The organism is Streptomyces sp. NRRL F-5135, from assembly GCF_000719775.1.
Lineage (GTDB): Bacteria > Actinomycetota > Actinomycetes > Streptomycetales > Streptomycetaceae > Streptomyces > Streptomyces hebeiensis.
Genome location: NZ_JOHR01000007.1, coordinates 1 through 115,343 on the forward strand (window position 1 = coordinate 1; position 115,343 = coordinate 115,343).

The window sequence follows — 115,343 nt, forward strand, 5'->3', positions numbered from 1 at the left end:
GTCCGGCAAGGCGGAGGAGGGAGGCGACGCAGGAGCGGAAGGGGCCTCCCCTGGTCGAGCGAAGCCGAGACCTTGGGGATGACCGACGACAACGCCGCCAGGCGCCGCCCATCGGCACGCGACGCCGCCCCACCTATCCGCGCGACCTCTAAGGTCCGCCGCCATGCGCCTCAGGCGCCGCCCTCGCCTTCCCGCTCCGCCAGGAACCGCTCGAATTCACGGCCGATCTCATCGGCCGACGGCAGCTCCGCCGGCTCCGCGACCAGGTTGCCCCGCGTCTCCGCACCCGCGACGGCGTCGTACTGATGCTCGAGCCCCTGCACCATCGACACCAGTTCCTCGTCGCCCTCGCCCAGTTGCCGCTCGATCTCGGTCTGGGTGCGCTGCGCCTGGGTGCGCAGCGCGTGCGCGACGGTCGGCAGCACCAGGCCCGTCGCGGCGGTGATCGCCTCCAGGGCCGTCAGCGCCGCGTCGGGGTAGGCGGACCGGGCGACGTAGTGCGGAACGTGCGCCGCGACACCGAGGACGTCGTGGTCCGACTCCATCAGCCGGTACTCCACGAGCGACTCAGCGCTGCCCGGGACCTGCGCCTCGTCGAAGGGGCTGCGGTGGCCCGGCATCAGGTCGGTGCGGTTGCCGTGCGGGGTGACGCCGACCGGGCGAGTGTGCGGGACCCCCATCGGAATGCCGTGGAAATTGACCGAAAGGCGCACTCCCAGACGCTCCACGATCTGCCGGACGGCGAGCGCGAAGCGCTCCCACTCCACGTCCGGCTCGGGCCCCGACAGCAGCAGGAACGGCGCGCCCGTGGCGTCCTGTACGAGCCGTACGTCGAGCGTCGGCGTCTCGTACCCGGCCCAGCGGTCACGCCGGAACGTCAACAGGGGGCGGCGGGCGCGGTAGTCCACCAGTCTGTCGTGGTCGAAACGGGCCACCACCTGGTGGGGCAGCGACTCCAGCAGGTTCTCGACGATCTGATCGCCGGTCTCGCCCGCGTCGATGTAGCCGTCGAAGTGGTACAGCATGACCAGGCCCGCCGACTCCTGCGCCAGAGCCATGTCGACAACGGCGAGGCCCTTGGGCTCCCATTCGTACAAACCCTGCGGATCAAGCACGGTTACCGCTCCTCCTCGATGTTCCTCTGGAGAACGCACCACGAGGCGCAAGCATTCCCCACGCACCGCGTATAGACGCGTGTCGTGGGGAGTGGGCCCGACAGGTCCCACGGGTAATCCCATGGGTAAGGCCCGCTCCCCCGAGGGGAACGGGCCTTACCTTGAGGGCCATCAGCTCCGTCGGATCCAAGGGGATCCGGGGAACTCCCGGGGCCTGAGCGTCAGCTCTGGCCGCCGGCCAGCTTCTCACGCAGCGCGGCGAGCGCCTCGTCCGACGCCAGGGCGCCGGAGTTGTCCGCCGACTCCGAGGAGTACGAACCACCCGAGGCGGCCGGAGCGCTGCCACCGCCGGCGGGCGCGCCCGCACCCTCGGCAGCGGCGGCCTCGTCGGCCTCGCGGGACTTGATGACCTGGGCCTGGTGCTGCTCGAAGCGCTGCTGCGCCTCCGCGTACTGGCCCTCCCACGCCTCGCGCTGGCTCTCGTAGCCCGGCAGCCAGTCGTTGGTCTCGGGGTCGAAGCCCTCGGGGTAGATGTAGTTGCCCTGGTCGTCGTAGGACGCGGCCATGCCGTAGAGCGTCGGGTCGAACTCGACCGAGGCCGGGTCGCTGCCGAAGGACTCGTTGGCCTGCTTCAGCGAGAGGCTGATGCGGCGGCGCTCCAGGTCGATGTCGATGACCTTGACGAAGATCTCGTCGTTGACCTGGACGACCTGCTCCGGGATCTCCACGTGGCGCTCGGCCAGCTCGGAGATGTGGACCAGGCCCTCGATGCCCTCGTCGACGCGGACGAACGCACCGAACGGAACGAGCTTGGTGACCTTGCCCGGGACGACCTGACCGATCTGGTGCGTGCGGGCGAACTGCTGCCACGGGTCTTCCTGCGTCGCCTTCAGCGACAGGGAGACACGCTCGCGGTCCATGTCGACGTCCAGGACCTCGACCGTGACCTCCTGGCCGACCTCGACGACCTCGGAGGGGTGGTCGATGTGCTTCCAGGACAGCTCCGAGACGTGCACCAGACCGTCGACGCCGCCGAGGTCCACGAACGCACCGAAGTTGACGATCGAGGAGACGACGCCGGACCGGACCTGACCCTTCTGGAGGGTCGTGAGGAAGGTCTGGCGGACCTCGGACTGGGTCTGCTCCAGCCAGGCACGGCGGGACAGGACCACGTTGTTGCGGTTCTTGTCCAGCTCGATGATCTTGGCCTCGAGCTCCTTGCCCACGTAGGGCTGGAGGTCGCGGACACGACGCATCTCGACCAGCGAGGCCGGCAGGAAGCCACGGAGGCCGATGTCGAGGATGAGACCACCCTTGACGACCTCGATGACCGTACCGGTGACGATCCCGTCCTCTTCCTTGATCTTCTCGATCGTGCCCCAGGCGCGCTCGTACTGGGCGCGCTTCTTGGAGAGGATGAGACGGCCTTCCTTGTCCTCCTTCTGGAGAACCAGGGCCTCGATCTCATCGCCCACGGCGACGACCTCGTTGGGGTCGACGTCGTGCTTGATCGACAGCTCGCGGGAAGGGATGACGCCTTCGGTCTTGTAACCGATGTCGAGCAGGACCTCGTCCCGGTCGACCTTCACGATGACGCCGTCGACGATGTCGCCGTCGTTGAAGTACTTGATCGTCTCGTCGATCGCGGCGAGGAAGGCTTCCTCGTTACCGATGTCGTTGACCGCAACCTGCGGGGTGGTGGCGGTGGTCTCGGTGCTGCTCGTCATGTGGGAAAGGGCTCCGGTTACGGACATTGAGTCGTAGGTACTGCTACGCCGTGAGCCCGTATCGCCTCTGCAGAAACCGGACAGCCTAGGAAGCACCGGCCCAACGTGGTGGGGAGTGGCGCCTCGACAACCGAGGGGTCTTACATACAGATGCGAGCGCGGCTGCTACGTCTGAGGCGCGCAAGCCCGCAGCGCAACCTTTAGCATACGGGGGCAGCCGGGCACGGTCAATGCGCGAAGGCGCACACCCGGGGCGGAACCTCACATAACCGGCACAATCCGCGTTCGATGAGGCCACGGCAGAGCTCTGCCGCGCCGTCACCGGCGCTCCCGATTCAACCACCTGCCAGCAGACTATGACGACGGAAACAATGATCCAAGAGCACGAATCCGCCGCGTCCGCGGCCCTCCCGACCGACGGCGCGACCGGCCCCGGAGCCGACCCCGCAGAGGCGCGGACGGCGCCCGGCCCGCGTCATCCGACAGCGCACTCCCCGGCACTCGGCGCGGAGGCCGGCCCGGAAACCGACGCGGAACCCGAGGCGACCCGGCGCGCCAGCGGCACCGCGGAGAGCAGCCGGGCCAACCGGGGCTGGTGGGACAGGAACGCGGACGACTACCAGATCGAACACGGCACCTTCCTCGGTGACGACCGCTTCGTCTGGGGACCGGAGGGCCTCGACGAAGTCGAGGCCGGCCTGCTCGGCGACCCGGACTCCCTGCGCGGACGGGACGTCCTGGAGATCGGGGCGGGCGCGGCACAGTGCTCGCGCTGGCTAGCCGCGCAGGGCGCCCGGCCGGTGGCACTGGACCTCTCCCACCGCCAGCTCCAGCACGCGCTGCGGATAGCCGAGGGCCACTCCCTGGCGTTCCCGCTGGTCGAGGCGGACGCGGGCGCGCTGCCCTTCCGGGACGGGTCGTTCGACCTCGCGTGCTCCGCATATGGCGCGATTCCGTTCGTCGCCGACCCCGTGGCCGTCTTCCGCGAGGTGCGGCGGGTCCTGCGGCCGGGCGGTCGCTGGGTGTTCTCCGTGACGCATCCCGTCCGCTGGGCGTTCCCGGACGAGCCCGGGCCCGAAGGCCTCCAGGTGGCCGCCTCGTACTTCGACCGCACTCCCTATGTCGAGCAGGACGAGGCGGGACACGCCGTGTACGTGGAACACCACAGGACGCTCGGCGACCGGGTGCGGGACGTGGTGGCGGCCGGCTTCCGGCTGGTCGACCTGGTCGAGCCGGAGTGGCCGTCCTGGAACACCCAGGAATGGGGCGGCTGGTCCCCGCTGCGGGGAAACCTGATCCCCGGCACGGCGATCTTCGTCTGCGAACGGGACTGAGCGGGTGATCCGTACCGACGCCCTCGGGGGGCTGCCCGTGCGCACCGCCCTGCCCGCGCTCGCCCGGGCCCTCGACGACCATGGCTGCGCGGTGCTGTGCGCGCCTCCGGGAACGGGCAAGACGACGCTCGTGCCGCCCGCGCTGGCGGGGCTGCTGGACGGGCCACAGGACGGAACGCCGGTCGGGGCGCCGGGGCCGGGGGCGGCGCCGGGCGGGCTGTCGCACGGTGGTCCCGTACGGCGCGTGGTCGTGGCCGAGCCCCGGCGCATCGCGGCGCGCGCGGCGGCGCGCCGGATGGCCTGGCTGCTCGGGGAGCGCGTCGGGGAGCGCGTGGGATTCACCGTGCGCGGGGAGCGGGTGGTGGGGCGCGACACGGTGGTGGAGGTGGTGACCACCGGTGTGCTGCTCCAGCGGCTGCAGCGCGACCAGGAGCTCGCCGGGGTCGATGTGGTGATCCTGGACGAGTGCCACGAGCGGCATCTGGACGCGGACACGGTCGCCGCCTTCCTGCTGGACATACGCGCCACGCTGCGGCCCGGGCTGCGGATCGTGGCGGCCTCGGCGACGACCGACGTGGCCGGGTGGTCGCGTCTGCTGGACGGCGCGCCGGTGGTGCAGGCGGCGGGCGCCACGCATCCGGTGGAGGTGATCCACGCGCCGCCCTCGCGGCCCGTACGGCCGCCGCACGGCATGCGGGTGGATCCTGCGCTGCTGACCCACGTGGCCTCGGTCGTCCGGCGGGCGCTCGCCGAACGGGACGGTGACGTGCTCTGCTTCCTGCCGGGTGTCGGGGAGATCGGCCGGGTGGCGAGCCTGCTGGACGGGCTGGACGCCGAGGTGTTCCAGGTGCACGGGCGGGCTCCGGCCGCGACGCAGGACGCGGTTCTGGCGGGTGCCGCGCCGGCCGGGGACGGTGGCCCCGGCCGGCGCCGGGTGGTGCTGGCCACGTCCGTGGCCGAGTCGAGTCTGACGGTGCCGGGCGTCCGGATCGTGGTGGACGCGGGGCTCGCCCGGGAGCCCCGTACCGACCACGCGCGGGGGCTCGGCGCGCTCACGACCGTGCGGGTCTCCCGGGCAGGCGCCCGGCAGCGGGCCGGACGTGCCGGGCGCGAGGCCCCCGGGACGGTGTACCGCTGCTGGTCGGAGGCCGAGGACACGCGGCTGGTGCCCTTCCCCGCCCCGGAGATCAAGGTCGCGGACCTGACGGCGTTCGCGCTCCAGGCCGCGTGCTGGGGCGATCCCACCGCGCGGGGACTCGCCCTGCTGGACCCGCCGCCGGCCGGGGCCCTGGCGGCGGCGCGCTCGGTCCTGACGGCGATCGGCGCGGTGGAACCCGCCGGGAGTTCCGAGAGCGCGACGGACGGCGGCCGGGTCACGGACCGGGGGGCGCGGATGGCCGGGCTCGGGCTGCATCCACGGCTCGCGCGGGCGCTGATCGACGGCGCGCGGCAGGTGGGCGTGCACCGGGCGGCGGAGGTGGTGGCGCTGCTGAGCGAGGAGCCCCCGAGGTCCTACGGGGACGACGTGGCGGCGGTCTGGCGCGCGGTGCGACGGGGCGGGGACGCCTACGCGGCACGCTGGCGGCAGGAGGTACGACGGCTGTCCGCGGCGGTGTCGTCGCGGGTGGAGCGGGGCGAGCGGCCGGACGGAGCGCCCTATGGCGGTGCGACCGAAGGCGGAGCGGCTGTCGGCGGGAGAGCCGACGCGGCGACGGCCGACGCCGGCACGGCCGACGCCGGGGGGCACGTCGGCGGAAGGCGCGGCACCGAAGCGCACGGCGGCGAGGCGGCCGGCGCCGGGGCGGCGGGGCTGTCGGACGACGCGGTCGCCGGGCTGGTGGTGGCGCTGGCGTTCCCCGAGCGGGTGGCACGGGCCCGGGGCGAGGGCGCGTACCTGATGGTTTCCGGCACCGCCGCCGAGCCGGCCGGGGCATCGCGGCTGCGCGGCGTGCCGTGGCTGGCGGTGGCGGTCGCGGACCGGCCCGCGACGGCCGCGACGGCCCGGATCCGGCTCGCGGCCGTCATCGACGAGGACACCGCCCGGTCGGCCGCCGGACGGCTGCGGGTGACGGGCGAGGAGGTGCGCTGGGAGGACGGCGACGTCGTCGCGCGGGAGGCCGAACGCCTCGGCGCGGTCGACCTGTCCGTACGCCCTCTGAACACGCCGGAGCCGCGCCTGGTGCGCGCGGCCCTGCTGGAGGGGCTACGCCGTGAGGGGCTCGGCCTGCTGCGCTGGTCGCGGGAGGCGCGGGGGCTGCGCGAGCGGCTCGCCTTCCTGCACCGGGAGCTGGGCGCGCCCTGGCCGGACGTGTCGGACGGGGCGCTGCTGGCACGCGCGGGCGAGTGGCTGGAGCCCGAACTGTCCGCGGCCCGCCGTCGAGCCGATCTGGCCGCGGTCGACGGGGGCCAGGCGCTGCGCCGGCTGCTGCCGTGGGCGAGCGGGGAGGCGGCTCGCCTGGACGAACTGGCGCCGGAACGCATCGAGGTGCCCAGCGGCTCACGGGTCCGGGTGGAGTACGGCGGACCGCAGCCCGTACTGGCCGTGAAGCTCCAGGAGTTGTTCGGACTGCGCCGGACGCCGGAGGTCGCGGGCGTGCCGGTGCTGGTGCACCTGCTCTCCCCCGCGGGCCGCCCGGCGGCGGTGACGGCGGACCTGGCATCGTTCTGGCGGGAGGGCTACCGGGCCGTGCGGGCGGAGCTGCGCGGCCGGTACCCCCGCCACCCCTGGCCGGAGGATCCGACCACGGCCACGGCGACCCGTCGCACGAACAACCGCCGCTGAGGCGCCGGCGCGGGCGTCCCGTACGCCACCGGCCTGCCGTACCCGTACGTACCGGGCGGGCGCCCACGCTCGTCGGCCCGCCCGGTACGGCGCCTGGCGTCGCCCGGCGCCGCGGCGTCTCCCGCTGCCGGCCGGACGGCGCTGCTTCTCCAGCACCGCCCTGGCCCGACGGGCCGTCAGGCGGCCGGTTCCCCGGTCGGCTCCTCGGACGGACCGCCGGCCGGTTCGCCGGCGACCTTCAGCTCGATGGTCAGCGTCCCGCCGCCCTCGGTCTCCAGGCGCAGCAGGAACGTGCCCGTCGTGGTGTCGGCGAAGATCTCCGGAAGCCGCAGGACACCGTTCTCGTCGGTCGTGAGGCCGGTCAGCTCGCGGGTCGGACTGCCGTCGGCGCCCTTGAAGTAGGGGCCCTTGTCCAGCGGGGCAGCACCGCCTTCGGAGGTGATCACCGCGGTCGCCGCCACCTTCGGCGCGGCGGCCTGCCGGTACGTGGCCGTGGCCTCGACCCGGTCGGTGAACGCCGTGCCGGGCGCGGCCGTCAGAGCCGTGTCACCGTCGGCGGTCAGGGCGTCGGCCTGGCGGGCGGTGACGGTCGCCGTCTGGTCCAGGACCGCGACGTCCTTGACCGCGGCCGTGGCCCGTACGGTGAACTTCCCCGTCCGCTCGCCCGCTTGGAGGGTCAGCGCGGTCGCCACTCCGTCCTTGCCGGTGGGGACGAGGACCTGGAGCTTGCCGCCGGTGAACCGCGTGTCCGTGTCACCCACGATCTGGAAGCGCACCGGCACACCGGCGACGGGGCGGCCGTCCGCGTCCACGGCACGCACGGCGGCGCGCTCGGTGAACTGGCCTCCGGCCATGGCGGTGAGCGCGGCCTTACCGGCCTTCTCGATGCGCTTGACGACGGGCGTCTCGGGCGTCTCGGGCTTTTCGGGTGTGCTGGGCGGGGTGGGCGTCTGGGAACCGCCGCCCGGAGGCGGCGTGGTCGGGCCGCCGCCGGGGGTGGACGGGCCGGTGCTCCCGCCGCCCGGCTCGGGTGACGACGGGCCGGGGGCGCTGGGCGTGCCGGGGCTCGGCGAGGCGCCCGGCGTCGTGGCGCCGGTGGCCGGGCCCGCGCCGGTACCGGGGCTCGGCGACGGCGACGCCGACGGGCCGGGGTCGGCGGGGCCGGTGCCCACGGGCAGCACGCCCGTGCCGTCCGGTACCTCGTGCGTGCCCTTCTTGTAGTACTCGAACCAGGTCAGGACCGTGTTCAGGTACTCCTGCGAGTGGTTGTAGCTGAGGATGGCCCGGTCGAGGTCGGCCTGGACCGACAGGTCGCGGCTCCCGGCACACAGGTAGTTCGCCGCCGCGAGCGCCGCGTCGTAGATGTTGTTGGGATCCCTGCGACCGTCGCCGTTCGCGTCCTGGCCCCACTTGTCCCACGTGGACGGGATGAACTGCATCGGCCCGACCGCGCGGTCGTGCGTGGAGTCGCCGTCGAACTCCCCGTTGTCGGTGTCGGGGATGTTCGCGAATCCGTTGCCGTTGAGCACCGGGCCGAGAATTGGCGAGATCGTGGTGCCGCCCGCGTCCACCCGGCCGCCGCGCGCCTGGCCCGACTCGACCTTTCCGATGGCGGCGAGGAGTTGCCAGGGGAGGTTGCAGCCCGGCTTGGACTTCGCGAGTTCCTTCTCCGCCTGCTTGTACGCGGCGAGAACCGTGGCCGGGATGCCCGCTTCCGCCGGCCCGGTGACCGGCAGGTCCGTCGAGGTGCCCGGCTTGTCGGGCGTGGTGAGCGGCGGAAGCTCCGTGTAGTACGGGGAGTTGCCGGTGGCGGACGAGTCGGGCGGCGGGGTGTCGTCGGCCGACTGTGTGCCGCCGCCCGCGCCGGTGGGGAGGGCGCCGGGGGCCTGGGAGGCGGAGAGCGCCGCGATGGCGGCCGCGGCCACCGCCGTGGTCGTAGCGGTCCTGCGCAGTCGGCGGCCGAATTGAGCTGCCATGTGTCTGGTCCCTCCCTTGGCCGGCTGTTCGCGCTCCCCGCGCGAGACTCAGGCGACCCTACGTCAACTCCCGGCGCCGGCACACCGATCGGTGACGGGTTTTCACCACTTCGCCACCGGGCCGTCCTCCGTGTGCCGCGCGCCCCTCGCGCCGCCCTCCGCGCGAGGGCGTCCCGGTAGCGGCGCGCACACCCCGGCCCGGCGGTCGTCGGTACGGCCGCCTCGATACGGCGGTCCGGGTACGACCCGTCAGTGCGCCGCCGACTCCCAGGTGTCCCCCACGCCGATGGAGACGTCGAGCGGCGCGCGCAGGTCGGCGGCCGCCGACATCTCGCGGCGCAGCAGCTCCTCGACGCGCTCCCGCTCGCCCGCCGCGATCTCCAGGACGATTTCGTCATGGACCTGGAGCAGCATCCGTGAGGTGAGCCCTGCCTCGGTCAGCGCGCGGTCGACCCTGAGCATCGCGACCTTGACGATGTCCGCGGCGGTGCCCTGGATGGGCGCGTTGAGCGCCATCCGCTCGGCCATCTCGCGGCGCTGCCGGTTGTCGCTGTTCAGGTCGGGCAGATAGCGGCGGCGCCCCAGCATCGTCTCCGTGTAGCCCGTGGCCCTGGCCTCCGCCACCGCCCGGTGCAGGTAGTCCCGTACGCCGCCGAAGCGCTCGAAGAACGTGTCCATCAGCGCGCGTGCCTCGGCCGCCTCGATGTTCAGCTGCTGGGAGAGCCCGAACGCCGAGAGTCCGTAGGCCAGTCCGTATGACATCGCCTTGATCTTCCGGCGCATCTCGGGGTCGACGGCGTCCTTGCCCACGCCGAACACCTGGGAGGCGACGGTGGTGTGCAGGTCCTCACCGGAAGTGAAGGCGTCGATGAGCCCCTCGTCCTCGGAGAGGTGTGCCATCACCCGCAGCTCGATCTGGCTGTAGTCGGCCGTCATCAGCGACTCGTAGCCCTCGCCGACGACGAAGCCGCGGCGGATGGCCCGGCCCTCGTCCGTGCGCACCGGGATGTTCTGCAGGTTGGGATCGGTGGAGGAGAGCCGGCCGGTCGCCGCCACCGTCTGGTTGAAGGTCGTGTGGATGCGGCCGTCGGCGGCGACCGTCTTGATCAGCCCCTCGACCGTGACCCGCAGCTTCGCCTGTTCGCGGTGGCGCAGCATGATGACCGGCAGTTCGTGCTCGGTCTGCCCGGCGAGCCAGGCCAGCGCGTCCGCGTCCGTGGTGTAGCCGGTCTTCGTCTTCTTCGTCTTCGGCAGGCCCAGCTCGCCGAAGAGGACTTCCTGGAGCTGCTTGGGCGAGCCCAGGTTGAACTCGCGGCCGACGGCTCCGTGGGCCTCCTTGACGGCCTGTTGCACGGCGCCCGCGAACTGCTGCTCCATCGCCTCCAGGTGCGGCCGGTCGGCGGCGATGCCGTGCCGCTCCAGGCGGGCCAGCAGCGCGGAGGTGGGCAGCTCCACGTCCTGGAGCAGTCCGGTGGCACCGACCTCCTCCAGCCGCTGCGCGAACGCGTCCCCCAGGTCCAGAACGGCGCGGGCCTGTGCCATCAGGGCGTCCGCCTCGGCCTGCTCGTCGGCGCCGAAGGCGAGCTGTCCGTCGGCGGCCGGCGGGGCGAGCTCACGGCCCAGGTATTCGATGGCGAGGGCGTCCAGGTCGAAGGAGCGGCGGCCCGGCTTGACCAGGTAGGCGGCCAGGCCCGTGTCCATCGTCACGCCGTCGAGCCGCCAGCCGTGTTCCGGGGCGACCCGCATCAGCCCCTTCGCGTTGTGCACGACCTTGGGCCGGCCTGCGTCGGCCAGCCACGCGGCGAAGGCCCGCTCGTCCGCCTCGTCCAGCTGCGTCGTGTCGAACCAGGCCGCCGCCCCGTCGGCCGCGGCGAGCGCGACCTCGCTGACGCTGCCCGTGCCCAGCGCCCAGGCGTCGACCGTACCGACACCGAGCGGCCGCGTCCCGTGCTCGGCCAGCCAGGGCGCCAGCTCACCGGAGCCCAGCACCGCGCCGTCCAGCTCGACGCCCGCGGCCGGCGCCGGGGCCTCGTCCTCGGCGGCGCCCGGGTCCACGGCGAACAGCCGCTCGCGCAGGCTCGGATTGCGGATCTCCAGGACGTCCAGGACGCCCTTCACGGCCGCCCGGTCGTAGGGGAGACGCGCCAGCTCCCGCGCGCTCTTGGGCAGCTCGACGTCCCGCGCGAGCTCGGTCAGCCGGCGGTTGAGCCGGACCGACTCCAGGTGGTCCCGGAAGTTCTGCCCCGCCTTGCCCTTGACCTCCTCGGCGCGCGCCACCAGCTCGTCGAACGAGCCGAACTGGTTGATCCACTTCGCGGCGGTCTTCTCACCGACGCCGGGGATACCGGGCAGATTGTCGGACGGGTCGCCCCGCAGCGCCGCGAAGTCGGGGTACTGGGTCGGTGACAGCCCGTACTTCTCCCGCACCTTCTCCGGGGTGAAGCGCGTCAGCTCGGAGACGCCCTTCGTCGGGTACAGCACCGTCGTGTGCTCGCTGATGAGCTGGAAGGAGTCCCGGTCGCCGGTGACGATCAGCACCTCGAAGCCCTCGGCCTCGGCCTGGGTGGCGAGCGTCGCGATCACGTCGTCCGCCTCGAACCCCTCGACCGCGAACCGGTCCGCGCGCATCGCGTCCAGCAGCTCGCCGATCAGCTCGACCTGGCCCTTGAACTCGTCCGGGGTCTTCGAGCGGTTCGCCTTGTACTCGGGGAACTCCGCGGAGCGCCAGGTCACGCGGGAGACGTCGAAGGCCACCGCGAAATGCGTGGGCGACTCGTCACGCAGGGTGTTCGCCAGCATCGACGCGAAGCCGTAGATGGCGTTGGTCGGCTGACCGGTCGCCGTCGTGAAGTTCTCCGCGGGCAGCGCGAAGAACGCCCGGTACGCCAAGGAGTGCCCGTCCATGAGGAGCAGGCGCGGACGGTTTTCTGCGGTCTTCTTCGATGCTGTCTCGGCCACGCACCCGATCCTGCCACGCGCCACTGACAATCCCGACCACGGCGGCCCGCCCCGGTACGCACCGGATCCTCCCGGTGCGGCGGACGGAATCCTCCCCGCGGCGGACGGCGTCCTCCCGGGTGCGGGAACGTCTTCCGGGTACGGCCCGCCCGTTTGTCGGTGACGCGTGACAGGATCGGATACGTCGGTTACGCACGCGACGCGACGCACGGCGCGCGCACGCACAGCCCGAGGGAGAGCGTGATGGCCAGCAAGCCGCCCACCAGTGACCCGGTGCAGGACGCTCCGCGGGTCTCGCCCCCGAAGCACGCGGCGGCCGGGATCCCCGCCGTCGCCCACTCGTTGCGCATCGCCCAGCAGCAGATGGGCGCGCGGCGCACGGCCCGCACCCTGCTCAAGGTCAACCAGAAGAACGGCTTCGACTGCCCCGGCTGCGCCTGGCCCGAGGGCGACCACCGGCACACGGCCGAGTTCTGCGAGAACGGCGCGAAGGCCGTCGCGGAAGAGGCCACCGTGCGCCGCGTCACCCCCGAGTTCTTCGCCGCCCACTCCCTGCCCGACCTGGCCACCCGCAGCGGCTACTGGCTGGGACAGCAGGGCCGGATCACCCAGCCGATGCTCCTGGAGCGCGACGCCGGGGGCGAGGCGGGCGACCACTACCGGCCGGTCAGCTGGGAGCGGGCCTTCGCGATCATCGCCGAGGAGCTGACCGCGCTCGACTCCCCCGACGAGGCTCTCTTCTACACCTCGGGCCGCACGAGCAACGAGGCGGCGTTCCTGCTCCAGCTCTTCGCCCGCGAATTCGGCACGAACAACCTGCCGGACTGCTCCAACATGTGCCACGAGTCCTCCGGCTCCGCGCTCTCGGAGACCATCGGCATCGGCAAGGGCAGCGTCTCGCTGGAGGACCTGCACCAGGCCGACCTGATCATCGTGGCCGGGCAGAACCCCGGCACGAACCACCCCCGGATGCTGTCCGCGCTGGAGAAGGCCAAGGCGTCGGGGGCGAAGATCATTTCGGTGAACCCGCTGCCCGAGGCCGGCCTGGAACGGTTCAAGAACCCGCAGACCCCGCAGGGCCTGCTCAAGGGAACCTCCCTCACCGACCTCTTCCTCCAGATCCGTATCGGCGGCGACCAGGCTCTCTTCCGCCTGCTGAACAAGCTGATCCTGAACACACCGGGCGCGGTCGACGAGACGTTCGTCCGTGACCACACCCACGGCTACGAGGAGTTCGCCGCCGCCGCCGAGGCCGCCGACTGGGACGAGACCCTGGCCGCCACCGGCCTGGAGCGCGCCGAGATCGAACGGACCCTCGCCATGGTCCTGGCCTCCCGGCGCACCATCGTCTGCTGGGCCATGGGCCTGACCCAGCACAAGCACTCCGTGCCCACCATCCGCGAAGTCGTCAACTTCCTCCTCCTGCGCGGCAACATCGGTCGCCCCGGCGCCGGCGTCTGCCCCGTACGCGGCCACTCCAACGTCCAGGGCGACCGCACCATGGGCATCTTCGAACGGCCCGCCCCCGCCTTCCTCGACGCACTCGACCGCGAATTCGGCATCACCTCGCCGCGTCACCACGGTTACGACGTCGTCCGGTCCATCGAGGCGCTGCGGGACGGCAAGGCCAAGGTCTTCTTCGCGATGGGCGGCAACTTCGTCGCCGCGACCCCCGACACGGACGTCACCGAGGCCGCGATGCGCCGCGCCCGCCTCACCGTCCACGTCTCGACCAAACTCAACCGCTCGCACGCCGTCACGGGCGCCCGGGCGCTGATCCTGCCCACCCTCGGCCGCACCGACAAGGACGTCCAGGCCGGCGTCCGGCAGATCGTCACCGTCGAGGACTCCATGGGCATGGTGCACGCCTCCCGGGGCAACCTCCCGCCCGCGAGCCCCCACCTGCTGTCGGAACCGGCCATCGTCGCCCGCATGGCCCGCGCCACTCTCGGCCCCGGCTCGGCCACCCCCTGGGAGGACTTCGAGAAGGACTACGCGCGCATCCGTGACCGGATCGCCCGCGTCGTCCCAGGATTCGAGGACTTCAACGCGCGCGTCGCCCGCCCCGGCGGCTTCCAGCTGCCGCACGCCCCCCGCGACGAACGCCGCTTCCCCACGGCCACCGGCAAGGCCAACTTCACCGCCGCGCCCGTCGAGTACCCCGCGCTGCCCGCGGGCCGGCTGCTGCTCCAGACCCTGCGCTCCCACGACCAGTACAACACCACGATCTACGGTCTGGACGACCGCTACCGCGGTATCGAGGACGGGCGCCGCGTGGTCCTCGTGAACGCCGAGGACGCGGCCGAACTGGGCCTGGCCGACGGCTCGTACACCGATCTGGTCAGCGAGTGGAAGGACGGCGTGGAGCGGCGCGCCCCCGGCTTCCGGGTCGTGCACTACCCCACGGCGCGCGGCTGCGCCGCCGCCTACTACCCGGAGACCAATGTGCTGGTCCCGCTCGGTTCCACCGCCGACACGAGCAACACCCCGGCGAGCAAGTCCGTCGTCGTGCGCTTCGAGGCGGTGGGCTGACGGGGCCGGCCGGCCCGCCGGTCGCGGGGAGCGCGGCCGCCTCCGCCCGGGGACGCCCCCGGGCGGAGCCACGCCCGGCCGGCCGACCGCGTGCCGCGCCGGTGCGCGGGTAGGCCTCGCGCGTCCGCCCGGACCGCCGGGGACGCGACGGAACGCCGTGACACGAAACGCGTGCCACGGAACGAACGGCATGACGAGCTGACGATCGGAGCCCGGGCCCATGGGCGAGCACACCACCACCACGCTGCCGCAGGACATCGTCGACGAGTTCTCCGCGCTGGGCGTCGACCTGCCCGCGCTCTTCTCCGCCGGGCACCTCGGCACGCGGATGGGCGTGGAGATCGTCGAGGCGTCCGCCGAGCGCGTCGTCGGCACCATGCCCGTGGAGGGCAACACCCAGCCGTACGGCCTGCTGCACGGCGGTGCCTCCGCGGTCCTCGCGGAGACCCTCGGTTCCGTGGGCGCCATGCTGCACGGCCGCAGCACCAAGATCGCCGTGGGCGTGGACCTCAACTGCACGCACCACCGCGGCGTGCGCGGCGGCACCGTCACGGGCGTGGCGACCCCGCTCCACCTGGGCCGCACCACGGCGACGTACGAGATCGTCATCTCCGACGAGCGGGACAGGCGGATCTGCACCGCCCGCCTCACCTGCCTGCTGCGCGACGCCGCCCCGGACGCCGGCGGCGACGCGGGCGCCGCCCCGCCCCCGGGCCGTGGCACCGCCCCGTCCCCGGACGACGGGACCGGCCGGGACCTGGACGGCGACGTGGCCGCGGGCGGCGGCACGCGCCTCTGACGCGCTCCTCCCTCTCGTACGCGACACCCCCGCCGGGGGCATCCCGCGCCCGGTCACCGGCCCCGTAGCAGGCATCCCGCGCCCGATCTGAGGGCTTCGGGCACGGCCGCCGGGCCGTCCGGTACGGCAAACGGGCGCGCGTACGCCGCGAATGGGGCAGGTCCCCAGCGGCTTACGGGCAGTCCCGCCGGGGCTCCATCCCCGTGCCACCGCCGGCCCCGCCCCGCACCACACGCCAACCCATTACTTTACGTAATGCTTACCCCAGGGGTCCCCGCGCACCGTACGGTCCGGGCCTCCCCGCGCCACCACTCGTAAAACGCCCATCACGGCGCATGTGCGCGATTGCGGAAAAGTGCTGCGGAATGCCGGATTCCCTTTCCCGTTCGTAACACTGCGTAATATAGATGCAATACGAAAAAGGAGGGGCGACTTCCCCCGTCACACTCCACCAGCCCATCCTTTTCGGACACGGATTCCGGCCAGGAAGGGCGTTCACCGCGCACGCCGCCTTCACCGCCCGTCCTGCTGGTTCTCACCATCCGGAATGCACGAACAACCCAAACCCCCCTTTCCGTCTCGTGCAAACCCGAGTGTCATAACAAGAGCGTCACAGCATGCCCTGGACCACTCCTCCATTCCCGCGACCGCGCTTAGAGTCACCGCCAGTCACCGCGCCACCGGATTTCTCTCGGTCCGGCTTCCGGCGCGCGACCGGCGCCCCCGGGGAGGGAGCGCCCGTGCCCGGAAAGGACAGATCGTGCGGCACCGTTCCTTGTTCATGATCACCACCGCGGTCACCGCAGGGGCCCTCACCCTGTCGGCCTGCGGCTCCCGCGACGACAGCGGCTCGGACAGCGGTGGCGGCGGCACGACCGTTGTCATCGGCCTCGACGCGCCCCTCACCGGAGACCTCTCCGCGATGGGTCAGGGCATCAAGAACTCCGCTGACCTGGCAGTCAAGATCGCCAACAAGAACAAAGAAGTCGAGGGCGTCACCTTCAAGCTCGAGGCGCTCGACGACGTGGCCCAGGCCGCCACCGGCCAGCAGAACGCCACGAAACTCGTCGGCAACAACGAGGTCATGGGCGTCGTCGGCCCCCTGAACTCCGACGTCGGCCAGTCCATGCAGAAGGTCTTCGCCAACGCCAACCTGGTCCAGGTCTCCCCCGCCAACACCAACCCCGAGCTCACCCAGGGCAAGGACTGGCAGAGCGGCAAGAAGGTCCGCGGCTTCAAGACCTACTTCCGCACGTCGACCACCGACGCCATCCAGGGCCCGTTCGCGGCGCGGTACATGGTCAACGAGAAGAAGTTCAAGAAGGTCTACGTCATCGACGACAAGAAGACCTACGGCGCCGGCCTCGCCGCCACCTTCGCGGCCGAGTTCAAGAAGCTCGGCGGCGAAGTCGTCGGCACCGACCACATCAACCCCGACGACAAGGACTTCTCGGCCGTCGCCAGCAAGGTCGCGCAGGCCAAGCCCGACGTCGTCTACTACGGCGGCGAGTACCCCGCCGGCGCCCCCCTCGCCAGCCAGATCAAGAACGCCGGCGCCAAGGTCCCCACGGTCGGCGGTGACGCGCTCTTCAGCCCCGAGTACGTCAACCTCGCCAAGCAGAACGCCGAGGGCGACTTCGCCAGCTCCGTCGGCGCCCCGCTGGAAACCCTCGACACCGCCAAGCAGTTCATAGCCGACTACAAGGCCGGCGGGTACAAGGGCGGCTACGAGGCGTACGGAGGCTACTCCTACGACTCCACCTGGGCCATCATCCAGGCCGTCAAGGCCGTCGTCGAGAAGAACGACGGCAAGCTCCCCGAGAGCAGCGAGGCCCGCAAGCAGATCACCGAGGCCATGCAGAACGTCAGCTTCGAAGGAGTCACCGGCAAGGTCGGCTTCGACGAGTTCGGCGACACCACCAACAGGCAGCTCTCCCTCTACGAGGTCAAGAGCGGCAAGCACGTCTCCGTCTCCACCGGCGAGTTCGACGGCTGATCCCGGGCCCACAGCCAGGCCCACCCTGTAGCACCAACACCGCGCGGGGGCGCCACAGCGCCCCCGCGCGGCCGTATCTGACCACACCCCTTCGGAGGCCCCGCGGTGAACGATCTGCCGCAGCAACTTGCCAACGGCCTGCTACTCGGCGCGCTGTACGGACTCATCGCGATCGGTTACACGATGGTCTATGGCATCGTCCAGCTCATCAACTTCGCGCACGGCGAAATATTCATGATCGGCGGCTTCGGCGCGCTGACCGCCTACCTGTGGCTGCCGGCCGGCACCAGCCTGCTGTTCGCACTGCCCCTCATGATCCTCATGGCCATGGCGTGCTCCGTACTCGTCGCCATGGGCGCCGAACGGTTCGCCTACCGCCCCCTGCGCGGCGCACCCCGGCTCGCCCCGCTCATCACCGCGATCGGCCTCTCCATCGCACTGCAGCAAGCCATCTGGGCGTTCTACCCCGACGCCACCAAGTCCCGCCCCTTCCCCGAGTTCGAAGGCGGCCGGATCGACCTCGGCGCCTTCGCCATCGGACGCGGCGACCTCTTTCTCGTCATCGCCGCCCCCCTCTGCATGATCGCCCTCGGCTTCTTCGTCTCCAAGACCCGCACCGGCCGCGCCATGCAGGCCACCTCGCAGGACCCCGACACCGCGAAGCTGATGGGCATCAACACCGACCGCATCATCGTCACCGCCTTCGCCATCGGCGCCGCGTTCGCCGCCATCGCCGCCATCGCCCACGGCGTCAAGTACGGCGAAGTGAACTTCAAGATGGGCTTCATCGCCGGCCTCAAGGCCTTCACCGCCGCCGTCCTCGGCGGCATCGGCAACATCTACGGCGCGATGATCGGCGGCCTCGTCCTGGGCCTCGCCGAAGCCCTCGCCACCGCCTACATCGAGAACATCCCCGGCATGTCCCAACTGGGCGGCGGCGCCTGGAAGGACGTCTGGGCCTTCGTCCTCCTCATCCTCGTACTGCTGCTGAGGCCCCAGGGCCTCCTCGGACAACGCGTCGCGGATCGGGCGTGATACCCATGACCACCAACCAGACCCACACCATCGCCCCCGTCCTCCCCGTGCCCGCCACGGCAGCCCGGCTCACCGCCCTCGTCGGTGCCCTCGCCACGCTCGGCAGCACCTTCCTCGCCTGGACCTGGACCGCCGAATTCCCCGGCGACCTCACCGTCACCGGCTACCCCGGCGGCCTCCAGGTCCTCACCCTCACCGGCGCGCTCCTCACCGCCCTGTTCGCCCTCGCCGGCCACGGCGTCCGCGGCCTCGGCTGGCTCGTACCCGGCGGCAAGAACAGCCCCGTGCGGCTGCTCGCCCTCGGCACCTTCACCACCACCTGGTACGCCGTCCTCGCCATCACCGTCGAACTCGGCGGCCTCGTCAACCTCGAACCCGGCGGCTGGATCGCCGCCGTGGCCTCACTCGTCACCCTCGTCGGCGCCCTCGGCCTCCCCGCCGACGTACCCGCCGAAAACCCGGGCCCCGCGTCCGGGTGGCAGCGCTTCACGCACGCCTTCAAAGCGCCCGCCCCCGGCAAGGCCGCGCCCCTGCCCTCCTGGGCCGAAATCCTGATCATCGCCGCCGCCTTCGGCATCGGCCTGTTCATCTTCACCTACGGCATCGACACGGAGTACGCCGAACTCTTCATCGGCTTCCTCCTCCTCATCGGCTTCGGCGCCCCCGCCGTCGCCCGCGCGGGACTCAACCGCCGCCTCGGCGCACTCACCGCCACCCACAAGAACGTCACCGTCACCGCGGCCTTCGTCGCCGCCTTCGCGTTCCCCTTCACCCAGAGCAACGACGCCTACGCCACCATCGGCGCCAACATCCTCATCTTCGCGACCGTCGCCCTCGGCCTGAACGTCGTCGTCGGCCTCGCCGGTCTCCTCGACCTCGGATACGTCGCCTTCCTCGGCGTCGGCGCCTACACCGCCGCCCTCTTCTCCGGCTCCCCCTCCTCCACCATCGGCATCCAACTCCCCTTCTGGGCCGCCGTCCTGGCCGGAGCCGCCGCGTCCCTCATCTTCGGCGTCGTCATCGGCGCCCCCACCCTGCGGCTGCACGGCGACTACCTCGCCATCGTCACCCTCGGGTTCGGCGAGATCTTCCGCATCGCCATGCAGAACATGGACGGCGCCTCCGGACCGGACATCACCAACGGTCCCAACGGCATCCCCAACATCCCCGACCTCGAACTCTTCGGGTTCAATTTCGGGGAACCCCACAACGTCCTCGGCGTCGAACTCGGCAGGTTCTCCAACTACTACCTGCTGATGCTCTTCTTCACGATCATCGTCGTGACCGTCTTCCGCCGCTCCGACCAGTCCCGCATCGGCCGCGCCTGGGTCGCCATCCGCGAAGACGAGACCGCCGCACGCGCCATGGGCATCAACGCCTTCCGGCTCAAGCTCCTCGCCTTCGCGCTCGGCGCCACCCTCGCCGGAATGGCCGGCACCGTACAGGCACACGTGACCTTCACCGTCACCCCCGCCCAGTACAAGTTCGTCGAAGCCGTGCCCCCCAACTCCGCGTTCCTCCTCGCCGCCGTCATCCTCGGCGGCATGGGCACCGTCAGCGGACCCCTCATCGGCGCCGCACTCCTCTACCTCATCCCCGCCAAGCTCCAGTTCATGAGCGACTACCAGCTGCTCCTCTTCGGCATCGCGCTCATCCTCCTCATGCGCTTCCGCCCCGAAGGGCTCATCGCCGACCGCAGGAAGCAGCTCGAATTCCACGAGACCGGCCAACTCGACGCCCCCAAAGGCGATATCGGCCTGAGCAAAGCAGGGGTGTGACCCACATGACCACCGACACCGTGACCCCCGCCGGCACCGGCACCCCCGTACTGCACGCCTCCGGCGTCACCATGCGCTTCGGCGGCCTCACCGCCGTCCGCAACGTCGAACTCACCGTCAACAGCGGCGAGATCGTCGGCCTCATAGGCCCCAACGGCGCAGGCAAAACCACCTTCTTCAACTGCCTCACCGGCCTCTACATACCTACCGAAGGAACGGTCTCCTACAAAGGAAAAGTCCTCCCCCACCGCTCCCACCTGGTCACCCAGGCCGGCATAGCCCGCACCTTCCAGAACATCCGGCTCTTCGCCAACATGACCGTCCTGGAAAACGTCCTCGTCGGCCGGCACACCCGCACCAAAGAAGGACTCTGGAGCGCCCTCCTGCGCGGCCCCGGATTCAAAAAAGCAGAACGCGAATCCGAAGCACGCGCCATGGAACTCCTCGAATTCACCGGCCTCGCCGCCAAACGGGACCACCTCGCCCGCAACCTCCCCTACGGCGAACAGCGCAAGCTCGAGATCGCCCGCGCCCTCGCCAGCGAACCCGGGCTCCTCCTGCTCGACGAGCCCACCGCGGGCATGAATCCCCAGGAGACCCGCGCCACCGAAGAACTCGTCTTCGCCATCCGCGACCAGGGCATCGCCGTCCTCGTCATCGAGCACGACATGCGGTTCATCTTCAACCTCTGCGACCGCGTCGCCTGCCTCGTCCAGGGCGAAAAACTCGTCGAAGGCACCGCCGAAGTCGTCCAGGGCGACGAACGCGTCGTCGCCGCCTACCTCGGCACCCCCTTCGAAGACGCGCCCGGCGCCGAAGAAGTCGCCGAGGTCGAAGCGGCCGAAGCGCACGCCACGGACCGCGCCCCCGGCCCGGACAGCACCACCGGCGCAACTGGCACCACCAGCACCACCGGCCCGGAAGGGGACCCGAAGTGACCGCACTCCTCGAGGTCGAAGACCTCAAGGTCGCCTACGGCAAAATCGAGGCCGTCAAAGGCATCTCCTTCACCGTCGACGCCGGCGAGATCGTCACCCTCATCGGGACCAACGGCGCGGGAAAGACCACCACCCTTCGCACCCTCTCCGGACTCCTCAAGCCCGCGGCCGGCCGCATCACCTTCGACGGCAAGCCGCTCGGCACCGTGCCCGCCCACAAAATCGTCGCCCTCGGACTCGCCCACTCCCCCGAGGGCCGGCACATCTTCCCCCGGCTCACCATCACCGAGAACCTTCAACTCGGAGCCTTCCTGCGCACCGACAAAGCCGGCATCGAAAAAGACATCCAGCGCGCCTACGACCTCTTCCCCATCCTCGGGGAACGCCAGAAGCAGCCGGCGGGCACCCTCTCCGGCGGCGAACAGCAAATGCTCGCCATGGGCCGCGCCCTCATGTCCCAGCCCAAACTGCTCATGCTGGACGAACCCTCCATGGGACTCTCCCCCATCATGATGCAGAAGATCATGAAGACCATCGCCGAACTCAAATCCGAGGGAATGACCATCCTTCTCGTCGAGCAGAACGCCCAAGCCGCGCTCTCCCTCGCCGACCACGGCCACGTCATGGAAATCGGCAAGATCGTCCTCTCCGGCAGCGGACAGGACCTGCTCCACGACGAATCCGTACGCAAGGCATACCTCGGCGAAGACTGACCTCGAGCCGCGCACACGAGAGGGCCCGCCCCGGAACACCCCGGGACGGGCCCTCACACGTACGGAACGAGGACTCCTACCTCAACCTCAACCTCTACCTCTAGCCCTGGCCCTGGCCCTGGCCCTTGGCAGCCTTCTTCTCGTTCGCGTCCTCGATGACCGCCTCGGCCACCTGCTGCATCGACATCCGCCGGTCCATCGACGTCTTCTGGATCCACCGGAACGCCGCCGGCTCCGACAGCCCGTACTGCGTCTGCAACACCGACTTCGCCCGGTCCACCAGCTTCCGCGTCTCCAGCCGCTGCGCGAGGTCCGCGACCTCCTTCTCCAGCGTCCGCAGCTCCGCGAACCGCGACACCGCCATCTCGATGGCCGGCACCACATCGCTCTTGCTGAACGGCTTCACCAGGTACGCCATCGCCCCCGCGTCCCGCGCCCGCTCCACCAGGTCCCGCTGCGAGAAGGCGGTCAGCATCAGCACCGGCGCGATGGACTCCTCCGCGATCTTCTCCGCGGCGGAGATCCCGTCCAGCACGGGCATCTTCACATCGAGGATCACCAGGTCCGGCCGGAGCTCCCGAGCCAGCTCCACGGCCCGCTCCCCGTCCCCGGCCTCACCGACGACCGCGTAGCCCTCCTCCTCGAGCATCTCCTTGAGATCGAGCCGGATCAGAGCCTCGTCCTCCGCGATGACGACACGCGTCGTCAGCGGCGGAACGTGGGACTTGTCGTCATCGTCGGCGGGCTGGTGCGACTCGGGGGCGGTCACGGGGGCTCCTCGTTCAGACAGGGTGCTGCTTCCCATGAGCGTACCGAGCTGCGGTAAAGTAAGCCCGAGCGGGGGACCCCAATCCCTTGCTTTCGGAGGCCCCAGTACTCCAATTGGTTAGAGAGGCCGCTCTCAAACAGCGGACAGTGTGGGTTCGAATCCCACCTGGGGCACTTTCCTTCGTTTCGAAGGTCGCAAAGCTACTGTACGGCTGTCACTGAATCGGGTGAATCTGCCTCGGTTTACCCGTCTCAGGAGGCGCCTTCGATCAAGGTCGGCTTTGTGTACGACCTCCACACGCGCCAACGAGTGCTTGCCCTGGTCGCCCAGGGGCGCAGCCTCAATGCCGTGAGCAAGGAAACCGGAATATCGCGGGCGGCCATCCGCTCGTGGCAGATCCGTCCGGAACCCCTCCCGCGCGCTGTCGGCCGCTCGGCCCCGTGCCCAAGGTGCCGCCCCGAGCCTGGGGCGCCGGCCGCTACCGCGTCGTACTCCTACCTACTGGGCCTCTATCTGGGCGACGGCTGTATCAGCCCGCACCCTCATGGAGGCGCGTACCTGCGCATCGCCTGCGCGGACGCCTGGCCCGGCCTCATCGACCGATGCCGGGAGGCCGTCGCGGCCGTCCGCCCGGGGGCCCAGGTATCCGTCGTACCAAAACAGGGGTGCGTGATGGTGACCAGTTACGGGCGCCACTGGCCGTGCCTGTTCCCGCAGGACGGGCCGGGCAGAAAACACACTCGGCCCATCGCTCTCGAGCCCTGGCAGCAGACCGTCGTGCAGGCGCACCCGTGGGAGCTGCTGCGTGGCCTGGTCCACTCCGACGGTTGCCGCAGCATGAACTGGACCACGCGCGTCGTGCGCGGCGAGAAGAAGCGTTATGAGTACGCGCGCTACTGGTTCACCAACGTCTCCGACGACATTCGGCGGCTGTACACCGACACCCTCGACGCGGTCGGTGTCGAGTGGACGCAGTGCACCCGTGCGGGCAGGCCTTACAACGTCTCCGTCGCCAAGCGCGCCTCCGTCGCCCTCATGGACGCCCACATCGGCCCCAAGCACTGACCTCCGCGCCTCCACCTGGTCACCGCGGACTGTCGGCCTCGCGGACCACCCCAGGGGAGGGAGACGGCGGACCGTGTCGCCGGACGGCGGCCTGGCCTCGGCCGCGGACGTCATGCGCCGAGGTCGGGTGGAGTCATCGTGAAGCGCGCGTTCACCTGCGCGTAGACCGTCTGCCGCTGCGGTTCGAGGTCGAGTGCGGGCGCGGCGCCGCCTGGTTCGGCGGGACCTCCGTATCCCCTGGTGCGCAGTCCTCCGGGGGCGGGCGGGAGGCCGTACCCCTCGTTGTTCTCGGCTCCGAGGTCGGCGAGTTCGACCAGGGCGGCGAGGCGGGCGCCGAGGGCCGCGGCGTATTCGCGGGCGCGCTGGACGGCTTCCTGTACGGCTTGGCGGCGGGCTTCGCCGTGGGCGGGGGAGTCGGGGCGCAGCGCCCACCAGGGTCCGTTGACGCGGGTGAGGTCGAGGTCGGCGAGGCGGGTGGTGAGTTCGCCGAGGGCGGTGAAGTCGGTGAGTACGGCGGTGACGTGGACGGTGCCGTGGTAGGCGCGGACGCGCTCGTTCCGGCCGTGCCTGGTGAGTTCCGGGCTGATGGAGAAGGCTCCGGTCTCCAGTTTCTCGACGGCCGTTCCGTAGGACTTGACGAGGTCGAGGACGAAGGCGTTGCGCCGGGTGAGGTCGTCGAGGGCGGTGCGCCGGTCGGTGCCCCGGGCGCTGACGGTGATGCCGATCCTGGCGATTTCCGGATCGGCTTCGAAACGTGCGTGGCCGCGGACGGCGACCCTGGGCGCGTCGGGGGTGCCGTAGGGGACGTACGGGGAGGTGCTCGTCGTCGTGTGTGTCGTCGCGGGCGTCCCGTCCAGCGGCATGCCGGCGGTCGGTCCCGTGCTCTCGTCGGTGGTCACGGGCGGCTCCCTCGTTCGGGGTCGGTGTGACGGTCGCTTCCGCGGACGTCCGTGTGTTCTGTGCGGGTTCCACTCTCGCACCCGGGTCGGACAGTCCGGTCCGGGTGCGGTCCGGCCCCGGTCCGGTCGGCCCCAGTCCGGTCGGCCCCAGTCCGGTCGGCCCCAGTCCGGTCGGCCCCGGTCCTGTCGGGTCCGGTGCATGGCCGTCGCCTCGTACCGGAGCCTCGTACCGGCGTCGCGGCAGCCGGCCCGCCCCCGGCGTCCGTGTCACCTGATCGAAACCGAGCAAGGGTGTTGCCGTCCCCCGTGCCTGCGCCAGAATCTACGCGCGTTGTGCATCGATATGAGGACTTGAGGAGCTAAGAGATGCCGCTGAACCGTAGGACGTTCCTGGGGAGTACGGCTGTGGCCGGTGCCGGCGCGGCGCTGGCCGGGGGTACGGCCGCGCCGGTCCAGGCCGCCACCGCCGAGTTCATCGGCGCTGGTCGGGGGCGTCCGGACAAGCGGTACGCGTTCACCGTCATGGGGACGACCGATCTGCACGGCAACGTCTTCAACTGGGACTACTTCACGGACAAGGAGTTCGACGACGCGGCGCACAACGACGTCGGTCTGGCGAAGATCTCCACGCTGGTGGAGCGGATCCGGCGCGAGAAGGGCCGGCACAACACACTCCTGATCGACGCCGGGGACACGATCCAGGGCACCCCGCTGTCGTACTACTACGCCAAGGTGGACCCGATCACCGCGCGGCGGGGGCCGGTGCATCCGATGGCGCGTGCGATGAACGCGATCGGTTATGACGCGGCGGCACTCGGCAATCACGAGTTCAACTACGGCATTCCGTTGCTGCGGAAGTTCGAGGAGCAGTGTGATTTCCCGCTGCTCGGCGCGAACGCGCTGGACGCGAAGACGCTGCGGCCCGCGTTCGCGCCGTACGTCATCAAGAAGCTGCGGACGCCGTTCGGCCGGGAGGTGCGGGTGGCGGTTCTGGGGCTGACGAACCCGGGGATCGCGGTCTGGGACAAGGCGAACGTGCAGGGGAAGATGACGTTCCCGGGGCTCGAGGAGCAGGCGGCGCGGTGGGTGCCGAAGCTGCGGTCCATGGGGGCGGACGTGGTGTTCGTGGCGGCGCACTCGGGCACGAGCGGCACGTCTTCGTACGGTGACCAGATCCCGCACGTGGAGAACGCGGCGGCGCTGGTGGCGGAGCGGGTGCCCGGCATCGACGCGATCCTCGTGGGGCACGCGCACGCGGAGGTGGCGGAGCGTCGGGTGGTCAACAAGGAGTCGGGCAGGGAGGTCGTGCTGTCCGAGCCGTTGAAGTGGGGGCAGCGGCTGACGGTGTTCGATGTGGAGCTGGTGTGGGAGCGGGGCCGCTGGTCGGTGGAGTCGCTGGGCTCGCGGGTGCTGAACTCGAACACGGTGGAGGAGGACCGGAAGGTCACGCGGCTGCTCGCGGAGGAGCACCGCGAGGTGGTGGCGTATGTGAACCAGGTGATCGGGACGTCCACGGCGGCGATGTCCACGGCGGACGCGCCGTGGCGGGACGAGCCGGTCATCGATCTGATCAACCATGTGCAGACGGAGACGGTGAAGGCCGCGCTGGCGGGCGGCGAGTGGGCGGCGCTGCCGGTGCTGTCGCAGGCGTCGTGCTTCTCGCGCACGGCGGGGGTGCCGGCCGGCGAGGTGACGATCAGGGATGCGGCGGCGCTGTATCCGTTCGAGAACACCCTGGAGGCACGGCTGCTGACGGGGGCCCAGGTCGCCGCGTATCTGGAGTTCTCCGCGCGCTACTACGTGACGACGGCGGCGGGTGCGCCGGTGGACACGGCGAAGCTGACGAACGCGGACGGCATTCCGGACTACAACTACGACGCGGTGTCGGGTCTGACGTATGAGATCGACATCGCTCGGCCGGCCGGGTCGCGGATCGTGAATCTGCGGTTCGAGGGCAAGGAGGTGGATCCGGCGGCGAGGTTCGTGCTGGCGGTGAACAACTACCGGGCGAGCGGCGGCGGCAACTTCCCGCATGTGGCCGCGGCTCAGCAGGTGTGGGCCAACTCCGAGGAGATCCGCAACACGATCATCGCGTGGGTGCGGGAGGCGGGCTCGGTGGATCCCGGGACGTTCGCCTCGGTGGACTGGAAGCTGACGCGCGAGGGTACGCCGGTGTTCTGACCGTCCGTCGAGGTGGCTCGGGCCGGCCGGGCGGTTTCCCGTTCCGGCCGCCGGCTGTTTCCCGGGTCAGCGTGCTTCCGTGAGCGGGACCATGCCCCTCGGTGTGGGCATCGAGGGGTTCCTGGTCCGCCCGTCCAGTCCGAAGCTGGTGAAGGCGGTGCGCCGGGGAAGGGGGTAGGGCTCCTTGCCGGTGAGGTGGTTGAGGATGGTGGCGCTGCGCCAGGCCGCGAGTCCGAGGTCGGGGGCGCCCACGCCGTGGCTGTGCCGTTCTGCGTTCTGTACGTAGACGGAGCCGGTGACGCTCTCGTCGAGCATGATCCGGTAGTGCTCGTCGATCCGGGGGCGTTCCGCGTGGTCGCGGCGCATGTACGGGTCGAGTCCGGCGAGGATCCGGTCGAGCGGGCGTTCGCGGTAGCCGGTGGCGAGGACGACGGCGTCGGTGGTGAGGCGGGTGCGGGCGGCCTGCTGGGCGTGTTCCAGGTGGAGTTCGACGCGCGTGACGGCGACGCGTCCGGCGGTGCGGACGGAGACTCCGGGGGTGAGGACGGCGTCGGGCCAGCCGCCGTGGAGGGACCGCCGGTAGAGCTCGTCGTGGATGGCGGTGAGGGTCGTGTTGTCGATGCCCTTGTGGAGCTGCCACTGGCGGGGCACGAGGCCGTCCCGCACCTGCTGGGGCAGGGCGTGGAAGTACCGCGCGTAGTCGGGGGTGAAGTGTTCGAGGCCGAGCTTGGAGTACTCCATGGGCGCGAAGGCCTCGGTACGGGCCAGCCAGTGGATCCGCTCCGCTCCGACGGGCCTGGCCCGCAGCAGGTCGAGGAAGATCTCGGCACCGGACTGTCCCGATCCGATGACGGTGATGTGCCCGGCCTTGAGCAGCCGGTCGCGGTGTTCGAGGTAGTCGCCGGAGTGGATGACGGGTGCGGCGGGCGTGGCGACGAGGGGCCTGAGCGGGTCGGGGACGTAGGGCTCGGTGCCGATGCCGAGGACGACGTTACGGGTGTAGGCCCGGCCGAGGGCTTCGGCTTCTCCTTCGGGGTCGAGCCGGGTGAAGTCGACCTCGAAGAGGCCGTGCTCGGGGTTCCAGCGGACGGCGTCGGCCTGGTGCCCGAAGTGGAGTCCGGGGAGTTGCCGGCTGACCCAGCGGCAGTACGCGTCGTATTCGGCGCGCTGGATGTGGAAGCGCTCGGAGAAGTAGAAGGGGAAGAGCCGGTCGCGGGCCTTGAGGTAGTTGAGGAAGGTCCAGGGGCTGGCGGGGTCGGCGAGGGTGACGAGGTCGGCGAGGAACGGCACCTGGAGGGTGGTGCCGTCGATGAGCAGTCCGGGGTGCCAGCTGAAGGCGTTGTTCCGGTCGTAGAAGGCGCTGTCGATACCGTCGTGGAGGCCGTCGGCGAGGGCGGCGAGGGAAAGGTTGAACGGACCGATGCCGATGCCCACCAGGTCGTGGGGCCGGTCGACGTCTGTGGGGTGGACGGTCATCGGCGGGGCTGCCTTCCGCGAGGTGGGGTCAGTGCTGCCGGCGTGTCGCGCGTCGTGCGGCCCCCGGGGGCCGAGGGGCGGGGCCGGTGAGTGAGTCGGGGGGCGGTTGTCCGTACCGGTACAACGACCCGACTCGGTCAGCGGTACGGCCGCGGGGTGAAGGACGCGTGAAAATGGGCCACTTGGCCGTGTCGGCGCCGGGCGGAGGGGGCTGTGTGGGGTACGGCGCGCGGCGGGACGGCGGGTCCGGTACCGGTCGTAGGGGGGCGTAGGCGCGTGCGGATCGCCCAGGAGCGTGCGTTCACGCCCGGCGCGCCCGGGTGGGCGCCGTCGCGCGACAGTGAGCCGCGTGCACGCCGGTGCGTGCTGCCGGGTCTACGGCGGGCTCACCGACGGGCGGCCCGTACCCGTGCCCGACGCAGACGGGTACGGGCACGGGTATGGGGACGGGGACGGGCTCGGGTACCCGTACGTGTACGGACACGGTCGCGGGGCGGCCGACGCCGCCCGGCGACCGTACGCGCCCTTTCGTCGGACGCGCCGACGGCCGGTGTCAGGCGCCCGGTGTCAGGCGTACCGCCGTCAAGCGTCCCGTGTCAGGCGGCGGCCGTCCGTACCCGCAGCGCGCGGCTGAGGTCGTCCAGCTGGTCCGCGAGCTTGCGGCGCAGCGCCGGGATCATCTCCGTACCGTCGAGGCATTCCCGCCCGAGGCGCAGCGAGGCGTCGTCGACGGCGTGCACCGGGAAGGCGTGGCGTCCGGCGGCCTCGGCGATGGCGGGGCCGCGCCGGCCGGCCAGGGCCACGGCGGCCGGGTAGAACCGGGGCACGTACTCCTTGACGAGGTCGGCCTGTTCGGGCTGCCAGAAGCCTTGGGCGGTGGCGGTGAACAGGTAGTTGGACAGGTCGTCGGAGTCGAACATGCGGGCCCACGCGCGGGCCTTGGCGTCCGCGTCGGGCAGGGCGGCGCGGCAGTGCGCGGCGCCTTCCTCGCCGGTGGCGCTGGGGTCGCGGGCCAGTTCCGCGTCGATGGTGGCGTTGTCGAGCGCGCCGAGGGCGGCGAGGCGGGTGAGGACGCGCCAGCGCAGTTCGGGGTCGAGTTCGGGGCCGCCGGGGACACTGCCGGTGTCGAGCCATTCCTGGATGGCGTCGGGCTGGGTGGCGGCGTCGATGAAGTGGCGCACGGCGGTCAGCCGCAGCCCGGGGTGGTTGCCGTCCTCGGTGCGGCGGATCAGGTCGCGGCAGAGGGAGGTGAGGGTGGCGAGCGCGGCCGGCCGGTGGTCGGGGCGGAGGTAGCGGTCGGTGATCTGGCCTGCGGCGAAGGCGAGGACACCCTGGACGACGGCGAGGTCGGTCTCGTGCGGCAGGTGGGTGCGGGCGGCGTCCAGGTAGGTGGTGGGGGCGAGGTCGCCGTCGCGGACCATGTCACGGGCGGCGTTCCAGATGACCGCGCGGGTGAGGGGGCCGGGGATGCCGGACAGGGCGCGGAGCGCGGTGTCCCAGGACGGGCCGTCGAGGCGGACCTTGGCGTAGGTGAGGTCGTCGTCGTTGAGGACGACGAGGGCGGGGCGGCGGCCGGAGCCCTCAAGGGTGCCGCCGGCGGCCACCGGGGCGCCGGCGGTCGCGTTGCCGGTGGCCTCGGCGGTCGCGTCGGCGGTCGAGTCAGCGGTCGCGGGCAGGTCGAGTTCGAACCTCTCGCGCGGGACGAGCCGCCCGGAGTCGACGACGTCGAGGTCGTACGTCCCCACGGCGACACGGTGCGGCCTGCCGCCGTCCCGTACGACGTCCAGCGACCACCGGGTGCCGCCGTCGGTGACGCGGGGGGTGAGGGTGTCGACGCCGGTGGTGCGCAGCCAGCGGTCGGCCCAGGCGTGAACATCGCGGTCGGTGGCCGTGGCGAGGGAGTCGACGAAGTCGGCGAGGGTGGCGTTGCCGAACTTGTGCCGGGCGAAGTGGATGTTGATGCCGGCGAGGAAGTCCTTCTCCCCGAGCCAGGTGACGAGCTGGCGGAGGGCGGAGGCGCCCTTGGCGTAGGAGATGCCGTCGAAGTTGAGCATCGCGGACGCGGTGTCGGGGACGGCGGCCGGATCGGGGGCGACGGGGTGGGTGGACGGGCGCTGGTCGGCGTCGTAGCCCCACGCCTTGCGGCCGATGCCGAAGTCGACCCAGGTGTCGGTGAAGCGGGTGGCCTCGGTGAGGATCTGGTAGCCCATGTACTCGGCGAAGGACTCGTTGAGCCAGATGTCGTCCCACCAGGTGAGGGTGACGAGGTCACCGAACCACATGTGGGCCATCTCGTGCGCGATGGTGACGGCGCGGGTCTGCCGTTCGGTGTCGGTGACGGCGGAGCGGTAGACGTACTCGTCGCGGAAGGTGACGAGTCCTGGGTTCTCCATGGCGCCCGCGTTGAACTCGGGGACGAACGCCTGGTCGTAGGAGTCGAAGGGGTACGGCTCCTCGAACTTCTCGTGGTAGCGGTCGTAGCAGGCTCGGGTGATGCCGAGGATTTCGTCGGCGTCGGCGTCGAGATGGGGCGCGAGGGAGCGCCGGCAGTGGATGCCGAAGGGCAGCCCGGCGTGCTCGGTGCGGACGGAGTGCCAGGGGCCGGCGGCGACCGCGACGAGGTACGTGGAGATGAGGGGCGTGGGCGCGAGGGTCCAGCTCCGTGCGGCGGTCTGCCGGGCCGTGCCGTTGCCGAGGACGGTCCAGCCGTCGGGCGCGGTGACGCCGATCTCGAAGACGGATTTGAGGTCGGGCTGGTCGAACGCGGCGAAGACGCGCTGGACGTCCTCCATGAACATCTGGGTGTAGACGTAGGTTTCACCGTCGGCGGGGTCGGTGAAGCGGTGCATGCCCTCGCCGGTACGGGAGTAGCGCATGTCGGCCTCGACACGGAGTTCGTGCTCGCCCGCGTCGAGTCCGGTGAGCGGGAACCGGTTCTCGGTGAGCGCGGCGGGGTCGAGGGCCTGTCCGTCGAGTATGACGGAGCGAAGTGCGGCGGGCTTGAGCTCGACGAAGGTGTCCCCGGCGGACCGTGCCGTGAAGTCGATGACGGTACGGGAGTCGAAAGTGTCGTCGCCGGTGGTCAGGTCGAGGGCGATCGAGTACCGGTGGACTTCGAGGAACTGGGCACGGGCCTGCGCTTCGTCGCGCGTCAGTACGGACATGGAGCCATGCTGCCTCATGGGCCCTGGGGTACGCAGTCGGGTTCTGCCAGTCGGCACCCGGGTCCACGGCCCGCCTACGCCGGGGTCCACCGCCGGCCGGCGCCGGGGACCGGTCCCGGTCATTCGTCCCGGCCCCGTCGGCGTTCGCCCGGGTCCTGTCGGCGAGCGACCGGCCCGTCGCCCGGGTCCCGCCGATGTTCGCGCCGATGTTCGCGCCGGCGTCCGGCGGCCAGCGCCCCGTGCCGTCCGGCCGCCAGTGCCCCGAGCCGCCCGCCGGTCAGCGCCCCGTGCCGTTCGCCGTCCTGTCCGCCGTCCCCCTCCCCGCCCCCTTCGCCGTACCGTTCCTCGTCTCGTCCGCGATCGTCTCGTGGTGGCGGATCACCTCCGCCACGATGAAGTTGAGCAGCTTCTCCGCGAAGGCGGGGTCGAGTCTGGCGCTCTCCGCGAGCTGCCTGAGCCGGGCGATCTGGCGGGTCTCGCGGGCCGGGTCGGCCGGGGGGAGGTGGTGTATGGCCTTGAGCCGGCCGACCTGCTGGGTGCATTTGAAGCGTTCCGCGAGCATGTGGACGACGGCCGCGTCGATGTTGTCGATGCTTTCGCGCAGGCGTTCCAGTTCGGCGCGCACGGAGTCGTCGGGGCCGGGCTCACTCGTGGTCATGGTGCGGCAGCTTAGACGGGGCGGGTCGGGGCGGCGGCGGGTGCTCAGGATGCGGGACGTCGCCCCCGGCCGCGCCGCCGGTGCCGGTCCCCGCGACCCCGCCGGGGACCGCCCGTGCCTGCTGCGCCCGGAAGCGTACGGGCGGCATGCCCACCCGGCGCGCGAACAGCCGGGAGAAATAGGCCGGGTCGTCGTACCCGACGCGGCGGGCGACCGCCGCGACCGGCAGTTCCGTCGCCGCCAGCAGTTCCTTCGCCCGGCCCAGCCGGATGCTCAGCAGGTAGTCCTTGGGGCTGCGTCCGGCGGCCCGCCGTACCACCGTCCGCAGGGCGGCCGGTGTCATCCCGTGCCGGGCCGCGTGCTCCGCCACCGACATCGGCCGGCAGGCGTCGCGCGCCAGCGCGTTCAGCACCGGATCGCCCTCCGCGTCGGTGTCGGCGCGGGACCTGCGCAGGACGACGAGCAGTTCGTGCACGGCCGCGCCCGTCTCCACCTCCAACAGTGGATTGCCGCGCCGGGCGGCGCCCGCGATACGGGCCACGACGGCCCGCGCGCCGGCCGCGTCGGAGAGCGGGACGACGGGCCGGTCCGGCTCGATGTAGCCGAGTTCGGTGTACGTGGCGGTGGCGGGGCCCGCGAAGTCGACGAAGCTCTCGTCCCAGCCGGTGCGCGGATCGGGGCCGTAGTGATGGGTGACACCGGGGGTGAGCCAGAGCAGCGCCGGGGCGTTGACGGTGGTGCGCCGTCCGTCGGCCGTACGGAACCAGCCGCCGCCCGCGCTGATGACCACGGCCACATGGTGGTCGAGGGTGCGCGGGCCGACGGTCGGCAGGCAGCCGTGCTGGAGTCCGACGCCGAGGCAGACGAGGCCGAGCCGGTGGTGGGCCGGGCCGGGGGTGAGGTACCGCATCCAGGTGTCGTACATACACGTCCTCCGTCCCCGCCCCGAAGGCTGCCCGCTCGTGGTGCCCGCTCGTGGTGCCCGCCCGTGGTCCCTCGCGCGGCGTCCGGTCCGCGCAGAATCCAAACAGAGCCGATCTTTGTCCATGGACCGTCTTCCCGCCAGGGGGAAGGCTGGAGGGCGCCACGGCGCACCGCGCGGTGCGCGGGACGAAGGGCGTCACTGATGTCGCGGACACGACGCGACGTCACGGACGTCACGGACGTCACGGATGTCACGGACGTCACGGACGTCACGGACGGGGACCGACGGGACCGACGGGAGCGCGAAGACGGTGACTGACTTCACGGTGGGGGACAAGGATTTTCTGCTCGACGGCCGGCCGGTCCGGCTGTTGTCGGGCGCGTTGCACTATTTCCGGGTGCACGAGGCGCAGTGGGACCACCGGCTCGCGATGCTGCGTGCCATGGGGCTCAACTGTGTGGAGACCTACGTGCCGTGGAACCTGCACGAGCCGGGCCCCGGCCGGTTCCACGACGTGGGCGCGCTCGGCCGGTTCCTGGACGCGGCGCACGAGGCCGGCCTGTGGGCGATCGTGCGGCCCGGCCCGTACATCTGCGCCGAGTGGGAGAACGGCGGGCTGCCCCATTGGCTGACCGGCCCCTTGGGTGCGCGGGTACGGACCGGGGACCCGGAGTTCCTGGCTCCGGTGGAGCGCTGGTTCCGCGAGCTGCTGCCCCAGGTGGTGGCGCGCCAGTGCGACCGGGGCGCCCCCGGCGAGCGCGGCGCCCCCGGCGAGCGCGGCGGCCCGGTGATCATGGTGCAGATCGAGAACGAGTACGGCAGTTACGGCTCCGACCAGGGGTATCTGCGCCGGCTGACCGAGCTGGTAAGGGAGTGCGGGGTCACGGTCCCGCTGTTCACCTCGGACGGTCCCGAGGACCACATGCTCAGCGGCGGGTCCGTGCCCGGGCTGCTCGCGACGGTCAACTTCGACAGGCACGCGCGGGACGCCTTCGACGTGCTGCGCCGGCACCGGCCGACGGGTCCGCTGATGTGCATGGAGTTCTGGTGCGGATGGTTCGAACACTGGGGTGGTGAGCGCGAGGCACGGGATCCGGCGGAGGCGGCGGACGCGCTCCGCGAGGTCCTGGAATCGGGTGCGTCGGTCAACATCTACATGGCGCACGGCGGTACGAGCTTCGGCGGCTGGGCGGGCGCCAACCGCGCCGGTGAACTGAGGCTCGGCGCGCTGGAGCCGGACGTCACCTCGTACGACTACGACGCGCCGATCGACGAGGCGGGCCGGCCGACGGAGAAGTTCCGGCTGTTCCGGGAGGTGCTGGCGCGGTACGCGGACGAGCGGGACGGCCCGCTGCCTCCGGTTCCCGACGCGCCGCCCGCGCTGGCCGCTCCCGTGGAGGCGGCGTTCACGGAGTGGGCCCCGCTGGACGATGTCGTGAACACGCTGGGCGGGCCCGAGACGGAGAGCGTGGCGCCACCGTCGTTCGAGGACCTGGATGTCGACCGGGGGCTGGTGCGCCATCGGCTGCGCGTCCCGGGCCCTCGCCGGCCCGGTCCGCTGACGCTGCTGGGGCTGCGCGACCGGGCGGTGGTGTACGTGGACGGCGTGCGCGCGGCCTCGCCGGCCGACGTGAGCACGGGCGGGCGGGCCCGGACCGAGGACGATGTGTCCCTGCCGGACGGGGTGGCCGGTCCGGCGGACGTGGAGATCTGGGTCGAGTCGCTGGGCCGGGTCAACTACGGGCCGCGCCTGGGCGAGCCCAAGGGCGTCACGGGCGGTGTGCTGCACGAGGGACAGTTCCTGCACGGCGTACGGTCCCGCGGTCTGCGGCTCGACGCCTTCGACGACGCGGAGGCGGTGGGCCGGGTCCCGTACAAGCCGCTGCCGGCGGGGCTGCCGGAGGGCGAGCCGCTGACGGACCGTGGACTGTACCGGGGGCGGTTCACGGTGCGGGGCGCGGGTGACGCCTCGCTCACCCTGCCCGCGTGGACCCGGGGCTTCGTGTGGGTGAACGGTTTCTGCCTGGGCCGCTACTGGTCGGTGGGGCCGCAGCGGTCGTTGCGGGTGCCGGGGCCCGTGTTGCGCGAGGGCGACGGGAATGAGCTGTGGGTGCTGGAGCTGGACGGCGCGGGCGAGGCGCGCGGGCGCCTCACGCCCGCGTAGAAAAGCGGTACGCCTGACACGGTGTGGGGTGCGGGGCCGACGGGCCCCGCACCCCACACGTTCACGCCGCTACGAGCCCGCGCCTCGGTGACGTCGCGCCTCCGTGACTCAGCGCCTCGCCGGGTGCGGCGGTGTGCGCGTGGGTCGCGGCCCTCGCGTCGGAGCGTGGCGTTCCTGCCGGAACGTTCATGCCGGAACGTTCATGCTGGGAACGTCCGGGCCAGGCGCTCGCGTCAGAGCGTGGCCGCGGCCGAGGCGATCTGCGAGGCGAAGGTCGAGACCTCGGTGTAGACGCCCGGGTAGTTGGGCCGGGCGCAGCCGTTGCCCCAGCTCACGATGCCGACCTGGATGTACTCACCGGCGTTGTCCTTGCGGAACATGGGGCCGCCCGAGTCGCCCTGGCAGGTGTCGGTGCCGCCCGACGCGTAGCCGGCGCAGATCTCCTCCGCGGCTATGATGTCGCCGCCGTAGCTCGCGTTGCAGCTCGCGTCGGAGACGAACGGGACGGACGCCTTGAGCAGGTAGCGCTGCTGGGCGCCGCCCTCGGTGGCCGCTCCCCAGCCGGCGACGGTGAAGGTGCCGCTGTTGTACGCCGTGGTGGTGGCGATCTTCAGGGTCGGCAGGTTGATCGGCTGGGCGAGCTTGATCAGCGCCCAGTCCTTGCCCGCGCCGTTGTAGCCGGGGGCCTGGAGCACCTTGGTGGACTTGACCTTGATCGCGCTGGAGCTCTGGAGGTCGACGACACCCGCGGTGGCCGTGATGCTGGTGTTGTTGCCGGAGCCATTGACGCAGTGCGCGGCGGTCAGGACGACCGTCGGGGAGTAGAGCGCTCCGCCACAGCCCATGGAGAGCCGGACCATGAAGGGGAATTCGCCCTGCGCGGCGCGGGTGCCGCCGACGACGGGCGGCGCGACCGGCGCGGCGGAGGAGGTGGCCTTGCCGTCCGGGGCGGGGGCGGCGGAGGCGGTGGTCGGCTGGAGGCTGACGGCGGCGAGGACGACGGCACCGGCGGCGGCACATCTCTTGAGGACGCCCAGAATGCTCAAGGGTCTGCCTTTCGTGGGGGAAGCTCGGCGGAGGGGGGTTGCGCTGCTCGGTTGACGAGGCCCGGACGAGACCCGCGCAGGGTGTCATGGGCCCGACAAAAAGCTGATCCGGATTATCCGGAGAAGATCAGCGGAGCCACAAGAACCGACTTTCAGCCACCCGAAGGGCGCATCCGCCAGCCATGGTCCGCTCATCGGACGGTTCTTCCTGGGCTGTCACGCGGCCGCCCCGACACGCTCCGCCGAGGCTCCCGACGACCCCCGTATGGTGGGCGACGGTGCGCGCCCGGCCGCCGTCGCGGGACGGACGGAGGGAGAACGAGCCGCCGTTACGGAGGGGGCGAGGACGTGAGCGGGGACGCCGGCGGGAAGACGAACGGCGGGGAAGTCGTCCACGGCTATCCGCACCTCGACACCGTCCGCTCCGCGATCACCGCGCTCTACCGGCGGCTCTCCCCCGACGGCATCCGCTCGTACGCGCCCAGCGTGGCCCCGGCCGATGTCGCCTTCTCCGACGCGGACGACCTCCACCTGGGCACCCAGCGCGTGGCCCACGCCCTGGTCCAGCAACTCCGGCTGCCGGACGCGCGCGTGATCGTGAGCTTTCACGAGATGCGGCACGCGGCCCATGTGGAACTGACCGCGGGTCCCGAGTACTTCATCGAGCTGAACAACCGCTTCCGCACCCACCGCAGAGACATCGGCGCCGCCCTCGCCCACGAGATCACTCATGTCCTGCTGCACCGGCTGGGGCTGTCCTTCCCGGGCACGCGCGACAACGAGATCCTCACCGACACCGCGACGACCTACCTGGGCGCGGGCTGGCTGCTGCTCGACGCCTTCCGCCAGGACCGCGACTCCAGCCAGAAGCTCGGCTATCTGACACCCGAGGAGTTCGGTTACGTCCTCGCCAAGCGCGCGCTGGTCTTCGACGAGGACCCGAGGATCTGGTTCACCAGCCCGCAGGGCTACACGTCGTACACGAAAGGCCGGACCCGTGCCCTGCACGACGAACAGCAGCCGCCGCTGACCACGGCCGGCCGGACGGGCCGGCACCGCTACGCCAGGGACCGCCGGCACGCGCTCGACCAGCCCGGCCGGCCGGCCGCGGGAGAGGCTCCGGCCCGCCCGGGCGCGCGCGAGACCGTGCGGGGGCTGGCACGCGATCTGGCCCGGGACATGACACGGGATGCGACGCGAGGCGCGGGCCGGGACGCCGGGCAGGACGCGGCGCCGCCCTACACCTTCGAGCGGCTGCCGGACGGGCTGCGCGTCTCGTTCCCGTGCCCGACGTGCCATCAGCGGATCCGGGTCGCGGTACGGGGGCGGGTACGGGTCCGGTGCGGACTGTGCAGGACGGTCCTGGACTGCGACACGTGACGACCGCGCACACGGCCGTCCGCGGCGCGTCCGGCACGCGGCACTCCCCCACCGGGCGTCCCCGCGGGCGCCTCCGCCGATCGCCCCCCTCGGACGCCTCCGCCGGACGTCGGCGGGCGAACGTAGGCTCGACGCATGCACAACGAGCCGACACCGGGGACCGGGGAACTGATCGAGGCGGTGTACGGGGGTGACAAGGACGCCGTCGTACGCCTGCTCCGCGCCGGGGTTCCCGTCGAGGCGGCCGACGCGGAGGGCCGGACCGCGCTCTACCTGGCCGCGGTCAGCGACGAGGCCGGACTGGTGCGGCTGCTCCTGGCGGCCGGCGCCGACCCCGGCCGTCCGAGCGGTCCCGACGGCGGGGACCTGCCGCTGTGCGGAGCCGCCTGCGGCGGGCACACCGAGGTCGTACGGGCCCTGCTCGCGGCGGGCGCCCCGCCCGACGGCCGGGAGGAGTTCGGTTTCACCGCCGTTTCCTGGGCCGTCGTCCAGGGTTTCGCGGACACGCTGGAGACGCTGCTGGAGTACGGCGCCGATCCCGCCCTGCCGGGCCCGAACGGTGAGGCCCCCCTGCTGCTCGCCGCCCGCCGGGGCTCCACACCGTGCGTACGGGTCCTGCTGCGGTACGGCGCCGGCTCGGCCGAGGGCGCGCGGGAGGCGGCACTCGCGGAGGCGCTGCGCTGGACGGAGCTCGACGTGGAGCGGGAGCTGCGGGCCGGACTGCTGGACGCGTACGGCGACGGCTACGAGACGGTGGTGCGCCGGGTCGGGAAGGAGGACACGGAGACCGTCGTCGTGGAGCTGCTGCGGGGCGACGTGATCGTCGCGGGACGCGAGCAGGACACCGGGCACGCGGCCGTCGCGACGATCCTGGAGTCCGAACTGGGCATCCCGACCGCGTTCGAGGCACTGGCGGCACGGGCACTGGCCTGCGGAGACCCGGGCCGCGACGACTGGCGCGAGCCGGTGGGGGTGCTCTCGCGGCGCGGGGACGAGGAGACCTGCCGCGCGGCGGCCGCGTGGTGCGCGAGCGAGGAACCACTGCGGCAGACGTTCGCGGTGGAGGTGCTGGGGCGGCTGGGCCCGGGCCGGGACGAGGGAACGAACGGTCCGGGCGCACCGGCCGGGGAACGGGCCGCGCCGGACTCGCCGGGCGCATCGAGCGCGCCGGACGCACCGGACGCGGAGGACGGGACGGGCGGGACGCCCGGCCGGGCCGGTGCGGGGAATCCGTTCACGGCACGGGTGGTGCCACTGCTGCGGGAGTTGTCCCGCCGGGCCGTGGAGCCGGAGCTGGTCCGCGCGGTGGTGGCGGGCCTGGGCCGGCACGGCGATCCCGCCTCGCTGCCGGAGATCCTGCGGCACCGCGCCCATCCGGACCCGGGCGTCCGGCGCGCGGTCGCGCTGGCGCTGACCGGGCCGCTGCCGGGCGAGGACCGGGAGGCGGTGCGCGCGCTGACCGTACTGAGCAGGGACGCGGACGGGTCGGTACGGGACCGGGCGGTCCTGGCGCTGGCGGAGGTGGCCGCGGACACCTACGAGATCCGCGAGGCGCTGGCGGCCCGGCTCAACGATCCGGACCCGGACACGGCCGCCGAGGCCGCCGGGGGCCTGGCGGCCCGGCGGGATCCACGGGCGGTGGAGGCGCTGGCCCGGATCCTCGCGGACGAGGACCCGGACGGCACCGCGCGGCGGACGGCGCTGGCGGCCGTACGGCACGTACCGGACGGACCTGAGCGCCGGCGGCTGGAGCGGACGCCGCCGAGGCGCCGTTGACGGAAAGCGCCATGGCCCTGCCCGCGACGGGAAGGGCCGGGAACCTGTCCGTGCCGGAAAAGCCATGGCCCTGCCCGTGACCGGACCCGCCGGGGCCCGCCCGGTCAGAGCAGCCTGAGCACCCCGGGGGCCTTGTCCTCGATGAGCGCGACGAGTTCGTCGAAGACGGTGGGGCCCCGGCCGGCCCGTACCTCCTCCAGCCGGGCCCGGATGGCCGGCCGGTTGGTGGGGTGCGCGCTCTCCAGCCGCCGCTGGAGCACGCGCACGGTCTCGTCGCGGCCGAGCGCCCGCCGGGAGAGTTCGTGCCGGCGCCACTCGATGACGAAGTCGCCGTCGTCGGGCGTGCCGTAGCCGCCGCCCAGGCAGTCGGCGAGCGCGTCGAGGTTGCTCCCGAAATATCCGCCGGGGCCGTTCACCGCCTCGCCGATCACCTGCCAGAAGCGGTCCAGCCCGGTGACCTCCGCCCCGTCGATCACAAATGTCACCGTCATGGGACGGAGGCTACCTTCCGGTCGGTGCGGTCAGCAGCCGTACTTGACGAGCGAGAAGGACGCGTAGTGGTCCGAGGTGTAGTAGTCCTCGTTCGTCTTGTTGCCCGTGACGATGCGGCGGGCGCCACGGGTGGAGGAGCCGGGGGTCTTCACGGTGTACTCGTGGTAGTAGCCGGTGGACTGGCTGGGCAGGATGCCTTCCCGGTTCTGGAAGACGCCACCGTCCTGGGGGTACGGGAACGGCCCGCCGGCGTCGATCAGGTCGAGCGTGTCGTGTGCCTGGGACGGCAGGTTGGAGTAGCAGATGCTGCCGACCGCGCTGGGGGCCGCGGTGGCGGTGGCGGAGACTCCGCCGACCAGGAGCGTGGACACGAGCGCGGCGACGCCACCGAGGGTGGCGAAACGTGGGGGAATTCGCATGCGTTCATGATGACGCGCGTAGACGTGTACACGTCAATGTCGGTCCCGTAAATTTTCCGTCGGTCAACCGGCGGTCAACCGGCGGACGCCGGTCCGCAGGACTCCGGACACCGGGCTCCGGAGCGGGCCTGCTCCCCCGCGCCGACGCGGTCGGCACAGGGAACCGGGCCCGTGACAGCGGGCCCGAACAGGCCCGCTGTCACAGTCTTCTGACCGGGCGTCAGGCCGCGGTGCGGCGCCCGCCCTCCGCGCCCCGGCCTCCGCGCCCCCGGCGCCGACGGCCACCGCGGCTGCCACGACCGCCGCGGGAGTTCGCGCTCGCGCCGTCACCGGCCTCGCCGTTCGCCGAGCCCGCCGGCCGCGACGGGCGGGTGCGCTTCTGCGGGGCGGGCGGCTGCGGCACCTCGATGATGACGGGCACACCGGAGGGCTCCCGCGCCCCGGTGAGCCGCGTCAGTTCGTCGTCCGTCGACGTCACGCGGGCCGACTTGGGCGCGATGCCCGCGTCCGACATCAGCCGGCTGATCTCCCGCCGCTGCTCGGGCAGCACCAGCGTGACCACACTGCCGGACTCCCCCGCCCTGGCGGTGCGCCCGCCGCGGTGCAGATAGTCCTTGTGGTCCATGGGCGGGTCCACGTTCACGACCAGGTCGAGATCGTCCACGTGGATGCCCCGGGCCGCCACGTTCGTCGCGACCAACGCGGTGACCTGGCCGTTCTTGAACTGGTCGAGCGTCCTGTTGCGCTGCGGCTGAGAACGCCCGCCGTGCAGGCCCGCCGCCCGTACCCCGCTCGCCAGCAGCCGCTTGACCAGCCGGTCCACCGAGCGCTTGGTGTCCAGGAAGAGCAGCACCCGGCCGTCGCGGGCCGCGATCCGGCGGGTGACCTCCTTCTTGTCCGTCTCGTCCAGGAGGTACAGCACGTGGTGCTCCATCGTCGTCACCGCCCCCTGGGACGGATCGACGGAGTGGACCACGGGATCGTGCAGGTACTCCCGTACGAGGCGGTCGATGTTGCGGTCCAGGGTCGCCGAGAACAGCATCCGCTGCCCGTCCGGCTCGACCTGCTTGAGCAACGCCGTGACCTGCGGCATGAAGCCCATGTCGGCCATCTGGTCCGCCTCGTCCAGCACCGTGACGGACACCTGGTCGAGCCGGCAGTCGCCACGGTCGATGAGGTCCTTGAGACGGCCGGGCGTCGCGACGAGCACTTCGCTGCCACGCCGCAGCGCGGCGGCCTGCTTGCCGATGGAGAGCCCGCCCACGACGGTGGTCAGCCGCAGGCCGACGGCGGTCGCGTACGGCGTCAGCGCGTCGGTCACCTGCTGCGCCAGCTCGCGCGTGGGCACCAGCACCAGCGCCAGGGGCGCGTGCGGCTGGGCACGCCGGCCCGCCGTGCGCGCGAGGAGCGCCAGGCCGAAGGCGAGGGTCTTGCCGGATCCGGTGCGGCCCCGGCCGAGTATGTCGCGGCCCGCGAGGGAGTTCGGGAGGGTCGCGCCCTGGATCGGGAACGGCTCGGTCACTCCCTGCTCGGCCAGCGCCTTCAGCAGCCCTTCGGCCATGTCCAGCTCGTCGAACGCGGTGACGGCGGGCAAGGCGGGGGTGAGCGTCTCGGGCAGCGCGAACTCCTGCGGGCGCGCCGGCACGGCACGGCGGGCGGACGCTTTCGTGCCGCCCTTCGCACCTCCCTTCGCGGCTCCCCTGGCGCGAGGGGTCGCCGGACGCTTGCCGGCGGGGCGGGCAGGGCGGTCCTGCCGTTCGGATCGAGTCATGCGGGGCCTCCCTGGGCCTGTGGACAGCGCGAGCCGGGGCCCGCACCACGCAGGTGCGGGCCCCGGCTGCGGGGTACTACACGTCCCGAAATCAGGCCGGGAGGATGTTCTCCGCCTGCGGGCCCTTCTGGCCCTGGGTGACGTCGAACGTGACCTTCTGGCCCTCCTGGAGCTCGCGGAAGCCCGAGGTGGCGATGTTCGAGTAGTGGGCGAAGACGTCGGGGCCGCCGCCCTCCTGCTCGATGAAGCCGAAGCCCTTTTCCGAGTTGAACCACTTCACGGTGCCGTTAGCCATGTCATTCTCCTGAAACAGGTAGCAGAGCCGGAAATCCGCACCTCACGGATTCCTCGTCGCCGCGTTGAGCCCCATCCGGAGAAGCCGGCGCAAACAATAATGCGCCTGACGAACATGTTCCGTCAGGCGCACATAAAGTTCATGGGTACCAAAACTGCAACGCGCCCACTCTAACACGGCCCGCCCCGAGAGGGACGGCCCGCACTGGATCCACCCGTCCGCGCGGGGCGCGCCGTCGTCGTTCCCGCGACGCAGAGTACGCACCGGCTGCCCCGGCCGCCACATCCGCACGACCAGTTCGCCGCCCTCCACGCCGACCCGCACGACCTCGGTCAGCTCGGTCCGGAAGAGGTGGGCAGACGCGGAGACCCGTCCTTCCGGAGGGTCGCCAGCACATGGTGCGTGTACGCCCCGAAGCGCCTCTCGACGACGCCGGCGAACTCGGGCTCGGCCGCCGCGAAATCCGACCAGCTGTGTGACGCGACCGGCCCGGCGCCGCGTCACCGTACGATGCCCAGGGCGCGCGCCTCCCGCAGCCAGTGGGGGAATTCGGCGACCAGCCGGTCGTACAGGTCCGCGTCGCTCATCCGGCGGGGGTCCTGGCCCGCGTGGAAGAAGCCCGCGTTGTCGACGGGGCGTTTCCGGGGGACCGCCAGGTCATCCAGTCTGCGCAGGAAGTCGAACTGGCGGCTCGCCGGGTCCCCGAAGCCGATGAACTGCCAGAACAGCGGCAGCCTGGCCGCCTTGCAGAGGTGGCGTTCGGCGGCGGGCTTGCTGATCGGGCCGCCGTCCGTCTGGAAGACCACCAGCGCCGGGGCCGTGGAGCCGCTGTCCAGGTAGTGGTCGATCACCGCGTCCATGCCCAGGTGGTAGCTGGTTTTGCCCATGTGGCCGAGACCGGCGACGATCTCCTCGATGCGGCCCCGGTGGTTGGCGAGGGAGATGTCGCTCTCGGCGTCGATGTCGGTCGAGAAGAACACGACGGGGACGATGCCGTCGTCGTCGAGGTTCGCGGCGAGGCCGAGCACGCGGTCGGCGAGCGCCTGGACCGTGCCGTCCCGGTAGTACTCCCGCATGGAGCCCGAGTAGTCCAGGACCAGGTAGACAGCGGCGCGTTGACCGCTCAGTCCGTTCTTCGCCAGGGAGACACCGGCGCTCTTGTAGAGGCTGACGAGCGCGGGCGCGGTCTCCTCCACCTTGCGCAGGCTGACGGCCGGGCCGGAGGGCGGGGGCACGGTGACCACTCTCGGTCCCCTTCTGATCAGCCCGGCAGCGAGCAGGCAAGCGCGCGAGCGGGCAAGCGTACGGGCGGGCGACTGGACCCGTGATTATTCCACCGCCGCCACACGCGCAACGGCGCCTGCCGTCGGTCCGGTCGGGGACTGGGGGCAGGCGCCGCTTTTCTCGCGGAGGCCCGGGAGACGCTCCCCGGGCCGACACCGCCCGTACGCCGTTGTACGGGAGTCTGCGATGTTCTCAGTTGTCTCGCGCCGCGGATCGGCGCGGACTTCGCGGGACCGGTCGGCGTCCCATGCGCAAGGGTCTCAGACCGTCAGCGCCCGGTCCGTCGGCCTGATCGGCGCCGGCAGGTCGCTCGCCCCGCTCAGGTACCGGTCCACGCCCCGCGCCGCCGAGCGGCCCTCGGCGATCGCCCAGACGATCAGGGACTGGCCGCGCCCCGCGTCGCCCGCGACGTACACCCCGGGCACGTTGGTCGCGAAGTCCGCGTCCCGCGCGACGTTGCCGCGCTCGTCCAGCTCCAGGCCGAACTGCTCGACCAGGCCGTTGGACCGGTCGGTGCCCGTGAAGCCCATGGCGAGCGTGACCAGCTGGGCCGGGAGCACCCGCTCGGTGCCCGTCTTCTGCTCCAGCTTGCCGTCCTTGAACTCGACCTCGATCATGTGCAGCGACTGGACGTTGCCCTCCTCGTCGCCCTCGAAGTGGGTGGTGGAGACGGAGTAGACCCGCTCGCCGCCCTCCTCGTGCGCGGAGGTGACCTTGTAGAGCATGGGGAACGTCGGCCAGGGCTGGTGCGGGGCCCGCTCCTCGCCCGGCTTCGGCATGATCTCCAGCTGGGTGACGGAGGCGGCGCCCTGCCGGTGTGCCGTACCCACGCAGTCGGCGCCGGTGTCGCCACCGCCGATGACCACGACGTGCTTGCCCTCGGCGCTGATCGGGGAGACCGTCAGGTCGCCCTCGCGCACCTTGTTGGACAGGGGCAGGTACTCCATCGCGAAGTGGACGCCCTTCAGCTCCCGCCCCGGTACGGGCAGGTCGCGCGAGACGGTGGCGCCGGCCGCGACGACGACCGCGTCGTACCGCTTGCGCAGCGTCGCCGCGTTGATGTCCCGGCCGATCTCCGTCTCCGTACGGAACTTGGTGCCCTCCGCGCGCATCTGCTCGATGCGGCGGTTGATGTGCACCTTCTCCATCTTGAACTCGGGGATGCCGTACCGCAGCAGGCCGCCGATGCGGTCGGCCCGCTCGTAGACCACGACGGTGTGGCCGGCCCGCGTGAGCTGCTGGGCGGCCGCCAGGCCGGCCGGGCCCGAGCCGATGACGGCGACGGTCTTGCCGGACAGGCGCTCGGGGGGCTGCGGGGTGACGTCGCCGCTGTCCCACGCCTTGTCGATGATCGAGACCTCGACGTTCTTGATCGTGACGGCGGGCTGGTTGATGGACAGCACGCACGCGGCCTCGCACGGCGCCGGGCACAGCCGCCCGGTGAACTCCGGGAAGTTGTTGGTGGCGTGCAGCCGCTCGCTCGCCGCCGTCCAGTCCTCGCGGTAGGCGTAGTCGTTCCACTCGGGGATCAGGTTCCCCAGCGGACAGCCGTTGTGACAGAACGGGATGCCGCAGTCCATGCAGCGCCCGGCCTGCTTGCTGATGATCGGGAGCAGCGAGCCCGGAACGTAGACCTCGTTCCAGTCCTTGACGCGCTCCTCGACCGGGCGGGTCCTGGCGACTTCGCGCCCGGTGGTGAGGAAGCCCTTCGGGTCAGCCATTGGTCGCCGCCTCCATCATCTTCTCCGTGGTCTCGGTCTCCGAGAGACCGGCCAGCTCGGCGGCGTCCTTGGCGGCGAGCACTGCCTTGTACGTGGTGGGGATGATCCTGCTGAACCGCTCCACCGCGGTGTCCCACTCGGCGAGGAGCTTGTCCGCGACGGTGGAACCGGTCTCCTCGTGGTGGCGGCGCACCACGTCGTGCAGCCACCGCTTGTCGGTGTCGTCGAGGGGTTCGACGGCGGACAGGTTGCCGGCGTTGACGTTGTCCGGGTCGAGGTCGATGACGTACGCGATGCCGCCGGACATGCCGGCCGCGAAGTTGCGTCCCGTCTCGCCGAGGACGACGGCGTGGCCGCCGGTCATGTACTCGCAGCCGTGGTCGCCGACGCCTTCGGAGACGACCGTGGCTCCGGAGTTGCGGACGCAGAAGCGCTCGCCGGTGCGGCCGCGCAGGAACAGTTCGCCGCCGGTCGCGCCGTAGGCGATGGTGTTGCCCGCGATGGTCGAGTACTCGGCGAGGTGGTCGGCGCCCCGGTCGGGGCGGACCACGATCCGGCCACCGGACAGGCCCTTGCCGACGTAGTCGTTGGCGTCGCCCTCCAGGCGCAGGGTCACGCCGCGCGGCAGGAACGCGCCGAAGGACTGGCCGGCCGAGCCGGTGAAGGTGATGTCGATGGTGTCGTCGGGCAGGCCGGCGCCGCCGAACTTCCTCGTCACCCGGTTGCCGAGCATGGTGCCGACGGTCCGGTTGATGTTCCGTATGGCGATCTGGGCGCGTACGGGCTGGGCGGCCTCGGCGCTGTCGGCTCCGAGGGCGTCGGCGGCGAGCTTGATCAGCTCGTTGTCGAGGGCCTTCGCCAGTCCGTGGTCCTGCTCGACCGCCTGGTGGCGGACCGCTCCCTCGGGCAGCTGGGGTACGTGGAAGAGGGGCGCGAGGTCGAGCCCCTGAGCCTTCCAGTGGTTCACGGCCCGCTCGGTGTCGAGCAGTTCGGCGTGGCCGACGGCCTCGTCGAGGGAGCGGAAGCCGAGTTCGGCGAGCAGTTCGCGGACCTCTTCGGCGATGAACTCGAAGAAGTTGACGATGTACTCGGCCTTGCCGGAGAACCGCTCGCGCAGCACCGGGTTCTGGGTGGCGATGCCGACCGGGCAGGTGTCCAGGTGGCAGACGCGCATCATGACGCAGCCGGAGACGACGAGCGGCGCGGTCGCGAAGCCGAACTCCTCGGCGCCGAGGAGCGCGGCGATGACGACGTCGCGGCCGGTCTTGAGCTGGCCGTCGGTCTGCACGACGATCCGGTCGCGCAACCCGTTGAGCAGCAGCGTCTGCTGGGTCTCGGCGAGGCCGAGCTCCCAGGGGCCGCCCGCGTGCTTGAGGCTGGTGAGCGGCGAGGCGCCCGTACCGCCGTCGTGGCCGGAGATCAGGACCACGTCGGCGTGGGCCTTGGACACACCGGCGGCGACGGTGCCGACGCCGACCTCGGAGACCAGCTTCACGTGGATGCGGGCCTGCGGGTTGGCGTTCTTGAGGTCGTGGATCAGCTGGGCGAGATCCTCGATGGAGTAGATGTCGTGGTGCGGCGGCGGGGAGATCAGCCCGACCCCGGGGGTGGAGTGCCGGGTCTTGGCGACCCACGGGTAGACCTTGTGGCCGGGCAGCTGGCCGCCCTCGCCGGGCTTGGCTCCCTGCGCCATCTTGATCTGGATGTCGTCCGCGTTGACCAGGTACTCGCTGGTGACGCCGAAGCGGCCGGAGGCGACCTGCTTGATGGCGGAGCGGCGGGCCGGGTCGTAGAGCCGCTCCGCGTCCTCGCCGCCCTCGCCGGTGTTGGACTTGCCGCCGAGCTGGTTCATGGCGATGGCGAGCGTCTCGTGCGCCTCGCTCGAGATCGAGCCGTACGACATGGCGCCGGTGGAGAAGCGCTTGACGATCTCGGAGGCCGGCTCGACCTCGTCCAGCGGGACGGGCGCGCGGTCCGAGGTGACGTTGAACAGACCGCGCAGCGTCATCAGCCGCTCGGACTGCTCGTTCACGCGCTCGGTGTACTTCTTGAAGATGTCGTAGCGGCGCGAGCGGGTGGCGTGCTGGAGCCGGAAGACGGTCTCGGGGTCGAACAGGTGCGGCTCGCCCTCGCGCCGCCACTGGTACTCGCCGCCGATCTCCAGCTTGCGGTGGCTCGCGGAGATGCCGGAGGCGGGGTAGCCCTTGGCGTGCCGGGCGGCGACCTCCTGGGCGACGATGTCGAGCCCGGCGCCGCCGATCTTGGTGGCGGTGCCGTTGAAGTACTTGTCGACGAACGCCTGGTCCAGGCCGACGGCCTCGAAGACCTGTGCGCCCCGGTAGGAGGCGACGGTGGAGATGCCCATCTTGGACATGACCTTCAGCACGCCCTTGCCGAGCGCGTAGATCAGGTTGCGGATGGCCTGCTCGGGCTCCAGGCCCTCGATGAACGTGCCGGCGCGGACGAGGTCCTCGACGGATTCCATGGCGAGGTACGGGTTGACGGCGGCGGCGCCGTAGCCGATCAGCAGGGCGACGTGGTGCACCTCGCGTACGTCACCGGCCTCGACCAGCAGTCCCACCTGGGTGCGCTGCTTGGTGCGGATGAGGTGGTGGTGGACGGCCGCGGTGAGCAGCAGGGAGGGGATCGGGGCCTGCTCGGCGTCGGAGTGCCGGTCGGAGAGCACGATGATCCGGGCGCCGCCGTCGATGGCGGCGTCGGTCTCGGCGCAGATCTCCTCGATGCGGGCGGCGAGCGCCTCGCCGCCGCCGGACACCCGGTAGAGGCCGGAGAGCGTGGCGGCCTTCATGCCGGGCATGTCGCCGTCGGCGTTGATGTGGACGAGCTTGGCCAGTTCGTCGTTGTCGATGACGGGGAAGGGCAGGGTGACGCTGCGGCAGGACGCGGCGGTCGGCTCCAGCAGGTTGCCCTGCGGGCCGAGCGAGGAGCGCAGCGAGGTGACCAGCTCTTCCCGGATGGCGTCCAGCGGCGGGTTGGTGACCTGCGCGAACAGCTGGGTGAAGTAGTCGAAGAGCAGCCGGGGCCGGGCGGAGAGCGCGGCGATCGGCGAGTCGGTGCCCATGGAGCCGATGGGTTCGGCGCCGGTCCGTGCCATCGGCGCGAGCAGGACGCGCAGTTCCTCCTCGGTGTAGCCGAAGGTCTGCTGGCGGCGGGTGACCGAGGCGTGCGTGTGCACGATGTGCTCACGCTCGGGCAGGTCCTCCAGCTCGATCTCGCCGGACTCCAGCCACTCCTGGTAGGGGTGTTCGGCGGCCAGGGACGCCTTGATCTCGTCGTCCTCGATGATGCGGTGCTCGGCGGTGTCCACGAGGAACATCCGGCCGGGCTGGAGGCGGCCCTTGCGGACGACCTTGGCGGGGTCGATGTCGAGGACGCCGACCTCGGAGGAGAGGACGACGAGTCCCTCGTCGGTGACCCAGTAGCGGCCGGGGCGCAGGCCGTTGCGGTCGAGGACCGCGCCGACCTGCGTGCCGTCGGTGAAGGTGACGCACGCCGGACCGTCCCAGGGCTCCATCATCGTGGCGTGGTACTGGTAGAACGCCCGCCGGGCCGGGTCCATGGAGTCGTGGTTCTCCCACGCCTCGGGGACCATCATCAGCACCGAGTGCGGCAGCGACCGGCCGCCGAGGTGGAGCAGTTCCAGGACCTCGTCGAAGGAGGCGGAGTCGGAGGCGCCGGGCGTACAGAGCGGGAAGATCCGCTCCAGCCTGTCCGCCCCGAAGAGCTCCGAGGCGAGCTGGGACTCGCGGGCGCGCATCCAGTTGCGGTTGCCCTGAACGGTGTTGATCTCGCCGTTGTGCGCGACGAAGCGGTACGGGTGGGCGAGCGGCCAGCTCGGGAAGGTGTTGGTGGAGAACCGGGAGTGGACCAGGGCGACGGCCGTCGCGAAGCGGCGGTCGGACAGGTCGGGGAAGAACGGCTCCAGCTGACCGGTGGTGAGCATGCCCTTGTAGACGAGGGTCCGCGCGGAGAGGGAGGGGAAGTACACCCCGGCCTCCCGCTCGGCGCGCTTGCGCAGCACGAACGCCTTGCGGTCGAGGGCGATGCCCGTGCTCGTGCCGTCCGCGACGAACAGCTGACGGAAGACGGGCATGGTGGCCCGGGCGGTGGCGCCGAGCAGCTGCGGGGCTACGGGGACCTCGCGCCAGCCGAGGACGTCCAGGCCCTCCTCGACCGCGATCGTCTCGATGCGTGAGACGGCCTCGGTCGGGTCGGAGGCCGGCAGGAAGCCGGTGCCGACGGCGTACGAGCCGGCCTCGGGGAGGGCGAATCCGGCGACCTCGCGCAGGAACGCGTCGGGCACCTGGAGCAGGATTCCGGCGCCGTCGCCGGAGTCGGGCTCGGATCCGGTGGCGCCGCGGTGTTCGAGATTGCGCAGTACGGTCAGCGCCTGCTCCACCAGCACGTGGCTGGCAACACCGGTGAGGGTGGCCACGAACCCGACGCCGCACGCGTCGTGTTCGTTACGGGGGTCGTACATCCCCTGGGGGGCGGGGCGACCGTCCATGGGCGACCAGGCGTCGGAACGCATCGGCTCTCCCGTCGTCGTCGTGGCATATGCGATAAACCGAGGGACGACGTTGGCCCTCCGAGAAATTTCACGCAGGTTACATGATGGAAAGCTGCTCGAAAAGCGGATAGCTCAGTCCAGCATGCGGACACCGCGGTGGCGGTGAACTGGGGGGCGCAGACAGACGGACCGTCATTCGTCGTCCGGTCGGCAGCGGGGTAGGCGCGGAGCGGGCTTCGTTGCCCGCAGCGCCTACGGCTCATGCCCGGCGATTGCGGATTCGAAACCGCCGGGTAACGGGAAGATGTGGCGCCAGACGCAAGTGTCGCACCCCGGCGGTCGAAACGCGTCGGGACGTATGTCACAGGGTGGGCGCTTCGCCCGGTGACCGCAAGGCTTGACACGGGCACGGACCGGGCCTCGCGGGTTTCGCCAGGTCCTGGGCGCGGCCGGTGCGGGAGAGGGCTTCGTATGCCCCGTGCACAGCACCGGCACACACCTCCCCCGCGCACATCATCCGAAACACGTGCCGCCGGAAACACACCGCACACTGCCGAACACACCGCGTGGCCCGCCCGTGCGAGCCGGGCGGGCCATGCGGTGCGGGGTCGGCGGAAGGCGGAGACGGGCCCCGGGGCTCAGACCGCGGCGCCGAACAACGCGCCCAGACCGTATGTGATCGCGGCGGCCGTACCGCCGAGGGCCAGCTGGCGCAGCCCGCTGTACCACCAGCTGCGCGCGGTCACCCGCGCCACCAGCGCGCCGCAGGCGAACAGCCCGACCAGCGCGAGCAGCACCGCGGGCCACAGCGCCGTGGCACCGAGCAGGTACGGCAGTACGGGCAGCAGCGCGCCCAGGGCGAAGGAGCCGAACGACGACACCGCGGCGACCAGCGGGGACGGCAGGTCGTCGGGGTCGATGCCCAGTTCCTCCCGGGCGTGGATCTCCAGTGCCTGCGCGGGATCCTTCGACAGCTGCGCGGCGACCTCGCGCGCGAGGTCCGGTTCCACCCCGCGCGAGACATAGAGAGCGGCCAGCTCCGCCATCTCGTCGGCGGGGTGTTTACGCAGCTCATGGCGTTCCACATCCAGCTCGGCCTGGACCAGCTCGCGCTGCGAGGCGACCGAGGTGTACTCGCCCGCGGCCATCGAGAAGGCACCGGCCGCGAGCCCGGCGAGCCCGGTGATCACGATCGTCTGCTGGGACACCGCGCCGCCGGCGACCCCGGTCATCAGCGCCAGGTTGGAGACCAGCCCGTCCATCGCGCCGAACACCGCCGGGCGCAGCCAGCCGCCGTTCACATCGCGGTGCGTGTGATTGTCGCGGTGCGCCTCGTGAAGCGTCGCCTCGGTCTCGATGATGGCCATGTCTCTCCCTCCGCGAGCGGGGGCACGAAGCCCGCTCCGAGCCGGTTCCCGCCACTCCCAACGCTTCGAAAATACGCACGGAAAATCGCTCTCGCCAGCAAGGAAGGCCGTACTTACCAGGCCTGACACGGCGCCGACCGCACGGTCCACGGCACCGCGCGGCGGCCATGCCGACCGGGTGACGGGGGTGACTCCCCGGACTCCTCGCCCCGCGCGCGGGGCACAGATCGGGGGAAGGACAGGCTCGCGCGAAAGGGCCGCACGATGGAGCTGACCGCACGCGCCTCGGGCGTCGGAGCCGATGCCGCCGAGGGCGACAGGGCGAGCGGCCGGGCCGGGGCCCGCTCCGTGGCCGTACGCCGGGACCGGGCCCGTGGCGCGCTGCTCGGCCTGGCCGTCGGCGACGCGCTCGGGGCCCCCGCCGAGAACATGCGCCCGTCCGAGATCCGCCGCCGCTGGGGCCGGATCGAGGGGTTCGTGGCCGAGCGTCCGGCGGGCACGGACGACACCGAGTACGCGATCTTCTCCGGGCTGCTGCTCGCGCGGCACGGCTCGGCGCTGACCGTCGCGCATGTCGAGAAGGCGTGGCACCACTGGCTGGCCGACCTGGACGAGGGCCCGTTCCGCGGGGCGGGCTTCAGCGAACGCGGCACGCTGGAGAACCTCAGACGGGGCCTGGCCGCGCCCATCACGGCCCAGCACCGGCACGCCTGGAGCGACGGGCTGGCGATGCGCGCCGCCCCGTTCGGCGTGTTCGCCGCGGGGCGGCCCCGGGAGGCCGCGCGGCTGGTGACGGTGGACGGCGGCGTGAGCCACGACGGCGAGGGCATCTACGGCGGCCGGGCGGTCGCGGCGGGGGTGGCCGCCGCGATGACGGGCGCCGGGCCGGACGCGGTGGCCGCGGCGGCCCTGTCGGTGGTGCCGATGGACTCCTGGACGTCCCGTTCGCTCCGCCGCGCGGTCGTGGCCGCACGCCACGAGTACCCGGACCCGCTCACGGCGGAACGCGCGGTGCGCTCGGCGGTGGTGATCGGCGGCTATCCCTGGACCGATCTGGCGCCGGAGGCGGTGGGCCTGGCCTTCGGCGCCTTCGCGGTGGCGCGTGGCGACTTCCGTACGTCCGTGCTCACGGCCGTCAACATGGGCCGCGACGCCGACACCACGGCGGCCGTCGCGGGTGCGCTGGCGGGCGCGCTGGCGGGCGCCCGGGCGATCCCGCAGGAGTGGTCCTCGGTCATCGGTCCGGCACGGGGCAGCTGTCTCCCCTCGATGCGGGGCTACCACGTCCTGGACATCGCGGACCTGCTGACGCCGGACGACGACGATGACGCGGGCGACGGCACGGACGATGACCCGGACCACGACGCGGGCGATGACGCGGCCGAGCGCGGGGAGGCGCCCGCCGGACCGGCCGCCCGGCCGCCGCTCACCTCCCCCGCGGCCGCCCCCGGCCCGGATGTGGCCGACGCGGGCGGCCGGGGGGCGCGGAACCGTACGCGCCCGCCCCAGCCCCCGTCGAGCGCCCTCGGCGTGCCGTTCGCTCCTGGCGCGGGCGTCGACTCCCACGTCACACCGGTCGCCAGGACCGATACCCGCACCGCGTCGGCCACCACCCCCGCCCCGGCCACCGTGCCCGACGGCCGGCGGGTCGAGGGGCTGCTCCTCGGGCTCGCCGCCGGGGACGCGGCGGGATGGCCCGCCGCGCGGCACCGGGCCGCCCGGATGCCCGAGTGGACCCGTCGGCTCACCCGTGAGCTGGACACCTTCGCCGAGCAGAACGCGACCACCACCCTCCCCGTCCCCATCGCCCTGAACCAGCCCCCCGAGCCTCTTCGACTGGGGCCCGCCGACGACGCCGAATGGGCCGCGTTCACCGCCCGGTCCGTGCTCGCCGCCGCGGCGGAGCGCTTCGCCGGTCTGCCCGCCGGCCACCGGCTGCGGGCCGCCGTCGACCTCGCCTGGCACGCGCTGGCCGCCGAGATCGCGGCCGCCGCCGCGCGGGCGCCCGAGGTCGAGTCCGCCGTGCTGCCCCTGCGCGCCCGGATCTCCGTACGCGCGGGCCTCGGCAACCTGGCCACCGGCCTGCGCCCGCCGGCCACCGGCCACGACAATCCGCACTACTTCGACGACGCCGCCTGCGTCCGGGCCGCCGTCCTCGCCGTCGTCCACCCCGGCGACCCGGCGGCGGCGGCCGAACTCGCCGAGTTCGACGCCCGCTACACCCAGGACGGCGACGGGGTGCACGGCGCCCGGGCCATGGCCGCCGCCGTGGCCGCCGCGCTCGGCGGCGCGGGCGCGGAGTCCGCCGTCGGCGCCGCTCTCGCCCAACTGCCCGGCACGACCGAGATCGGCCGCAACGCCCGCCACGCCATCGCGCTCGCCGAGGGCCGTACCGCCGGGCACGCACCGGGGCCCGGCGCGGCCTTCGCCCTCGTACCGCTGCTGGAGCACCAGATCGTGGACCACGTCTACAGCTACGGCATCGCCGCCGCGGAGACCGTCCCCGTCGCTCTCGCCCTGGCCCTCGCCTCCGGCGGCAGCGTCTCGGGGGCCGTCCCCGCCGCCGCGTGTCTGTCCCGGGTCGCCGATTCCGCGCCCGCCCTCGCCGGCGCCCTGACCGGCGCCCTCGGCGGCGGCGACTCCGTACCCACGGCCTGGCGGGACGCCTGCCGCACCCTTGCGGGCTGTGCGCTCCCCCGACTCGCCGGCACCGACCTGGTGGAACTCGCCGGGCTCCTGACGGCGGGGGAACCGGCCACCCTAATGTGACAATTCGGGCATGACGCTGATCAGTCCGCCACCGGCTCCCGAACCGCCTCCTCCCCCGACGAGCAGCCCGGCCAAAGCCCCCGCGCACAGCCACGCGACCGGCTCCGTGACCGACCCGGCGGGCGGCTCCGCGACCGGCCCCTCGGCCATGCCGTCGCTCGCCGACCGCATCGCCGGCTGTCTGACCGGCGCGGCCGTCGGCGACGCGCTCGGCGGCCCCGTCGAGGGCTACTCCCCCGAGCAGATCGTCGAACGCCACGGCGGACGGGTCACCGGCATCGTCGGACCGTGGCACGAGGACTGGCGCACCGCCCGCCCCCTCGCCCCGTACCACAAGGGCGACGGCCACGTCACCGACGACACGTTGATGACGCATGCGCTGATCCGGATGTACGAGAAGGTGCGCGACCACCTCGACGCGCACGCCGTCGCCGCCCACCTGGTCCCCGACCTGATCTCCACGCCCCGCTGGATCCCCGAGCTGGAGGCCGAGGCGCTGCCCCTCCAGCGACTGTTCCTCGCCGAGAAGTGGCTGGTCACGCGGTTGCACTACGGGCACGTCGACCCGCGCGAGGCAGGCACGGGAAACATCGTCAACTGCGGCGCGGCCATGTACATGGCTCCGGTCGGCCTGGTCAACGCCGCCGATCCGGCCGCCGCGTACGCCGAGGCCCTCGACATCGCGGGCGCGCACCAGTCCTCGTACGGCCGCGAGGCCGCCGGGGTGTTCGCGGCCGCGGTCGCCGCCGCGTGCCTGCCCGGCGCCACCCCGGCCGGCGTGGTCGAGACGTGCCTGTCGTTCGCGAAGGACGGTACGCGCGCCGCGATCGAGGCGGTGTGCGACGTCGCCGCCCGGCACCGCGACGCCGAGTCCGCGCAGCGCGGACTGCGAGCGGCCATCGCGCCGTTCGACACCGTGGGACCGCGCTACCGCAGCCCGTCCCTGGGCGCCCGCCGCCCCTCCCGGCTGCACTCCATCGAGGAACTGCCCATCGCGCTCGGCATGCTGCTGATCGGTGCGGGAGATGTCCGCCGCACGGTGCTCGGCTCGGTCAACTACGGGCGCGACTGCGACTCGATCGCCACGATGAGCGGCGCGCTCGCGGGGGCGCTGGGCGGCGAGGACGCCGTTCCCGAGGAGTGGGCGCGGGCCGTCGCCGAGGCCAGCCGTCTCGATCTGCGCGGCCCGGCGCGGGCGCTGACGGAGGTGGCGTACGAGGTCTTCGCCCGGGACACGCGACGGCGCCGGGCGCACGAGGACGCGTTCGCCCGGCTCGTGGCCGCCGGCCGGCCCGACCGGTCCGGCCCGGATGCCACCGCCCCCTCCGCCACACCGGACAGCGCGCCACCGGCCCCCGGCACGGCGGCCGGACACCGGGACGAGGCTCCTCGCGCATGACCGGCATCGTGGTGCTCGGCAGCACCAACATGGACCTCGTCGTGTACGCCGCGCGCACCCCGAAGCTCGGGGAGACCGTCACGGGCCGCGAGTTCCGCACGGTCCCCGGCGGCAAGGGCGCCAACCAGGCCGTCGCCGCCGCCCGCGCCGGCGGGGAGGTCGCGATGATCGGCGCGGTCGGGGCGGACGGCTACGGCGAACGGCTACGGCACACCCTCGAGGCCTCCGGCGTCGACACGGATCTGCTGCGTACCGCGGAGGGCCCCTCGGGCACCGCCCATATCGTCGTCGACGACGAGGGCGGCAACGCCAAGGTCGTCATCCCCGGCGCGAACGGGACGGTCACCGAGCTGGGCCCCGGCGACGAAGCCCTCATCGAGACCGCAGGCACCCTGCTCCTCCAGCTCGAACTGCCCCTGAGCGCCGTGCAGTCCGGCGCGGACGCGGCCCGGCGGCACGCCGTGCGCACGGTCCTCACCCCGTCCCCGGCCCAGCCCCTGCCGCCCGAACTCCTCGCCGCCGTCGACCTGCTGGTTCCCAACGAACACGAGGCGGCCACGCTCACCGGGGTCGCCGACCCCCGGTCGGCGGCGGAGTCCCTGCTGCGGCAGGTCCCGGAGGTCGTGATCACCCTGGGGGCGGCGGGCAGCCTGTACGTCGCGCGGGACGCGGAACCCGTCCGCGTACCCGCACCCGGGGTCATCCCGGTCGACAGGACGGGCACGGGCGACACCTTCGTGGGCGCGCTCGCCGTCGCGCTCGGCGAGGGACGCCCGATGCCCGAGGCCATGCGGTGGGCGACGGCGGCCGCGGCGCTCTGCGTCACGCGTCCCGGCGCCTCCACATCCATGCCGTACCGGCCCGAGATCGAGGACGCGTGACCGTCAAGACGCCGCTGACCTGGCTGTACGTGCCCGGAGACCGCCCGGACGTGGTGACGAAGGCGCTGTCCAGCGGCGCGGACGTGGTGATCGTGGACCTGGAGGACGCGGTGGCGCCGGAGCGCAAGGAGTACGCGCGGCGGGCCACCGCCGAGTTCCTCGGCGAGCCGCACCCGGTGCCGGTGCACGTCCGGATCACCGACGAGCGCGACGTACCGCCACTGGCCGCCCTGCCCGGGCTGGCGGGACTGCGGCTGGCCAAGGTCACCCACGCGTCCGACATCCACCGGGTGGCGGTGCGCGCGCCCGACGTCGCGCTGTACGCCCTGCTCGAATCGGCGCTGGCCGTCGAGCACGCCCACGCGATCGCCACCGCGCACCAGGCGGTCCGCGGCATCGCCCTGGGCGAGGCGGACCTGCGGGCGGACCTGGGGGTACGGGACGACTCCGGGCTCGACTGGGCGCGCGGCCGGGCCGTGGTCGCCGCCCGCGCGGCGGGCCTCGCGCCCCCGGTCCAGTCGGTGTACCCGGACGTGCGCGACCTGGACGGCCTGGCCGCCTCCTGTGTCCGGGGCCGCGCCCTCGGACTCCTGGGCCGCGCGGCGATCCACCCCCGCCAGCTCCCGGTGATCGAGGACGCCTACCGCCCCACCCCCAGGGAGGTGGCGGAGGCGGAGGAGGTCGTCGAGGCGGCGGCCTCGGACGGCGGCGCGCTGGTGATGAGGGACGGCCGCTTCGTGGACGCGGCGATCGTGGCGGCGGCGAGGAGGACGCTGGCGCTGGCGAAGCGGGACTGAGGTCGTCCGTCCCGACACGCCGGGCACACCGGGCAGGGGGACGGCCTGCGCCGGTGCGGGACCACGCGCGAGGGCCGCCGGACCGGAACGGTCCGACGGCCCCATGACGCCATCAGTTCGGTGTCAGCTCTTCTCCGCCGTCTCGGCCCCCGCGGGGACACCGTCGCCCTTGCCACCGGCCTTGCCGGCCGCCTTGCCGTCCTTGCCTGCCTCGTCGGCCGTGCCGGTCTTCGCGGCGGCCTTCGTGCCCGCCGTGTCGTCCTCGGCCTCACCGTCGGCCACCGGCCCGGCGGCCCCCTCGGCCGTGCCCGTCTCCGGTTCCACGACCTCCTCGCGCCCCGGCCGCACCCGCGCCGAGATCACGATGTAGGTGACCGCCAGCAGGAAGACCAGCGCCGCCGTCCAGACGTTCAGCCGCAGGCCGAGGATGTGGTGCGCCTCGTCGACCCGCATGTACTCGATCCAGCCCCGGCCCACGCAGTACGCCGCGACGTAGAGCGCGAAGACCCGGCCGTGACCCAGCGTGAAGCGGCGGTCGGCCCAGACGACCAGCAGCGCGACGCCCACGCACCACAGCGACTCGTACAGGAACGTCGGGTGGTACAGGCCCGCCTCGCGGTTCGGGGCCGCGCTGATCTCCAGCGCCCACGGCAGGTCCGTCGGCTTGCCGTAGAGCTCCTGGTTGAACCAGTTGCCCCACCGCCCGATCGCCTGCGCCAGGACGATCCCGGGCGCGATGGCGTCCGCGTAGGCGGGGAGCGGGATCCCGCGCCGGCGGCAGCCGATCCAGGCACCGACCGCGCCCAGCGCGATCGCGCCCCAGATGCCGAGGCCGCCCTCCCAGATCTTGAAGGCGTCGACCCAGTTCTGACCTTCGCTGAAGTACAGCTGGTAGTCGGTGATCACATGGTAGAGACGGCCGCCGATCAGGCCGAAGGGCACCGCCCAGACGGCGATGTCGGCCACCGTGCCGACTTTGCCGCCTCTGGCGACCCACCGCTTGCCGCCGTACCAGACGGCGACGAAGACACCGATGATGATGCAGAACGCGTAGCCACGCAGCGGGAGCGGTCCGAGGTGGAGGACTCCGGTCGACGGGCTGGGAATGTAGGCAAGGTACATGGCAGGACCGACGCTACAGTGCCGGACGGGCCCCGGGGCAACCCGTCCGGCAACTTCTGCGTAACGGGCCGTGCGTGTCGGCCGTGCGCGCCAGCACGCCGGTGGTCCCGTCCGTGGGCCCCGCGGTCCCCGGGCTACGACGCCTCGGGCGCCGCCGGCCCCGCCGCGCCCGGGGTCCCCCGCTTCTTCCCCTCGTTCGCCCGGGCGACCCACTTCTTCAGATTGGCCGGCGTGATGTTCTCGTTCCCCTTCTTCGGGAACACCGCCTCCCCGTTCAGCAGCACCGTCGGCGTCCCCGAGAAGTCGCCCTTCCGGAACGCCTCGGCCGACGTGTCCACCCAGTCGTCGTGCGTGCCGTCCTTCACGCACCTCTCGAATCCGGGCGCCGCCCGGAGCCCGTCCACCTTGTCCGCCAGCTCCAGCAGCCGGCCGTTCCTGGCGAAGGCGTCGTCCGTCTCCGGCGGCTGGTTCGCGTACAGCAGGTCGTGGTACGGCGCGAACTTGCCGGCGTCCTGGGCGCAGGCCGCGGCGTTGGCGGCGCGCAGGGAGCCGCTGCCGCCCATGTTGCCGTCGATGAGCGTGGCCAGGTGGTACTCGACCTTCAGCTCGCCGGACTTCTCCAGCTCGTGGATCGTGCTCCGGTACGCGTTCTCGAACTGGGCGCAGGCCGGGCAGCGGAAGTCCTCCCAGACCGTGAGCGTGGACGGCGCGTCCTGGGCACCCACGGTGATCGCCAGGTTGTCGTCGCCGTTCGCCCCCGAGGGCGCGCTCACCGGGCCCGCCGCGCCGGCCTCGCTCCGCTCGCCGATCTCGGCGGCGACCAGCCCGCCGGCCCCGACCAGCCCGAGCACACCGGCCACCACCGCGCCGGCGACCAACGCGCGCCGGCGCTTCTCGCGCGCCTTGTCCGCCACTCGTTCCCGCTGGAGCCGCTCTCGCGCGCTCCTCTTGCCCTCACGCTTGTTGTCGCTCACGCCCACAGCAACGAACCGGGGAGGTGCCTGCGCACCTCCCCGGTCCCAGGTCCACCCGTACGGGTGATGCCGCCCGTCAGCGCTTACGAACGCCCTCGGCCAGCTCGCCCGCCAGCTCCCGTACGGCCTCGATGCCGGCCGCCGCGTCGGGCGCGTCCAGGATCCGCTTCACGAACGCCGAGCCGACGATCACGCCGTCGGAGAACCCGGCGACCTCCGCGGCCTGCGTCGCGTTGGACACCCCGAGCCCCACGCACACCGGCAGCTCCGTGGTCGCGCGGGTGCGTTCCACCAGGTTCCGGGCCTGCTCGCCGACCGAATCGCGGGTGCCGGTGACGCCCATCAGGGAGGCCGCGTACACGAAGCCGGTGCCCACGGCCGTGATCTTCGCCAGCCGCTCGTCCCGGCTGCTGGGAGCCACCACGAAGACGGTCGCCAGACCGTGCTTCTCGGCGTGTTCGCGCCAGCCCGCGGACTCCTGGACGGGCAGGTCCGGCAGGATGCATCCGGCGCCGCCCGCCTCGGCCAGCTCGGCGGTGAAGCGTTCGACGCCGTACCGGTCGATCGGATTCCAGTACGTCATCACGAGGACCGGCTTCCCGGTCGCCTCGTACGCCTCCCGGACCGTCCGCATCACGTCCGCGATCTTCACCCCGCCCTTGAGCGCGATGTCGTCGGCGGTCTGGATGACGGGCCCGTCGAGCACCGGGTCGCTGTGCGGCAGCCCGACCTCGACGACGTCCGCGCCGCCCGCGAAGGCGGCCTTCACGGCCTCGATCCCCCCGTCGACGGTCGGGAAGCCGGCCGGCAGGTACGCGATCAGCGCGGCCCGGTCCGCCGCCTTGGCACCCGCCAGTGTGTCGTTCAGCAGCTGGATGTTCCCGCTCACTTCGTGCCCTCCCCCGACGCGCCCTCGGCGTCGTACAGCCCGAAGTAGCGGGCGGCCGTGTCCATGTCCTTGTCGCCGCGCCCGGAGAGGTTGACGACGATCAGGCCGTCACCGCCGAGTTCCTGGCCGATCTCCAGCGCGCCGGCCAGCGCGTGCGCGCTCTCGATGGCCGGGATGATGCCCTCGGTGCGGGACAGCAGCAGCAGCGCCCGCATCGCGGCGTCGTCCGTCACCGCCCTGTACTCGCCCCGCCCGCTGTCCTTGAGGTAGGCGTGCTCGGGGCCGATGCCCGGGTAGTCGAGGCCCGCCGAGATCGAGTACGGCTCGGTGATCTGGCCTTCCTCGTCCTGGAGGACGTACGACCGGGAGCCGTGCAGGATGCCGGGCTCGCCGGCGGTCAGCGTGGCGGCGTGCTCGCCGCTGTCGATGCCGTGTCCGGCCGGCTCGCAGCCCACCAGCCGCACGTCCGGGTCGGGGAGGAACGCGTGGAACAGCCCGATCGCGTTCGACCCGCCGCCGACACAGGCGACGGCCGCGTCGGGCAGCCGGCCGGCGCGCTCCAGGACCTGGCGCCTGGCCTCCACGCCGATGACCCGGTGGAAGTCCCGCACCATCGCCGGGAACGGGTGCGGTCCCGCGACGGTCCCGAACAGGTAGTGCGTGTGGTCCACATTGGCGACCCAGTCGCGGAACGCCTCGTTGATGGCGTCCTTCAAGGTGCGGCTGCCGGACTTCACGGCCACGACCTCGGCGCCGAGCATCCGCATCCGGGCGACGTTGAGGGCCTGGCGCTCGGTGTCGATCTCGCCCATGTAGATCGTGCAGTCGAGCCCGAACAGGGCGCACGCGGTCGCGGTCGCGACCCCGTGCTGCCCGGCGCCGGTCTCGGCGATGACCCGGGTCTTGCCCATGCGCCTGGTCAGCAGTGCCTGGCCCAGCACATTGTTGATCTTGTGCGAGCCGGTGTGGTTGAGGTCCTCCCGCTTGAGGAAGACCCGGGCGCCGCCGGCGTGCTCGGCGAACCGCGGCACCTCGGTGAGCGGGCTGGGCCGGCCGGTGTAGTGGACCATGAGGTCGTTCAGCTCGGCGGCGAACGCCGGGTCTGCCTTGGCCTTCTCGAACTCGACGGCGACCTCGTCGACGGCGGCGACGAGCGCCTCGGGGATGAACTTGCCGCCGAATGCGCCGAAGTACCCCTCGGCGCTGGGGGTCCGACCCTCTGGATCGGGCAGGAAAAACTCGCTGGACACGCCAGATCTCCTCGAAAAGCAACAGATCAACGGATCAGGGACGACGGTGTGCGCCATCGGCGCGACGCCCCCGGTACGAGGGCGGGTGAGCGGAGCGGCGGGCGGGGCGGTCGTCCACAGGACATCGGTGCGCCCGTGTCCTTCCGGCCTCGTCGGCCGGCCGGTGGCGCGGCCCCCGGGCCCGACCGGGCGCGGCGTCACGCCTCGGCGACGCCGTCCGCCCCCGCTCTCACGCCGGGACGCTGCGACGCCATCGCATTCCGTTGACCTGACCGGGCTCGTCCCCGATCACGTACCGCACCCGGCGGCCGTGCACGCGGCGCGCGGGGGCGCGGCAGCCGCGCGGCCTGCAACCGCGGGCGAGCGGTGCGTGCGGCAGCGGCGCGAGCGCCGGCGGTACGCACCCCGAGGCGCCCGGCCGTACGGATACGGCGGGCAGGGAGCGCACGGCGACGGCACGGGCCACGGCGGAGTCAGTCCCTCCCCTGCCGCAGCGCGGGGTGCGCGCCCGCCGCGACCAGGTCGGCCACCGCCGCCTTCGGGTCGCGGCCGGTGACCAGCGACTCGCCGACGAGCACCGCGTCGGCCCCGGCGTTGGCGTAGGCGATCAGGTCGTGCGGCCCGCGCACGCCGGACTCGGCGACCTTCACGATGCCCGCGGGGATCTCGGGCGCGACCCGCTCGAACGTGGAGCGGTCGACCTTCAGCGTCTTCAGGTTCCGCGCGTTCACCCCGATGACCCGCGCCCCGGCGGCCACGGCGCGCTCGGTCTCCTCCTCGTCGTGCACCTCGACGAGCGGGGTGAGCCCGATCGACTCGGCCCGCTCGATCAGGGACACCAGCGCGGGCTGCTCCAGCGCGGCGACGATCAGCAGGACCACGTCCGCCCCGTACGCCCGCGCCTCCCACAGCTGGTAGGAGGTGACGATGAAGTCCTTGCGCAGGACCGGGATGTCGACCTTGGCCCGTACGGCCTCCAGGTCGGCGAGCGAGCCGCCGAAGCGCCGCTGCTCGGTGAGTACGGAGATGACGGCGGCGCCGCCCGCCTCGTAGTCGGCGGCGAGACCCGCCGGGTCGGCGATCGCCGCGAGCGCGCCCTTGGACGGGCTTGAGCGCTTGACCTCGCAGATCACCTGGACGCCCTCGCCGCTCAGCGCCGCGGCCCCGTCCTTGGCCCGGGGGGCCTTGGCCGCGCGGTCCTTGAGCTCGTCGAGGCCCACGCGTGCCTGCCGCTCTGCGAGGTCGGCGCGGACGCCTTCGATGATCTCGTCGAGCACACTCACGCGAGGGGCCCCCTTCCGGGACGGTGCTGTGGACGCGGCGCCGGCCCGGCCGGGGCGCGGATCCGCATCGGGTACGGAGGTGGTCAGGTCGGCCACGGGAATTTCGGCCACGGGGCCGGGACCAGCCATGTCGATGCTAGCCGGAAGCGGCCGAAGGACTCGCATCCGGTGCGCCGAGCATGCCATGACCTGGTGCTTCAGGGCGCGAGCGACGAGCCGAAGGGGAGATTTCTGACCACCGTGAAGAGCAGGATCACCCCGCCGAGCGTCCACCACCAGACCGGCTTCTGGGGCACGCGCACGGGCAGCCGCCGCCAGGCCCGCACCAGCCAGAGGACCCAGAAGACGGCGAAGACGGCGTACCCGACGACGGCCAGCGCGTTGTCGCCGAGGGCGGTGACGAGGTCGCCGTGCGCGACGGCGTGGGCGCTGCGCAGCCCGCCGCAGCCGGGGCAGTACAGGCCGGTCAGGGAGTAGAGGGGGCAGACGGGGTAGTGGCCGGGCTCGTTCGGATCGACCTGGCCGACATACGTCCAGGCGGCGGCGATCCCGGCGAGGGTGGCGACCGGCGCGGCCAGTCGCCGGGCCCGCGAGGCCGCGGGGCGCGGCCCGGACCGGGGCACCGGGGGACCCGCCGGCCGGCCGTGCGGCGGGTCCGGCACGTCGGGCGGGGCGCTCGGGTCGCCGACGGCCGCACGGCGGCCCGGACCGGGGCCGCCGTCGGGAACCGGCGCGGTGGGGTCTGGCATGGCGTCCACCCGGTGATTGTCGCTGCTGGTGCGGGGCGGCGCGGCCGGCTTCGCCGGGAAGCGTCCGCCGCCGGTCAGACCGCCTGGGAGGCCGCGGCCTCGGCCGCGGGGGCCTCGGCCTTCGGGGCGCCGCCCCGGGCGGACCGCTCGACCTGCGCGCGGGTGGCCTCGGCCCTGGCGCGGACGACCGCCTCGGACTCCTTCGGCATGCCCAGGCCGGCGGCCTTCATCGCCAGTCCGACGACACCACCGGCCACCGCGATCGCCATGCCGGCCCAGAACCCGAGCGTGTTCGCCGCCACCATGAAGACTCCCGCGACGCAGAAACCGACGAAGGAGATGATGACACCGGTCCAGGCCGCCGGGGTGTGTCCGTGGCTGCTGCCCGCCATGAGTTGCTCCTTGATGCTGTAGCGCTGTGTGAGTCGGACGCTCACGGCACATTGTCCCGCATGGTTCACCCGTACAGACCCGCGGGTCCGGGTGACGCGACCCACAGCACCACGCCGCACGCCCATGGCCGGGTGCGTGCGGCGTGAGGTGTGGCCCGCGGCCCTATCGCGTGGTGTCCGTGGTGTTCGTGGGGCCCGCCGGGTCCGTCGGGGCAGTCGGGTCTTCGCCTCGGTCGAGCGCCTTCCACAGGTCCTCCGGGCGGTCCGGGTCCACGGCGGGGGCCCGGCGGCCGGGGCCGCCACGGCGCCCGGCCCGGCCCGTCGCGCCCGCCGCCGTGCCGCCGGTCCGCTCGTAGCGGCCGGACATGGCGGGCCAGCGCGGGCCGAAGCGCAGGGCGAGCAGGCCGGCGAGGAGGATCAGCGCGCCGCCGGCGGCCGTCACGTACGGCCACGCGGTGCGGCTGAGCGCGTCGACGGTGGCGGCGGCGTCGCCGGTGGTGCGGGCGGCCTGCTCGTCCAGGGCCGCGCTGTCCGAGGCCCCGAGCACGGCGGCCACGGCCGCGCCGGCACCGCTCAGCGTGAGCAGGGCGGAGACCAGCAGCCGGCCCGCCTTGCGGACGGCGAAGACGGCGACCAGCGCGGCGAGGCCCACGATGGCGAGGGCCGCCGGGACACCGGTCACATCACGGCCGTCGGCTCTGAGCGGCAGGGTGCCGCCGCCCACGGCCACGGTGCCCTGCGCCCAGGTCTGGCCGGAGGCGATCAGCACGACCGCGGCGCCGACGGCACCGAGCAACAGGGCCACCGCGAGACTGCGGCGGCTGCTCTTGGCGTCCGCCGCCGGGGCGGCGGTGCGGGGCTGGGATTCGGGTGCGGCACTCACACCCCCACTATCCCTCACGGCTTCCGGAGGCCCGTCGCCCCGGTCCGGGACCACCCGGGGGCGGTTCCCGGTCAGGCGCCGCCGAGCCGGTTCGCGGTGTGCACGGCGCGCAGCACCGCCGCCGCCTTGTTGCGGCACTCGGTGTCCTCGGAGACCGGGTCGGAGTCCGCGACGACGCCCGCCCCGGCCTGCACGTACGCCGTACCGTCGCGCAGCAGCGCGGTACGGATGGCGATCGCGGTGTCGGAGTCCCCGGCGAAGTCGAGATAGCCGACGCAGCCGCCGTACAGGCCCCGCCGCGTGGGCTCCAGTTCGTCGATGATCTGCATGGCGCGCGGTTTGGGGGCGCCGGAGAGGGTGCCGGCGGGGAAGCACGCGGTCAGGACGTCGAACGCGGTGCGGCCCTGGGCGACCCGTCCGGTCACCGTGGAGACGATGTGCATCACGTGCGAGTACCGCTCGACGGACATGAAGTCGACGACCTCGACGCTGCCGGGCTCGCAGACCCGCCCCAGGTCGTTGCGGCCGAGGTCGACCAGCATCAGGTGCTCGGCGCGTTCCTTGGGATCGGCGAGGAGTTCCTCGCCGAGGGCGTGGTCCTCCTGCGGGGTGGCGCCGCGCGGCCTGGTCCCCGCGATGGGGTGCAGCATCGCGTGCCCGTCCTCGACCTTGACCAGCGCCTCGGGGCTGGAGCCGACGACGTCGAAGCCGGATCCGCCGTCCTCGGGGGCGGGGAAGCGGAAGAGGTACATGTACGGGCTGGGGTTGGTCGCCCGCAGCACCCGGTAGACGTCCAGCGCGCTCGCGCGGACCGGGGTCTCGAAGCGCTGGGAGGGCACGACCTGGAACGCCTCGCCCGCGCGGATGCGCTCCTTGATGTCCTCGACCGCGTCCTGGTACGCGGCGCCGCCCCACAGCGCGGTGTACTCCGGCAGCGCCGACTCGGGCAGCGCGGTGGGGGCGGTGGGGGCCGGTTCCGCGAGGTCGGCGGCCATGGCGTCGAGGCGGGCGACGGCGTCCGCGTACGCCTCGTCCACGCCCGTGTCGAGGTCGTTGTGGTTGATCGCGTTGGCGATCAGCAGGACGGTGCCGTCCCAGTGGTCGAGCACGGCGAGGTCCGAGGTGAGGAGCATGGTCAGCTCGGGCAGGCGCAGGTCGTCGCGCGCGTGGTCGCCGATCTTCTTCTCCAGGCGGCGGACGATGTCGTAGCCGAGGTAGCCGACCATGCCGCCGGTGAAGGGCGGCAGGCCGGAGGCCAGGTCCCGGGGGGTGTGCAGGGTCTCCACGGTCGCGCGCAGGGCGGCCAGCGGGTTCCCGTCGACGGGGACGCCGACGGGCGGCGTGCCGAGCCAGTGGGTGCGGCCGTCGCGCTCGGTGAGCGTGGCGGCGGACCGTACGCCGATGAAGGAGTAGCGGGACCAGGAACGGCCGTTCTCGGCGGACTCCAGCAGGAAGGTGCCGGGGCGTTCGGCGGCGAGCTTGCGGTACAGGCCGACCGGGGTGTCGCCGTCCGCGAGGAGGCGCCGGCCGACGGGGATGACACGGCGGTCCACCGCCAGCTTGCGGAAGGTCTCGAGGTCCATGGCCGCTGACCCTACTCCGTCATCGGGGCCGGTCCCGGTCACCGGCCCAGCGGCAGGACGTCCGCGTCGAAGCAGGTGCGGTCGCCCGTGTGACAGGCGGCGCCCACCTGGTCGACCCGGACGAGCACGGTGTCCCCGTCGCAGTCGAGCGCCACGGACTTGACGTGCTGGACGTGGCCGGAGGTGTCGCCCTTGACCCAGTACTCCTGGCGGCTGCGGGACCAGTACGTGCACCGGCCGGTGGTCAGGGTGCGGTGCAGCGCCTCGTCGTCCATCCAGCCGAGCATCAGCACCTCGCCGGTGTCGTACTGCTGGGCGATCGCGGGGATCAGCCCGTCGGCGCCGCGCTTGAGCCGGGCGGCGAGGGCGGGGTCGAGCACGGCGCCCGGGGCCGGTTCGGCGCCCCCGTGGCGCGGGGCGCCCGCTGCGGGCTCGGCGCTCCGGTCGGCTGCCGGGGTGCCGCCGGACGCGGAATCGGTCGTACGGCTGGTCATACGGTCATTGTGCCGGGTCCGCGCGGCTCGTGGGCGGAGGGTCCACTGGGCGGACCGCACCGGGCCGCCGTAGGCTTGCGGGCATGTCGACCCATGCCAAGCGTGAACGACTTCTGCTAGCCGACCTGTTGGAGGCGGCCGGCCCGACCGCCCCGACACTCTGCGAGGGCTGGCTCACCCGTGATCTCGCCGCCCATGTGGTGGTCCGCGAGCGCCGCCCCGACGCGGCCGGCGGGCTGCTGGTGCCCGCGCTCAGGAACCGTCTGGAGCGGGTGACGTCCGAGTATCTGGCGAAGCCGTACGAGGAGCTGATCCAGCTGATCAGGACGGGCCCGCCGCGGATGTCCCCGTACGGGATCAAGCAGGTCGACGAGGCGGCGAACACGGTCGAGTTCTACGTCCACGCCGAGGACGTCCGCCGCGCTCAGCCGGACTGGACGCCGCGCGAGCTGGACCGGGTGTTCGCGGACGCGTTGTGGTCCCGGCTGGAGAAGGGCGGCCGGATGATGGGCCGCAAGTCCCCGGTGGGCCTGGTGCTGCGCCGCCCGGACGGCCGGACGGTGGTCGCGCACCGCGGCGCGCCCGTGGTGACGGTCACCGGGGAGCCGTCGGAGCTGCTGCTGTTCACGTTCGGCCGGCAGGGCGCGGCGGAGGTCGCTCTGGAGGGCGACGAGGACGCGGTGGCCAAGGCGCGGACGGCGAAGCTGGGCATCTGAGCACCGCGGGCCGGTCAGGGACGGGACCGGGACGGCGGAAACGACGGGAACGGCGGGATCACGGACGGGGACCCGCGCGGGTGGGTGCGCGGGTCCCCGTCGGCGCGCCTACGCGCGCGAGCCGGCGCGTGACGGAGCGCGCGGACACGCTCAGGAGGTGTGCGGGCAGTTCCCCCGGTACTCCTCGACCGTCGTGCTCGGCCGCGGCAGCGGGCACAGGAACTTCTCGTACCGGGTGTCCTTGTCGATGAACCGCTTCAGCCAGGACACGCTGTATTTCGCGATCGTGGTGTTCGCCGTGGTCGGGGTGGAGTGGGTGGCGTTGTTCAGCTCCAGATACGCCTTGTCGAGCGTGGCCGGCAGCGACTCGTAGAACGGCTCGGAGTACGAGGAGACGGGCGCCACGATGTCGCCGTCGGCCCCCACCAGCAGGGTGGGCGTCCGCACCTCCGGCCAGGTCTTGTCCGCGTTCCAGCCGGTCAGCGGGATGGCCGCCTTGAGCGACGTACGGGTCTTCGCGGCCTCCAGCGCGCCGCCACCGCCCATCGAGTGGCCCATGACCCCGAGGCGGTTGGGGTCGATCCGGCCGCTGACGGGTGAACTGCGCGTCAGGTAGTCGAGTGCGGCGAGGAGTTGGCGGCCCCGGCTGTCCGGGGCGTCCAGGGTGGTGATGGTGTCGATGGTGAAGACGACGAAGCCCTGGGAGGCGAGTCTCGGCCCCAGCCAGGACACGCTGGACTGGGTGCCGGTGAAGCCGGGCGAGACGGCCACGGCTCCGAAGGTGCCGTCCGCGGTCCGGGTCGGGTAGTAGACGGTGCCGCCGCCGAACCCCTTGACGGCTGCGGAGGCGACGGTGGTCCGCGAGACGGCGTACGGGCCGGTGGCGGCCTCGACGCTCGCCGCGGTCGGCGCGGGGCCGCGCTGGTACGGGTTGCCGCCGGCCCGGGCCTCGGACGCGCCCGGGACGAGCGCGGCGATCAGGCCCGCGCTCGCCACCGCGGCCCCCCATAAGCCCCGGACGGTACGGCCACGGGCCCGGCCGGCGGCGGGTGGCGGTGCGGAGAGGCGGGTGGGGAGGTGTGCGGAGGGCTGCTGCATGACGGGCGTCCTCTCGGTCATGGCGGGCCCACACCGACGGGCACGTGGGGTGGGGTGCGCCGGAGTGGGATCGCCAGTTTGGAGGGCGTTCGTCGCTGTCACCATCCGCCCGGCGGGCGGAAATCGGCGAGTTCACCGGTTTTGTCGAACGACACGTCAAGGAGTTGACGGGGCCGAGGGCAGGGAGCGGAGGGACGGGCCCGACCATGTCGGAACCGCCCCCTTCCGGCGTTCACCCCGTCGCCGTCACCCGGCGAGGAGGGCGCGCGTCACCGGACCGGGTGCCCCGCCTCGCGCAGGGCCTGCTTGACCTCGGAGATGCGCAGGTCCCCGAAGTGGAAGACGGACGCGGCCAGTACGGCGTCGGCGCCCGCCTCGATCGCGGGCGGGAAGTCGGCCGACCGGCCCGCGCCGCCCGAGGCGATGACGGGAACGGACACGTGCTTGCGGACGGCCGCGATCATCTCCGTGTCGTAGCCGTCCTTCGTGCCGTCCGCGTCCATCGAGTTGAGCAGGATCTCCCCCGCGCCCAGCTCGGCGGCCCGGTGCGCCCACTCGACCGCGTCGATGCCCGTGCCCCGGCGGCCGCCGTGCGTGGTGACCTCGAAGGACACTGTCCCGGACGCCGAGACCGTCCGCCGCGCGTCCACCGAGAGCACCAGCACCTGGCGGCCGAACCGTTCGGCGATCTCCCGGATCAGCTCGGGCCGCGCGATGGCCGCCGTGTTGACGCCGACCTTGTCCGCGCCCGCCCGCAGCAGCTTGTCGACGTCCTCGGGGGTGCGCACTCCCCCGCCGACGGTGAGCGGGATGAAGACCTGCTCGGCGGTGCGGCGCACCACGTCGTAGGTGGTCTCCCGGTCACCGGACGAGGCGGTGATGTCGAGGAACGTCAGCTCGTCGGCGCCCTCCGCGTCGTACAGCCTGGCCATCTCGACGGGGTCGCCCGCGTCGCGCAGGTTCTGGAAGTTGACGCCCTTGACGACCCGGCCGTTGTCCACGTCCAGGCAGGGAATGACCCGTACGGCCAGACTCACGCCCCACCTCCGCGGTGGCTCTCGTCCTCGTCACGCCCGCCCCGGTACGCCTCGACCTCGACCTCGACGACCAGGCTCGGGTCTATGAGCCCGGCGACGACGACCATCGAGGCGGCCGGGCGCACGGCACCGAAGAGGTCCTTGTGCGCGCGGCCCACCTCGTCCGCGTCCCGGACGTGGGTGATGTACATGCGCGTGCGCACCACGTGCTCCGCGCCGAGGCCCAGCTCCTGAAGTGCCTTGACCGCCACGCCGAACGCCGTCGACGCCTGTTCGTACGGGCCGCCCTCGGCGATCCGTCCGTCGACCACGGAGGTGCAGCCGGCCACCAGGACCAGGCCGTTGGGCAGTTCCACCGCGCGGGAGTAGCCGAAGGCCTCCTCCCAGTGCGCGCCGGAGGAGACCCTCCGTACCGCTGCCACCGCGTCGCTCATCCGGACACCTCGGAGCCGGCCGGGACACCGGGCGCCTCGGCCGCCCCGGACGTCCCGGCCACCACGGCGAGCGCCTCCTCCAGGGTGAACGCCTTGGCGTACAGGGCCTTGCCGACGATGGCGCCCTCGACTCCCGCGGGCACCAGCGTGGCGAGCGCGCGCAGGTCGTCCAGCGAGGAGACCCCGCCGGAGGCGACGACCGGCTTGTCGGTCGCGGCGCAGACGTTCCTGAGCAGCTCCAGGTTGGGGCCCTGGAGCGTGCCGTCCTTGGCGATGTCGGTGACGACGTACCGGGCGCAGCCCTCGGAGTCCAGCCGTGCCAGCGTCTCGTAGAGGTCACCGCCGTCCCGGGTCCAGCCCCGGCCGCGCAGCGTCGTGCCCCGGACGTCGAGGCCGACCGCGATCCGGTCGCCGTGTTCCGCGATGATCCTGGCGACCCACTCGGGGGTCTCCAGCGCGGCGGTGCCCAGGTTGACCCGGGTGCAGCCGGTGGCGAGCGCGGCGGCGAGCGAGGCGTCGTCGCGGATGCCGCCGGACAGCTCGACCTTGATGTCCATGGCGTCGGTGACCTCGGAGATCAGCTTCCGGTTGTCGCCGGTGCCGAAGGCGGCGTCGAGGTCGACCAGGTGCAGCCACTCGGCGCCGGCGCGCTGCCAGGCGAGGGCGGCTTCCAGCGGCGAGCCGTACGAGGTCTCCGTACCGGACTCGCCGTGGACGAGCCGGACGGCCTGGCCGTCGCGGACGTCGACCGCGGGGAGGAGTTCGAGCCGCGACGGGCCCGACACGTTCGAGGGATTGGGCTGGGAGGACTCAGCGGACATCAGAGGGTTCCGATCCAGTTGGTCAGCAGCTGCGCGCCGGCGTCGCCGGACTTCTCGGGGTGGAACTGCGTGGCCCACAGTGCCCCGTTCTCGACGGCGGCGACGAACGGCTCGCCGTGCGTGGACCAGGTGACCCGGGGGGCCCTGATCTTCGGGTTGGTGACTTCGAGACTCCACTCGTGCGCCGCGTAGGAGTGCACGAAGTAGAAGCGGGCGTCCCGGTCGAGGCCGGCGAACAGTTCGCTGTCGCCGGGCGCCTCGACCGTGTTCCACCCCATGTGCGGGACGACTGCGGCCCTCAGCGGTCCGACCGTGCCGGGCCACTCGTCCAGGCCGTCGGTCTCCACGCCGTGCTCGATGCCGCGCTCGAAGAGGATCTGCATCCCGACGCAGATCCCCATGACGGGCCGTCCGCCGGCGAGCCTGCGGCCCACGATCCAGTGCCCCCGGGCGGCGGTGAGCCCCGCCATGCAGGCGGCGAAGGCCCCGACGCCGGGGACGAGCAGCCCGTCGGCGTTCATGGCGCGGTCGAAGTCACGGGTGATCTCGACCTCGGCGCCGGCCCGCGCGAGGGCGCGCTCGGCGGAGCGGACGTTGCCGAACCCGTAGTCGAAGACGACGACGTTCTTGGTCATGTCCAGAGCCCCTGGATCCGCAGCACACCGGCGAGAAGACACAGTCCTGAGCAGAGCGCGAGCAGCACGATCACGCCCTTGGGGAGATTCTGCTTGGAGAAGGAGTACACGCCCCCGGCGAGGAACAGTCCCAGCACGATCAGAACGGTCGAAAGACCAGTCACTGTGCCTCTCCGTTCGCCCCGCCGCGGCAGCGGCTGATGTCACAGCCGCCCGCGCGGCGCAGAGGTGCGGGCATCGACCCCGGCCGCGGCCCGGTGGCCGCGCGTGCGTCGCTCACTGTGCCTCTCCGTTCGCTTCTCCGCCCGCGCGGCGCAGAGGTGCGGGCATCGACCCTGGCCGCGGCCCGGTGGCCGCGCGTGCGTCGCTCACAGCGCCCCCTTCGTCGAGGGGAGAATCCCCGCCGCGCGCGGGTCGCGCTCCGAGGCGTAGCGCAGGGCCCGGGCCAGCGCCTTGAACTGGCATTCCACGATGTGGTGCGCGTTGCGCCCGTACGGGACGTGCACGTGCAGCGCGATCTGGGCCTGCGCGACGAACGACTCCAGGATGTGCCGCGTCATCGTCGTGTCGTAGCCGCCGATCATCGGCGCCATGTTCTCCGGCTCGGTGTGCACCAGGTACGGCCGTCCCGACAGGTCCACCGTCACCTGCGCGAGCGACTCGTCCAGCGGCACCGTGCAGTTGCCGAAGCGGTAGATGCCGACCTTGTCGCCGAGGGCCTGCTTGAAGGCGGCGCCCAGCGCGAGCGCGGTGTCCTCGATGGTGTGGTGCGAGTCGATGTGCAGATCGCCCTCGGTCTTCACCGTGAGGTCGAACAGCCCGTGCCGGCCGAGCTGGTCGAGCATGTGGTCGTAGAAGCCGACCCCGGTCGAGACGTCCACGACGCCGGTGCCGTCGAGGTCGATCTCCACGACGACGGCGGTTTCCTTCGTACTGCGCTCCACGCGGCCGACGCGGCTCATGCGGTTCATGCGCGCTGCTCCTTCTTCAAGTCACGTACCGCGTCGAGGAACGCGTCGTTCTCGGACGGGGTGCCCGCGGTGACCCGCAGCCAGCCCGGTACGCCGTTGTCACGGATGAGGACCCCCCGGTCGAGGATCCGCCGCCACGCCTCGTGGGCGTCCTCGAAGCGGCCGAACTGCACGAAGTTCGCGTCCGACTCGGTCACCTCGTAACCGGTGGCGCGCAACTCGGCGACCAGCCGGTCCCGCTCGGCCTTGAGCTGCTCGACGTACCCGAGCAGCGTATCGGTGTGTTCCAGCGCGGCGAGCGCGGTGGCCTGGGTGACGGCCGACAGGTGGTACGGCAGGCGCACCAGCTGGACGGCGTCGACCACGGCGGGGTGCGCGGCCAGGTAGCCGAGGCGGAGACCGGCCGCGCCGAACGCCTTGGACATCGTGCGGGACACGACCAGGTGCGGGCGGCCCTCGATCAGCGGGAGCAGGGAGGGACGGTGGCTGAACTCGACGTACGCCTCGTCCACCACGACCAGTGACGGCCGGGCCGCCTGCGCGGCCTCGTACAGGGCGAGGACGGTGTCCGCGTCCACGGCCGTGCCCGTGGGGTTGTTGGGGGAGGTGATGAAGACGACGTCGGGCCGGTGCTCGGCGATCGCGGCGACGGCCGCCGCCCGGTCGATCGTGAAGTCCTCGTTGCGCGGGCCGGAGAGCCAGCCGGTGCCGGTGCCCCGGGCGATCAGGCCGTGCATCGAGTACGAGGGCTCGAAGCCGATCGCCGTGCGGCCGGGGCCGCCGAAGGTCTGGAGGAGCTGCTGGATGACCTCGTTGGAGCCGTTGGCGGCCCAGACGTTCGCCGCGGTCAGCGGGTGGCCGCCGGTCCGGCCGAGGTACGCGGCCAGGGCCGTGCGCAGCTCGACCGCGTCCCGGTCCGGGTAGCGGTTGAGCCCCCGGGCGGCCTCGCGGACCCGCTCGGCGATGCGCTCGACGAGCGGCTCGGGCAGCGGGTACGGGTTCTCGTTGGTGTTGAGCTGGACGGGGACGTCGAGCTGGGGGGCGCCGTACGGGGACTTGCCGCGCAGCTCGTCCCGTACGGGCAGGTCGTCGATACCGGGGGAAGGCGGGGAGGGGTCGTGTCCGCGGGAGGGGCCGGTGCCGGAGGATCCGCGGGAGGGGTCGGTGCTCACGTGCCGGGCACCTGCCATCCGAAACGCGCCTTGAGCGCCGCGCCGTGCGCGGGCAGGTCCTCCGCCTCGGCGAGGGTCACCACGTGGTGGGCGACCTCGGCGAGCGCGTCCCTGTCGTAGTCCACGATGTGGATGCCGCGCAGGAACGACTGGACGGACAGGCCCGAGGAGTGGCACGCGCAGCCGCCGGTCGGCAGGACGTGGTTGGAACCGGCGCAGTAGTCGCCGAGCGAGACCGGGGCGTACGGGCCGACGAAGATCGCGCCCGCGTTGCGCACCCGCGCGGCCAGCGCGGCGGCGTCGGCGGTCTGGATCTCCAGGTGCTCGGCCCCGTACGCGTCAACCACCCGCAGGCCGTCCTCCAGCGAGTCGACCAGGACGATGGCCGACTGCCGGCCGGAGAGCGCGGGGACCACCCGGTCCTCGATGTGCCGGGTCGCGGCGACCTGCGGCTGGAGTTCCCTCTCGACCGCCGCCGCCAGCTCCGCCGAGTCCGTCACCAGGACGGCGGCGGCCAGCGGGTCGTGCTCGGCCTGGCTGATCAGGTCGGCGGCGACGTGCACCGGGTCGGCGGTGTCGTCGGCCAGGACCGCGATCTCGGTGGGGCCGGCCTCGGTGTCGATGCCGATCCGGCCGGTGAAGTAGCGCTTGGCGGCGGCGACCCAGATGTTGCCCGGGCCGGTGACCATGTTCGCGGGCGGGCACTCCTCGGTGCCGTACGCGAACATCGCGACGGCGGTGGCCCCGCCCGCCGCGTACACCTCGTCGATCCCCAGCAGCGCGCACGCGGCGAGGATCGTGGGGTGCGGGAGGCCGCCCGACTCGGCCTGTGCCGGCGAGGCCAGGGCGATGGACTCGACGCCCGCCTCCTGCGCCGGGACCGCGTTCATGATCACGGACGAGGGGTAGACGGACCGGCCGCCGGGGGCGTACAGCCCGACGCGCTCGACCGGCACCCACTTCTCGGTGACCGTGCCGCCCGGCACGACCTGAGTGGTGTGCTCGGTGCGGCGCTGCGCGCGGTGGACGAGCCGGGCCCGGCGGATCGACTCCTCCAGGGCGGCCCGCACGGCCGGGTCGAGCCCGTCGAGGGCGTCGGCGAGGGCGCGCGCGGGCACCCGGATCCGTTCCAGCCGCACCCCGTCGAACTTCTCCGCGTACTCGATCAGCGCCGTCGTGCCCCGATGGTGGATGTCCTCGCAGATCGGCCGGACCTTCTCCAGGGCGGCTTCCACGTCGAAATCGGCTCGGGGCAGCAGGTCGCGCAGGGCGGCACCCTCGGGGAGGGCGTCGCCACGCAGATCGATTCGTGAGATCACGGTGCCAATTCTCGCAGACCGGCTCAGGGCCCCGAGCCCGCGTATCACTGGCTGATACATGTCCCGGGCATCACTCTTCACCACTAGCGTTCAGCGGGTCACTCAGCGGGCACAACGCTGGTAAGGACCACTCGTGGCCAGGCGGTATGACCACCGTCGCCGGCTCGGACGGCCCCCTGACAACGCGGACAAGCGGACAAGCGACAAGCGACAAGCACTCTCGACCCGGACCATCTCGACTCGACCAGAGCACTTCAATCAAACAAAGGCACGCATTTGCGCACTTTTGTGCGCATACGGGGAAGCGGAGGCCCGGCGGTGACCGAGCCGCAGAACGACGAATCTCCCGACTGGCTCAGCGCGGCGGAACTCGGCATGTGGCAGTCGTTCCGCAACGGCAGCACGTACGACCTGAGCACCTCGGACCCCTTGCTGGACGACCCCTTCTCGGCCCGCCCCTGGGGCACGGAGCGCAGTGTGCGCGCCCGGGTGGTGGCGCTGCTCCTGCTGAGCGGCCCGGCGGCGCTGCCCGGCCGGGTCGCGGCACTCAAGCTGCGCGGTGTACAGATCACCGGCACGCTCAACCTCGCGGGCGGCACGGTCGCCCCGTATGTCGAGCTGAACGAATGCCGCTTCGAGAACGAAGTGGTACTGCCCGAGTCGCGTTTCACCACCCTGCGCATCGCCGGCTGCGCGCTGCCCCGGCTGGAGGCGGCCCGGCTGCACACGGAGGGCGACCTGCACCTCCCGCGCTGCCGGGTCGAGCGGGGCATCCGGCTCACCGACGCGCAGATCGGCACGGATCTGCTGATCAGCCAGATCGAGGTGCACCCGGACCGGCTGGGCCGGGCGATCACGGCCGACGGGATGACCGTCGCGCAGGACCTCCAGGCCGATCAGATCGAGACCTACGGCGAGGTCAGCCTGCGCGGCGCCAAGATCGGCGTCTCGCTGAGCCTGCGCGGCAGCCGACTGCGCGCGGCCCAGGGCAAGTGGGCGCTGAACGCCCCGCAGCTGACCGTCGAGCGCTCGCTCTACCTGACGGGCACGTGGGTGAGCGAGCAGACCGGCCGGCCCTGGGCCACTCCCCCGTACGGCGTCGGCCTCGGTATGGGCACCGGCCCCGGACCCGCCCTCCCCCACGACCGCGGCCACACTCCCGACCGGGGTCAGGACCGCGGACGCGGTCCGGGCGCCGGCCATGGTCGGGGTACCGGCCTCGGGGCCGGGACCGGCTCGGGCCCGGGCTCGGGGTCGGGTCCCGGCTCGGGATCAGGCTCCGGCCCGAGATCGGGCTCCGGGGCCGGCTCCGATGCCACGTCCCCTTATGGCACCCGCCTCCAGCACTTCGAGTGCCGGGGCGGGGTTCGGCTGGACGACGGCCGGTTCGGGGACGCCGTCGACCTGGACAAGGCACGCTTCGTCCTGGACCCGGAGGAAGAACTGTCACTGCGCCGGATCGTCACCCCCGAGCTGCGCTTCACCTGCGAGCGGGTGGAGGAGGGCCGGGTCGTGCTCAGTGGCGCGAAGATCGTCACCTTGGTCGACATGTCGACCAGCTGGCCCGCGCCCGGCGGCCTGGGGATGGGCGGCTTCGTGTACGAGAACCTGGTCCCTTTCGGCCACTTCCCCCTGTTCCGGCGCCTGGAGTGGGTCGCCGCGGCGACGCCCGAGTACTCGCCGGAGCCGTACGAACGCCTCGCCCAGGTCATGCGCAACAGCGGCGAGGACGCGGACGCGCGCGAAGTCCTCCTCGCCAAGCAGCGGCGCCGCCGGGAGACACTTCCGCTGGCCGCCAAGCTCTGGGGCTACCTCCAGGACTGGACGGTCGCCTACGGCTACCGCCCGGGCCGGGCGGCACTGTGGATGGCGGTGCTGTGGGGCGCGAGCACGGTCGCCTTCTCCCGGCACGCCCCCGAGGCCATCAGAGGGGAGGAGCACCCGGAGTGGAACCCGGCCCTGTTCTCCCTGGACCTGCTGGTCCCGGTGATCAACCTGGGCCAGGACGGCTACTGGCTGCTGCGGGGCGGCTGGCAGTGGGGAGCGGCGGTGCTGGTGCTGCTGGGCTGGATCCTGGCGACGACGGTGGCGACGGGGGCCACACGACTGCTGCGCAGGAGCTGACGCGCGGGGCCCGTGGGGGCGGAGGATTGTCCGGCGGCTCGTGCGGCCCGTCCACGAGCTGACGCGCGGGCGCGCCGGGGCGGGGCCCTTCGCGGGTTCCGCCCGGGTTCCGCCCTCGCGTCCCCTCCCGGCGCCTTCCATCCCTTCCGGTTCTTTCCGGCCCCTTCCGGTTCTTTCCGGCCCCTTCCGGCTCCTTCCGGCCGCCACCGCGGATTTTGCCTCGCCTTGACCCGGACCACGACAACCTTTCCGCCGATATCAAAACTTCACAGACATTCTGTGGCGCCGCGCTCCCCCGCCGTTTTCAATGGTCCGCACCATGTCTCTGCTGCGTGCCCTGATCAGCACCGCCCGCATGATCCGGCACACCCCCCAGCTCGCGGCCGGGCTGCCGCCGGACGACGCCGTGCTGCTCGACGCCCCCGACGAGCGCCTCGCGCCCGCGCTCGTCTCCGCCGCGTACGGCGAGTACGACCAGGCCGCCAAGCTGCTCGCCACCACGCGCGAGTCCGCCGAGTGGGAGGACCGCGACCGCTGCGTACGCCGTCTCGCCGCCTTCGCGCACAGCCGCGACGCCTGGCTCGTGGCCTGGCTGCGGGCCGCGCCGCGCGACCCGGACGCGCTGCTCGTACGGGCCGAGCTGGCCGTACGGCGCGCCTGGGAGTCACCGGCCCGCGCCGAGCGCCTGCGGGAGACCGGACCGCTGATCGACGCGGCGGCCGGCAAGGCGCCCCGTGACCCGGTGCCCTGGCGCGTGGCACTCGACCACGCGCGCGGCACGCACGCCTCCCACTCGGCGTTCGAGTCCCTGTGGGCGCAGGCCGTGCAGCGCTCCTCGCACCACTACGGCTGTCATGTGTCCGCCCTCCAGTACCTCTCCGCCGAGTGGTACGGCTCGCATCGCGAGTGCTTCGACTCCGCCGAACAGGCGGCGTACGACGCGTTGCCCGGTTCGCTGATCCGGGCGCTGCCGGCGCGGGCCGCCTTCAACCAGTTGCAAAGCGGTGAGCCCACCTCCGTGCAGGCGGAACGCATCGACGCCGCCGCGGACCTCGCCGTCGAGGTGTCCGCCGGTTACGAGGCGGGCGATCCGTGGCCGGCCGAGGTGCGCAACCTGCTGGCGTACGTCCTGATCGAACGGGGCCGATGGAACGAGGCGCTGGAACAGTTCCGGCTGATCGGCCCGTACGCGACGTCGTTCCCGTGGAACCATCTGCACGAGGATCCGCTCGGCCGGTTCCTCGAAACCCGGGACGGCACACGGATCGAGGTGGCCTCTCAGACGCCTCTGTGGAACCGGGACGGCCGGAGACGGCCCCACGGCCACTACGCTTGACCGCTGTGACCACCGCTCGCCTCCCTCTCTTCCCGCTCAAGACGGTTCTGTTCCCGGGCCTCGTCCTTCCGCTGAACGTCTTCGAGGAGCGGTACCGCGCCATGATGCGCGAGCTGCTCAAGACGGATGAATCCGAACCGCGCCGCTTCGCCGTGGTCGCCATCCGCGACGGCCACGAGGTCGCGCCGACGGCTCCCGGCATGCCCGGCGGAACGACCGCGCCCGAGGCCGGACCGACCGCCGGCTTCGGCGCGGAGCCGCTCGAAGCGTTCCACCCGGTGGGCTGTGTCGCCGACGCGGCGACGATCCACGAACGCCCGGACGGCACCTTCGAGGTGATGGCCACGGGCACGACCCGGGTGCGGCTGCTCTCCGTGGACGCGAGCGGCCCCTATCTGACCGGCGAGGTCGAGGAGCTCCCGGAGGAACTGGGCGAGGGCGCGGAGCCGCTCGCGGAAGGCGTGCTGCGCGCCTTCCGCTCCTACCAGAAGCGTCTGGCCGGAGCCCGCGAGCGATCGCTGTCCACGAGCGACGAGCTGCCCGCGGAGCCCTCCGTGGTGTCGTATCTCGTCGCCGCCGCCGCCGTGCTCGACGTCCCGTCCAAGCAGCGGCTGCTGGAGGCGGCGGACGTCGCGACGCGGCTGCGCGCGGAACTGAGGCTGCTGCGCGCGGAGACCGCGGTGATCCGTCACCTGCCCTCGCTGCCGGCCGTCGAGCTGACCAAGGCTCCGACCAATCCGAACTGAGCGCGAAGACCACGGGGATGACGGGGCGATGGCCGGGCGATGGCCGAGCCGAGGCCGAGCGGGAAGAACGACGCGTACGAGGGAACGGGCGACGTGGCGAAGAAGCCGAAGAGACAGCAGCAGTCCGGGGGAACACCGGCCACGGTCGCGCTGACCGCGGCCGGTGCGGCGTTCACCCTGCACGCGTACGAGCACGACCCGGCGTCCGCGTCCTACGGCGAAGAGGCGGCCGAGGCGCTGGGCGTCTCCCCGGAACGGGTCTTCAAGACGCTCGTCGCGGACGTCGACGGCGAACTGACCGTGGCGGTCGTCCCGGTCGCCGGTTCGCTGGACCTCAAGGCGCTCGCCTCGGCGGTCGGCGGAAAACGCGCGACGATGGCGGACCCGGCGGCGGCGGAGCGTACGACGGGCTATGTGCGGGGCGGGATCTCCCCGTTGGGCCAGCGCAAGCGGCTGCGGACGGTGGTGGACGCGTCGGCCGAGGCGTACGAGACGGTCTGCGTCTCGGCGGGGCGCCGGGGGCTGGAGGTGGAGCTGTCCCCGAAGGACCTGACGGGGCTCACATCGGCGGTGGTGGCGCCGATCGGCCGGGAGGGGCGGCTTCATTCTTAGGGCTCGGTTCGCCTCCGGGGCGCTTTATGCCCCTGTCGACGGTCGACCGTGCTCGGTTTGCTCGTACCTCACAAACCTCCGCGCGCTCTCCCTTTCGACAGCGGCGCGCCCCTTCGGCTCACTCGCCGGCGGACGGGCCTGACCGGGACGTCACGGGCACCCCGGGACGTATCGGGACCCCGGTGTACGTCAGCCGGGGTGGGGCGGGTTCTCGGGCTGGGGGGCGGGGGGCGGCGGTGCGGTCCATTCCGGTTCCGGGTCCTTCGGGCCGAACACGGCCGTCAGCGCCAGGTGGACCACCATCGCCGCCAAGGGCCACGACAGCAGCGCCCCCTTCGCGTTCAGTTCCAGCGGGGCGTCGAAGGTGACCCCCTTGCCCGCCTCCCGCGCGTGGGCCAGCACGTCCGGCGTGGGGCCGAGGCGGCTGCCGAACTGCCAGGCCAGTACCGCGCCCAGCAGCCCGCCCAGCGCCAGGGCCAGCACCAGCGGGATACCGCCGTGCCGGCGGAGGACGAAGACCAGCGCTCCGCTCACCACGCCGAAGCCGAGGGCCAGCAGGGCGAAGATTCCGTCGGCGGCGATCGCCTCCTCGCCCTCGGTGTCCTTGAGGAAGACCGCCGTGCTGTCCGAGACCAGCGGGACCTTCGGGGCGAGCCACAGCCAGAGCGCGCCGAGCAGCAGTCCCAGGAGCGTGACGGCCACCAGCACCACGGCGGCCTGGAGCACCTCCGTCTTCAGGTCGGGGCCCTCGTCCCCGGTCTCCGTCACGGGGTAGGGCGAGGCACCGCCCGGCGGCGTCTGCCACGGGCCGTCGTGCCGGGGCTGGTGGGGTGGCGTCAGAGGTGCGGTCACCCCGACATCGTGCCAGGCCCCGCCGGGTGGTGCCTCATCGGACCGCTGCCCGCCGGTACGCCCAGGTCGCCACGGCCAGGGACACGACACCGACGACCGCGCACACGCCGAGATCGAGCGCGACGGCCGTCCAGTCGGGGTGCTTGTCGAACGTACGAGCGAGGGCCTCCACGCCGTATGTGGAGGGCAGCAGGTCGCGCGCGTAGGCCACCGGGCCCGGCAGCCGGTCCGCCGGCAGCACGCCCAGCAGGAGCGCGGCGGACATGCCGAGCTGGCCCAGCAGCGTCGCCAGTTCCTGGCGGGGCGCGAGGAGGCCGAGGGCGGCGCCCAGGCCGGCCAGTGCCGCGCCCGAGAGCGGGATGACCGCGGCCAGTATCCACAGGTGGTCGAGCGGCAGTTGGAAGAGCACGCTGCCGGTCACGGCGGTCACGGCGGTGCCGGGCACGGTGAAGGAGGCGTACGCCCCGGCCGCGCCGAGCACCACGGCGGCGGGCGGCACCGGCAGGGTGGCGTAGTGGTCCAGGCCGCCGCCGGCCCGTAGCTGGCCGAAGTACTGGGCGAGGAGGTTCAGTGCCACGAACGCCACGACGAGCACGCTCGACCCGGCGACCACCGCGCGCGCCTCGTCGCCGCCGTCGACCACGCCGCGCATCAGCACCATGATCCCGACGGACTGGAACGTCGCCACGAAGAGCAGCGGGATCCGGGCGACCCGGGCCCGCGACAGCTGGGCGCGGTAGACGGCGGCGAGCGAGGGCAGCAGCCGGGCGCGGGGCGCGAGGGGGGCGGGATCGCCCTCGGCCGTCCGCCGGGCCGGGCCGTCCGCCGCGGTCCCGGGCTTCCCGGCCACGGCCTCCACGGGCACGATGCTCACCTGGCGCTGCTCCTGTTCGCTGCGTACGTGTCGGACGGGCGGGCGCGGGGCGCGCGGACCGCCGCGGTCCCCCACCTTGTCATGGGCCCCTGCCGGGCCGGGCGGCCCGGTACGCTCCGGGCCCCGTGGCCCCCTCCTCCCGTGCTCATGCCTTCACCAGCCCGTTCGCGCGCCCGCCGAGCGCCAGGTAGACGTCCTCCAGGCTGGGCGTGGCCAGGGTGAAGTCGTCCAGGGCGGCGAAGGCCGCTCCGCCGGTCACCGCGGCGACGGCGGCGCGCGCCTCGTCCGGGGCGAGCCGCAGGACCCAGCGCCGCCCGGACTCCTGCGCCGACGCGCGCAGCGCGGCGACCTCCGGGACGTCCAGCGGGGCCCGCTCCCGCCACACCAGCTCGACCCGGACCTCGCCCGCCACCCGCTCCTTGAGGCCGGCGGGCGTGTCGCAGGCGATCACCCGGCCGCGCTCCAGCACGGCGACGCGGTCCAGGACGGTCTCGGCCTCGATGACGTTGTGGGTGACGAGCAGAACGGTCGTGCCGCTCTCGGCCCGCCGCCGGTCCACCGCGGCCCAGACCGCGCGCCGGGCGACCGGGTCCATGCCGGTGGTGGGCTCGTCCAGGACGAGTACGGACCGCTCGCCGACCAGGGCGGCGGCGAAACAGGCCAGTCGGCGCTGGCCCCCGGAGAGCTTCTTGAGCGGGCGCCCGGCGAGTTCGGTGAGCCCCAGCTCCCCGAGCACCGCGTCCCGCTCGGCACGCGCCCGCCGTACGCCGAGCCCGCGCAGCCGGCCGGTGGTCTCGGCGGCGAGCGCGACGGTCAGCTCGTCGAGTGCGGCGGACTCCTGCCCGAGGTAGCCGATGAGCCGGGCGGCGCGCTCGGGGTGGCGCACGAGGTCGTGGCCGAGCATGTCGACGGTGCCGGAGTCGGGCCGCATCAGGCCGGTGAGCTGGCGTACGAGGGTGGACTTGCCGGCCCCGTTCGGCCCGAGCAGACCGAAGATCTCACCGCGCCCGACATCGAGACAGACCCCGTCCGTGGCCCGCACGGCGGGGGTCGCGGGAGTACCGCGCCGGCCGCGCGCGGCGGGGTACGTCTTGACCAAATCGCGCACCACGCAGACCGTACTCACGATGACCGACCATACGGCCTCCCGCCGGGGCCGGACGGCCCGGGGTGCGGATGCGGGCCCGTCCGCGGCGCGGCGCGGCAGACCGCGCGGGCCCTCGTCGTGCCGCGCGAGTACCGGGTGATCAAGGCCCTGCACCCGACGGCCGTCCCGGTGCCTCCCACGGCCCCCTACGGCACGTCCGCCGCGGCCCGTACGTCGATCTCCCGCCAGAACCCGGCCCTGATCGCGTACCTGTCGTGCTCGTCGATCTGGTCGTCCTTGTGGGCCAGCAGTCCGAACCGCGCCGCGTACCGCAGCAGTTCCCCGTCGATGCGGTGCGGCACCCGCGGGTAGAGCGCGGAGAGCTTCTGCACCAGGCTCGCGTCCGTCAGCCGCTCCATCCACCGGCGGGCGAAGACCTGGCCGACCTCGAACGGGTCGCCCCCGACCGCGGTGATGTCCTCCTCGCGGTCGGCCCAGCGCTGTTCCGCGCTGGTGAGCTGGGCCAGGGTCGGCAGGGACGCCGTGTCGGGCGGCTCTCCCGCGGGACCGCTTCCGGGCCGTTCGACCCAGCCCTTGTCGGAGGACCAGCGCAGGGTGGCGCCCGTGGGCGCCGGGGACTGCGGCGGCTGCGGGACCGCGGGGCCCCGTAGTCCCGCCAGGTCCTTGGGCGTGGGCACGCCCCGGCCGCCGGACGTCACCGCCGGGCCGTCCGCGCCGTGCTCGGCGAGGGGCTGCTGGGCCGAGCCGTTGCGCCCGGCCGGACCCGGCGCCCCGGGAGCGGCCGGCATGCCCGGGGCCGTGGCGCCCTGCCCGGTGACCGCGCCGTTGCCCCCCGCGCCCGGTCCGTCCGACCCGGCCCGCGCCCCCGCGCCGCCCCGTGCCGCCTGTGCCCGCGCCTCGGCGACCCGTTCCGCGGACGCCGCCAGTGCCGACTCCGGCAGCGGTGCCGAGAGGATCGCCGCGATCTCCGGGCGCGGCACGGGCGGTGGGGCGCAGACACCGGCCGGATCCTTCGCCCGTACCGCCTTGGTGATCCACGCGCGGTCGAGCACCCGCCGCTCGTCGGCCTCGGCGACCAGGTCCTCGGACTGGTTGTAGTCACCGTCGGCGGCCTGGACGGCCCACAGGTGCACGGCCACACCGTGTTCCTTGGCGGACATCAGGCCGGGCAGCAGATCGCCGTCCCCGGTCACCAGCACCACGTCCGAGCAGGCCCGGTTCCGGGCCAGTTCGGTGAGTTCGGCGTGCATCGCGGCGTCGACGCCCTTCTGCGCCCAGCGCCCGTCGCTCCGGGTGAGGGCTCCCAGCCGTACGGTGACGCGGGGCATCACCCGCAACCGGCGGTGTTCGGGCTGGGGAACCCGGTCGGGCGCGCCGTCGAACCAGTAGATGCGGAGCAGCGGCCGTTCGGTGTCGGCCTCGGCGCGCTCGCGCAGGCCCTGGATCAGGGCGGTGTGGTCGACGGTGATCCGGGACCGGGCCGGTTCTCCCGCGAGGAGACTCGCGGCGGCGCCCAGCAGATATCCGGCGTCCACCAGGACGACGCAGCGGTCCACGCGTTCCACCTTCTTTCGGGAACCTCGAAATCGGGAGGTGGTAGTTCGGAAGTCACGAGGGGTTTCCTTCGAGTCTGCCCGACGGCAAGAGGCTTGACGTCCGGAACTCGATCATCGGCGTGGCGCATGTCTCACGCCCGTCACGAACGACGACCCCCGCGAGGCGCCGCTGTCGACGGCAATGATCCACAATGCGGGGACTACCCGCCTGTGTGACGCTGTACCCGGCCTGGTCCCCACTCATCGCAGGAGGCGCCACCATGGCCAAGAACAAGAACCGGGATCGCGGCGGTAAACAGCACCACCGGTCGACGTCGGAACGGACGGGCGGGAGCCCGAAGTCCTCGTCGACGGAGGAACGGGCCGAGGAGCGGCTGACGAACATCACACCCGCGGATGTGGAGCGCAAGGGGCGCCGGCGGCGTTTCGGCCACAACTGACGGCGGGGCCGCGAGCCGAGAGACACAGCGAGCGCACGAAGGGGAAGAGGGGCGCGCCCACCCGTTGCCGGGCGCGCCCCTCCGTGCCGTTCCCTGGTCGCCCGTGCCGTTGCCGCGACCGCCCGCGCCGTCCCTGCTATCCCGCGAGGCAGCTGGGGCCCAGCAGCACCTTCAGGTCGCCGAAGAGCGCGGGGTCGGGCTGCACCCGGTGCCGGTCGAGCCTGAGCACCGTGGTCTTCCTGGCGCCCTGGAGCTTGATCCGGACCTCGGAGTTGCCCCGGTGGTGGCTGAGGATCTCGCCGAGCCTGCTGACCATCGGCGGGGTGACCTTGACCGTGGGGATGGTGATCGTGACGGGCGCGTTGCTGCCGGCGGACGACAGGTCGGGGACGGACAGTTCCATGGCGACGAGGCGGGGGATGTCCTCGCGCTTGTCGAGGCGGCCCTTGACGAAGACGACGGTGTCCTCGACGAGCTGGGTGGAGACGAGCTGATAGGTGGCGGGGAAGAACATGCACTCGATGGAACCGGCGAGGTCCTCGACCGTGGCGATGGCCCAGGCGTTGCCCTGCTTGGTCATCTTGCGCTGGAGTCCGGAGATGATGCCGCCGACGGTCACCACCGCACCGTCCGCGTGCTCACCGCTGGTGAGCTGCGCGATCGCCGCGTCGGCCTTGTCCGACAGGACGTGTTCCAGACCGAAGAGCGGATGGTCGGACACGTACAGGCCGAGCATCTCCCTCTCCTGCGCCAGCAGGTAGGCCTTGTCCCACTCGACGTCGGAGAACTGCACGTCGAGCCCGAAGCCCGGCTCGTCCGCGCCCGTGTCGTCGCCCATGCCGCCGAACAGGTCGAACTGCCCCTCGGCCTCCTTGCGCTTGACCTGCACCACGTTGTCGATCATCGGCTCGTGGTGGGCGACCAGGCCCTTGCGGGTGTGGCCCATCTCGTCGAAGGCGCCGGCCTTGATCAGGGACTCGATCGTCCGCTTGTTGCAGACGACCGCCTCGACCTTGTCGAGGAAGTCCGGGAAGTTCGCGTACTTCCCCTTCGCCTTTCGGCAGCGAATGATCGAGTCCACCACGTTCTGCCCCACGTTCCGGACCGCCGTGAGACCGAACAGGATCACTTCGTCACCCTGTGCGGCGAAGTTCGGCTGCGACTCGTTGACGTTGGGCGGCAGCACCTTGATGCCCATGCGCCGGCACTCGTTCAGGTAGACGGCCGACTTGTCCTTGTCGTCCTTCACCGACGTCAGCAGCGCCGCCATGTACTCGGCCGGGTAGTTCGCCTTCAGGTAAGCGGTCCAGTAGGTGACCAGTCCGTACGCGGAGGAGTGCGCCTTGTTGAACGCGTACCCGGCGAACGGGACCAGCACGTCCCAGAGGGCCTGGATGGCCTCGTCCGAGAAGCCCTTCTTCTTCGCGCCCTCCTGGAACAGGACGAAGTTCTTCGCCAGCTCCTCGGGCTTCTTCTTGCCCATCACCCGGCGCAGGATGTCGGCTTCGCCGAGGGAGTAACCGGCGATGATCTGGGCGGCCTTCTGCACCTGCTCCTGGTACACGATCAGGCCGTAGGTGAGGCCGAGGACCTCCTTGAGGGGCTCCTCCAGCTCCGGGTGGATCGGGGTGATCTCCTGCTGGCCGTTCTTGCGCAGCGCGTAGTTCGTGTGCGAGTTCATGCCCATCGGGCCCGGCCGGTACAGGGCCGAGACGGCGGAGATGTCCTCGAAGTTGTCGGGCTTCATCAGCCGCAGCAGCGACCGCATGGGGCCGCCGTCGAACTGGAAGACGCCGAGCGTGTCGCCACGGCAGAGCAGGTCGTACGTCTTGGGGTCGTCCAGGGGGATGGACAGCAGGTCGAGTTCGACGCCCTTGTTGGACTTCACCATCTTGACGGCGTCGTCCATGATGGTGAGGTTGCGCAGGCCCAGGAAGTCCATCTTCAGCAGGCCGAGCGACTCGCAGCTGGGGTAGTCCCACTGCGTGATCGTCACCCCGTCGGTGTGCCGGACCCAGACCGGGACGTGGTCGGTGATGGTCTCGCTGGACATGATCACGCCGGCCGCGTGCACACCCATCTGCCGGACCAGGCCCTCCACACCCTTCGCGGTGTCGATGACCTTCTTCACGTCCGGCTCGTTCTCGTACATCGACCGGATCTCGCCGGCCTCGGAGTAGCGCGGGTGCTTGGGGTCGGTGATGCCGTTGAGGTCGATGCCCTTGCCCAGGACGTCGGCGGGCATGGCCTTGGTCAGCCGGTCGCCCATCGCGTACGGGTACCCCAGCACGCGGGCGGAGTCCTTGATGGCGTTCTTCGCCTTGATCTTGCCGTACGTGCCGATCATGGCGACCTTGTCGGCGCCGTACTTCTCGGTCACGTACCGGATGACCTCACCGCGCCTGCGCTCGTCGAAGTCGATGTCGACGTCGGGCATGGAGATGCGCTCGGGATTCAGGAACCGCTCGAAGATCAGCCCGTGTTCGATCGGGTCGAGGTCGGTGATCCCCATCGCGTACGCCACGATCGAACCGGCCGCCGAACCACGCCCGGGGCCGACCGCGATCCCGTTGTTCTTCGCCCACATGATGAAGTCCGCGACCACGAGGAAGTACGCCGGGAACCCCATCTCGATGATGATGCCCATCTCGTACTCGACCTGCTTGAGCCGGTCCTCCGGAATCCCGTTCGGGAACCGGCGGGCCATGCCGCGCATGGTCTCCTCGCGGAACCAGGTCGTCTCGGTGAACCCGTCCGGCACGTCGAACTTCGGCATCAGGTCGCGCTTTTCGAACATGCCGCTGTCGTCGATCTGCTCGGCCACCAGGAGCGTGTTCGCGCACCCCTGCTGCCAGGCGTCCGAGGAGTCGATCGCGTACATCTCATCGGTCGACTTCAGGTAATAACCCGTCCCGTCGAACCGGAACCGGTCGGGATCGGACAGGTTCTTTCCCGTCTGAATGCACAGCAGCGCATCGTGCGCCGTCGCCTCGTGCGCGTAGGTGTAGTGCGAGTCGTTCGTCACCAGCGGCGGGATGCCGAGCTTGCGGCCGATGTCCAGCAGACCGTCGCGCACCCGCCGCTCGATCTCGATCCCGTGGTCCATCAGCTCCAGGAAATATCGGTCCTTGCCGAAGATGTCCTGGTATTCGGAGGCCGCCTTCACCGCCTCGTCGTACTGGCCCAGCCGCAGCCGGGTCTGCAGCTCGCCCGAGGGGCAGCCGGTGGAGGCGATCAGCCCCTCCGACCACTTCGCCAGCGTCTCCTTGTCCATCCGGGGCCACTTCTGGAGCCAGCCCTCCGCGTACGCGTCGGAGGAGAGCCGGAAGAGATTGTGCAGCCCGGTCCTGTTCGCCGCCCAGATCGTCTTGTGCGTGTAACCACCCGAACCGGAGACGTCGTCCCGCTTCTGGTGCGGCTGGCCCCACTGCACCTTCCGCTTCAGCCGCCGCGACTCCGGCGCCACGTACGCCTCGATCCCGATGATCGGCGTCACGTTCGCCTTCTTCGCCGAGTGGAAGAAGTCGTACGCGCCGTGCAGGTTGCCGTGATCGGTCATGGCGATGTGCGTCATGCCCATCTCGTTGCACGCGTCGAACATGTCCTTCAGCCGCGCGGCACCGTCCAGGAGCGAGTACTGGGTGTGCACGTGCAGGTGCGTGAACGGCGGCTTGGTCACGGCGGGGGCCTCCAGTGGAACGGCTGGCACGAACGGTCGGACGACCCGTCGGGCACGGAGCCCGGCAGGCGGTGGGACAGACTGGCGGGTGGCGGGGCAAGTGGCGGAACAGGCGGTTGAGCAGGCGGTTGTACGGGCGGATCCCCTGGCCGGAACCCGGGCCCCGGCTCTGCGGGCGGTCCGGGGAGCACCGGGGGGACAGCGTCGAAGTCTACGACCTGACACCGACGACCGGGCCGCCGGAGGGCGCCGGTGGGACGGCCCGCGCGGACCGTGGTAAGGGCCGGGCGGCGGGCACTCGCGGGCCCCTTCGGGCGTTGGCCCCACTGGGAGGGGCCTGGGCTCCGTCCGCGAGAATCCGATCCCATTGTCATGCACCAGGAGGCACCCAGCGATGTCGGTCCCGCGACCTGTAGGAGCAGCTGACGAGCAGCGCGGCGAGGAGATCCTCGCCGTCTTCGACACCGCCTTCGGTGAGCTGCTGGCCGCCGACCCGGCAGCCTTCCGGGTGAAATTCAGGAAGATGGCCGCCTCCGCGTTCGCCTTCTACCGGGGCACGGCCTGCCTGTTCTACTACGACCTGGAGCGCGAGCGCGCCGCCACGGGGGACACCGGTCCGTTCCTCGACGAGCGCACCGGCCGGGTGTGGATCCACGGCGATCTGCACGCCGAGAACTTCGGTACGTACATGGACGCCAACGGCCGGCTGATCTTCAACGTCAACGACTTCGACGAGGCGTACGTGGGCCCCTTCACCTGGGACCTGAAGCGCCTCGCCGCCTCCCTCGCCCTGGTCGGCTACACGAAGGCGCTCAGCGACGATCAGATCACCGCGCTGGTGGAGATCTGCGCGGGCGCCTACCGTGAGCGGATCCACGCCCTGGCCACCGGCGCCAAGAACGACGAGGTGCCGCCCTTCACCCTGGACACGGCCGCGGGGCCGCTGCTGGACGCGCTGCGTTCCGCGCGCTCGCGCACCCGCTTCGGGCTGCTGGACTCGATGACCGAGATACGGGAGTACGAGCGCCGGTTCGCGGCCGGCGGCGGCTCCGTCGAGCTGGACGCGGCCACCCGGTACAAGATCCTCGCCGCTTTCGACGGCTATCTGGAGACGCTTCCCGAGTCCAGCCTGCACCGCCCGGACTCCTACCGGGTGAAGGACGTCGTGGGCCGGCGCGGGGTCGGCATCGGCTCGGCGGGCCTGCCCTCGTACAACATCCTCCTGGAGGGCAACAGCGACGCCCTGGAGAACGACGTGGTGATCTACATGAAGCAGGCGCAGACCCCGGCGGTCTCCCGGCACATCACCGACGGCGCCGTCCGCGACTACTTCCAGCACGAGGGCCACCGCACGGTGATCTCGCAGCGGGCGCTCCAGGCGCACGCCGACCCCTGGCTCGGCTGGACCGAGCTGGACGGCGCGGGCCAGCTGGTGGCGGAGGTCTCCCCGTACGCGGTGGACCTGGACTGGTCGGACCTGGACGACCCGGAGGAGATCTCGGCGGTGGTCGCCGACCTCGGCAGGGCCACGGCCACCATGCACGCGTCCGCGGACGACGAGAGCGGCCACTCCCTGGTGCCGTTCTCCACGGAGCGCGCCATCGACGCCGCCATAGCCGCCGACGAGGACGGTTTCGGCGCTCTGCTGGTGGACTTCGCCCATTCCTACGGGGCGCGCGCCCGCGCCGATCACCAGATCTTCGTGGACCTCTTCCGCAACGGACGGCTCGGCTGACGGCCACCCCTGGGCGGGACCATGCGGCATCTTGTCGTATGACCGTTTTCGTATGACCTTTTAAGGACCGCTTACCCCCGGTCATGGCACACTCGGCGGCGATGGGCATATCCGGAACGCGACTCAGAGCGGCGCGGGCAGCACTCTTCACGGCACTGGTCGTGACGCTGTCCGCCGGCTCCCACGTGTTCCTCTCCCGGGCCCCGCTGCCGCTGCCCGTCGTCGCCGCGATCAGCGCGGCGGTGTTCCTGGTCGCCTACGCGGCGGCGGGGCGCGAGCGGGGCTTCTGGCGCATCGCCGCCCTGGTCGTCCCGCTGGAGCTGGCCGCCGACACGGTCTTCACCAGCGGCCAGCGGGTCTGTTACGGCCCCTCCGGCGGCCCCGTCACGGGGTCCCTGCGAGCGGTCGGCCTCGACGTGCTGTGCGGCGGGGGCCGGTTCGGTACGCCGCTGCCGGGGGTGGCCCCCGCCGACGGCCCGGCGGCCACCGTGCTGAACTCCGCGGACCCGGCCCTGCCCTGGCTGCTGCTGGCGGCACACGTCTCGATCGGGCTGGCGGCCGCCCTCTGGCTGCGCCACGGCGAGTCCGCGCTGGCCGGTCTGGTACGGGCCGCGGCCACGTCCGCGTTCCGGCCGCTGCTCGTCGCGGTCGCCGCCGTCACGGGCACCGTCCGCGGGGCCGTACGGCGCGGGGCCCGCCCGGCGTCCCGGCCGCGCCCGGCCCGTACCGCCTTCTTCGTGCACTCCGTGGGACGGCGGGGGCCGCCGCCCGCCGCGCTCGGCTCGTACTGAGCAGGAAGCCCGTACCGAGCAGGGCGCTGTCCCCGCGTCCCCCGTCCGCGCCGGATCCCGCGTCCGGCCCCGGACCCCACACGGCCCGCGTCGGCGGAGCCATGTCACCACACGGAGTGAACCACCATGAGCGCACGGAACAAGCAGGCCAACAAGTCCGCCGCCCGTGAGCGCCTGCGCCAGGAGCGCGAGCGGCAGGCGAAGAAGGACAGGATCCGCCGGCAGCTGGTCGTCGCGGGCTCGGCCGTCGTCGTCCTGGCGATAGCCGGCGGCGTCGGCTACGCGGTCGTCCAGGCCAACAAGCCCTCGCACTGGGAGGCGGTGAAGGAGGAGAAGAACGTCGTCGCCCCGAAGCACACCGAGGGCACGGACGGCACGACCGTGGTCCTCGGCAAGGCGAGCGCCAAGAAGACCCTGGAGCTGTACGAGGACCCCCGCTGCCCGGTCTGCGCGAGCTTCGAGCAGTCGGTCGGCAAGACCGTCCAGAACGACCTCGACGCCGGCAAGTTCAAGGTCAAGTTCATCGGCGCGACCTTCATCGACAACTCCGACAACGGGGAGGGCTCGAAGAACGCCCTGTCCGCGCTGGGCGCCGCGCTCAACGTGAGCCCGAAGGCGTTCCTGGAGTACAAGGCCGCGCTCTACTCGAAGAACTTCCACCCGGAGGAGCAGGACGACAAGTTCGCCAAGGACAGCTATCTGATCCAGGTCGCCGACTCGGTGAACGAGCTCAAGGGCAACAAGGCGTTCCAGAAGGACGTCGAGCAGGGCACGTACGACGCCTGGGCGATGAAGATGTCGGCCGTCTTCGACAAGAGCGGTGCCGGGGGCACGCCGACGCTGAAGATGAACGGCCAGAAGCTCACCGCCGAGGGCAGCGACAACCCGCCCATGACGGTGGAGCAGTTCAACGCCGCCGTCGACAAGGCGCTGAAGGCTTAGGGGCGTTGTCCGCCCCATGCCCGTTTCGCCCCGCCCGTCCGGTCGTGACGCGTCATGATCCCGGGCGGGGCGTACCGTTCGCGCGCGTCCCGCGCGAACGGGTGCTGCGCGAGGCCCGGGCCGTCAGGTCGGGCTCGGCCGTCAGAGCGAGTCGAGGAAGCCGAGCGCCGTGCGCCAGGTCGCCTCGGCGGCGTCCTCGTCGTAGTCCGGCAGCTCCCGGTCGGTGAAGAGGTGCCCGGCGCCCGGGTAGCGGAAGACCTCCACGTCGGCCCCGGCCTGCCGCATCCGCAGGTACCAGGCCGTCAGCCAGTCGTGCGGCTCGAACGCGTCCGGGTCGGCCACGTGCAGCTGTACGGGCAACTCGTCGACGGACGCGTTCTCCGCGATGTCGGACGTGCCGTGCAACAGCAGCAGCCCGCGCGCCTTCTCGTCCCCGAGCGCCAGGGTCTGGGCGACCGACCCGCCGAGCGAGAAACCCGCGTACACGAGACCGCGTTCCGAGTACGGCGCCGCGGCCAGGATCGCGCGCCGCAGCAACTCCTCCTTGCCGATCCGCTCCTTGAGCTCCCTGCCCTCCTCGACCGTCTCCGCTGTTTGTCCCTCGTAGAGGTCGGGCACGCGCACGTCGTGGCCGGCGGCCCGCAGCCGGTCGGCCGCCTCGCGCACAGCGGGGCGAAGGCCGTAGACGGAGTGGAAGAGCATGATGTCCATCCCGTCATCCTGCCAGGCCACGCCCACCCGGCCGGTGCCGCCCGCACCGGCCGGAACCCGACCCGAACCCACCTGCCCTGACCGAACCTGACCCGACCGGACCGAACGGACCGACCGGCACCGGCACCGGCACCGGCATGAACCTACCGAGGAGCCATGGAGAACCTGCTGCGCCCGCTGACCGTGCTCGGTGGCTCGATCCTGCTCACCGTGGCGCTCGGCTGGATAGCGGACAAGCTGCTCATCCGCGTGGACGCGCGCCACCCGGAGACCCCGCTGTGGGGACTGCTGCGCCGCTGCCGACTGCCGCTGCAGGTGGTGCTGGGCACGGCCCTGCTGCGCGGCTCCTACCGGGCCGTCCGCTGGGACCTCGTCGAACAGAACCGGGCCGTGATCGGCCAGGGACTGTCGTTGGTGCTCATCGGCGCGGGTGCCTGGCTGGTCGTACGGATCGTGTCCGCGGCGGTGGAGTCGACGTACGCCCGGTACGCGTCCTCGACCCGTGACCCGGCCCGGCTGCGCCGGGTCCGTACCCAGGTCACGCTGATCATGCGGATCGTCACGGCCGTCGTCGCGGTGGTGGCCGTCGCCGCGATCCTGCTGACCTTCCCCGATCTGCGCTCCGTCGGGACGTCGATGCTCGCCTCGGCGGGCATCATCGGCATCGTGGCCGGTGTCGCCGCGCAGTCCACCCTCGGCAACCTCTTCGCGGGGTTCCAGATCGCGTTCGGGGACATGGTGCGCATCGGCGACACGGTGGTGGTGGACGGCGAGTGGGGCACGGTCGAGGAGGTCACGCTCACCTTCCTCGCCGTACGCACCTGGGACGAGCGCCGCATCACGATGCCGGTGTCGTACTTCACGAGCAAGCCGTTCGAGAACTGGTCGCGCGGCGGAGCCCAGATGACCGGCACGGTCTTCTTCCACCTGGACCACTCCGCGCCGGTGCCGCTGATGCGCGAGAAGCTGCACCAGATCCTGCTGGAGTGCGCGGCCTGGGACGGCAGGGACTGGAGCCTGGCGGTCACGGACAGCACGCCGAGCACGATGGAGGTGCGCGCGGTGGTCACGGCGAAGGACGCGGACGACATCTGGACGGCGCGCTGCGCGGTACGGGAGCAGATGCTGGCCTGGCTGACCGAGCACCATCCGTACGCCCTGCCGCGGATCTCGACGGCACCGGCCGCGAAGATCCCGCCGCAGGGCCGGCTGCCCACGCCGGTGGACGAGGAGGACACCGGCACGCCGCGCACGGGCCGCGGCTGAACGAAACGGGCGGCCGGCGCTTCCCGGACGCCGTGCTCGCGCGCCGGACGCCGTCGCCGTGCTCGCGCGCCGCGCAGCGTCCGCGTAGGGCGTGACCGCGCGCCGACGACCCCGCCCGCGCGGTGACGCCGAGTCCGCCGGGCGCCGAACCCGCCGGGGCGCCGGTGCCGCGACCGGCGTCAGTGCATGCTGCGTACGTCCAGCTGGCGCAGCACGCGGTCCACCACCTCGGGATCCGCCCCGGGCTCGTTGCGGGCCGAGAGCACCTCGTGGCGCGCGGCGGACATCATCTCGCGCTGGATGCGCTGGACGGCCTTCACCCGGCTCACCCGCTTGGCGACCCACTCGCGCCGTTCGTCGTCGGCCAGGTCGGGACTGATCCTGAGCCCGATGTCCACCGCACCGCGCAGCAGCCGCTCGCTGATGTCCTCCGGCAGATCCTCGACCTCCTCGATCTGCTTGAGCCGGTTCTTGGCCGCCTTGGCCGCGCGGACCGCGAGCGCGTGCTCCAGCTCGCGCTCGGCGTTCGTGTCCGCCCGTACACCGAGCTTGCGGACCAGCCAGGGCAGGGTGAGCCCCTGGACGACCAGGGTGGCCATGATCACCGAGAACGCGATGAAGATGATCTCTTCCCGGCCGGGGAACGGTTTGCCGGCGTCGGTCTCCAGCGGAATCGCCAGCGCCAGGGCGACCGAGGCCACCCCGCGCATCCCGGCCCACCACATGACGACGGTCTCGCGCCAGCTCGTCGGGATGTCCTCGTCGTAGTCGCGGAGCTTGTGCATCCGCTTGGCCAGCCAGGTCGCGGGCAGCAGCCACAGCAGCCGTACGAGCACGACGACGCCGACCACCGCGGCGCCCCAGCCCAGCATCTCGTGGGCGCGGCCGTCGGCCGCGCCGAAGGCGTTGTGCAGCTCCAGTCCGATCAGTCCGAACGCGACGCCCGTCACGAGCGTGTCGACCACCTGCCAGAAGGAGTTCCCGGCCAGGCGTCCCATCACGTCGTCGGCGTCCGCCGTGTGCGTGGCGAGGAAGAGCGCGGTGGTCAGGACGGCGAGGACACCGGAACCGTGCAGCTCCTCGGCCAGCACGTAAGCGACGAACGGCACGAGCAGCGAGAGGCCGACCTGGAGCGTGGCGTCCCCGAGCAGCGACATCAGCTTGTTGGAGAGCCAGCCGAGCGCCAGCCCGACCGCCACGGCCACCACCGCCGAGAGCACGAGCGAGCCGACCGCGCCGGGCCACGAGAACGTGCCGCTGACGACCGCGGCGATCGCCACGTGGTAGAGGACGATCGCGGTGACGTCGTTGAACAGCCCCTCGCCCTCCAGGATCGAGACCAGCCGCCGGGGCAGTCCGAGGGCGCCGGCGACCGCGGTCGCGGCGACCGGATCGGGTGGTGCGACGAGCGCGCCGAGCGCGACCGCGGCGGCGATCGGCAGGCCCGGCACCATGGTGTTGGCCACGGCCGCGACGGCGGCCGTGGTCACGAACACGAGCGCGACCGCGAGCAGGAAGATCGGTCTGACGTTGGCCGTGAACTGCCGCCAGGACGTGCGTTGCACGGCCGCGTAGAGCAGGGGCGGCAGCAGCAGCGGAAGGATGAATTCCGGCGGTACCTGCACGTTCGGCACGAACGGCAGCAGGGCCAGGACGATCCCCAGGAGCGTCATCAGCACCGGCGAGGGCAGCCCCAGCCGGTCCCCGAGGGGAACCATCAGCAGGGCTCCCAGCAGCAGCACGACGAGCAGTGCCAACTGGTCCACGGGGCGCCCTCCGGTGCTCGGGGTCTCGGTGCCGGCGAGCGCCGGTCCCCGGTCCGGGTACTCGCTTCCGGTACCCGCTTCCGGTGTCCGCGGGAGATCACTGAGGATCACAGGGAACCGCGGGGAGTCGGCGCCTCCAGCCGTCAAGCCTGTCATGCGCCGCATCCGGAACCGGGTAGGGGGGTGCCGGGAATCAGGTCAAGGCGGTGACCGACGGAAAAGCGGAACGCGGAGACCCCCGGAGCACGCCGCGTACGCGAAGTACGCCGAGTACGCGAAAGCACGGGGACGGAGAGCCCGCTACAGCTCCCGGCGCATCGCCCGGTGCGGCATGTCCGCGTCGAGGAACTCCGGTCCGTACGCCACGTACCCCAGCCGCTCGTAGAAGCCCAGCGCGTGCGACTGCGCGTGCAGGTCCACCGCCGCGAGCCCGCGCCCGCGGGCCGCCTCCTCGATCGCCCGCACCAGCGCCGCACCGATACCGAGCCCCCGGGCAGCCGCCGTGACGGCGAGCCGCCCCAGCGAGCCGACCGCCGGGTCCCCGCCGGTCCGGTCGGCGGCGCCGGGCCCGTACAGCAGCCGTCCGGTGCCCAGGGGCTGTCCGTCGGCGCGGACGGCCAGCACATGGACGGCGTCGCCGTCGCGGCCGTCGTACTCCAGGTCCTCGGCGACGCCCTGCTCGACGACGAAGACCTCCCTGCGGACCGCGAAGCACGCGGCGAGGTCCGCCGGGCCGACGGCGACCCGTACCGCGTGACCGAGCCCGGCACCGGACGTCTGGTGTACGGGCCCGGTACCGGCCGCCCCGGTACCGGCCGCGACCCCGCTTCCGCCCCGGTCCGCCGTCGCGGCGCTCACGCGTTGCTCTCCGCCCGGACCCGGTCCAGCGCCCCCTGGAGATCGTCGGGGTAGGAACTGGCGAACTCCACCCAGCGCCCGTCCGCCGGGTGCTCGAAGCCCAGCCGCACCGCGTGCAGCCACTGCCGGGTCACGCCGAGCCGCTTGGCCAGGGTCGGGTCGGCGCCGTACGTCAGGTCGCCGACGCACGGGTGCCGGTGGGCGGACATGTGCACCCGGATCTGGTGCGTACGGCCCGTCTCCAGCTTGATGTCCAGCAGCGACGCCGACCGGAACGCCTCGATCAGGTCGTAGTGCGTGACCGACGGCTTGCCCTCGGCGGTGACGGCCCACTTGTAGTCGTGGTTCGGATGGCGGCCGATGGGCGCGTCGATCGTGCCGCTCATCGGGTCCGGGTGCCCCTGCACCAGCGCGTGGTAGCGCTTGTCGACGACCCGGTCCCGGAACTGCGCCTTGAGCAGGGTGTACGCCCGCTCCGACTTGGCGACGACCATCAGCCCCGAGGTGCCGACGTCGAGCCGGTGCACGATGCCCTGGCGTTCGGACGCCCCGGAGGTCGAGATGCGGTAGCCGGCCGCGGCGAGGCCGCCGATCACCGTCGTACCGGTCCAGCCGGGGCTCGGGTGCGCGGCCACTCCGACGGGCTTGACGATCACGACGATGTCGTCGTCGTCGTGCACGATCTCCATGCCCTCGACGGGCTCGGCGACGATCTGGACGGGCGGGGCCGCGCCGGGCATCTCCACCTCCAGCCAGGCGCCGCCGTTCACGCGCTCCGACTTCCCGACGACGGAGCCGTCGACCTGGACCTTCCCGGAGGCGGCCAGCTCCGCCGCCTTCGTACGGGAGAACCCGAACATCCGGGCTATGGCGGCGTCGACACGCTCGCCCTCCAGGCCGTCGGGCACGGGCAGGGTTCTGATCTCGGGAAAGCTCACCCGTCGAGTATGCCTTGTCCGCCTCCCCCGACGAGCCGGCTCCCCGGACGGTCCCGGAGCGCCCGGGCCCGGCGGCACGGTCCCGGTGCCGGGGCGCTGCCCCCCGGACCCGGCCGTGCGGTCCCGGCGGCCGGTGCCGGGGCCGCCCCGGTCAGTCCTTGTGGACGGTCCCGTCGGGGTCCAGGCCCCGGAACGACAGCAGCACGATCAGGATGCCGCCGCACACGACCGCGGAGTCCGCGAGGTTGAAGACCGCGAAGTGCGCGGGCGCGATGAAGTCCACGACGGCGCCGCGGAACACCCCCGGCGAGCGGAAGATCCGGTCGGTGAGGTTGCCCAGCGCGCCGCCCAGCAGCAGGCCGAGCGCGAGCGCCCAGGGCAGGCTGTAGAGCTTGCGGGCCAGCCGGATGATCACCAGCACCACGGTCGCCGCGATCACGGTGAAGACGACCGTGTACGCCTCGCCCATACCGAAGGCCGCGCCCGGATTGCGGATCGCCTCGAACCGAAGCAGGTCACCGATCACCTGGATCGGCGGGTGGTGCTCCAGCTTCTCCACGACGAGCATCTTGCTGCCGAGGTCCAGCAGGTAGGCGATCACCGCGACGATGAAGAGGGCGAGGATCCGGCGCTTCCCCTTCGCGGGCGCCTCCTGTTCCTCGCCCCGCCCGTCCGGCTCCTCGGCCGCGCGCTCCCGTACCTCCGGCTCCGCCGAACGGTCCGGTTCGGCCGGCCGGCCCTGCTCCGTGGGCCGGTCCGCTTCCTTCCGCCGCTCCGGCCGGCCGGCTGCCCGCGCGGCCTCACCGTCCACGTCGGGCGTACCGATAACGCGCTCCGCCTCTGCCACCTGAGTCCCTCAACCTAGGCACCTGTGAAGCACGAGGGTACGTCACACCTCCGCGCGCTCAGCCTCGACGTTCCTGTTTCTGCTTGTCCTCCACACAGAGCGTGGCGCGCGGGAACGCCTGCATCCGGGCCTTGCCGATCGGATTCCCGCAGACCTCGCAGAGGCCGTACGTACCGGCGTCGAGCCGCAGCAGCGCCCGTTCGGTCTGCTCCAGCATCTCCCGCGCGTTGGCCGCGAGCGCCATCTCGTGCTCGCGCGTGATGTTCTTCGTGCCGGTGTCCGCGTCGTCGTCGCCCGCGCCGTCCCCGGAGTCGCGCATCAGCCCGGCGAGAGCGGTCTCGGACGAGGCGATCTCGTCCGCCAGGCGGTGGAGCTCGTTCTCCAGCTCGGTCCGTGCCTCGGTGACCTCCTCCGGGGTCCACGGATCCTCCTCGGGCCGTACGGCCAGCTCCTCCGGGGGCGCCGCGCCGGCCCGTGCCGTGGGCACCGCCGTCCCGGCCACCGAGGTCCGCCGGCCGGCCGCGGCGCTGTCGCCGCCCGTGGTCTTCTTGATTCCCACAGTCCTGGCTCCCGTCTCTTCCGCGGCCTGGGCCGCCCCCTCGGCCGCGGGCGCGGCCTGCTTCGCGGTTCCGGCGGTGCCCGCCGCGCGGGCCGCCGTCCTCCTGGCCGCGGACGTACGCCCGGCCGCCGTGCGGGCCGGCGCCTTCCGCACCCCGGCCTTCTTCGCCACGGCCTCCTCGGCCGCCGTCCGCGTCGGCGTGTTCGTGGCGGCCTTCGAGCCCTTCGGGCCCGTGGCGGTCGTCGAGGTCTTCGACGCCGCCGGGGTCTTCGGGGCTCTCGGGGTTTTCCGGCCGCCCCCGGCCGCGGTTTCCCCGGCGGGCGCCGCTTCGGCCGGTGCCGCCCTGGCCGGAGCCGTCTTCTTCGCCGCCGTCTTCCCGGACCTGACCGCCGCCTTCTTCGCCGGGGCCTTCTTCGCCGGGGCCTTCTTCGCCGGGGGCTTCTTCGCCGGAGCTTTCTTCGCGGAGGGCTTCTTCCCGGGCGCCTTCTCCGCCGCAGCCTTCTTCGCGCCGCGGTCCACGGCGCCGCGCGCCGGGGCACGCGCCGTGTTCGCCGCGCCGCGCTCCGTCGCGCCCTCGGTCGCCGCCTTCCGTGCCGCGGTCGTCTTCTTCGCGGCGGTCTTCTTCGCCACCATCACCGCGGCCCCTTCACATATGGTGATCACGCTCGCGAATCGTGCTGGGACGATAAATCGACCCCAGCCCCGCGGCAACGGGGCACGCCGCCGGTCCGGCCCTCCCCCACAGCGTGACAAGACGAGCCTGCCTCCGTTGTTCCCAGCTCCCCGCCGGGTAATCCGCCGCCGGACCACCGTGAACTCCGGAACGGCCGGTGTGACCATTCGGGTCATACGTTCGGCTGTACGGCACCCTCTGTACGGCGCCCCCGCCCCGTATCCCGACCGCACCCCGGCCACGCCTCCCGCCGCCTTGGCCGCCTCCGCCGCAAACGGGTCGGCCCCGGTCCGCCCGGCCCCGTACACTGGGCCGAGCGAGAGGCGTGGATGGGGACGAGTAGCGTCGTACGCGGCCATGAGCGACCCGGGGACGGTGCGAGCCCGGGGGCACAGCGCGAGGTGAAGCATCACCCCGGAGCCGCCGGAAGAAAGCCAGGGTGCGACAGGACCCGGGTGAGTAGAACCGGCGTCGCGACCCCAATGAGGGGGCCACGGGCAGCGCCTGCCCGGGGCCAAGGAGGGTGGTACCGCGGGAGCGCAGCTCTCGTCCCTCCGACGGAGATGACGCAGTTCCGCCGGAGGAAGCCGCCCGATGACATCGCAGACCCCACCCCAGTACCGCCAGGTGCCCGCCCAGGTCGACCTGCCCGCGCTGGAGCACGCCGTGCTCGACTTCTGGCGCGAGAGCAAGATCTTCGACAAGAGCCTGGAGCAGTCCGAAGGCCGCCCCGAGTGGGTCTTCTACGAGGGGCCGCCGACCGCCAACGGCATGCCGGGCGCCCACCACATCGAGGCCCGCGTCTTCAAGGACGTCTTCCCCCGCTTCCGCACGATGCGCGGCTACCACGTGGCCCGCAAGGCCGGCTGGGACTGCCACGGCCTGCCCGTCGAGCTGGCGGTGGAGAAGGAGCTGGGCTTCACCGGCAAGAAGGACATCGAGTCGTACGGCATCGCCGCGTTCAACGCCAAGTGCCGCGAGTCGGTGACCCGGCACACCGACGCCTTCGCCGAGCTCACGACCCGCATGGGCTACTGGACCGACCTCGACAACGCGTACCGCACGATGGACCCGGAGTACGTGGACTCGGTCTGGTGGTCGCTGAAGGAGATCTTCGGCAAGGGCCGGCTGGTCCAGGACTACCGCGTCGCGCCCTGGTGCCCGCGCGACCAGACCGGGCTGTCCGACCATGAGCTGGCGCAGGGGTACGAGACGGTCGTCGACCCGTCCGTGTTCGTCCGCTTCCCGCTCACCTCCGGCCCGCTCGCGGGCGAGGCGGCGCTGCTGGTGTGGACGACCACGCCGTGGACACTGGTGTCGAACACCGCCGTGGCCGCGCACCCCGAGGTCACCTACGTGGTCGCGACCGACGGCACGGAGAAGCTGGTCGTCGCCGAACCGCTGGTGGCCAAGGCGCTGGGCGAGGGCTGGGAGACCACGGGCGAGACCTTCACCGGCCGCGAGATGGAGCGCTGGTCCTACGAGCGCCCCTTCACCCTCGTCGACTTCCCGGCGGAGGCCCAGTTCGTCGTCAACGCCGACTACGTGACGACCGAGGACGGTACGGGCCTGGTCCACCAGTCCCCGGCCTTCGGTGAGGACGACCTCAAGGTCTGCCGCGCCTACGGCCTGCCGGTCGTCAACCCGGTGCGCCCGGACGGCACCTTCGAGGAGGGCCTCCCGCTGGTCGGCGGGGTCTTCTTCAAGAAGGCCGACGAGGCGCTGACGGAGGACCTGCGCGAGCGCGGCCTGCTCTTCCGCCACGTCCCGTACGAGCACAGCTACCCGCACTGCTGGCGCTGCCACACCGCGCTCCTCTACTACGCGCAGCCGTCCTGGTACATCCGTACGACGGCCGTCAAGGAACGGCTGCTGGAGGAGAACGAGCGGACGAACTGGTTCCCCGACTCGGTCAAGCACGGCCGCTACGGCGACTGGCTGGACAACAACGTCGACTGGGCGCTGTCCCGCAACCGTTACTGGGGCACCCCGCTGCCCATCTGGCGGTGCGAGGAAGGCCACCTGACGTGCGTGGGCTCGCGTGCCGAGCTGACCGAGCTGACCGGCACCGACCAGTCGTCGCTGGACCCGCACCGCCCGTACATCGACGAGGTGACCTTCACCTGCACCGCCGAGGGCTGCTCGCTGGAGGCCGTACGGGTGCCCGAGGTCATCGACGCCTGGTACGACTCGGGCTCGATGCCGTTCGCGCAGTGGGGCTACCCGTACAAGAACAAGGAACTGTTCGAGAAGCGCTACCCGGCGCAGTTCATCTGCGAGGCGATCGACCAGACCCGGGGCTGGTTCTACACGCTGATGGCCGTCGGCACGCTGGTCTTCGACAGGTCCAGTTACGAGAACGTGGTCTGCCTCGGCCACATCCTCGCCGAGGACGGCCGGAAGATGTCCAAGCACCTGGGGAACATCCTCCAGCCGATCCCGCTGATGGACCAGCACGGCGCGGACGCGGTCCGGTGGTTCATGGCGGCCGGCGGCTCGCCGTGGGCGGCCCGCCGCGTGGGGCACGGGACGATCCAGGAAGTCGTGCGCAAGACGCTGCTGACGTACTGGAACACGGTCGCCTTCCAGGCGCTGTACGCCCGTACGTCCGGGTGGGCACCGAGCGAGGCCGACCCGGCGCCGGCCGACCGGCCGCTGCTGGACCGCTGGCTGCTGAGCGAGCTGCACGCGCTGGTCGACCAGGCCACGCAGGCGATGGACGCGTACGACACCCAGCGCACCGGCAAGCTGCTCTCGGCGTTCGTCGACGACCTGTCCAACTGGTACGTGCGGCGTTCGCGCCGCCGCTTCTGGCAGGGGGACAAGGCCGCGCTGCGGACGCTGCACGACGTGGTGGAGACCGTCACCCGGCTGATGGCGCCGCTGACGCCGTTCATCACGGAGCGGGTCTGGCAGGACATGATCGTGCCGGTCACGCCGGACGCGCCCGAGTCGGTGCACCTGGCCACCTGGCCCGAGGCCGACCTGGCGGCCGTCGACCCGGCGCTGTCGACGCGGATGGCGCTGGTGCGACGGCTGGTGGAGCTCGGCCGGGCGACCCGGGCGGAGTCCGGGGTGAAGACCCGCCAGCCGCTGTCCCGCGCCCTGATCGCGGTGACGGGCTTCGAGACGCTGTCCGACGAACTGCGCGCGCAGATCACCGAGGAACTGAACGTCTCCGCGCTGGCGACGCTGTCCGAGGTGGGCGGTTCGCTGGTCGACACGACCGCCAAGGCGAACTTCCGCGCGCTGGGCAAGCGCTTCGGCAAGGGCGTGCAGGCGGTGGCCAAGGCGATCGCCGAGACGGACGCGGCGGCCCTGTCGGCGGCCCTGCGCGAGGGTACGGCGTCGGTGACGGTGGACGGCGAGACGGTCCCGCTCGCCCCGGACGAGGTGATCATCACGGAGACGCCCCGGGAGGGCTGGTCGGTCGCCTCCGACTCGGGCGCGACGGTCGCCCTGGATCTGGAGATCACCCCGGCCCTCCGCCTGGCGGGCCTGGCCCGCGACGCGATCCGCCTCATCCAGGAGGCCCGCAAGAACAGCGGCCTGGACGTGGCGGACCGGATCGACGTCCGCTGGTCGTCGCCGTCCGAGGAGACGGCCAAGGCGCTGACGGAGCACACGGCGCTGATCTCGGAGGAGGTCCTGGCGACGTCCTTCGCACCGGCCGACGCGGACGACACCTACGGCGAGCCGTTCGAGGACGAGGGCCTGTCCCTCACCTTCCGCCTCCGCAAGGCCTGACGCGGCGGCCCGGGGCGGACCCACCACGGTCCGCCCCGGGCCCGGTTCGAAAGTCCCCGGCTCCCACGGTGTCCGGGCCGCACGCGGCCTTCCGCACCGGAGCCGGGACCCCAGCAGGTTCTCCCGCGCGCCGCGCAGCCGACGAAACAGTGCCGCGCACCAGCAGTTGGCCTCTCCCGTGCCACACAGCCCACCGGCCAGGCCCCCGCGCCACGAAGTCGGCGCCCAGGGCCCGAGGGCGTCGGCCCTCGGCCGGGGCCCGGGGGCGGAGCCCCGGTTCCGGGAAGGGGCGGGAAGGGGACGGCGCCGCAGGCGACCGCCACGCACCACCCCCCGCGCACCCGCCGCCATCCCGCACCTCGCCACGCGAAAGCCTCGCGCCACGGACAAGGGCCGGGCCCGGGGTTCCACACCCCGGGCCCGGCCCGTCACTTCGCCGCCGACGGCTACGCGAACACGTCGCGCGCCCTCGTCAGTTGTCGTCCTCGTCGATCAGGAAGCCCCTCATCGGCGACGGCGCCTGCTGCATCGGCTGCGGCGCCTGCGGCCGCACCGGTGCCATCGGCTGGGTCATCGCCGGGGACATCTGCTGCTGGCCGCCGTACGACGGACCCGAGGGACCGGAGTGGCCGCCCATGGAGTTGCCGCCCATGGACGGGTTGCCGCCCATGCTGTGCCCCATCGCCCCGGCGCCGGCCGGTGCCATGGACGGGGCCGGCGACGGCGGGAGCGACGCGGCGGCCGGCTGGGACCGCGGCGGTGCCAGCGAGTCGTCCGCCTGGGTCTCCAGCTGGCGCAGCTGGCTCTCCAGGTAGGACTTCAGCCGCGTGCGGTACTCGCGCTCGAAGCCCCGCAGGTCCTCGACCTTGCGCTCCAGCGTCGCCCGCGCGGACTCCAGGGAGCCCATCGCGACACGGTGCTTCTCCTGCGCGTCCCGCTCCAGCGCGTCGGCCTTGGCGCGCGCGTCGCGCTCCAGGCCCTCGGCGCGGCTGCGCGCCTCACCGACGATCTTGTTGGCCTCGGACCGCGCCTCGGCGATCGCCTGGTCGGCCGTCTGCTGCGCGAGCGAGAGCACCCGCGCGGCGCTGTCACCGCCGGGACCGCCCTGACCGGGCTGCGGACCGCCGTGGCCGCCCATGGGCCCGCCCATCGGGCCGCCGAGCGGGTTGCCCTGCTGCTGCATGGGACCGCCCTGGCCCATCGGGCCCGGACCGCCCTGACCCATCGGGCCGCCCTGCTGCTGCATGGGACCGCCCTGGCCCATGGGGCCGCCCTGCTGCATCGGACCGCCCTGGCCCATCGGACCGGGGCCGTGCTGACCCTGCGGACCGGGACCGTGACCGTGACCCTGCGGGCCGTGGCCGCCCGGTCCCGCGGGAAGCTGGGGCGCGCCACCGGGCAACTGCGGCGGACCCATCTGAGGCTGCTGCCCCTGCGGCGGTCCGGATATGGCGGCGGGCACCGGGCCCCCCTGCCGTTCCTGCGGTTCGGGCGGCTTGCGCATGCTCTGCTGCTGCTGGTTCTGCGCGGCGGCGCGCGTCGCGGCGGCCAGCTTCGCGCGCAGGTCCTCGTTCTCACGGAGCAGGCGGGTCAGTTCGGCCTCGACCTCGTCGAGAAAGGCATCGACCTCGTCCTCGTCATAGCCTTCTCGGAGGCGGACGGTCGTGAACTGCTTGTTCCGCACGTCCTCAGGGGTCAACGGCATCTCTACTTCACCTCTACGTAGTCGTCGGCAGCCGGCAGGACCGTATCGCTCACATTCCCCTCGCAATATTGCTCACGAGCGAGATCAGGAGGTACACGATGATCATCAGAATGAAGAAGGACAGGTCGAGTGCCACGCCCCCGAGACGCAGCGGCGGGATGAACCGCCGCAGAAGCTTGAGCGGTGGATCGGTGACAGTGTAGGTGGCCTCCAGAACGACCACCATCACCTTGCCGGGTTGCCATGAGCGCGCGAACTGGAAGACGTACTCCATGACCAACCGGAAAATCAGCACGATAAGGAAGCACATCAGCGCGATGTAGACCACCTGTAGTGCGATGCCCATCCCGCTGCTTCCCTCTCCCCTGGTCCACTCTGTCCGGTCGCATGACGGGCCTTTCCCGCCGTCCGACCGGGTTGTTCCCGGTGTTGCTCTCAGCTCTGGTTGAAGAATCCGCCCTCTGCGATGCGGGCCTTGTCCTCCGCCGTGACATCGACGTTAGCAGGAGACAGCAGGAACACCTTCTGCGTCACGCGCTCAATGCTGCCATGGAGACCGAAGACAAGTCCCGCGGCAAAGTCGACAAGTCGCTTCGCGTCCGTGTCGTCCATCTCCGTCAGATTCATGATCACCGGGGTGCCTTCGCGGAAGTGTTCCCCGATCGTACGGGCCTCGTTGTAGGTCCGCGGGTGCAAGGTGGTGATGCGGTAGGGCTCCCGTTCGGACACGACCTTGGGCATGATCACCGGTGCGCTCTTCTCCAGGCTGGGACGGTCAGGTGTGATAGATGCCACGGGTGCGATTCGCGCGGGTCGTCCACTTTCCGCCGCTAGCGGAACCGGCTCGCGCTCGCGCTGCGCGGGCGGTTGGACCGCGCGCACCGGCTCCTCCCGCTCCGGCTGGTGCACCGGCTGGTGGCGCCGGTGGTCCCGCTCGGGTTCGGGCTCGGGTTCGAAGTCGTCATCGGGGTCGAAGCCCCTGCCGTCGTACCCATCGTCCTCCACGAGGCCGAGGTAGACCGCCATCTTGCGCATCGCGCCGGCCATGCTCTGAGTCCTCCGCTCTGTGGTGGATCGGCCTCGTCACCAAGTGCCCGCGATCCACTGGGTCTGCCCGCTTCTTGGCGGAAATGACCATATTTTCTGCTGTGGTCCGACTTGCTTCGCGACGTTACCCGAGCCCGGGTCGGACTCCGAGTACCGCCGTACCGATGCGCACATGTGTCGCCCCGGCCCGGACGGCCTCCTCGAGGTCCGCACTCATTCCCGCCGAGACCATGGTCGCAGCAGGATGGTCCACGCGCATACGGGACGAGACTTCCACCAGCCGTTCGAACGCCGCCCGTTGCCGTCCCGCGTACGGTCCGGCCAGCGGCGCCACGGTCATCAGACCGCCGAGCCGCAGCCCCGGCGCGTCGGCCACCGCGGCCGCCAACTCCCCGACCCCGTCCGGCGCCACGCCCCCGCGCTCTCCGCGCGCGCCGGACTCGGCGTCGAACGCCACCTGGATCAGACAGCCCAGTTCGCGCCCCGTGCGTTCGGCCGCCGCGGACAGCGAGGAGATGAGCTTGATCCGGTCAACGGACTGCACGACATCCGCATAACCGGCCACGGAACGTACCTTGTTCGTTTGCAATTGCCCCACAAAGTGCCAGGTAAGTGGCAGATCCGCGCAGGCGGCCGCTTTGGGCGCGGCGTCCTGGTCGCGGTTCTCCGCCACGTCCCGGACGCCCAGTTCATGGAGCAGCCGGACATCGCTCGCGGGGTAGGTCTTGGTGACGACGATGAGCGTCACGTCCTCGCGCGCCCGGCCGGCGTCGGCGCAGGCGGCGGTGATGCGTTCCTCGACCGCGGCGAGATTCGCGGCGAGTTCGGCCCTGCGGTCCGTCGTCATGTGCTATCGGTCCAGCCAGACGTAGCCGGCGAGCCGCCCGGTCGTGCGGTCGCGGCGGTACGAGTAATGATCGTCGGACTCGCGGGTGCACACGGCGGACCGCTGCCGGTCCGCCACTCCCAGCGCGTCGAGTTGTGCGTGCACCCCGGCGACGACGTCGACGGCGGGAGTGCCCCAGCTCGTCTCGGCCCGGGCCGCCGGCACGGTGGCGGCGACCTCGTCGCGCATCGCGGCGGGGACCTCGTAGCAACGGCCGCAGACGGCCGGTCCGGTGCGGGCCACGATCCGGGACGGCTCGGCGCCGAGCCCGGTCATGGCCTCGACGGCGGCGGGGACGACCCCGGCGACCAGGCCGGGCCGGCCCGCGTGGGCGGCGGCGACGACCCCGGCGACCGGGTCGGCCAGCAGGACGGGGACGCAGTCCGCGGTGAGGACGGCGAGGGCGAGTTCGCGCCGGACGGTGACGACCGCGTCGACGGCGGGGACGTCACCGTCCGTCCACGGCTGTTCGACGACAGCCACCTCGCGGCCGTGCACCTGGTTCATCCACACGACCCGGGCCGGGTCGAGGCCCAGGGTCTTCGCGGCGAGTTCACGGTTGGCCCGTACCGCGGCGGGGTCGTCACCGACCGCACCGCCGAGGTTGAGCCGGTCATACGGAGCGGCGCTCACCCCGCCCCACCGATCGGTGAAGGCGAAGTGCGCGCCACTCGTGGAAAACACGGTCTCGTGCGTGGTTATCACTTCAGGAAGTCCGGCACGTCCAGTTCCTCGGCCTGGCTGTCCTGGTACGGACGGGCCGGGGGCACCTGGGGAGGCGGCATCGGGGAGAACGCGGACTCGCCGACCACCGGGGTGGAGTCGACCCGCTCGGGGCCCTCCTCGCGGGGCGGTACGGTGCCCAGGCCGCCGGCCGACCGGCCGGTGTCGGACCGGGGCGGCGCGGGCTGCTCGTCACGCTTGCCGGAACCGGCGCCGAGCACGGTCTCCCGGCGGGCCGGCGGCTGTCCGCCGTCGAAGCCGGCCGCGATGACGGTGACCCGTACCTCGTCGCCGAGGGCGTCGTCGATGACGGCGCCGAAGATGATGTTGGCCTCGGGGTGGGCGGCCTCGCTGACCAGCTGGGCGGCCTCGTTGATCTCGAACAGTCCGAGGTCCGAGCCGCCGGAGATGGAGAGCAGGACGCCGCGGGCGCCGTCGATGGAGGCTTCGAGGAGCGGCGAGGAGATCGCCATCTCCGCGGCGGCCACCGCGCGGTCGTCACCACGGGCCGAGCCGATGCCCATGAGGGCCGAGCCCGCCTCCGACATCACGGACTTGACGTCGGCGAAGTCGAGGTTGATCAGGCCGGGAGTGGTGATGAGGTCCGTGATGCCCTGCACACCGGACAGCAGGACCTGGTCCGCGGACTTGAACGCGTCGAGCACGCTGACCTGGCGGTCCGAGATGGACAGCAGCCGGTCGTTGGGGATGACGATGAGGGTGTCGACCTCTTCGCGGAGTTCGGCGATGCCGTCCTCCGCCTGGTTCGCGCGACGGCGGCCCTCGAAGGTGAACGGGCGGGTGACCACGCCGATCGTCAGGGCGCCCAGGGAGCGCGCGATGTTGGCGACGACGGGTGCGCCGCCGGTGCCGGTGCCACCGCCCTCGCCGGCGGTGACGAAGACCATGTCGGCCCCCTTCAGGACCTCCTCGATCTCCTCGCGGTGGTCCTCGGCCGCCTTGCGGCCGACCGCCGGGTTGGCGCCGGCGCCCAGGCCGCGGGTGAGTTCGCGGCCGACGTCGAGCTTGACGTCGGCGTCGCTCATCAACAGGGCCTGCGCGTCCGTGTTGATCGCGATGAACTCGACACCCTTGAGGCCGACCTCGATCATCCGGTTGATGGCATTGACACCACCGCCGCCGACACCGATGACCTTGATGACTGCGAGGTAGTTCTGCGGTGCTGCCACGTCGAAGGCCTCTCGCCTCGATTTACGTGTCGCCGCTCCGCCGTGGGGCGCCGCGACGACTGATGCCGATGGGACGGTCCGAAACGCCGACCCAAACCCTAACGTTGAAGTTGAGGGTTACCAGTGTGTCCGTTTTCTGGACTCTTCCGAACAGGACACTAAGTCGACAAGCGGCGCACGTTCAACGAACACGCCGAACCTCCCGTTTTTCTTTTCACCCTATGTGATCACCCATAGCGCTGACCAACCAGGGTGCTGGCCAGCACATATACGCGTCAACTCCGCGATGCCGCCGGTGCGGTGGGGGCACTCACGTCGAAGTGCCGTGCCCGCGGAGCGGCCTTCATGAGGGCGGTGAGCGCACGGGCCTTGGCCGGCCCGTCCTCGCCGCTTCCCCACATGACCGTACGTCCACCGGTCAGTTCCAGGGAGATGGAATCGAAGGAACGGACCAGTACGACGCGGGTGTCCCGGGCCACCTTCCCGGGCAGGCCCTCCCTTACGCGCACGGCTTCCCGGGTCAGCCGGGCCGGTCCGAAACGCTGCTGGCCGGACGGCGGGCTCAGGGCCGTCCTGAGCAGCGGAACCCCGTCGGGCGCCCGGTCCACCGTGGCGAAGCGCACACCTTCGGCGTCCATTTCGATGAACTTCGCGTCTTTTTCGATCAACAGGACCGGCTGCCGTTCGGTCACTTTCAGTCTGATTGTGTGCGGCCAGGAGCGCTCGACATCGACCGAATCGATACGGGGCAGCTTGCGCCGCAGCCGGTTCTCGATCCCGTCCGTGTCGACGGAGACGAGCGGCGAGCCGACCGGGACGGCCGCCACGGACTCGACCTCGGAGCGGGTGAGCACCTCGGTGCCGGAGGTGCTCACCCGCTCCGTACGCAGCCAGTCGGAGCCGTACAACAGCCAGGTACCGCCCGCGAACAGGACGAGGGAACCGGCCAGTACGATCATCACCCGCCGGCCGGGGAGCCGGAACCGGCGCTCGCGCGGTTCCCCGGAGCCGCCGGACTCGCCCTTCGGTCGCGCACCGCGCTCGGCGGTCGTCGGTCCGGCCACGCTCCCCTGCCTCCCTACGCCTGACGGCGTGCTGCGATCGCCTCGTACACCATGCCGACAAGCAGATCATCGGCGTCCCGGCGGCCGAACTCGGCGGCCGCGCGCGACATCTCGTACAGCTTGTGCGGATCGGCGAGCACCGGGAGCACGTTGCCCTGCACCCACTCGTGCGTGAGCTCGGCGTCGTCGACCAGCAGTCCGCCGCCGGCCTTCACCACCGGCTGGGCGTTGAGCCGCTGTTCGCCGTTGCCGATGGGCAACGGGACGTAGGCGGCGGGCAGCCCGACGGCGGAGAGTTCGGCGACGGTCATCGCGCCCGCGCGGCAGAGCATCATGTCGGCGGCGGCGTACGCGAGGTCCATCCGATCCACGTACGGTACCGGGATATAAGGCGGCATACCGGGCATGTTGTCCACGCGCGGCAATTCGTTCTTCGGGCCGACCACGTGGAGGATCTGGATCCCGGAGCGCTGGAGCACCGGAGCGACCTGCTGCACCACCTCGTTGAGCCGGCGCGCGCCCTGCGAGCCGCCGGAGACCAGCAGCGTGGGCAGGTTCTGGTCGAGGCCGAACGCGGCGCGCGCCTCGGGGCGCACACGGGCCCGGTCGAGGGTGGCGATCGTGCGGCGCAGGGGAATGCCGATGTAGCGGGCGCCGCGCAGCTTGCTGTCCGGGGTGGAGACGGCCACGCCGTTCGCGTACCGCGAGCCGATCTTGTTGGCGAGGCCGGGCCTGGCGTTGGCCTCGTGGACGACGATCGGCACGCCGAGCCGCTTGGCCGCCAGATAGCCGGGCAGCGCGACATAGCCGCCGAAGCCCACGACACAGTCGGCCTTGGTGCGCTCCAGGATCTGCTCGGCGGCCTTGATGGTGCCGCGCAGCCGCCCGGGGACGGTGATGAGTTCGGGGGTCGGTTTGCGCGGTAGCGGTACGGCGGGGATCAGCCCGAGCTCGTACCCCCGCTCCGGTACGAGCCTGGTCTCCAGTCCGCGCTCCGTGCCCAGGGCCGTGATCCCCACGGTCGGATCCTGCCTCCGCAGGGCGTCCGCGAGGGCGAGCGCGGGCTCGATGTGGCCGGCGGTCCCCCCGCCGGCGAGTACGACATGCACCGAAATTCACCGCTCTCCGGACGGACGCTTCTTGACGCGCCGTCTCATCGTCTTCCATCTCACCCCGGCCCGCTTCCTGCCGAAGACGGGCTGGCGCATGGCCAGGGCCGCTTTCGCGGCGGGATCCTCTCGCGCGAACGCGATCAGCAGCCCGATAGCGAACATGGTCGGCAGCAGGGCCGATCCTCCGTAGGAGAACAGCGGGAGCGGGACTCCGGCGATCGGCAGCAGACCGAGCACCGCACCGATGTTGACCACGGCCTGGGCCGTGATCCAGGTGGTCACGCCACCCGCGGCGTACCTCACGAAGGGATCCTCCGTGCGTCCGGCCACGCGGATACCCGCATAGCCTAGAGCCGCGAACAACGCGAGCACCGACAGCGTCCCCGCCAGCCCCAGTTCCTCCCCGGTGATGGCGAAAATGAAGTCGGTGTGCGGTTCGGGCAGTTGCCCCCACTTTTCCACACTCGCGCCGAGGCCGGATCCGAACCATCCGCCCGACGCCAGGGCGTAGATTCCGTGTACGGCCTGCCAGCACTCGCCCTCGGGGCCCAGGTCCTTGGCGAAGACGCAGTTGAACCGGGACAGCCGGTTCTCGTTGGTCTTGATCAGCGCGAAGCCGAGCAGCGCCACGACGACCAGCACCCCGCCGAACAGCCGGGTGGGCGCGCCGGCCAGCCACAACAGGCCGAAGAGGATGGCCGTGAGGATGATCGCCGTCCCCATGTCCCCGCCGAGCATGATCAGTCCGAGCAGCATGAAGGCGCCTGGCACGAGCGGGACGAGCAGGTGCTTCCACTGGGTCAGCAGCTTTTTGTCCTGTTTTCTGGCAAGCAGATCAGCACCCCAGAGGATCAACGCCAGTTTGCCGAACTCGCTGGGCTGGAGCTGGAACGGGCCGCCCAGGTAGATCCAGTTCTGGTTGCCGTTGACCGAACGCCCTATCCCGGGGATCTGCACGAGCGCCATCAGGAAGACGGAACCGACCAGGAGGGGATAGGCCAGCGCGCGGTGGAGTTTGACCGGCATGCGGGAGGCCGCCAGCAGCAGGAGGGCGCCCAGGAGCACGGCCAGGAACTGCTTGCGGAAGAAGTACGTGGACGGCAGCGACAGCTGGAGCGCGTAGATCATCGACGCGGAGTAGACCATCACCAGGCCGAGCACGGTGATCAGCAGCGCGCTGCCGAGGATCAGGTAGTACGCGGTCAGCGGCCGGTCCCAGGTGCGGCGCGCCCGCTCGTACAGTCCGCGGGGCCCGTTCCGGCGCGGCGGCTTCGGGGGGCGGGCGGCGCCGCCCGGGCGGCGTGCCGCGGACTGACGGCCGGCGGGTGACGGGCCCCGGCCGCCGGGGGCGGCCGGTCCGCGGGCCGGGCCGGACGCACTGCCGCGCTCCGGGCCCCGCCCGGACTCCGCCCGGCGTCCGGCGGGGCGGCCGCCGTCGGGGCCCGCGGCCGGGCCCCGTGCGGCGCTGTCGGCGCCCGGCGGGCCGGCCAGGACGGGTGTGCCCGCGAGCGCGCTGGCGAGGCCCCAGGTGCGGACCACGGGCCGTGGCTCGGGGCGGCGGGGTTCGCGGGGGCGCGGGTCGCGGGCGCGCGGGTCGCGGGGACGGGCGCCGGGGTCGGCGCGCCGTGGCTCCGCGGGACGCGGGCGGTCCGCGCGGTGCGGTCCGCCGTCGCGCGGCCCGCGCTCGTGCGGGTCCTGCTGCCGCGGGGCCGGATGGTGCGGCTCCCGGTGCCACGGGCTCGCGTCGTGCGGGTCCCGGTGCCCCGGATCCCGGTCAGCGGTGTCGTCGGCCGGCATCGTCGCTGTCCCCTCCAGTCGGGCCTGTCGCGGCGGCTGCCGGGTGTCCGGCGCCCTCCGGAGGTACGGCCCGTGCCGCGGCCCCGGACGGCTCAGCACGGCACGGGGCCGGTCAGGCGTGCTCGGCGGCGAGTGCGCTCACCGCGTCCGCGAACGCCTCGCCTCGCTTGTTGTAGTTGGCGAACATGTCCATCGAGGCGCAGGCCGGGGCCATCAGGACCGTGTCCCCCGGCTGTGCGAGCCGTGCCGCTTCGCGGACCGCCGCCGACATCGCCCCAGTGTCGGTCCGTTCCAGGTCCACGACCGGGACCTCCGGGGCGTGTCGCGCGAGGGCTTCCCGGATCAGGCCTCGGTCGGCGCCGATCAGGACCACACCGCGCAGCCGCTTCGCGGAGGCCGCGACGAGTTCGTCGAAGGCCGCTCCCTTGGCGAGGCCGCCCGCGATCCACACGACCGGGTCGTAGGCGGCCAGGGACGCCTCCGCGGCATGGGTGTTGGTGGCCTTGGAGTCGTCGACGTAGGCGACGCCCGCGACGTCCGCGACGTGTTCGATGCGGTGCGGGTCGGGCCGGAAGGCGCGCAGTCCGTTTCGTACGGCCTCGGGCTCGACGCCGAAGGCGCGCGCGAGGGCCGCCGCCGCGAGCGCGTTGGCGATGTTGTGCGGGGCCGGCGGGTCGACGTCGGAGACCTCGGCGAGCTCCTTGGCCTGTGCCCGGCGGTTCTCGATGAAGGCGCGGTCCACCAGGAGGCCGTCCACGACGCCGAGTTGGGACGGCGCCGGCGGGCCGAGGGTGAAGCCGATCGCGCGGCAGCCCTCCACCACGTCGGCCTCGCGCACCAGGTCCTCGGTGACCGGGTCGGCCGCGTTGTAGACGCAGGCGACGCTGTTGCCCTCGTAGACGCGGCCCTTGTCGGCCGCGTACGCCTCCATCGAGCCGTGCCAGTCCAGGTGGTCCGGCGCGAGGTTGAGCACCACGGCGGAGTGGGCGCGCACGCTCGGCGCCCAGTGCAACTGGTAGCTGGACAGCTCGACGGCGAGGACGTCGTACGTCTCGTCGCCGGTGACCGCGTCCAGCAGCGAGACGCCGATGTTGCCGACGGCGGCCGTCCGCAGCCCGGCCGCTTCGAGGATCGAGGCGAGCATCCGGACGGTCGTGGTCTTGCCGTTGGTGCCCGTGACGGCGAGCCAGGGCGCGGCCCCCGGCCCGCGCAGCCGCCAGGCCAGCTCCACGTCGCCCCAGATCTCCACCCCGGCCGCCGCGGCGGCCGTGAACAGCGGTTTGTCCGGCCGCCAGCCGGGGGCGGTGACGACCAGCTCGGTGCCCTCGGGCAGGGTCGCCCCGTCCCCGAGGCGCACGGTGACACCGAGCGCCGCCAGGTCGGCGGCCTGGGCGCGGGCCCGTTCGTCGTCCCCGTCGTTGACGACGGTGACCACCGCGCCGAGCCCGTGCAGCACCCGGGCCGCCGGGATCCCGGAGACCCCGAGACCCGCGACGGTGACCCGCTTGCCCTGCCAGTTCACTTCTCTGCCGCCCAGCCCGCGTAGAAGAGCCCCAGTCCCACGATGACGCACATGCCCTGGATGATCCAGAAGCGGACCACCACAAGGACTTCGGACCACCCCTTGAGTTCGAAGTGGTGCTGGAGGGGAGCCATGCGGAAGACCCGCTTCCCGGTCAGCCGGAACGAACCGACCTGGATCACCACGGACATGGTGATCATCACGAAGAGTCCGCCGAGGATGGCGATCAGGAATTCCGTCCGGGAGCAGATCGCCAGGCCGGCGAGCGCGCCGCCGAGCGCGAGCGAACCGGTGTCCCCCATGAAGATCTTGGCGGGCGAGGTGTTCCACCACAGGAAGCCGAAGCAGGAGCCCATCAGGGCCGAGGCGACGACCGCGAGGTCGAGTGGGTCCCGTACCTCGAAACAGGCGTTGGGATTGGTGAGGGTCATCGCGTTGACGCAGGACTCCTGGAACTGCCACAGCCCGATGAAGGTGTACGCCCCGAAGACCATCACCGAGGCGCCGGTCGCGAGGCCGTCGAGCCCGTCCGTGAGGTTCACGCCGTTGGACATCGCGAGGATCATGAACAGCGCCCAGACCACGAACAGCACCGGGCCGATCGACCAGCCGAAGTCGGTGACGAACGACAGCTTGGTCGAGGCGGGCGTGAGCCCCTGGGAGTTGGAGAACTGGAGCGAGAGCACCGCGAACGCGATGCCGACGATCAGCTGTCCCGCCATCTTCGCGCCGGCCCGCAGACCCAGCGAACGGCGCTTCACGATCTTGATGTAGTCGTCCAGGTAGCCGACGAGGCCCATGCCCGCCATCAGGAAGAGCACCAGCACACCCGAGATGCTCGGGTCCTCTCCGGTGATCACCTTCGCCAGGGCGTACGCGACGAGCGTGGCCGCGATGAAGGCGATGCCGCCCATGGTGGGCGTGCCCTTCTTGCTGCCGTGGGTGCGCGGGCCGTCGTCCCGGATGAATTGCCCGTACCCCTTGCGGGCCAGGAGCTTGATCAGCAGCGGCGTACCGATCAGGGTCAGGAAGAGCCCGATGGCTCCCGCGAAGAGGATCTGCCTCATCGGCCGGCGACCTCGCCCTCGGTGGCGTTCTCCAGCAGGGCCTGGGCGACCCGCTCAAGCCCGGCCGACCTCGAAGCCTTCACCAGCACGACGTCTCCCGGACGCAGTTCCCCGCGCAACAGGTCGACCGCCGCCTCAGCGTCGGACACGTGCACCGACTCCTCACCCCACGAACCCTCGTTGTAAGCGCCCAGTCGCAGCCAGGACGCTTCCCTGCCCCCGACTGCCACGAGCTTGCTGACGTTGAGCCGGACGGCGAGCCGTCCGACCGCGTCGTGCTCGGCGAGCGAGTCGTCCCCCAGTTCGGCCATGGGGCCGAGCACCGCCCACGTACGG

At 72.2% G+C, this 115,343-nt stretch carries 89 protein-coding genes, 1 tRNA gene and 4 pseudogenes (1 of these 94 running past the window's edge); 31 read left to right on the forward strand and 63 right to left on the reverse strand.

Annotation, left to right across the window (positions count from 1 at the left end; all coding sequences use genetic code 11):
- Positions 1–170: 170 nt before the first annotated feature.
- Positions 171–1,115 carry a PAC2 family protein gene (locus IG02_RS0112610; protein WP_030745542.1) on the reverse strand — a complete coding sequence of 315 codons (945 nt, stop codon included), beginning with the start codon at positions 1,113–1,115 and terminating at the stop codon, positions 171–173.
- Between the two features lie 221 nt (positions 1,116–1,336).
- Positions 1,337–2,842, reverse strand: coding sequence for a 30S ribosomal protein S1 (gene rpsA / locus IG02_RS0112615; RefSeq protein WP_030745545.1), 1,506 nt, complete (start codon positions 2,840–2,842; stop codon positions 1,337–1,339).
- 371 nt (positions 2,843–3,213) lie between these two features.
- On the opposite strand from rpsA, the gene IG02_RS0112620 reads away from it, so the two are divergent.
- Both IG02_RS0112620 and IG02_RS0112625 read left to right on the forward strand, forming a co-directional pair.
- Complete coding sequence (locus IG02_RS0112620; RefSeq protein ID WP_078854428.1) at positions 3,214–4,176, forward strand: class I SAM-dependent methyltransferase; 963 nt, start codon at positions 3,214–3,216, stop codon at positions 4,174–4,176.
- Between the two features lie 4 nt (positions 4,177–4,180).
- Positions 4,181–6,958 (forward strand): ATP-dependent RNA helicase, encoded by a 2,778-nt coding sequence (locus tag IG02_RS0112625; RefSeq protein ID WP_030745551.1) that lies wholly within the window; start codon positions 4,181–4,183, stop codon positions 6,956–6,958.
- A 176-nt stretch (positions 6,959–7,134) separates the two neighbouring features.
- Here IG02_RS0112625 and IG02_RS0112630 read toward each other — a convergent pair whose 3' ends face one another.
- Together IG02_RS0112630 and polA are read right to left on the reverse strand one after the other, a co-directional pair.
- On the reverse strand, positions 7,135–8,934 hold the full coding sequence (locus tag IG02_RS0112630; RefSeq protein ID WP_030745553.1) for a lytic murein transglycosylase: 1,800 nt from the start codon (positions 8,932–8,934) through the stop codon (positions 7,135–7,137).
- Positions 8,935–9,183: 249 nt separating this feature from the next.
- Positions 9,184–11,892 (reverse strand): DNA polymerase I, encoded by a 2,709-nt coding sequence (gene polA, locus IG02_RS0112635; protein WP_030745555.1) that lies wholly within the window; start codon positions 11,890–11,892, stop codon positions 9,184–9,186.
- 243 nt (positions 11,893–12,135) lie between these two features.
- Between polA and IG02_RS0112640 the strand changes: the two genes are divergently transcribed.
- The 7 genes and pseudogenes from IG02_RS0112640 (at position 12,136) to IG02_RS0112670 (ending at position 21,683) form a co-directional block, all read left to right on the forward strand.
- Positions 12,136–14,424 (forward strand): FdhF/YdeP family oxidoreductase, encoded by a 2,289-nt coding sequence (locus IG02_RS0112640; protein ID WP_030745557.1) that lies wholly within the window; start codon positions 12,136–12,138, stop codon positions 14,422–14,424.
- Between the two features lie 220 nt (positions 14,425–14,644).
- Positions 14,645–15,121, forward strand: a pseudogene (locus tag IG02_RS0112645) (hotdog fold thioesterase); the annotation flags it as partial.
- A gap of 862 nt (positions 15,122–15,983) precedes the next feature.
- Positions 15,984–17,219, forward strand: a complete 1,236-nt coding sequence (locus IG02_RS0112650) for a branched-chain amino acid ABC transporter substrate-binding protein (protein ID WP_030745563.1) — start codon at positions 15,984–15,986, stop codon at positions 17,217–17,219.
- A 105-nt stretch (positions 17,220–17,324) separates the two neighbouring features.
- Complete coding sequence (locus tag IG02_RS0112655; RefSeq protein WP_030745566.1) at positions 17,325–18,254, forward strand: branched-chain amino acid ABC transporter permease; 930 nt, start codon at positions 17,325–17,327, stop codon at positions 18,252–18,254.
- Positions 18,255–18,259: 5 nt separating this feature from the next.
- Positions 18,260–20,032 (forward strand): branched-chain amino acid ABC transporter permease, encoded by a 1,773-nt coding sequence (locus tag IG02_RS0112660; RefSeq protein WP_030745571.1) that lies wholly within the window; start codon positions 18,260–18,262, stop codon positions 20,030–20,032.
- Positions 20,033–20,037: 5 nt separating this feature from the next.
- Entirely contained in the window at positions 20,038–20,970 is a 933-nt protein-coding gene (locus tag IG02_RS0112665) for an ABC transporter ATP-binding protein (protein ID WP_030745574.1), read from the forward strand.
- Positions 20,967–21,683 carry an ABC transporter ATP-binding protein gene (locus IG02_RS0112670; protein WP_030745578.1) on the forward strand — a complete coding sequence of 239 codons (717 nt, stop codon included), beginning with the start codon at positions 20,967–20,969 and terminating at the stop codon, positions 21,681–21,683. The genes IG02_RS0112665 and IG02_RS0112670 overlap by 4 nt, the downstream gene beginning before the upstream one ends.
- 100 nt (positions 21,684–21,783) lie before the next feature.
- On the opposite strand, the gene IG02_RS0112675 is transcribed toward IG02_RS0112670, so the two are convergent.
- Entirely contained in the window at positions 21,784–22,452 is a 669-nt protein-coding gene (locus tag IG02_RS0112675; protein ID WP_030745581.1) for an ANTAR domain-containing response regulator, read from the reverse strand.
- A gap of 98 nt (positions 22,453–22,550) precedes the next feature.
- Here IG02_RS0112675 and IG02_RS0112680 point away from each other — a divergent pair.
- Positions 22,551–22,625, forward strand: a tRNA-Leu gene (locus IG02_RS0112680).
- Positions 22,626–22,734: 109 nt separating this feature from the next.
- Complete coding sequence (locus IG02_RS0112685) at positions 22,735–23,517, forward strand: helix-turn-helix domain-containing protein (RefSeq protein ID WP_030745584.1); 783 nt, start codon at positions 22,735–22,737, stop codon at positions 23,515–23,517.
- A gap of 110 nt (positions 23,518–23,627) precedes the next feature.
- Here IG02_RS0112685 and IG02_RS0112690 read toward each other — a convergent pair whose 3' ends face one another.
- Positions 23,628–24,380: an SIMPL domain-containing protein gene (locus IG02_RS0112690; RefSeq protein WP_030745587.1), complete on the reverse strand. Its 753-nt coding sequence runs from the start codon at positions 24,378–24,380 to the stop codon at positions 23,628–23,630.
- 402 nt (positions 24,381–24,782) lie between these two features.
- Here IG02_RS0112690 and IG02_RS0112695 point away from each other — a divergent pair, with 402 nt between their 5' ends.
- Positions 24,783–26,597, forward strand: coding sequence for a bifunctional metallophosphatase/5'-nucleotidase (locus tag IG02_RS0112695; RefSeq protein WP_030745590.1), 1,815 nt, complete (start codon positions 24,783–24,785; stop codon positions 26,595–26,597).
- Between the two features lie 66 nt (positions 26,598–26,663).
- Here the strand turns inward: IG02_RS0112695 and IG02_RS0112700 are convergent, their stop codons facing one another.
- The 4 genes from IG02_RS0112700 to IG02_RS0112715 all read right to left on the reverse strand — a co-directional run bounded on the left by IG02_RS0112700 (position 26,664) and on the right by IG02_RS0112715 (position 32,820).
- A complete protein-coding gene (locus IG02_RS0112700) occupies positions 26,664–28,073 on the reverse strand; it encodes a lysine N(6)-hydroxylase/L-ornithine N(5)-oxygenase family protein (RefSeq protein ID WP_030745593.1) in 1,410 nt (469 codons plus the stop codon).
- Between the two features lie 596 nt (positions 28,074–28,669).
- Positions 28,670–31,237 carry an aminopeptidase N gene (gene pepN / locus IG02_RS0112705; protein WP_030745596.1) on the reverse strand — a complete coding sequence of 856 codons (2,568 nt, stop codon included), beginning with the start codon at positions 31,235–31,237 and terminating at the stop codon, positions 28,670–28,672.
- A 277-nt stretch (positions 31,238–31,514) separates the two neighbouring features.
- Complete coding sequence (locus IG02_RS0112710) at positions 31,515–31,895, reverse strand: chorismate mutase (RefSeq protein WP_030745599.1); 381 nt, start codon at positions 31,893–31,895, stop codon at positions 31,515–31,517.
- A complete protein-coding gene (locus IG02_RS0112715) occupies positions 31,882–32,820 on the reverse strand; it encodes a helix-turn-helix domain-containing protein (RefSeq protein WP_030745602.1) in 939 nt (312 codons plus the stop codon). The genes IG02_RS0112710 and IG02_RS0112715 overlap by 14 nt, the downstream gene beginning before the upstream one ends.
- A gap of 310 nt (positions 32,821–33,130) precedes the next feature.
- Here IG02_RS0112715 and IG02_RS0112725 point away from each other — a divergent pair, with 310 nt between their 5' ends.
- Positions 33,131–34,984, forward strand: coding sequence for a glycoside hydrolase family 35 protein (locus tag IG02_RS0112725; RefSeq protein WP_030745605.1), 1,854 nt, complete (start codon positions 33,131–33,133; stop codon positions 34,982–34,984).
- 233 nt (positions 34,985–35,217) lie between these two features.
- Here the strand turns inward: IG02_RS0112725 and IG02_RS0112730 are convergent, their stop codons facing one another.
- The gene (locus IG02_RS0112730) at positions 35,218–36,030 is read right to left on the reverse strand and encodes a S1 family peptidase (RefSeq protein ID WP_030745608.1); all 813 of its coding nucleotides are present in this window, start codon (positions 36,028–36,030) and stop codon (positions 35,218–35,220) included.
- Between the two features lie 348 nt (positions 36,031–36,378).
- On the opposite strand from IG02_RS0112730, the gene IG02_RS0112735 reads away from it, so the two are divergent.
- Together IG02_RS0112735 and IG02_RS36275 are read left to right on the forward strand one after the other, a co-directional pair.
- On the forward strand, positions 36,379–37,410 hold the full coding sequence (locus tag IG02_RS0112735) for a hypothetical protein (RefSeq protein ID WP_030745611.1): 1,032 nt from the start codon (positions 36,379–36,381) through the stop codon (positions 37,408–37,410).
- Between the two features lie 135 nt (positions 37,411–37,545).
- Complete coding sequence (locus tag IG02_RS36275) at positions 37,546–39,186, forward strand: ankyrin repeat domain-containing protein (protein WP_037802868.1); 1,641 nt, start codon at positions 37,546–37,548, stop codon at positions 39,184–39,186.
- A gap of 104 nt (positions 39,187–39,290) precedes the next feature.
- Here the strand turns inward: IG02_RS36275 and IG02_RS0112745 are convergent, their stop codons facing one another.
- From IG02_RS0112745 to IG02_RS0112780, 9 genes and pseudogenes are all read right to left on the reverse strand, one after another.
- A complete protein-coding gene (locus IG02_RS0112745) occupies positions 39,291–39,677 on the reverse strand; it encodes a barstar family protein (RefSeq protein WP_030745616.1) in 387 nt (128 codons plus the stop codon).
- A gap of 30 nt (positions 39,678–39,707) precedes the next feature.
- On the reverse strand, positions 39,708–40,097 hold the full coding sequence (locus tag IG02_RS0112750) for a ribonuclease domain-containing protein (protein ID WP_030745618.1): 390 nt from the start codon (positions 40,095–40,097) through the stop codon (positions 39,708–39,710).
- 220 nt (positions 40,098–40,317) lie between these two features.
- Positions 40,318–41,868, reverse strand: coding sequence for a DEAD/DEAH box helicase (locus tag IG02_RS0112755; RefSeq protein WP_030745621.1), 1,551 nt, complete (start codon positions 41,866–41,868; stop codon positions 40,318–40,320).
- A gap of 91 nt (positions 41,869–41,959) precedes the next feature.
- Positions 41,960–42,163: a cold-shock protein gene (locus IG02_RS0112760; protein WP_015031667.1), complete on the reverse strand. Its 204-nt coding sequence runs from the start codon at positions 42,161–42,163 to the stop codon at positions 41,960–41,962.
- Positions 42,164–42,409: 246 nt separating this feature from the next.
- Positions 42,410–42,636 (reverse strand): annotated as a pseudogene (locus tag IG02_RS42765) (hypothetical protein); the annotation flags it as partial.
- Positions 42,637–42,663: 27 nt separating this feature from the next.
- Positions 42,664–43,407 carry a vWA domain-containing protein gene (locus IG02_RS0112765; protein WP_234314723.1) on the reverse strand — a complete coding sequence of 248 codons (744 nt, stop codon included), beginning with the start codon at positions 43,405–43,407 and terminating at the stop codon, positions 42,664–42,666.
- A 300-nt stretch (positions 43,408–43,707) separates the two neighbouring features.
- Complete coding sequence (locus tag IG02_RS0112770) at positions 43,708–45,168, reverse strand: glutamate synthase subunit beta (protein ID WP_030745628.1); 1,461 nt, start codon at positions 45,166–45,168, stop codon at positions 43,708–43,710.
- Entirely contained in the window at positions 45,161–49,720 is a 4,560-nt protein-coding gene (gene gltB, locus IG02_RS0112775; protein WP_030745629.1) for a glutamate synthase large subunit, read from the reverse strand. Before gltB ends, IG02_RS0112770 begins: the two co-directional genes overlap by 8 nt.
- 617 nt (positions 49,721–50,337) lie before the next feature.
- Positions 50,338–51,066: a VIT1/CCC1 transporter family protein gene (locus tag IG02_RS0112780; RefSeq protein WP_030745632.1), complete on the reverse strand. Its 729-nt coding sequence runs from the start codon at positions 51,064–51,066 to the stop codon at positions 50,338–50,340.
- 264 nt (positions 51,067–51,330) lie between these two features.
- On the opposite strand from IG02_RS0112780, the pseudogene IG02_RS42770 reads away from it, so the two are divergent.
- The 5 genes and pseudogenes from IG02_RS42770 to IG02_RS0112800 all read left to right on the forward strand — a co-directional run.
- Positions 51,331–52,398, forward strand: a pseudogene (locus IG02_RS42770) (ADP-ribosylglycohydrolase family protein); the annotation flags it as partial.
- A gap of 126 nt (positions 52,399–52,524) precedes the next feature.
- On the forward strand, positions 52,525–53,835 hold the full coding sequence (locus IG02_RS42775; RefSeq protein WP_051765020.1) for an ADP-ribosylglycohydrolase family protein: 1,311 nt from the start codon (positions 52,525–52,527) through the stop codon (positions 53,833–53,835).
- Between the two features lie 148 nt (positions 53,836–53,983).
- Positions 53,984–55,234 (forward strand): ADP-ribosylglycohydrolase family protein, encoded by a 1,251-nt coding sequence (locus IG02_RS0112790; protein ID WP_107055603.1) that lies wholly within the window; start codon positions 53,984–53,986, stop codon positions 55,232–55,234.
- Positions 55,231–56,115 (forward strand): ribokinase, encoded by an 885-nt coding sequence (locus IG02_RS0112795; protein ID WP_030745640.1) that lies wholly within the window; start codon positions 55,231–55,233, stop codon positions 56,113–56,115. Before IG02_RS0112790 ends, IG02_RS0112795 begins: the two co-directional genes overlap by 4 nt.
- The gene (locus IG02_RS0112800) at positions 56,112–56,912 is read left to right on the forward strand and encodes an HpcH/HpaI aldolase/citrate lyase family protein (RefSeq protein ID WP_030745641.1); all 801 of its coding nucleotides are present in this window, start codon (positions 56,112–56,114) and stop codon (positions 56,910–56,912) included. Before IG02_RS0112795 ends, IG02_RS0112800 begins: the two co-directional genes overlap by 4 nt.
- Before the next feature lie 123 nt (positions 56,913–57,035).
- Here IG02_RS0112800 and lgt read toward each other — a convergent pair whose 3' ends face one another.
- The 11 genes and pseudogenes from lgt to hisI form a co-directional block, all read right to left on the reverse strand.
- A complete protein-coding gene (gene lgt / locus IG02_RS0112805) occupies positions 57,036–58,034 on the reverse strand; it encodes a prolipoprotein diacylglyceryl transferase (protein WP_030745644.1) in 999 nt (332 codons plus the stop codon).
- Between the two features lie 134 nt (positions 58,035–58,168).
- A complete protein-coding gene (locus IG02_RS0112810) occupies positions 58,169–59,008 on the reverse strand; it encodes a DsbA family protein (protein WP_030745647.1) in 840 nt (279 codons plus the stop codon).
- A gap of 76 nt (positions 59,009–59,084) precedes the next feature.
- The gene (gene trpA, locus IG02_RS0112815; protein ID WP_030745649.1) at positions 59,085–59,897 is read right to left on the reverse strand and encodes a tryptophan synthase subunit alpha; all 813 of its coding nucleotides are present in this window, start codon (positions 59,895–59,897) and stop codon (positions 59,085–59,087) included.
- Entirely contained in the window at positions 59,894–61,147 is a 1,254-nt protein-coding gene (trpB, locus tag IG02_RS0112820) for a tryptophan synthase subunit beta (protein ID WP_030745652.1), read from the reverse strand. Before trpB ends, trpA begins: the two co-directional genes overlap by 4 nt.
- Positions 61,148–61,376: 229 nt before the next feature.
- Entirely contained in the window at positions 61,377–61,586 is a 210-nt protein-coding gene (gene trpM / locus IG02_RS42780) for a tryptophan biosynthesis modulator TrpM (protein WP_078854479.1), read from the reverse strand.
- A gap of 34 nt (positions 61,587–61,620) precedes the next feature.
- A complete protein-coding gene (gene trpC, locus IG02_RS0112825; RefSeq protein WP_030745668.1) occupies positions 61,621–62,430 on the reverse strand; it encodes an indole-3-glycerol phosphate synthase TrpC in 810 nt (269 codons plus the stop codon).
- 197 nt (positions 62,431–62,627) lie between these two features.
- Positions 62,628–63,179, reverse strand: a complete 552-nt coding sequence (locus IG02_RS0112830) for a DUF2752 domain-containing protein (RefSeq protein WP_051765022.1) — start codon at positions 63,177–63,179, stop codon at positions 62,628–62,630.
- A gap of 152 nt (positions 63,180–63,331) precedes the next feature.
- A pseudogene (locus IG02_RS0112835) lies at positions 63,332–63,571 on the reverse strand (HGxxPAAW family protein); the annotation flags it as partial.
- Positions 63,572–63,734: 163 nt separating this feature from the next.
- Positions 63,735–64,454 (reverse strand): TIGR02234 family membrane protein, encoded by a 720-nt coding sequence (locus IG02_RS0112840; RefSeq protein WP_051764919.1) that lies wholly within the window; start codon positions 64,452–64,454, stop codon positions 63,735–63,737.
- A 71-nt stretch (positions 64,455–64,525) separates the two neighbouring features.
- Complete coding sequence (locus tag IG02_RS0112845) at positions 64,526–66,037, reverse strand: anthranilate synthase component I (RefSeq protein WP_030745677.1); 1,512 nt, start codon at positions 66,035–66,037, stop codon at positions 64,526–64,528.
- Positions 66,038–66,075: 38 nt separating this feature from the next.
- On the reverse strand, positions 66,076–66,531 hold the full coding sequence (gene hisI / locus IG02_RS0112850; RefSeq protein ID WP_234314724.1) for a phosphoribosyl-AMP cyclohydrolase: 456 nt from the start codon (positions 66,529–66,531) through the stop codon (positions 66,076–66,078).
- Positions 66,532–66,614: 83 nt separating this feature from the next.
- On the opposite strand from hisI, the gene IG02_RS0112855 reads away from it, so the two are divergent.
- Entirely contained in the window at positions 66,615–67,247 is a 633-nt protein-coding gene (locus IG02_RS0112855) for a TIGR03085 family metal-binding protein (protein ID WP_030745683.1), read from the forward strand.
- Between the two features lie 150 nt (positions 67,248–67,397).
- Here IG02_RS0112855 and IG02_RS0112860 read toward each other — a convergent pair whose 3' ends face one another.
- The 9 genes from IG02_RS0112860 to hisD form a co-directional block, all read right to left on the reverse strand.
- Positions 67,398–68,345 (reverse strand): alpha/beta hydrolase family protein, encoded by a 948-nt coding sequence (locus IG02_RS0112860; protein ID WP_030745685.1) that lies wholly within the window; start codon positions 68,343–68,345, stop codon positions 67,398–67,400.
- Between the two features lie 269 nt (positions 68,346–68,614).
- Positions 68,615–69,382, reverse strand: a complete 768-nt coding sequence (gene hisF, locus IG02_RS0112865; protein WP_030745688.1) for an imidazole glycerol phosphate synthase subunit HisF — start codon at positions 69,380–69,382, stop codon at positions 68,615–68,617.
- On the reverse strand, positions 69,379–69,816 hold the full coding sequence (locus tag IG02_RS0112870; protein WP_030745690.1) for a RidA family protein: 438 nt from the start codon (positions 69,814–69,816) through the stop codon (positions 69,379–69,381). Before IG02_RS0112870 ends, hisF begins: the two co-directional genes overlap by 4 nt.
- Positions 69,813–70,637: a bifunctional 1-(5-phosphoribosyl)-5-((5-phosphoribosylamino)methylideneamino)imidazole-4-carboxamide isomerase/phosphoribosylanthranilate isomerase PriA gene (gene priA, locus IG02_RS0112875; RefSeq protein ID WP_051764921.1), complete on the reverse strand. Its 825-nt coding sequence runs from the start codon at positions 70,635–70,637 to the stop codon at positions 69,813–69,815. Before priA ends, IG02_RS0112870 begins: the two co-directional genes overlap by 4 nt.
- Positions 70,637–71,272: an imidazole glycerol phosphate synthase subunit HisH gene (gene hisH / locus IG02_RS0112880; RefSeq protein ID WP_030745695.1), complete on the reverse strand. Its 636-nt coding sequence runs from the start codon at positions 71,270–71,272 to the stop codon at positions 70,637–70,639. The genes priA and hisH overlap by 1 nt, the downstream gene beginning before the upstream one ends.
- Complete coding sequence (locus tag IG02_RS42135) at positions 71,269–71,436, reverse strand: hypothetical protein (protein WP_030745698.1); 168 nt, start codon at positions 71,434–71,436, stop codon at positions 71,269–71,271. The genes hisH and IG02_RS42135 overlap by 4 nt, the downstream gene beginning before the upstream one ends.
- A 204-nt stretch (positions 71,437–71,640) precedes the next feature.
- Positions 71,641–72,234 carry an imidazoleglycerol-phosphate dehydratase HisB gene (gene hisB / locus IG02_RS0112890; protein ID WP_030745701.1) on the reverse strand — a complete coding sequence of 198 codons (594 nt, stop codon included), beginning with the start codon at positions 72,232–72,234 and terminating at the stop codon, positions 71,641–71,643.
- 5 nt (positions 72,235–72,239) lie between these two features.
- Entirely contained in the window at positions 72,240–73,337 is a 1,098-nt protein-coding gene (locus tag IG02_RS0112895) for a histidinol-phosphate transaminase (RefSeq protein ID WP_030745704.1), read from the reverse strand.
- A gap of 74 nt (positions 73,338–73,411) precedes the next feature.
- On the reverse strand, positions 73,412–74,734 hold the full coding sequence (gene hisD, locus IG02_RS0112900; RefSeq protein WP_030745707.1) for a histidinol dehydrogenase: 1,323 nt from the start codon (positions 74,732–74,734) through the stop codon (positions 73,412–73,414).
- A 318-nt stretch (positions 74,735–75,052) separates the two neighbouring features.
- Here hisD and IG02_RS39245 point away from each other — a divergent pair, with 318 nt between their 5' ends.
- The 4 genes from IG02_RS39245 (at position 75,053) to ybaK (ending at position 79,552) form a co-directional block, all read left to right on the forward strand.
- On the forward strand, positions 75,053–76,858 hold the full coding sequence (locus IG02_RS39245) for a hypothetical protein (protein ID WP_030745710.1): 1,806 nt from the start codon (positions 75,053–75,055) through the stop codon (positions 76,856–76,858).
- 307 nt (positions 76,859–77,165) lie between these two features.
- On the forward strand, positions 77,166–78,194 hold the full coding sequence (locus IG02_RS0112910; protein WP_030745714.1) for a hypothetical protein: 1,029 nt from the start codon (positions 77,166–77,168) through the stop codon (positions 78,192–78,194).
- Positions 78,195–78,199: 5 nt separating this feature from the next.
- Entirely contained in the window at positions 78,200–78,940 is a 741-nt protein-coding gene (locus tag IG02_RS0112915; protein WP_030745717.1) for an LON peptidase substrate-binding domain-containing protein, read from the forward strand.
- 93 nt (positions 78,941–79,033) lie between these two features.
- A complete protein-coding gene (gene ybaK / locus IG02_RS0112920) occupies positions 79,034–79,552 on the forward strand; it encodes a Cys-tRNA(Pro) deacylase (protein ID WP_030745720.1) in 519 nt (172 codons plus the stop codon).
- 189 nt (positions 79,553–79,741) lie between these two features.
- On the opposite strand, the gene IG02_RS0112925 is transcribed toward ybaK, so the two are convergent.
- From IG02_RS0112925 to IG02_RS0112940, 4 genes are all read right to left on the reverse strand, one after another.
- Positions 79,742–80,404, reverse strand: coding sequence for a DUF2567 domain-containing protein (locus IG02_RS0112925; protein WP_030745723.1), 663 nt, complete (start codon positions 80,402–80,404; stop codon positions 79,742–79,744).
- Positions 80,405–80,438: 34 nt separating this feature from the next.
- Positions 80,439–81,278 carry an ABC transporter permease gene (locus tag IG02_RS0112930; RefSeq protein WP_030745726.1) on the reverse strand — a complete coding sequence of 280 codons (840 nt, stop codon included), beginning with the start codon at positions 81,276–81,278 and terminating at the stop codon, positions 80,439–80,441.
- Positions 81,279–81,423: 145 nt separating this feature from the next.
- Positions 81,424–82,404 carry an ABC transporter ATP-binding protein gene (locus IG02_RS0112935; RefSeq protein ID WP_030745729.1) on the reverse strand — a complete coding sequence of 327 codons (981 nt, stop codon included), beginning with the start codon at positions 82,402–82,404 and terminating at the stop codon, positions 81,424–81,426.
- 167 nt (positions 82,405–82,571) lie between these two features.
- Complete coding sequence (locus IG02_RS0112940) at positions 82,572–83,951, reverse strand: NYN domain-containing protein (protein ID WP_030745732.1); 1,380 nt, start codon at positions 83,949–83,951, stop codon at positions 82,572–82,574.
- Positions 83,952–84,202: 251 nt separating this feature from the next.
- On the opposite strand from IG02_RS0112940, the gene IG02_RS0112945 reads away from it, so the two are divergent.
- A complete protein-coding gene (locus IG02_RS0112945) occupies positions 84,203–84,382 on the forward strand; it encodes a hypothetical protein (RefSeq protein WP_030745733.1) in 180 nt (59 codons plus the stop codon).
- A gap of 136 nt (positions 84,383–84,518) precedes the next feature.
- Here IG02_RS0112945 and dnaE read toward each other — a convergent pair whose 3' ends face one another.
- On the reverse strand, positions 84,519–88,061 hold the full coding sequence (dnaE, locus tag IG02_RS0112950; protein ID WP_030745736.1) for a DNA polymerase III subunit alpha: 3,543 nt from the start codon (positions 88,059–88,061) through the stop codon (positions 84,519–84,521).
- Between the two features lie 394 nt (positions 88,062–88,455).
- Here dnaE and IG02_RS0112955 point away from each other — a divergent pair, with 394 nt between their 5' ends.
- The 3 genes from IG02_RS0112955 to IG02_RS0112965 all read left to right on the forward strand — a co-directional run bounded on the left by IG02_RS0112955 (position 88,456) and on the right by IG02_RS0112965 (position 91,529).
- Complete coding sequence (locus tag IG02_RS0112955; protein ID WP_030745746.1) at positions 88,456–89,796, forward strand: DUF2252 domain-containing protein; 1,341 nt, start codon at positions 88,456–88,458, stop codon at positions 89,794–89,796.
- 101 nt (positions 89,797–89,897) lie between these two features.
- Complete coding sequence (locus IG02_RS0112960; RefSeq protein ID WP_030745749.1) at positions 89,898–90,587, forward strand: hypothetical protein; 690 nt, start codon at positions 89,898–89,900, stop codon at positions 90,585–90,587.
- A gap of 126 nt (positions 90,588–90,713) precedes the next feature.
- Complete coding sequence (locus IG02_RS0112965; protein WP_030745752.1) at positions 90,714–91,529, forward strand: thioredoxin domain-containing protein; 816 nt, start codon at positions 90,714–90,716, stop codon at positions 91,527–91,529.
- Between the two features lie 141 nt (positions 91,530–91,670).
- Here the strand turns inward: IG02_RS0112965 and IG02_RS0112970 are convergent, their stop codons facing one another.
- The gene (locus IG02_RS0112970; protein WP_030746863.1) at positions 91,671–92,240 is read right to left on the reverse strand and encodes a dienelactone hydrolase family protein; all 570 of its coding nucleotides are present in this window, start codon (positions 92,238–92,240) and stop codon (positions 91,671–91,673) included.
- A 156-nt stretch (positions 92,241–92,396) separates the two neighbouring features.
- Between IG02_RS0112970 and IG02_RS0112975 the strand changes: the two genes are divergently transcribed.
- On the forward strand, positions 92,397–93,506 hold the full coding sequence (locus IG02_RS0112975; protein WP_030745755.1) for a mechanosensitive ion channel family protein: 1,110 nt from the start codon (positions 92,397–92,399) through the stop codon (positions 93,504–93,506).
- Between the two features lie 179 nt (positions 93,507–93,685).
- On the opposite strand, the gene IG02_RS0112985 is transcribed toward IG02_RS0112975, so the two are convergent.
- From IG02_RS0112985 to IG02_RS0113005, 5 genes are all read right to left on the reverse strand, one after another.
- On the reverse strand, positions 93,686–95,272 hold the full coding sequence (locus IG02_RS0112985) for a Na+/H+ antiporter (RefSeq protein WP_030745758.1): 1,587 nt from the start codon (positions 95,270–95,272) through the stop codon (positions 93,686–93,688).
- 300 nt (positions 95,273–95,572) lie between these two features.
- Positions 95,573–96,130, reverse strand: coding sequence for a GNAT family N-acetyltransferase (locus IG02_RS0112990; protein ID WP_078854433.1), 558 nt, complete (start codon positions 96,128–96,130; stop codon positions 95,573–95,575).
- Positions 96,127–97,068 carry an RluA family pseudouridine synthase gene (locus tag IG02_RS0112995; protein WP_030745763.1) on the reverse strand — a complete coding sequence of 314 codons (942 nt, stop codon included), beginning with the start codon at positions 97,066–97,068 and terminating at the stop codon, positions 96,127–96,129. Before IG02_RS0112995 ends, IG02_RS0112990 begins: the two co-directional genes overlap by 4 nt.
- Before the next feature lie 151 nt (positions 97,069–97,219).
- Entirely contained in the window at positions 97,220–97,915 is a 696-nt protein-coding gene (lspA, locus tag IG02_RS0113000; RefSeq protein WP_030745765.1) for a signal peptidase II, read from the reverse strand.
- Positions 97,916–97,973: 58 nt separating this feature from the next.
- Complete coding sequence (locus IG02_RS0113005; RefSeq protein ID WP_324604726.1) at positions 97,974–99,137, reverse strand: TraR/DksA family transcriptional regulator; 1,164 nt, start codon at positions 99,135–99,137, stop codon at positions 97,974–97,976.
- A 604-nt stretch (positions 99,138–99,741) separates the two neighbouring features.
- Here IG02_RS0113005 and ileS point away from each other — a divergent pair.
- Positions 99,742–102,894, forward strand: a complete 3,153-nt coding sequence (gene ileS / locus IG02_RS0113010) for an isoleucine--tRNA ligase (protein ID WP_030745769.1) — start codon at positions 99,742–99,744, stop codon at positions 102,892–102,894.
- A gap of 472 nt (positions 102,895–103,366) precedes the next feature.
- Here ileS and IG02_RS0113015 read toward each other — a convergent pair whose 3' ends face one another.
- The 12 genes from IG02_RS0113015 to IG02_RS0113070 all read right to left on the reverse strand — a co-directional run.
- A complete protein-coding gene (locus tag IG02_RS0113015) occupies positions 103,367–104,599 on the reverse strand; it encodes a DivIVA domain-containing protein (protein WP_030745771.1) in 1,233 nt (410 codons plus the stop codon).
- A gap of 49 nt (positions 104,600–104,648) precedes the next feature.
- The gene (locus IG02_RS0113020) at positions 104,649–104,945 is read right to left on the reverse strand and encodes a YggT family protein (protein WP_030745779.1); all 297 of its coding nucleotides are present in this window, start codon (positions 104,943–104,945) and stop codon (positions 104,649–104,651) included.
- Positions 104,946–105,034: 89 nt separating this feature from the next.
- Entirely contained in the window at positions 105,035–105,646 is a 612-nt protein-coding gene (sepF, locus tag IG02_RS0113025) for a cell division protein SepF (RefSeq protein ID WP_030745782.1), read from the reverse strand.
- 124 nt (positions 105,647–105,770) lie between these two features.
- On the reverse strand, positions 105,771–106,493 hold the full coding sequence (locus IG02_RS0113030) for a YggS family pyridoxal phosphate-dependent enzyme (protein ID WP_030745784.1): 723 nt from the start codon (positions 106,491–106,493) through the stop codon (positions 105,771–105,773).
- Positions 106,494–106,496: 3 nt separating this feature from the next.
- The gene (pgeF, locus tag IG02_RS0113035; RefSeq protein WP_030745789.1) at positions 106,497–107,216 is read right to left on the reverse strand and encodes a peptidoglycan editing factor PgeF; all 720 of its coding nucleotides are present in this window, start codon (positions 107,214–107,216) and stop codon (positions 106,497–106,499) included.
- A gap of 17 nt (positions 107,217–107,233) precedes the next feature.
- A complete protein-coding gene (gene ftsZ / locus IG02_RS0113040; protein ID WP_030745792.1) occupies positions 107,234–108,445 on the reverse strand; it encodes a cell division protein FtsZ in 1,212 nt (403 codons plus the stop codon).
- 275 nt (positions 108,446–108,720) lie between these two features.
- Positions 108,721–109,509 (reverse strand): cell division protein FtsQ/DivIB, encoded by a 789-nt coding sequence (locus IG02_RS0113045; RefSeq protein WP_030745796.1) that lies wholly within the window; start codon positions 109,507–109,509, stop codon positions 108,721–108,723.
- A gap of 14 nt (positions 109,510–109,523) precedes the next feature.
- Positions 109,524–110,618: an undecaprenyldiphospho-muramoylpentapeptide beta-N-acetylglucosaminyltransferase gene (gene murG, locus IG02_RS0113050; protein ID WP_030745800.1), complete on the reverse strand. Its 1,095-nt coding sequence runs from the start codon at positions 110,616–110,618 to the stop codon at positions 109,524–109,526.
- A 6-nt stretch (positions 110,619–110,624) separates the two neighbouring features.
- Positions 110,625–112,112 (reverse strand): putative lipid II flippase FtsW, encoded by a 1,488-nt coding sequence (ftsW, locus tag IG02_RS0113055; RefSeq protein WP_199814018.1) that lies wholly within the window; start codon positions 112,110–112,112, stop codon positions 110,625–110,627.
- A gap of 418 nt (positions 112,113–112,530) precedes the next feature.
- Positions 112,531–113,940, reverse strand: a complete 1,410-nt coding sequence (murD, locus tag IG02_RS0113060) for a UDP-N-acetylmuramoyl-L-alanine--D-glutamate ligase (RefSeq protein WP_420707739.1) — start codon at positions 113,938–113,940, stop codon at positions 112,531–112,533.
- On the reverse strand, positions 113,937–115,007 hold the full coding sequence (gene mraY, locus IG02_RS0113065; RefSeq protein ID WP_030745806.1) for a phospho-N-acetylmuramoyl-pentapeptide-transferase: 1,071 nt from the start codon (positions 115,005–115,007) through the stop codon (positions 113,937–113,939). The genes murD and mraY overlap by 4 nt, the downstream gene beginning before the upstream one ends.
- Positions 115,004–115,343, reverse strand: the 3' end of a protein-coding gene (locus tag IG02_RS0113070; protein WP_030745809.1) for a UDP-N-acetylmuramoyl-tripeptide--D-alanyl-D-alanine ligase. Its footprint extends 1,091 nt past the window's final position; 340 of the gene's 1,431 nt are visible here — the last part of the coding sequence; the start codon falls outside the window, past its right edge — the gene reads right to left on this strand; it ends in the stop codon at positions 115,004–115,006. Before IG02_RS0113070 ends, mraY begins: the two co-directional genes overlap by 4 nt.

Excerpts from the sequence above, each read along its gene's own strand:
- IG02_RS0112640 (WP_030745557.1), top strand. The coding sequence starts at position 12,136 with ATGGCCAGCAAGCCGCCCACCAGTGACCCGGTGCAGGACGCTCCGCGG.
- IG02_RS0112960 (WP_030745749.1), top strand. The coding sequence starts at position 89,898 with ATGGGCATATCCGGAACGCGACTCAGAGCGGCGCGGGCAGCACTCTTC.
- IG02_RS0112945 (WP_030745733.1), top strand. The coding sequence starts at position 84,203 with ATGGCCAAGAACAAGAACCGGGATCGCGGCGGTAAACAGCACCACCGG.
- IG02_RS0112715 (WP_030745602.1), bottom strand. The coding sequence starts at position 32,820 with ATGTACGACACCTGGATGCGGTACCTCACCCCCGGCCCGGCCCACCAC.
- IG02_RS0112695 (WP_030745590.1), top strand. The coding sequence starts at position 24,783 with ATGCCGCTGAACCGTAGGACGTTCCTGGGGAGTACGGCTGTGGCCGGT.
- IG02_RS0113030 (WP_030745784.1), bottom strand. The coding sequence starts at position 106,493 with ATGACGACGGACCGCAGGGCCGAACTCGCCGCGAATCTCGCCGCGGTC.
- ileS (WP_030745769.1), top strand. The coding sequence starts at position 99,742 with ATGACATCGCAGACCCCACCCCAGTACCGCCAGGTGCCCGCCCAGGTC.
- IG02_RS0112700 (WP_030745593.1), bottom strand. The coding sequence starts at position 28,073 with ATGACCGTCCACCCCACAGACGTCGACCGGCCCCACGACCTGGTGGGC.
- IG02_RS36275 (WP_037802868.1), top strand. The coding sequence starts at position 37,546 with ATGCACAACGAGCCGACACCGGGGACCGGGGAACTGATCGAGGCGGTG.
- IG02_RS0112780 (WP_030745632.1), bottom strand. The coding sequence starts at position 51,066 with ATGGCCATCATCGAGACCGAGGCGACGCTTCACGAGGCGCACCGCGAC.
- IG02_RS0112855 (WP_030745683.1), top strand. The coding sequence starts at position 66,615 with ATGTCGACCCATGCCAAGCGTGAACGACTTCTGCTAGCCGACCTGTTG.
- hisB (WP_030745701.1), bottom strand. The coding sequence starts at position 72,234 with ATGAGCCGCGTCGGCCGCGTGGAGCGCAGTACGAAGGAAACCGCCGTC.
- IG02_RS0112965 (WP_030745752.1), top strand. The coding sequence starts at position 90,714 with ATGAGCGCACGGAACAAGCAGGCCAACAAGTCCGCCGCCCGTGAGCGC.
- pepN (WP_030745596.1), bottom strand. The coding sequence starts at position 31,237 with ATGTCCGTACTGACGCGCGACGAAGCGCAGGCCCGTGCCCAGTTCCTC.
- IG02_RS0112745 (WP_030745616.1), bottom strand. The coding sequence starts at position 39,677 with ATGACGGTGACATTTGTGATCGACGGGGCGGAGGTCACCGGGCTGGAC.
- IG02_RS0112860 (WP_030745685.1), bottom strand. The coding sequence starts at position 68,345 with ATGCAGCAGCCCTCCGCACACCTCCCCACCCGCCTCTCCGCACCGCCA.
- IG02_RS0112910 (WP_030745714.1), top strand. The coding sequence starts at position 77,166 with ATGGTCCGCACCATGTCTCTGCTGCGTGCCCTGATCAGCACCGCCCGC.
- IG02_RS0112630 (WP_030745553.1), bottom strand. The coding sequence starts at position 8,934 with ATGGCAGCTCAATTCGGCCGCCGACTGCGCAGGACCGCTACGACCACG.
- IG02_RS0112690 (WP_030745587.1), bottom strand. The coding sequence starts at position 24,380 with ATGCCGCTGGACGGGACGCCCGCGACGACACACACGACGACGAGCACC.
- hisH (WP_030745695.1), bottom strand. The coding sequence starts at position 71,272 with ATGACCAAGAACGTCGTCGTCTTCGACTACGGGTTCGGCAACGTCCGC.
- IG02_RS0112620 (WP_078854428.1), top strand. The coding sequence starts at position 3,214 with ATGATCCAAGAGCACGAATCCGCCGCGTCCGCGGCCCTCCCGACCGAC.
- IG02_RS0112830 (WP_051765022.1), bottom strand. The coding sequence starts at position 63,179 with ATGCCAGACCCCACCGCGCCGGTTCCCGACGGCGGCCCCGGTCCGGGC.
- IG02_RS0112975 (WP_030745755.1), top strand. The coding sequence starts at position 92,397 with ATGGAGAACCTGCTGCGCCCGCTGACCGTGCTCGGTGGCTCGATCCTG.
- lgt (WP_030745644.1), bottom strand. The coding sequence starts at position 58,034 with ATGTACCTTGCCTACATTCCCAGCCCGTCGACCGGAGTCCTCCACCTC.
- IG02_RS0113015 (WP_030745771.1), bottom strand. The coding sequence starts at position 104,599 with ATGCCGTTGACCCCTGAGGACGTGCGGAACAAGCAGTTCACGACCGTC.
- IG02_RS0112750 (WP_030745618.1), bottom strand. The coding sequence starts at position 40,097 with ATGCGAATTCCCCCACGTTTCGCCACCCTCGGTGGCGTCGCCGCGCTC.
- priA (WP_051764921.1), bottom strand. The coding sequence starts at position 70,637 with ATGTCCGCTGAGTCCTCCCAGCCCAATCCCTCGAACGTGTCGGGCCCG.
- IG02_RS0112760 (WP_015031667.1), bottom strand. The coding sequence starts at position 42,163 with ATGGCTAACGGCACCGTGAAGTGGTTCAACTCGGAAAAGGGCTTCGGC.
- IG02_RS0112790 (WP_107055603.1), top strand. The coding sequence starts at position 53,984 with ATGCCGTCGCTCGCCGACCGCATCGCCGGCTGTCTGACCGGCGCGGCC.
- IG02_RS0112970 (WP_030746863.1), bottom strand. The coding sequence starts at position 92,240 with ATGGACATCATGCTCTTCCACTCCGTCTACGGCCTTCGCCCCGCTGTG.
- IG02_RS0112845 (WP_030745677.1), bottom strand. The coding sequence starts at position 66,037 with ATGGACCTCGAGACCTTCCGCAAGCTGGCGGTGGACCGCCGTGTCATC.
- gltB (WP_030745629.1), bottom strand. The coding sequence starts at position 49,720 with ATGCGTTCCGACGCCTGGTCGCCCATGGACGGTCGCCCCGCCCCCCAG.
- IG02_RS0112795 (WP_030745640.1), top strand. The coding sequence starts at position 55,231 with ATGACCGGCATCGTGGTGCTCGGCAGCACCAACATGGACCTCGTCGTG.
- IG02_RS0112955 (WP_030745746.1), top strand. The coding sequence starts at position 88,456 with ATGTCGGTCCCGCGACCTGTAGGAGCAGCTGACGAGCAGCGCGGCGAG.
- IG02_RS0112665 (WP_030745574.1), top strand. The coding sequence starts at position 20,038 with ATGACCACCGACACCGTGACCCCCGCCGGCACCGGCACCCCCGTACTG.
- IG02_RS0112870 (WP_030745690.1), bottom strand. The coding sequence starts at position 69,816 with ATGAGCGACGCGGTGGCAGCGGTACGGAGGGTCTCCTCCGGCGCGCAC.
- IG02_RS0112755 (WP_030745621.1), bottom strand. The coding sequence starts at position 41,868 with ATGACTCGATCCGAACGGCAGGACCGCCCTGCCCGCCCCGCCGGCAAG.
- mraY (WP_030745806.1), bottom strand. The coding sequence starts at position 115,007 with ATGAGGCAGATCCTCTTCGCGGGAGCCATCGGGCTCTTCCTGACCCTG.
- sepF (WP_030745782.1), bottom strand. The coding sequence starts at position 105,646 with ATGGCCGGCGCGATGCGCAAGATGGCGGTCTACCTCGGCCTCGTGGAG.
- IG02_RS0112660 (WP_030745571.1), top strand. The coding sequence starts at position 18,260 with ATGACCACCAACCAGACCCACACCATCGCCCCCGTCCTCCCCGTGCCC.
- hisI (WP_234314724.1), bottom strand. The coding sequence starts at position 66,531 with ATGACCAGCCGTACGACCGATTCCGCGTCCGGCGGCACCCCGGCAGCC.
- IG02_RS0113020 (WP_030745779.1), bottom strand. The coding sequence starts at position 104,945 with ATGGGCATCGCACTACAGGTGGTCTACATCGCGCTGATGTGCTTCCTT.
- rpsA (WP_030745545.1), bottom strand. The coding sequence starts at position 2,842 with ATGACGAGCAGCACCGAGACCACCGCCACCACCCCGCAGGTTGCGGTC.
- IG02_RS0112710 (WP_030745599.1), bottom strand. The coding sequence starts at position 31,895 with ATGACCACGAGTGAGCCCGGCCCCGACGACTCCGTGCGCGCCGAACTG.
- IG02_RS0112770 (WP_030745628.1), bottom strand. The coding sequence starts at position 45,168 with ATGGCTGACCCGAAGGGCTTCCTCACCACCGGGCGCGAAGTCGCCAGG.